Annotated in this window: 88 protein-coding genes, 7 tRNA genes and 1 rRNA gene (1 of these 96 only partly in view); 78 read left to right on the top strand and 18 right to left on the bottom strand. The window is 49.7% G+C overall.

Translation table 11 applies throughout. The features are described from left to right. The 8 genes from AC50X8_RS22585 to AC50X8_RS22550 all read left to right on the top strand — a co-directional run. A 23S ribosomal RNA gene (locus AC50X8_RS22585) occupies positions 1-110 on the top strand; the annotation flags it as partial. Between the two features lie 85 nt (positions 111-195). After that, positions 196-270 (top strand) — tRNA-Glu (locus AC50X8_RS22580). A gap of 10 nt (positions 271-280) precedes the next feature. Next, a tRNA-Val gene (locus AC50X8_RS22575) sits at positions 281-356 on the top strand. Positions 357-372: 16 nt separating this feature from the next. After that, positions 373-449: transfer RNA gene (locus tag AC50X8_RS22570), tRNA-Asp, on the top strand. 14 nt (positions 450-463) lie between these two features. Further along, a tRNA-Thr gene (locus AC50X8_RS22565) sits at positions 464-539 on the top strand. 19 nt (positions 540-558) lie between these two features. Next, positions 559-645, top strand: a tRNA-Leu gene (locus tag AC50X8_RS22560). Between the two features lie 9 nt (positions 646-654). Further along, positions 655-729: transfer RNA gene (locus tag AC50X8_RS22555), tRNA-Gly, on the top strand. A 9-nt stretch (positions 730-738) separates the two neighbouring features. After that, positions 739-815 (top strand) — tRNA-Pro (locus AC50X8_RS22550). A gap of 184 nt (positions 816-999) precedes the next feature. Here the strand turns inward: AC50X8_RS22550 and isdG are convergent. The 3 genes from isdG to AC50X8_RS22535 are packed head-to-tail and all read right to left on the bottom strand — an operon-like array spanning position 1000 to position 4078. Beyond that, positions 1000-2118, bottom strand: a complete 1119-nt coding sequence (gene isdG, locus AC50X8_RS22545; RefSeq protein ID WP_494881611.1) for a heme oxygenase — start codon at positions 2116-2118, stop codon at positions 1000-1002. Continuing rightward, positions 2115-3113: a FecCD family ABC transporter permease gene (locus AC50X8_RS22540; protein ID WP_056037262.1), complete on the bottom strand. Its 999-nt coding sequence runs from the start codon at positions 3111-3113 to the stop codon at positions 2115-2117. Before AC50X8_RS22540 ends, isdG begins: the two co-directional genes overlap by 4 nt. Further along, the gene (locus AC50X8_RS22535; protein WP_494881609.1) at positions 3110-4078 is read right to left on the bottom strand and encodes an ABC transporter substrate-binding protein; all 969 of its coding nucleotides are present in this window, start codon (positions 4076-4078) and stop codon (positions 3110-3112) included. The genes AC50X8_RS22540 and AC50X8_RS22535 overlap by 4 nt, the downstream gene beginning before the upstream one ends. Before the next feature lie 497 nt (positions 4079-4575). Here AC50X8_RS22535 and isdC point away from each other — a divergent pair, with 497 nt between their 5' ends. From isdC to AC50X8_RS22495, 8 genes are all read left to right on the top strand, one after another. After that, positions 4576-5625 carry a heme uptake protein IsdC gene (gene isdC, locus AC50X8_RS22530; RefSeq protein WP_494881615.1) on the top strand — a complete coding sequence of 350 codons (1050 nt, stop codon included), beginning with the start codon at positions 4576-4578 and terminating at the stop codon, positions 5623-5625. A gap of 21 nt (positions 5626-5646) precedes the next feature. Next, positions 5647-6078, top strand: coding sequence for an NEAT domain-containing protein (locus AC50X8_RS22525; protein WP_494881607.1), 432 nt, complete (start codon positions 5647-5649; stop codon positions 6076-6078). A 164-nt stretch (positions 6079-6242) separates the two neighbouring features. After that, entirely contained in the window at positions 6243-9899 is a 3657-nt protein-coding gene (locus AC50X8_RS22520; RefSeq protein WP_494881605.1) for an NEAT domain-containing protein, read from the top strand. 149 nt (positions 9900-10048) lie between these two features. Continuing rightward, the gene (isdE, locus tag AC50X8_RS22515; RefSeq protein WP_494881603.1) at positions 10049-11014 is read left to right on the top strand and encodes a heme ABC transporter substrate-binding protein IsdE; all 966 of its coding nucleotides are present in this window, start codon (positions 10049-10051) and stop codon (positions 11012-11014) included. A 65-nt stretch (positions 11015-11079) separates the two neighbouring features. After that, entirely contained in the window at positions 11080-12063 is a 984-nt protein-coding gene (locus AC50X8_RS22510; RefSeq protein WP_056037247.1) for a FecCD family ABC transporter permease, read from the top strand. Then, positions 12053-12823 carry an ABC transporter ATP-binding protein gene (locus AC50X8_RS22505; protein WP_494864153.1) on the top strand — a complete coding sequence of 257 codons (771 nt, stop codon included), beginning with the start codon at positions 12053-12055 and terminating at the stop codon, positions 12821-12823. The genes AC50X8_RS22510 and AC50X8_RS22505 overlap by 11 nt, the downstream gene beginning before the upstream one ends. Positions 12824-12993: 170 nt before the next feature. Next, complete coding sequence (locus AC50X8_RS22500) at positions 12994-13980, top strand: Gfo/Idh/MocA family protein (protein ID WP_494881601.1); 987 nt, start codon at positions 12994-12996, stop codon at positions 13978-13980. 65 nt (positions 13981-14045) lie between these two features. Then, positions 14046-15281 (top strand): aminopeptidase, encoded by a 1236-nt coding sequence (locus AC50X8_RS22495; RefSeq protein WP_494881599.1) that lies wholly within the window; start codon positions 14046-14048, stop codon positions 15279-15281. A 121-nt stretch (positions 15282-15402) separates the two neighbouring features. Here the strand turns inward: AC50X8_RS22495 and AC50X8_RS22490 are convergent, their stop codons facing one another. Continuing rightward, positions 15403-16782 (bottom strand): Glu/Leu/Phe/Val family dehydrogenase, encoded by a 1380-nt coding sequence (locus tag AC50X8_RS22490; RefSeq protein WP_056037232.1) that lies wholly within the window; start codon positions 16780-16782, stop codon positions 15403-15405. A gap of 265 nt (positions 16783-17047) precedes the next feature. Between AC50X8_RS22490 and AC50X8_RS22485 the strand changes: the two genes are divergently transcribed. Next, on the top strand, positions 17048-17335 hold the full coding sequence (locus AC50X8_RS22485) for a hypothetical protein (RefSeq protein ID WP_056037229.1): 288 nt from the start codon (positions 17048-17050) through the stop codon (positions 17333-17335). Between the two features lie 152 nt (positions 17336-17487). Then, the gene (locus AC50X8_RS22480; protein ID WP_494881597.1) at positions 17488-17766 is read left to right on the top strand and encodes a YqkE family protein; all 279 of its coding nucleotides are present in this window, start codon (positions 17488-17490) and stop codon (positions 17764-17766) included. Positions 17767-17788: 22 nt separating this feature from the next. Here AC50X8_RS22480 and brfA read toward each other — a convergent pair whose 3' ends face one another. Beyond that, positions 17789-17998 (bottom strand): ribosome rescue factor BrfA, encoded by a 210-nt coding sequence (brfA, locus tag AC50X8_RS22475; RefSeq protein WP_056037222.1) that lies wholly within the window; start codon positions 17996-17998, stop codon positions 17789-17791. A 330-nt stretch (positions 17999-18328) separates the two neighbouring features. Between brfA and AC50X8_RS22470 the strand changes: the two genes are divergently transcribed. Further along, the gene (locus tag AC50X8_RS22470) at positions 18329-19156 is read left to right on the top strand and encodes a sugar phosphate isomerase/epimerase family protein (RefSeq protein WP_056037278.1); all 828 of its coding nucleotides are present in this window, start codon (positions 18329-18331) and stop codon (positions 19154-19156) included. Positions 19157-19689: 533 nt separating this feature from the next. On the opposite strand, the gene AC50X8_RS22465 is transcribed toward AC50X8_RS22470, so the two are convergent. Next, on the bottom strand, positions 19690-21378 hold the full coding sequence (locus AC50X8_RS22465; RefSeq protein ID WP_056037220.1) for a methyl-accepting chemotaxis protein: 1689 nt from the start codon (positions 21376-21378) through the stop codon (positions 19690-19692). A gap of 18 nt (positions 21379-21396) precedes the next feature. Then, a complete protein-coding gene (locus AC50X8_RS22460) occupies positions 21397-22710 on the bottom strand; it encodes an ABC transporter substrate-binding protein (protein WP_056037217.1) in 1314 nt (437 codons plus the stop codon). 256 nt (positions 22711-22966) lie between these two features. Here AC50X8_RS22460 and AC50X8_RS22455 point away from each other — a divergent pair, with 256 nt between their 5' ends. The 10 genes from AC50X8_RS22455 (at position 22967) to AC50X8_RS22410 (ending at position 34465) form a co-directional block, all read left to right on the top strand. Continuing rightward, positions 22967-23566, top strand: a complete 600-nt coding sequence (locus AC50X8_RS22455; RefSeq protein ID WP_494881595.1) for a ribonuclease H-like YkuK family protein — start codon at positions 22967-22969, stop codon at positions 23564-23566. Between the two features lie 103 nt (positions 23567-23669). Further along, positions 23670-24554: an ROK family protein gene (locus tag AC50X8_RS22450; RefSeq protein WP_056037214.1), complete on the top strand. Its 885-nt coding sequence runs from the start codon at positions 23670-23672 to the stop codon at positions 24552-24554. A 24-nt stretch (positions 24555-24578) separates the two neighbouring features. Further along, complete coding sequence (locus tag AC50X8_RS22445) at positions 24579-26057, top strand: serine hydrolase domain-containing protein (RefSeq protein WP_494881593.1); 1479 nt, start codon at positions 24579-24581, stop codon at positions 26055-26057. A gap of 386 nt (positions 26058-26443) precedes the next feature. Next, positions 26444-27727, top strand: a complete 1284-nt coding sequence (locus AC50X8_RS22440) for an AAA family ATPase (RefSeq protein ID WP_494881591.1) — start codon at positions 26444-26446, stop codon at positions 27725-27727. Positions 27728-27818: 91 nt separating this feature from the next. Then, positions 27819-28625: an alpha/beta fold hydrolase gene (locus tag AC50X8_RS22435; protein WP_494881589.1), complete on the top strand. Its 807-nt coding sequence runs from the start codon at positions 27819-27821 to the stop codon at positions 28623-28625. 81 nt (positions 28626-28706) lie between these two features. Next, the gene (locus AC50X8_RS22430; protein WP_494881587.1) at positions 28707-29762 is read left to right on the top strand and encodes a LacI family DNA-binding transcriptional regulator; all 1056 of its coding nucleotides are present in this window, start codon (positions 28707-28709) and stop codon (positions 29760-29762) included. A 280-nt stretch (positions 29763-30042) separates the two neighbouring features. Then, complete coding sequence (locus AC50X8_RS22425; RefSeq protein ID WP_494864160.1) at positions 30043-31464, top strand: ABC transporter substrate-binding protein; 1422 nt, start codon at positions 30043-30045, stop codon at positions 31462-31464. Positions 31465-31490: 26 nt separating this feature from the next. Then, positions 31491-32573: a carbohydrate ABC transporter permease gene (locus AC50X8_RS22420; protein WP_056037197.1), complete on the top strand. Its 1083-nt coding sequence runs from the start codon at positions 31491-31493 to the stop codon at positions 32571-32573. Continuing rightward, the gene (locus AC50X8_RS22415; protein ID WP_056037194.1) at positions 32573-33667 is read left to right on the top strand and encodes a carbohydrate ABC transporter permease; all 1095 of its coding nucleotides are present in this window, start codon (positions 32573-32575) and stop codon (positions 33665-33667) included. Before AC50X8_RS22420 ends, AC50X8_RS22415 begins: the two co-directional genes overlap by 1 nt. 84 nt (positions 33668-33751) lie before the next feature. Further along, a complete protein-coding gene (locus tag AC50X8_RS22410) occupies positions 33752-34465 on the top strand; it encodes a Crp/Fnr family transcriptional regulator (protein WP_494881585.1) in 714 nt (237 codons plus the stop codon). A 242-nt stretch (positions 34466-34707) separates the two neighbouring features. Here AC50X8_RS22410 and AC50X8_RS22405 read toward each other — a convergent pair whose 3' ends face one another. Then, positions 34708-35595 carry an AraC family transcriptional regulator gene (locus AC50X8_RS22405; protein ID WP_494881583.1) on the bottom strand — a complete coding sequence of 296 codons (888 nt, stop codon included), beginning with the start codon at positions 35593-35595 and terminating at the stop codon, positions 34708-34710. 118 nt (positions 35596-35713) lie between these two features. Here AC50X8_RS22405 and AC50X8_RS22400 point away from each other — a divergent pair, with 118 nt between their 5' ends. Continuing rightward, entirely contained in the window at positions 35714-37219 is a 1506-nt protein-coding gene (locus AC50X8_RS22400; RefSeq protein ID WP_056037185.1) for an L-fucose/L-arabinose isomerase family protein, read from the top strand. A gap of 206 nt (positions 37220-37425) precedes the next feature. On the opposite strand, the gene AC50X8_RS22395 is transcribed toward AC50X8_RS22400, so the two are convergent. Then, positions 37426-37803 (bottom strand): YtxH domain-containing protein, encoded by a 378-nt coding sequence (locus AC50X8_RS22395; RefSeq protein ID WP_056037182.1) that lies wholly within the window; start codon positions 37801-37803, stop codon positions 37426-37428. A gap of 224 nt (positions 37804-38027) precedes the next feature. On the opposite strand from AC50X8_RS22395, the gene AC50X8_RS22390 reads away from it, so the two are divergent. The 9 genes from AC50X8_RS22390 (at position 38028) to AC50X8_RS22350 (ending at position 48073) form a co-directional block, all read left to right on the top strand. Beyond that, positions 38028-39170, top strand: coding sequence for a PP2C family protein-serine/threonine phosphatase (locus AC50X8_RS22390; protein WP_494864164.1), 1143 nt, complete (start codon positions 38028-38030; stop codon positions 39168-39170). Between the two features lie 349 nt (positions 39171-39519). Then, positions 39520-39846, top strand: coding sequence for an STAS domain-containing protein (locus AC50X8_RS22385; protein WP_056037176.1), 327 nt, complete (start codon positions 39520-39522; stop codon positions 39844-39846). A gap of 2 nt (positions 39847-39848) precedes the next feature. After that, a complete protein-coding gene (locus AC50X8_RS22380) occupies positions 39849-40319 on the top strand; it encodes an ATP-binding protein (protein ID WP_494881580.1) in 471 nt (156 codons plus the stop codon). Between the two features lie 147 nt (positions 40320-40466). Then, the gene (locus AC50X8_RS22375; protein WP_494881578.1) at positions 40467-41012 is read left to right on the top strand and encodes a DUF948 domain-containing protein; all 546 of its coding nucleotides are present in this window, start codon (positions 40467-40469) and stop codon (positions 41010-41012) included. A gap of 57 nt (positions 41013-41069) precedes the next feature. Beyond that, positions 41070-41522 (top strand): anti-sigma B factor RsbW, encoded by a 453-nt coding sequence (rsbW, locus tag AC50X8_RS22370; protein ID WP_056037167.1) that lies wholly within the window; start codon positions 41070-41072, stop codon positions 41520-41522. A 44-nt stretch (positions 41523-41566) separates the two neighbouring features. Then, a complete protein-coding gene (locus AC50X8_RS22365) occupies positions 41567-42271 on the top strand; it encodes a sigma-70 family RNA polymerase sigma factor (RefSeq protein ID WP_237163518.1) in 705 nt (234 codons plus the stop codon). A 96-nt stretch (positions 42272-42367) separates the two neighbouring features. Further along, complete coding sequence (locus AC50X8_RS22360; RefSeq protein WP_494881576.1) at positions 42368-45163, top strand: CHASE3 domain-containing protein; 2796 nt, start codon at positions 42368-42370, stop codon at positions 45161-45163. After that, positions 45136-46002, top strand: coding sequence for a CheR family methyltransferase (locus tag AC50X8_RS22355; RefSeq protein WP_056037160.1), 867 nt, complete (start codon positions 45136-45138; stop codon positions 46000-46002). The genes AC50X8_RS22360 and AC50X8_RS22355 overlap by 28 nt, the downstream gene beginning before the upstream one ends. Before the next feature lie 328 nt (positions 46003-46330). Further along, positions 46331-48073, top strand: a complete 1743-nt coding sequence (locus AC50X8_RS22350; RefSeq protein WP_494881574.1) for an ATP-binding protein — start codon at positions 46331-46333, stop codon at positions 48071-48073. A gap of 52 nt (positions 48074-48125) precedes the next feature. Here the strand turns inward: AC50X8_RS22350 and AC50X8_RS22345 are convergent, their stop codons facing one another. Continuing rightward, on the bottom strand, positions 48126-48365 hold the full coding sequence (locus AC50X8_RS22345) for an NHLP leader peptide family RiPP precursor (protein WP_494881572.1): 240 nt from the start codon (positions 48363-48365) through the stop codon (positions 48126-48128). A gap of 125 nt (positions 48366-48490) precedes the next feature. Then, positions 48491-49408: a hypothetical protein gene (locus AC50X8_RS22340; protein WP_494881570.1), complete on the bottom strand. Its 918-nt coding sequence runs from the start codon at positions 49406-49408 to the stop codon at positions 48491-48493. Positions 49409-49592: 184 nt separating this feature from the next. On the opposite strand from AC50X8_RS22340, the gene AC50X8_RS22335 reads away from it, so the two are divergent. Next, entirely contained in the window at positions 49593-49976 is a 384-nt protein-coding gene (locus AC50X8_RS22335) for a glyoxalase superfamily protein (protein WP_056037147.1), read from the top strand. 70 nt (positions 49977-50046) lie between these two features. On the opposite strand, the gene AC50X8_RS22330 is transcribed toward AC50X8_RS22335, so the two are convergent. Next, a complete protein-coding gene (locus tag AC50X8_RS22330; protein WP_494881568.1) occupies positions 50047-52170 on the bottom strand; it encodes a putative bifunctional diguanylate cyclase/phosphodiesterase in 2124 nt (707 codons plus the stop codon). A gap of 221 nt (positions 52171-52391) precedes the next feature. Between AC50X8_RS22330 and efeO the strand changes: the two genes are divergently transcribed. The 9 genes from efeO to trhA all read left to right on the top strand — a co-directional run bounded on the left by efeO (position 52392) and on the right by trhA (position 59757). Continuing rightward, positions 52392-53300, top strand: coding sequence for an iron uptake system protein EfeO (gene efeO / locus AC50X8_RS22325; RefSeq protein ID WP_494881566.1), 909 nt, complete (start codon positions 52392-52394; stop codon positions 53298-53300). 4 nt (positions 53301-53304) lie between these two features. Further along, positions 53305-54633 (top strand): iron uptake transporter deferrochelatase/peroxidase subunit, encoded by a 1329-nt coding sequence (efeB, locus tag AC50X8_RS22320; RefSeq protein ID WP_494881564.1) that lies wholly within the window; start codon positions 53305-53307, stop codon positions 54631-54633. Between the two features lie 22 nt (positions 54634-54655). Continuing rightward, positions 54656-56440, top strand: coding sequence for an FTR1 family iron permease (locus tag AC50X8_RS22315; RefSeq protein WP_056037139.1), 1785 nt, complete (start codon positions 54656-54658; stop codon positions 56438-56440). Further along, a complete protein-coding gene (locus AC50X8_RS22310; RefSeq protein WP_494881561.1) occupies positions 56413-56556 on the top strand; it encodes a hypothetical protein in 144 nt (47 codons plus the stop codon). The genes AC50X8_RS22315 and AC50X8_RS22310 overlap by 28 nt, the downstream gene beginning before the upstream one ends. A 29-nt stretch (positions 56557-56585) precedes the next feature. Next, positions 56586-56924 carry a LapA family protein gene (locus AC50X8_RS22305; protein WP_063892588.1) on the top strand — a complete coding sequence of 113 codons (339 nt, stop codon included), beginning with the start codon at positions 56586-56588 and terminating at the stop codon, positions 56922-56924. Beyond that, positions 56924-57850 (top strand): TRM11 family SAM-dependent methyltransferase, encoded by a 927-nt coding sequence (locus AC50X8_RS22300; protein WP_494881559.1) that lies wholly within the window; start codon positions 56924-56926, stop codon positions 57848-57850. Before AC50X8_RS22305 ends, AC50X8_RS22300 begins: the two co-directional genes overlap by 1 nt. 17 nt (positions 57851-57867) lie before the next feature. Further along, positions 57868-58068 (top strand): hypothetical protein, encoded by a 201-nt coding sequence (locus AC50X8_RS22295; protein WP_046229059.1) that lies wholly within the window; start codon positions 57868-57870, stop codon positions 58066-58068. Positions 58069-58347: 279 nt separating this feature from the next. Continuing rightward, the gene (locus tag AC50X8_RS22290) at positions 58348-59049 is read left to right on the top strand and encodes a hypothetical protein (protein ID WP_494864173.1); all 702 of its coding nucleotides are present in this window, start codon (positions 58348-58350) and stop codon (positions 59047-59049) included. Positions 59050-59112: 63 nt separating this feature from the next. After that, complete coding sequence (trhA, locus tag AC50X8_RS22285) at positions 59113-59757, top strand: PAQR family membrane homeostasis protein TrhA (RefSeq protein WP_056037132.1); 645 nt, start codon at positions 59113-59115, stop codon at positions 59755-59757. A 71-nt stretch (positions 59758-59828) separates the two neighbouring features. On the opposite strand, the gene AC50X8_RS22280 is transcribed toward trhA, so the two are convergent. Then, positions 59829-60647: a lipase family protein gene (locus AC50X8_RS22280; protein WP_056037129.1), complete on the bottom strand. Its 819-nt coding sequence runs from the start codon at positions 60645-60647 to the stop codon at positions 59829-59831. A gap of 218 nt (positions 60648-60865) precedes the next feature. Between AC50X8_RS22280 and AC50X8_RS22275 the strand changes: the two genes are divergently transcribed. Next, the gene (locus AC50X8_RS22275; protein WP_056037126.1) at positions 60866-61846 is read left to right on the top strand and encodes a Gfo/Idh/MocA family protein; all 981 of its coding nucleotides are present in this window, start codon (positions 60866-60868) and stop codon (positions 61844-61846) included. Between the two features lie 110 nt (positions 61847-61956). On the opposite strand, the gene AC50X8_RS22270 is transcribed toward AC50X8_RS22275, so the two are convergent. Beyond that, positions 61957-63201, bottom strand: a complete 1245-nt coding sequence (locus AC50X8_RS22270) for a magnesium transporter CorA family protein (protein WP_494881557.1) — start codon at positions 63199-63201, stop codon at positions 61957-61959. Between the two features lie 204 nt (positions 63202-63405). On the opposite strand from AC50X8_RS22270, the gene AC50X8_RS22265 reads away from it, so the two are divergent. After that, positions 63406-63945, top strand: coding sequence for a general stress protein (locus AC50X8_RS22265; RefSeq protein ID WP_056037122.1), 540 nt, complete (start codon positions 63406-63408; stop codon positions 63943-63945). A 120-nt stretch (positions 63946-64065) separates the two neighbouring features. Here AC50X8_RS22265 and AC50X8_RS22260 read toward each other — a convergent pair whose 3' ends face one another. Together AC50X8_RS22260 and AC50X8_RS22255 are read right to left on the bottom strand one after the other, a co-directional pair. Beyond that, on the bottom strand, positions 64066-65304 hold the full coding sequence (locus tag AC50X8_RS22260; RefSeq protein WP_494881555.1) for an NAD(P)/FAD-dependent oxidoreductase: 1239 nt from the start codon (positions 65302-65304) through the stop codon (positions 64066-64068). Positions 65305-65435: 131 nt separating this feature from the next. Next, positions 65436-66302 (bottom strand): AraC family ligand binding domain-containing protein, encoded by an 867-nt coding sequence (locus AC50X8_RS22255; protein WP_494881553.1) that lies wholly within the window; start codon positions 66300-66302, stop codon positions 65436-65438. 213 nt (positions 66303-66515) lie between these two features. Here AC50X8_RS22255 and AC50X8_RS22250 point away from each other — a divergent pair, with 213 nt between their 5' ends. The 4 genes from AC50X8_RS22250 to AC50X8_RS22235 all read left to right on the top strand — a co-directional run bounded on the left by AC50X8_RS22250 (position 66516) and on the right by AC50X8_RS22235 (position 71058). Beyond that, complete coding sequence (locus AC50X8_RS22250; protein ID WP_494881551.1) at positions 66516-67688, top strand: galactokinase; 1173 nt, start codon at positions 66516-66518, stop codon at positions 67686-67688. Positions 67689-67784: 96 nt separating this feature from the next. Next, positions 67785-68783 carry a UDP-glucose 4-epimerase GalE gene (gene galE / locus AC50X8_RS22245; RefSeq protein ID WP_430159024.1) on the top strand — a complete coding sequence of 333 codons (999 nt, stop codon included), beginning with the start codon at positions 67785-67787 and terminating at the stop codon, positions 68781-68783. A 26-nt stretch (positions 68784-68809) separates the two neighbouring features. Continuing rightward, positions 68810-70399, top strand: a complete 1590-nt coding sequence (locus AC50X8_RS22240; RefSeq protein WP_494881549.1) for a UDP-glucose--hexose-1-phosphate uridylyltransferase — start codon at positions 68810-68812, stop codon at positions 70397-70399. A gap of 185 nt (positions 70400-70584) precedes the next feature. Further along, positions 70585-71058 carry a hypothetical protein gene (locus AC50X8_RS22235; RefSeq protein WP_046229069.1) on the top strand — a complete coding sequence of 158 codons (474 nt, stop codon included), beginning with the start codon at positions 70585-70587 and terminating at the stop codon, positions 71056-71058. Between the two features lie 100 nt (positions 71059-71158). Here AC50X8_RS22235 and AC50X8_RS22230 read toward each other — a convergent pair whose 3' ends face one another. Continuing rightward, positions 71159-71407: a DUF1128 domain-containing protein gene (locus AC50X8_RS22230; RefSeq protein ID WP_494881547.1), complete on the bottom strand. Its 249-nt coding sequence runs from the start codon at positions 71405-71407 to the stop codon at positions 71159-71161. 195 nt (positions 71408-71602) lie between these two features. On the opposite strand from AC50X8_RS22230, the gene yyaC reads away from it, so the two are divergent. From yyaC to tsaD, 12 genes are all read left to right on the top strand, one after another. Then, a complete protein-coding gene (gene yyaC / locus AC50X8_RS22225) occupies positions 71603-72151 on the top strand; it encodes a spore protease YyaC (protein ID WP_056043469.1) in 549 nt (182 codons plus the stop codon). Further along, a complete protein-coding gene (locus AC50X8_RS22220) occupies positions 72144-73010 on the top strand; it encodes an alpha/beta fold hydrolase (protein ID WP_056043472.1) in 867 nt (288 codons plus the stop codon). Before yyaC ends, AC50X8_RS22220 begins: the two co-directional genes overlap by 8 nt. 88 nt (positions 73011-73098) lie before the next feature. Further along, positions 73099-73746, top strand: a complete 648-nt coding sequence (locus AC50X8_RS22215; RefSeq protein WP_056043475.1) for a DUF6483 family protein — start codon at positions 73099-73101, stop codon at positions 73744-73746. A gap of 2 nt (positions 73747-73748) precedes the next feature. Next, positions 73749-74924, top strand: a complete 1176-nt coding sequence (locus AC50X8_RS22210; RefSeq protein ID WP_494881544.1) for a class I SAM-dependent methyltransferase — start codon at positions 73749-73751, stop codon at positions 74922-74924. Between the two features lie 108 nt (positions 74925-75032). Beyond that, complete coding sequence (locus AC50X8_RS22205) at positions 75033-76112, top strand: HD-GYP domain-containing protein (protein ID WP_056043480.1); 1080 nt, start codon at positions 75033-75035, stop codon at positions 76110-76112. 166 nt (positions 76113-76278) lie between these two features. Further along, positions 76279-76635 carry a hypothetical protein gene (locus AC50X8_RS22200; RefSeq protein ID WP_056043484.1) on the top strand — a complete coding sequence of 119 codons (357 nt, stop codon included), beginning with the start codon at positions 76279-76281 and terminating at the stop codon, positions 76633-76635. Between the two features lie 128 nt (positions 76636-76763). After that, a complete protein-coding gene (locus AC50X8_RS22195) occupies positions 76764-77630 on the top strand; it encodes a YitT family protein (RefSeq protein ID WP_056043488.1) in 867 nt (288 codons plus the stop codon). 16 nt (positions 77631-77646) lie between these two features. Beyond that, positions 77647-78846: a thiamine-phosphate kinase gene (locus AC50X8_RS22190; RefSeq protein WP_494881542.1), complete on the top strand. Its 1200-nt coding sequence runs from the start codon at positions 77647-77649 to the stop codon at positions 78844-78846. Positions 78847-78861: 15 nt separating this feature from the next. After that, positions 78862-79359 (top strand): tRNA (adenosine(37)-N6)-threonylcarbamoyltransferase complex ATPase subunit type 1 TsaE, encoded by a 498-nt coding sequence (tsaE, locus tag AC50X8_RS22185; protein WP_056043493.1) that lies wholly within the window; start codon positions 78862-78864, stop codon positions 79357-79359. Continuing rightward, positions 79352-80347, top strand: a complete 996-nt coding sequence (gene tsaB / locus AC50X8_RS22180; RefSeq protein ID WP_494881540.1) for a tRNA (adenosine(37)-N6)-threonylcarbamoyltransferase complex dimerization subunit type 1 TsaB — start codon at positions 79352-79354, stop codon at positions 80345-80347. Before tsaE ends, tsaB begins: the two co-directional genes overlap by 8 nt. Further along, positions 80344-80850, top strand: a complete 507-nt coding sequence (gene rimI, locus AC50X8_RS22175) for a ribosomal protein S18-alanine N-acetyltransferase (protein WP_155973646.1) — start codon at positions 80344-80346, stop codon at positions 80848-80850. The genes tsaB and rimI overlap by 4 nt, the downstream gene beginning before the upstream one ends. A 2-nt stretch (positions 80851-80852) precedes the next feature. Next, positions 80853-81929 carry a tRNA (adenosine(37)-N6)-threonylcarbamoyltransferase complex transferase subunit TsaD gene (gene tsaD, locus AC50X8_RS22170; RefSeq protein WP_494881537.1) on the top strand — a complete coding sequence of 359 codons (1077 nt, stop codon included), beginning with the start codon at positions 80853-80855 and terminating at the stop codon, positions 81927-81929. A 509-nt stretch (positions 81930-82438) separates the two neighbouring features. Here the strand turns inward: tsaD and AC50X8_RS22165 are convergent. Continuing rightward, positions 82439-82702: a hypothetical protein gene (locus AC50X8_RS22165; protein WP_494881535.1), complete on the bottom strand. Its 264-nt coding sequence runs from the start codon at positions 82700-82702 to the stop codon at positions 82439-82441. A 336-nt stretch (positions 82703-83038) separates the two neighbouring features. On the opposite strand from AC50X8_RS22165, the gene AC50X8_RS22160 reads away from it, so the two are divergent. From AC50X8_RS22160 to AC50X8_RS22110, 11 genes are all read left to right on the top strand, one after another. Further along, positions 83039-84610, top strand: a complete 1572-nt coding sequence (locus AC50X8_RS22160) for a 2-isopropylmalate synthase (protein ID WP_494881533.1) — start codon at positions 83039-83041, stop codon at positions 84608-84610. A 481-nt stretch (positions 84611-85091) separates the two neighbouring features. Next, on the top strand, positions 85092-85721 hold the full coding sequence (locus AC50X8_RS22155) for a hypothetical protein (protein WP_155973650.1): 630 nt from the start codon (positions 85092-85094) through the stop codon (positions 85719-85721). Then, positions 85721-87148: a phage baseplate assembly protein V gene (locus tag AC50X8_RS22150; protein WP_056043506.1), complete on the top strand. Its 1428-nt coding sequence runs from the start codon at positions 85721-85723 to the stop codon at positions 87146-87148. Before AC50X8_RS22155 ends, AC50X8_RS22150 begins: the two co-directional genes overlap by 1 nt. Positions 87149-87267: 119 nt before the next feature. Beyond that, positions 87268-88416: a pentapeptide repeat-containing protein gene (locus AC50X8_RS22145; protein WP_494881531.1), complete on the top strand. Its 1149-nt coding sequence runs from the start codon at positions 87268-87270 to the stop codon at positions 88414-88416. Then, a complete protein-coding gene (locus tag AC50X8_RS22140; RefSeq protein ID WP_056043513.1) occupies positions 88413-88982 on the top strand; it encodes a hypothetical protein in 570 nt (189 codons plus the stop codon). Before AC50X8_RS22145 ends, AC50X8_RS22140 begins: the two co-directional genes overlap by 4 nt. Then, positions 88979-89386 carry a DUF4280 domain-containing protein gene (locus AC50X8_RS22135; RefSeq protein WP_494864185.1) on the top strand — a complete coding sequence of 136 codons (408 nt, stop codon included), beginning with the start codon at positions 88979-88981 and terminating at the stop codon, positions 89384-89386. The genes AC50X8_RS22140 and AC50X8_RS22135 overlap by 4 nt, the downstream gene beginning before the upstream one ends. 33 nt (positions 89387-89419) lie before the next feature. Further along, positions 89420-95683 carry an RHS repeat-associated core domain-containing protein gene (locus AC50X8_RS22130; protein WP_494881529.1) on the top strand — a complete coding sequence of 2088 codons (6264 nt, stop codon included), beginning with the start codon at positions 89420-89422 and terminating at the stop codon, positions 95681-95683. Positions 95684-95715: 32 nt separating this feature from the next. Then, entirely contained in the window at positions 95716-96063 is a 348-nt protein-coding gene (locus AC50X8_RS22125; protein ID WP_056043527.1) for a hypothetical protein, read from the top strand. A gap of 167 nt (positions 96064-96230) precedes the next feature. Continuing rightward, the gene (locus AC50X8_RS22120; protein ID WP_494881527.1) at positions 96231-96722 is read left to right on the top strand and encodes an RHS repeat domain-containing protein; all 492 of its coding nucleotides are present in this window, start codon (positions 96231-96233) and stop codon (positions 96720-96722) included. Beyond that, the gene (locus tag AC50X8_RS22115) at positions 96683-97063 is read left to right on the top strand and encodes a hypothetical protein (RefSeq protein WP_056043532.1); all 381 of its coding nucleotides are present in this window, start codon (positions 96683-96685) and stop codon (positions 97061-97063) included. The genes AC50X8_RS22120 and AC50X8_RS22115 overlap by 40 nt, the downstream gene beginning before the upstream one ends. Positions 97064-97068: 5 nt before the next feature. Then, a protein-coding gene (locus AC50X8_RS22110; protein WP_056043537.1) for a hypothetical protein crosses the window boundary here: on the top strand, positions 97069-97107 show its beginning. 438 nt of this gene lie beyond the right edge of the window; the window shows 39 of its 477 coding nt (coding positions 1-39); it begins with the start codon at positions 97069-97071; its stop codon lies off the right edge, out of view.

Here is a 97107-nt window from a genome sequence, read left to right as displayed (position 1 = left end):
ATTTCCCAATTTAGTAAGACCCCTTGAAGACGACGAGGTTGATAGGTTCGGGGTGGAAGCGCAGCAATGCGTGCAGCTGACGAATACTAATCGGTCGAGGGCTTATCCTAAACAACACGCTAAAGTTTCAGACTTTATCTTTCGCATCCAGTTTTCAATGTGCAACACACATTGATTGGTTTTAAACGTGATCATGGCCCGTTGGTCAAGTGGTTAAGACACCTCCCTTTCACGGAGGTAACAGGGGTTCGAGTCCCCTACGGGTCACCATACCATTTTCGGAGGCTTAGCTCAGCTGGGAGAGCATCTGCCTTACAAGCAGAGGGTCGGGGGTTCGATCCCCTCAGCCTCCACCATTATGATTTTGAATACGGAGCTGTGGTGTAGAGGCCTAACATGCCTGCCTGTCACGCAGGAGACCGCGAGTTCGAATCTCGTCAGCTCCGCCATTCTTTCATTCTGTGCCGTTGTAGCTCAATTGGTAGAGCAACTGACTTGTAATCAGTAGGTTGGGGGTTCAAGTCCTCTCGACGGCACCATCTTTTTTCAAAAAAATATGCGGTCGTGGCGGAATTGGCAGACGCGCTAGATTCAGGTTCTAGTGGTGTAACAGCCGTGGAGGTTCGAGTCCTCTCGACCGCACCATATTTTTTTGCGGACGTGGCTCAGTGGTAGAGCATCGCCTTGCCAAGGCGAGGGTCGCGAGTTCGAATCTCGTCGTCCGCTCCATTTTTGTTTCGGGACGTAGCTCAGCTTGGTAGAGCACCTGGTTTGGGACCAGGGGGTCGCATGTTCAAATCGTGTCGTCCCGACCATTATAAGTTTTACAGCATGTCTGAACTTGCTCGGTAATTGGAGCGCAAGAGCAGGCTTTTTTTATTTGCCCGATAATAGATCAGCGCGACAGCTGTTACATATGAAAGAAGCTTGCAATTCCACATCAAGAGTGGCTCTGCAAGCTTCTTTTTTTATAGGAATAAATGTGTTTAAAGCAGTAGGCTAGTTAACCGCAGCAATCGGGTTTCTGATGACTTTAACTTCGTAGAAGGTAATTGTATTGGAAATAATATAGTCCGGTGTTCCACCGCGACGAGAATGAGCTTCACGGAAAGCGTCGCTGCGAGTCCAAGCTTGGAAATCATCTTTCGTATTCCAGCGTGTTACAATGGATACTTCCTCATAATCTTTCGTTTTCTCTGTCAGCAAAACCTCAAGGCCAAGGAAACCCTCTGCTTTCTCTACATCGCCAACGCGATCGAAGCGTTCAATCAGCTTGTGAGCATTGCCTTTTGTAATATGGGATGCATTCGTTACAATAATCATTTTGGTGTCCTCCTGATTTTTTCTTGGATTCGGGATAATAAGGGGATAACCTTCATCAAATTTGATACGGGCATCCATGTTATACACATCTTTTAAAAACTCTGAAGTTAGTACGGTTTGGGGTTCCCCTGTCATGGCAATTAATCCGCGTTTCATAGCAATCATATGGTCACAGTATGCAGCTGCTTGCTGGAGGTCATGTAAAACCATAACAATTGTAATCTGATGATCCCGATTAATCTGCTGCAGCATCTCCATTACATCGAATTGATGGGCAATATCGAGATAAGTAGTAGGCTCGTCGAGCAGAAGAATATTCGTTTTTTGCGCCAAAGCCATTGCGATTCGGGCTTTTTGCTGTTCACCTCCAGATAAAGTGTAAAACATTTGATGCTGGTAACGCTTAGTGCCGGTAATCTTTAGGGCCCAATCGATGATGTCATTGTCTTCATTTGTCATTTTGTTTTTGAACATAGGCTTATGAGGTGAACGCCCAAAGGAAACGAGTTCACGTACCGTCAGGTCGGGAATCATTTCTTTGGATTGCGTAAGCATAGCGATATCTTTGGCAAAATCTTTGGATTTGTAGGTTTTAAGCGGCTTCTGATTAATAAATACTTCGCCTTTGTCTGGCGTAAGCAGCTTGGTAATGACCTTCAGCATTGTCGATTTGCCTGATCCATTAGGACCAACGATGGCTGTGATTTTTCCAGAAGGAATAATCATATTGGCATCTTCCATTTCGAAAGCGCCGACGGATAAGCCTACATTTTCAATATGAATAGCAGCATTCATCGTATTGCCCCCTTTTTACGTAATAGATAAAGAAAGAATGGTGCTCCCAGACAGGCAAGAAGGATGCCTACAGGAAGCTCAATCGGATCAAACCAGGTACGTGCGAATGTATCTGCTAAAACGACTAAAGATGCTCCACCGACTATAGAAAGCGGAAGGAGAAAGCGGTAGTCGTCTCCGATAATTAAACGAACGGCATGTGGGACGACGAGTCCAACAAAACCAATTAGCCCCGCGACGCTGACGGCAGCTCCGGCTAACAATGCAGCCAAAATAATGAGCAGGAAGCGCTGGATTTGAACTTTTTGGCCAAGCAGTTGGGCGGAGTCATCGCCTAGCAGCAGCACATTGGCTGGCTTAATCGCCAGAAAGCAGAGCAGCAAACCGACAATGGCATAAGGTGCCATAAAGGAGAGATGGCTCCAGCTTCTTCCGTTCAGCCCACCAGCAAGCCAAGGTAGAACCGATTGTACGCGGTCGCTATAGACGACCATAAGTCCGTTTGTTACAGCGCCGAGCAGCGCATTAATGGCTACGCCTGCGAGTACGATTTTGATAGGCGATGTCCCTTTGTCCCATGCGCTCAAATAGATCAGCAGGCAAGTAATGCTTGCACCTAAAAAGGCAGCTATTGGCAGCATATAGCCAAGCTGCGGAAGAACGACCATTGTGATGACAGCTGCAAGGCCTCCGCCAGCGGAAACCCCGATAATGCCGGGATCCGCCAGCGGATTGCGCATTACCCCTTGCAACAGAGCGCCTGATGCAGCTAGGCAAGCACCTACCAGCAAACCAATAATAACGCGCGGCATTCTTAAATTCATAATAATGGTTTCGTAACGGGGATCGGCATCGGAGGTGAGAACCTGGCCAATCTCTTTTAAAGTAATAGGAACAGACCCGTAAACGAGACCGAAATAAGTAACAAGTAGCAAAATAATAGGCGCAATTAGGATAGACCATTTGCGCCGGCGGCTTCGCTGAGTTTTATTCATGGCTGCTTCTTCGCTCCATCTAGCATTTCAATCATAAGGGTGAGCGCATCTGTTACACGCGTCCCCGGGTTTGTGCCGAACAGGTCGGCAGGCAGCACTTCGATGGCATTATTTTTTACAGCATCAAGTCCATTCCAGGCAGCATTGCTTTGCATTTCCTTTAGGAAGGCATCTTTTACCTGATCCGGGTTGCCATGTGTCATAATCATGACAACTTGTGGATTAGACTGAACAATTCTTTCTGAATTGAGCTGAGCATATTGTGGATAGCTTTGAAGCGCTTCATAATCCGAGGCGATATTTTCTCCGCCAGCCATCTCCAAAATGTTGCCGCTGAGAGAGTTGGGCAGTGCGGCCATAAAGGTGCCCGGAGCGCCGTATACTAATAAAGCCCGCGTCTTATTCGTGCTGGCATTTGCTGCAATTTGGCTGAGCTTGCCATCGATTTCGGCAATAAGCTCTTCAGCCCGCGACTGTTTTTGCAGAAGCTGGCCTAACAGCGCAATTTGTTTTTTAATATCGTCTATAGAATTGGCAGAGGAGAGCACCATCTTGGCCCCAATGCTTTCGATAGTCGGTATATCCTTCGTATTCATAGGATTGTTGCCGAGAACGACATCCGCTTTCAAAAAGGCGATTTTCTCCAGATCGACCTCATGGGTAGATCCGATTTGTTCCACGGCCTCTGCTTCTTCGTTGGCTAATGGAACGGAGGAGGTAGGACGGCCGACGAGTGTTCCCCCTAGGGCATAAACAATATCGGCTTCACCATTGCTTAACGCTACAATATGCGAAGGGACAGCAGCAAATGTTAGTTGCCTTCCTGCAAAATCGGTTATGGCCACCGCATTTTGTTTCCCAGCATGACTTGCAACCCCTTGTGAGGCGGCTGAATTAACATTTTGTGAGCAACCTGGTGCGGCTAAGAGAAGCAGGGCCAGCATCACAGGGTATACAATTTTCATATAATCCTCCCAATCCGATATGATAATGATTATTATTATTATTAAAATAATGATATTGTAAATGATAATCAATGTCAATAAGAAATAAACAATATATAGAAAAAAATAATATTGGAGAAAGAAAATTTTAAATGTATATTTTTAAACAATAAATATTGATTTTACTCATAAAAATGAAATTAATATTATTTTTATGGTGATATAAAAATCATATCTTAAGCTTTAAAATCATTAAAAGAAAAATAAAACAAAAAAATATAGAAATAAGTGATTGACAAAATTAATACAGTTACGTTAATATCAAGTTGTCGGGCAGCTGATAAACAGTTTGCTAGGCATCCTGAGAGCTGTGAAGAGTATGATGAGCAGACTTAGGGGAGGGAAAGAAAAGGTATTTTTTTTAACACTCAATTGATAATGATAATCATTAACTTGATTGTTGTCTACCTTTTCTAAACTATTTTTTCCATACGACAGGAGAGGAGGAGAAAGACTTCATTCGTAAACTCCCAATATCAGCATTCTTAATTATTTGTTTTATGATTTTTCTTACAGCACCGGCAGCCTATGCGCAGAGCATGACAGACGGTACATATACGATTGATTATGTCATCAAGAAAGCTGAAGATGAATCAGCATCTATGGCAAATGATTATTGGGAAAAGCCTGCCAAGGTTATCGTTGAAAACGGAAAAATAACAGTGCAGCTGCAAATTAATCATAGTGCTTGGGTAACAGAGTTTAAAGTCCCTGGCGGTGGAGGATATGTGAACACGAAGATTATCAGCAGCAGTAAGGCTAATGATACGCGGGTTGTACAGTTCAGCGTAGATGATTTGTCCCAAACGATGCTGTCTAAAATTCATGTCACGGTTCCCGATATTGATTATGATCACGACTACACTATACGATTCGATTTTGATACGAATAGCCTGAAGCTTGTAAGCAAGGCAGAAACTCCTGCAAAAGTGGAGACCACTCCCAAACCTGCAGAGTCTGCAGCAACAAAGCCGACAGCCACGCCAACTCCTAAGGCGACTGCTTCCCCGAAAGCTACCAAGGCGCCTACAATGGATGGAAATTCTGCGGAAGCAACAGCTACGCCGAAAGCTTCGGCTCAAGCAACGCCAACTGTTGCCGATGAAAAAGGTGGAGCTGACAGCGTAACGGAAAGCGCTATCCCATCATCGGCAGTGCCTCAGGAGACCGTCGCAAGCGCATCTCCTGAAGCAGTAGAGAAACCGGAAGCACCAGCTGATGAAGCAACTCCTGCAGTTGAAGCAACCGTTTCACCAGAGGCAGCTGCGAAGGCGGTTTTGGAAGCGGGAACAGACGAGTCTGTTGACACTTCCAGTGTATCTGAAACCGAAGGGACGGCTGAGGATGCAGGCAAGGCCAACGAAAATGATTCTGTAGAAGCCGCAGCAGAGGTAGAACCGCTTCAAGAGCGTTCTAATAATTGGGTAACACCAGTGACTGTTGTTGGTATCGTTGTTTTAGTAGGAGCTATTATGTATTTTTATCGGAAGAACAAAGCCAAAAACTAATAATAGGGAGTGTTTATAATTATGATTAAATCGTTCAAAAAAATGATGCCTTTGATGCTGTTGGTTATGGCTGTTGCACTAGTTGTTCAAGTAGGTTCTGCTTTTGCGGCAACTTCGCTAAACTTTACTGTGCTGAAACCAGATGGCACAGTTTCTTATGCTAATGCATATGCAAATAGCCCTGCAAGCCTTGCATCGGATAATAAAACAGTTACATTGTCTTTCTCTGGCGGCAGCTACATCAACTCGCTGAGCATTTCCAATGATGGTGGCGCTACTTACACTCTCGTTCCTGCAACTACTCTTTCAAACGATGACAAACAATTTACTTTCGTAGTAAATGACCTTACTGCTCAAACAGTTGCTAAAATCCATGTTACAGTGCCACCATTCCCTGGTTACCCAGATGGCTACAACACAGTTCATGACATTAAATTCAGCTGGGATCTGTAAGACCATTCGCACAAATTAAACACAGATAGAGTACAAAGAACGGTCTGATTTATCCAGACCGTTCTTTTGCCGGGTAAATCAGTATGTTAGAAAATTACAAAGTCTTGCAAGCGAGACATAGAGTTAGTGGAAATAAATGAACCGTTAAAAGGAGAGTAAGCAGGGTGAAAAAGCAATATACAAAAGTGGTGGCATTGCTTCTTGCATTAGTGTTAATGCTGCAAGTAGCAAGCATAGGTCCAATTGCTCAAGCGGCAGCTACAACGGTGCCAGATGGAGAGTATCCGATCAACTTTCGTTATTTGAAAGACAACACAAATGAAACCTCGATTTTAGAATCGATGGTCGTCGTACCTAATACAGGCAAACTGATAGTGAAAGATGGCAAGGCTCAATTTGAAAATGAATTTTTTAAATATACAGCATTTCAACATTTTTCTGCACGTATGGAAGGCCAAGCGAAGGCAACTATAAATGGTCAAACCGTCACAGGTATGGATGGCTACAAAACAGTAACGCCGACCTTGCTTGGTGATGGAACGAACCCGGATGCTGTTAAAGCGCGGATCGATATAGCTGACTTGAGCCAGCGCCAGGATATTCTGGTGCATATCGTTCTACCGGCTGCAAATTATGATAGTTGGTACAACCTGCAGCTCGATTTGGATACAACAACGCTTCCTACTGGTCCAGTAGATGGTGGTGTTGACAATGGCAGCGGTAGTGAAACAGTAACACTTGAAAAGTTGAATGAGCTTTTCACAGTTACCAGATCCGTCTATGAAAGCACTTATGAAGGCACAGGAGATGGGTTTTATCCTGTTGGCTCCAAAACAAAGCTTTATAATGCAATTCAAATGGCAGATGGTATCGCTGCATCAGCAGGCGGCAATATTGAACTGATTAAAGCGGCCTACGCCATTCTAAATGAGGCTAAAAAAGAGTATGAGGCTGGACGAATTAGCGTCAGCAAAATTGCTTTGTTCCAAGGCATTACAGAGGCTGGTACATTCGCTGCTACTGTGAAAAATACGGGAACAGCAGATAACGGCAGCGGGACGAATATTGTAAGCGATGGAGAATATCCTTATAATTCCGAGCTGAGTATGCAAAATGCTATTAATACGGCTAACAACATGGCTTATAATCGGGATGCTACCCAAAAACAAGTCGATGATGCCCTGCTTGCTTTGCAAAATGTAGAGAAAAACGTAAAAAACAGCCGCTACAATGCGCAGGTAATAGATCTCATTGTTTTGAACTCTCTTGGCAGCGATGCTGAAATTTCTGAATTCGCAGGAGATTTTGCTTCGCAAATTACATTGCTGCAAGGTAAATTAAAACATACAGTTGCTAATATTCCGTTTAAAACAGCGGTAGACGAGTCTGCTTTGAAAGCTTCTTTCCCATCGAGCGGAGGCGGATATTCTACTGCTATCTCTCCACCTTTTTATAAAGTAAACAGCCTTTCTGATGCAGACAAAACGATCTATCAGGTGGCTGTGAGAAACGATAATGCAACCGATAGTACATTCCAAGGGCTGTCATACTTGGTTTACAAAACAGATTCAGTTACAAAATCCGTATATTTGAGCTATAACTCGGAACAGTTTAAGACGCTAAGCGCTACTATTGAAGCAGCACAATTGGTACATGATCAAGCGATTGTAGGCACAGAAGCTGGTCAATACGATAACAACACCATAGCAGCGCTTCAAACTGCTATTGAAACAGCTACAGCGAAAGCCGAGCAATTATCGGCTACAAGATTGCAATTAAACAGTGCCAACACAGCGCTGGAGCAAGCGGTGACAGCATTTAAAGCATCAGCAAACCGTCAGATTTATTTTGCGGCTCTACATGCAACTAATCAGGCATTTTCCAGCATGGACAGCTACTTCCTGAAACCAGCAAACGTAACTTCAGTTGACGGTTCCACCTTTGTAAGCTTTACAATCAAAGACAGCAGTATCGTTACAGCATTCAAAGTGAAGGAAAACGGCGTACTAGTTGATTCTACTATTGTAAGTACGGATACAACGGCTAATACTAGAGTAGTTAAGTTCAAAGTAAGTGATTTGACGGCGCTGTTGGACGCTCAGGTCCATATTTCCATGCCTACGGTCATTGACCCGAGATCAGGACAGCCTTATGAAGCGGATCACAACATTCGTTTGAGCTTTGGTACGGCTGATGCTACAGCTTTGAAAGCTAGCATAGCTGCAGCTCAAAAATTACATGATGAAGCAGCTGAGGGAACAGAAATTGATAAGTATCCAGCGCAGGCAAAAGCTAAATTATTAGCTGTAATTACTGCGGCGAAAGCTATCACAACTAACCCGATGGCATCAGAAGCACAAGTAAAAGACGGTAGTTCTGCTCTGGAACAGGCGGTTATTGCGTTTAAAGCTGCAAAAGTTCTAGGCAATGGCACCTACAGCCTCGTGTTTAAATCTTCTGATGAAGGCATTTCTGATCATTTGGAAGCATCAGGAGTTTTGACGTATAGTAACGGAAGCAACATTATTAGCTTCACTCCTAAAGCGGGAGTAACGATTAAGAAGCTGAAAAATAATGCTACAGGCGCTGAAATTCTTCCAATAGGCTCAACAAGTGGCGCAAACAATGCCGCTTCGCTGGCAAACGCTGTATTCTTGGCAGCAGTTATAACAGGTACGCCTGTTAAATTCGCTGTTCCAAATCTTACAGATACGTATTCGCTTGTTGTTGAAGTTAGCGGGGCAGCAACGGATGTGCAATATGCTGTTCAATTTGCCGACATTACCAAAACAGCTGATGCTCCTGTTACTGAACTGCCAGGAACGACTGTTCCAGGACAACTGGCAGACGGCAACTACTTCTTGCAGTTTGAAATCAAAAAATACGGAACAGATAATAAGTCCGTTATGCAGGATTATGTCATTTCCCCAGGACTGCTGAAAGTTTCGGGCGGCACAAAAACATTTTATATGACGCTTAAGCAGGACAAGGAAATTACAGGGCTCAAATTTAACAATAACAGTGTTAGTGTTGAAAGCAGAGACACGGTAAATAACACGCGGGTTGTCTACTTCAATGTCCCAAATATCAATAATCGCATCGATGGCTGGGTCAAAATTGATTGGGCTGCTATGAATTATTTCCATGAGTATGATATTCAAATCGAGTTCTATCCTAACACTCTAGTAGCGACCGCTGGTTCTGTAGCACCTGGTGTAGGCGATGTGGAAGTCGTTGAAGAAAAAGATCCGAATGCAGGCAAAGATGATTTGAACGAGCCTGTTGTAACGGACTTTAAGGATATTCAAGGCCACTGGGCACAAGCATCTATTGAAAAAGCGCTGGAGCTTGGTATCGTCAAAGGTTATTCCGATGGCAAATTCCGTCCGAATGGCGTCATTACTCGCGCTGAGTTCGCCGTTCTGATCAGCCGGGCCTTGAAGCTCACGGATGGATCGACAAGTGCGACATTCAATGACAGCAAGCAAATCCCTGCATGGGCGAAGCCGCACATTGACCGTGCTGCGAAAGCAGGCTTGATTTCTGGCTATGCGAACGGAACATTCCTTCCAAGCAGAGAAATTAACCGTTCGGAACTGGCCTCCATTATCGTTCGAGCAGCTAAGCTCGACATTGATGAGACGAACGAGCTAAGCTTCGCAGATGCTGCCTCGATTCCCGATTGGGCGAAAAATGACATTGCTGCTGCTGCAAAAGCTGGCTATGTACAAGGCAAAGGCGGCAATAAATTTGAACCGCTTGCTAACGCAACAAGAGCGGAAGCATTGACGCTGATCATGAAGCTTCTGGAAACGAAATAAGCAGGAAACATGAGCACGCAGGGAGATAAAGATAAAGGTACTTCCTGTATGTGAATCCTGCGGTTCATACACAAATGAAGCAAAGCTGACAAGGATGCCGGGAGACCGGTATCCTTGTCATGTTCTCATGAAGGGAGTTAGATAAACGGATGAATAACGCTTTTGGCAAAATGCTTGGAGTGCTCGGATTGATGGCGCTGCTTCTGCTAGCTGCCTGCTCGGCAACAGGCGTTGATCCTGCTGCCAAGGAGCAGCAGGGAGCGGGCCAGTCCGCACAGGCTGAGCAAGCCGAGCCGGCCGAGCAGGCGAAAAATACGGCCGAGCCGGCTTCTTCTCCTGCGGCAGAGCAGCGGGTCGTATCAACAACCGTCGCGATTACGCAAATGCTGGATGCGCTTGAAGTGGAGCTTGTAGGCGTGCCGACCAGCTCCAAGACGCTTCCTGCCCGCTATGACCAAGTGACAAGAGTAGGCAATCCGATGAGCCCAGATATGGAGCTCGTCAAATCGCTCAAGCCGACGGAAATATTGTCGGTGACGACGCTGGAGTATGACCTGAAGCCGGTTTTTGAAGCGGCGGGGATGCAGGCTGATTTTCTCAACCTTACGAGTGTGGAAAGCATGAATAATGCTCTTAAAAAGCTGGGCGAGACGTACAATAAGCAAGCACAAGCGCAAGCTATCGTCGATAAGTTCGAACAGAAGGTGGCGGAGATTCATACGGCTACGGCTGAGAAGAAAAAGCCAAGCGTATTGATTTTGCTAGGCGTGCCCGGCAGTTATCTTGTTGCGACTGAGCATTCGTACATTGGCGATCTGGTTCGGCTTGCTGGCGGCGTCAACATTGTACAGGGTGAAAGTGTAGAGTATTTAGCATCCAACACGGAATATTTGCAGCAGTCGAATCCGGATGTGATTTTGCGTGCCGCCCATGGCATGCCGGAGGAAGTTGTGAAGATGTTCGATAAGGAGTTCCAGAAAAACGATATTTGGAAGCACTTCAGCGCCGTACAAAACGGCCGAGTATATGATTTGGAAGAAGCTTTATTCGGAACGACGGGTAATTTATACGCTGTAGATGCTATCGATGCTTTGATGGGAATGCTCTACCCATAAGCGAATACGGCGTGATGTGGCCCGGCAAGGTTCGGCTCGGGAACTTTTCATAAAGGACGTTGGTCATGATTAAGAAGGTTGGCAGTTTTATTGTCGTTATCGCTTTGCTGGTAGCCGCTATCATTTATTCCGCTATGACCGGGAGTATTAAGGTAGGCATTTTGGATTTGGTGCAGGGTTTATTTTCAGGAACGAATGATCAGGTAGAGGTTATAAAAGATTTGCGGTTTCCGCGTATTATCGTCTCTCTGCTGACAGGAGCTTCGCTTGCGGTGTCCGGCGTATTGCTTCAGGCCGTAATGAAAAATCCGCTTGCGGATGCAGGCGTGATTGGCATTTCATCGGGGGCAGGGCTAGTATCGCTGACTGTTGTAACGGTTTTTCCAGGGCTGTTTTTCTGGATGCCGCTGTTTTCCTTTTTCGGCGGTGCGCTGGCCTGCTACCTCGTTTATGCGCTGTCGTGGAAGTCGGGACTTAGCCCGTTGCGGCTTATTCTCGTCGGGATTGCCATTAATGCGACATTTACGGGACTCGGCCAGTCGTTTAATTATCGCGGCAGCTACGCGGTTACGAGCGTCAATCAGGCGATTTCATCGATTTTCACCATGAAGACGTGGACGGATGTGCAAATTATCGGGCTGTATGGCCTAATTGGCCTGCTGCTGTCCTTGCTGCTCAGTTCATGGTGCAATATGCTCAGCTTACAGGACAAAACGGCGAAAAATCTCGGGCTGCGGGTAACGCGGGCACGGCTGCTGATCTCGGTCGTAGCGGTGCTGCTCGCATCCGTAGCAACGGCCATTGGCGGCTTGATTGCTTTCGTCGGCCTGCTCGTTCCGCATATTGCGCGTACCTTGGTTGGCTCCGATCATAAGGTGCTTATTCCGTTTTCTGCGCTGGGCGGCGCCTTGCTGATTTTAGCAGCGGATACGCTCGGACGGACGGTGCTCGCGCCGACGGAAATTCCGGCTTCGATCATAATGACGATTATCGGCGGGCCATTCCTCATCTTTATGCTTAGAAGGAGTGAGCGCGTTTATGGAAATTAAACAGGTGACGTTCTCCTATGACAAAAAGTCAGACCAGCTTAAAAACATCAGCGATAAAATTGAAACGGGAAAAATAACGACGATTATCGGCCCAAATGGCTGCGGCAAATCGACGCTGCTCGGTATTTTATCGCAAAACTATGCGCCCGCTCATGGGGAGGTGCTGCTCGATGGCAAGTCGCTGGCCCAAATCAAGCCAAAGGAGCTAGCTAAAAAGCTTGCGGTCGTGCATCAGCAAAATGAGGCGCCTTACGATTTAACGGTGGAGCGGCTCGTCAGCTATGGTCGGCTGCCGCATCGCAGCTTCCTCGGACAGGCGAATGAGGAGGACGAGCGGGCGATTGAAGAGGCGCTTGACTCGACCAACCTGCAGCAGAAGCGCAGCCAGCGGCTCAATCAGCTTTCTGGCGGCGAGAAGCAGCGGGTATGGATTGCGATGGCGCTGGCGCAAAAAACGCCGATCTTGTTTCTGGATGAGCCGACGACCTTCCTCGATATGTATTACCAGATTGAAATATTGGAGCTGGTAAAGGCATTAAATCGGGAGCATGGCATGACTATCGTCATGGTACTCCATGACATTAATCAAGCAATCCGTTACAGCGACCGCATTGTCGTGATGAAAGCGGGCGAAATTGTAGCGAGCGGTACGCCGGAGGCTGTTATTACGAAGGAAATCGTAAAAGAAACGTATCAGGTTGATGTGCTGCTTAAGCAAGAAAGCGATACGGGGCTGTATGTTGTACCTGTCGGCATTTGAGCTCGTGATGGATTGAAACTCAGAGCCGAGGTGCAGGCGGGATGCCACACGCTAGAAAGTCGACAGTTCGAGCAGATGGATGCGCGGGCAGTCGGCTTTTATTTTTTTTCGCCGGCTGTAGTGGTAGAATAAGAGGAACAAATTAAGATGAGATAGTGAGGAATAAGCTTATGATACGTTTTGGCCTAATTGGCACCAATAAAATTACAGATTCCTTTATTGAAGCGGCACGCGGGCTGGAGGATTTTGCTTTAGCGGCCGTATATTCGCGAACGTCAGAGCGGGCGGCTGAATTTGCGAGTAAATATAATATCCCACATACGTTCACAGATTTGGAGGAGATGGCAAAGAGCGATCAGGTGGACGCTGTATATATCGCAAGCCCTACCTCGCATCATGCTCAGCATGCCATCACCTGCATGAAGCATGGCAAGCATGTGCTTGTCGAGAAGCCCATTGCTTCAAACGCCCGGGAAATGCGGGAAATGATCGCAGCGGCCAAAGAAAATAATGTGCTGCTTATGGAGGCGATGAAATCGACGTTCGTGCCGAACTTCGCAGTTATTCGCGAGCACCTGCCTAAGCTGGGAGCCATTCGGGGTTATTTTGCATCCTATTGTCAATATTCTTCGCGTTATGATGCTTACAAGGAAGGCAATGTCATGAACGCATTCAAGCCGGAGTTTTCGAATGGCTCGCTGATGGACATTGGCATTTACAGTGTTTACCCGCTGGTCTCATTGTTCGGCAAGCCGAATAAAGTAAAAGCAAGTGCCGTTATGCTGGAGTCCGGTGTGGACGGCAAGGGCAGTCTGCTGCTGCAATATGATGGAATGGATGCGGCCGTGCTGCACTCCAAAATTTCCAATTCCCAGCTTCCAGCGGAAATCCAAGGCGAAGCGGGCAATATGATCATTGAAAATATTAGCTACCCGACTCAGGTGCGCATCGAATACCGCGATGGCAAATTGGAGGAGCTGACGGTGCCGCAGGCAGATAATGTGATGGTGTATGAGGCTGAGGCATTTATTCGGCTCATTCAGAGCGGCCAGCATGAATCGGATATTAATTCGCTTGCGAACTCGCTTGCTGTACTTGAGGTGCTGGATGAGGCGCGCAGCCAGATCGGGCTTGTTTTCCCTGCAGATCGGCTATAATATGGATGTAAGGAAGTAAATGGAATGTGGATGGACCTATTTTATAGAGATAAAGGAGACTTGGAATGAGCGATGCATTTGTAGTTCAATTGGAGAAATATGCTGAGATTATTGTGAAAATAGGTGTAAATGTCCAGCAGGGACAGGCGGTATTCGTGACGGGAGCGATTGAGGCGGCGCCTCTAGTGCGTCTCGTCGCAGAGAAGGCTTATGCAGCTGGAGCAAGCAATGTACATATTGATTGGACGGATGACCAGTTATCCAGATTAAAATATGAAAAAGCGGGCGCTGAAATTTTCGAGCATTTCCCGCAATGGGAAACAGCGAAGCGCCAGGAGTTTGTTGATAAGGGCGCCGCATTTATTTCAATCGTTTCCTCCAGCCCGGATCTGCTGAAAGGGATCGACACGCAGCGTATTTCCAACTACCAGAAGGCGGCGGGAGCAGGGCTGAAGGAATTCCGCAGAGCGATTCAAGCGGACAAGGTGAGCTGGACAGTCGTTGCGGCAGCGGCCAAGGACTGGGCGAAGAAGGTGTTCCCGCAGGCGGAGGACGAGCAAGCTGTCGAGCTGCTGTGGGAAGCGATTTTCAAGGCGGTGCGTCTGCATGCGGAAGATCCGGTTGCGGCTTGGCAGGAGCATAACAGAGCGCTTGGAAGCAAGGGCGAGGCGCTGAACAACTACCATTTTAAAAAGCTGCATTACACCGCTCCGGGCACGGATTTGACAATTGAGCTGCATGACAAGCATCTATGGGTTGCGGCTGGCAGCGAAAACGAGCAAAATGTTCCGTTTATGGCGAATATGCCGACGGAGGAAGTGTTCACCGTGCCGCTGAAAACCGGCGTTAATGGTTATGTGTCGAGCACAAAACCGCTCAGCTATGGCGGCAACATCATTGACCGTTTTAAGCTGACCTTCGAGAACGGACGTATTGTGAAGGCTGAGGCGGAGGAAGGCGAAGCGATTTTGCAAAAGCTGATTGATACGGATGAGGGCGCGCGTTATTTGGGCGAGGTTGCACTGGTGCCGCATCATTCCCCGATTTCGGAGTCGAATATTTTGTTCTACAATACGCTGTTTGATGAAAATGCTTCGAACCATTTGGCGATCGGCAGCGGCTATGCCTTCAATATTGAAGGCGGGAAAAAAATGTTGCCAGAAGAGCTGGAAGCAAACGGCGTTAATGCGAGCTTGACGCATAATGATTTCATGATTGGCTCTGCCGACATGGATATTGATGGCATTCAAGCCGACGGTACAGTCGTTCCTGTATTCCGCAAAGGCAACTGGGCGTTTTAAGACGTGAAAAATAAGCATGAAACAAGGACAGGCTCGGAGCTGCATGTTGCAGCTTCGGGCCTGTTTTTTCGTTTTGTTACCTGATCCGTGCATGATAGCGGTTAGGTTATCTCAGCTAAGCCTAGTATAGCTTGCCTTGGCGGTACAGAACCGTCGAGAGCTTCATCACCGAATGATTATAGCAATTTTGCCGCAGCGTGAAGTTGGCGCTAAAGAAAGAGGGCAATATGGAGCCGAGTGTGCTTTGCATTTTCTCAAACAGCATGCGATGCACTTGCTCTTCGGTCAAATATTGCGTTTCACGGCCTTGCAGCCATTCGAAATAAGAGACGATAACGCCGCCAGCATTGGCCAAAATGTCGGGAATAATAATAACGCCATTGTCGGACAGCTTCTGGTCAGCTTCGCCCGTTATCGGCGCATTTGCCCCTTCGACGATGACCTTGGCTTTCACTTTATCTACATTATCCTCGCGAACCTGCTCCTCCAGCGCGGCCAGCACGAGCACATCGACATCCAGATACAGCACTTCCTCACGTTCCAAAATGTCTGCTTTGAGCTCAAGCTCAGCAAGCTCTTCCTTCGTCTTAGGCAAATCGCCTTGATGGTGATTAGCGAAGTCAATAAGTGCCGGAATCGATAGGCCATCGGCATTGTAAAGCGTTACATTGCGGTCGCTGACTGCCACAACCTTGTTGTTGAGATAGGTGCATTTATGCGCTTCCAACGCGGCGATGGAGCCGACATTGCCGAAGCCTTGAACGGCGATAGAAAGCGATTTTTCCGCTTGGGCGAGTACATTGGCAGCAAACGGATTAGAGCTGTTGGTCAAATAGCCGCGGTGCACTTTAAGAAAATCATGCAGCATATAGCGGAACGTGAAATAAACGCCCTTGCCTGTCGCTTCCCGGCGTCCTAATGAGCCGCCGTTAATGACGCTTTTGCCAGTGAAGCTGCCGAGATACGGCTTGCCGGGATGGATATTTTTATATTCGGCCATCATCCAGTCCATCTCGCGTTCGCCGGTTCCCATATCGGGCGCGGGAATATCCTTTTCCGGACCGAGAATATCGGTAAAATATTGGACGTATTTTTTGCATATAATGTATAGCTCTTTCGCTGAATAATGGCGCGGATTAATGCCGACGCCGCCTTTGCCGCCGCCGAACGGAACGTCGTGCAGCGCATTTTTGAGCGTCATCAAGGCTGCCAGATTGGTAACCTCTTCTTCATTTACGGACTCATGGAAACGAATGCCGCCTTTGTATGGGCCAAGTGTATCGTTATGCTGGATGCGGTAGGCCGGTATGCGAACGACGTCGCCATCATCCATCGTAATGCGTAAAAAAGCTTTATTCACCTTATTTGGCGTGGATAAAATAGCAGCTAAAGACAGGAAAGCCTGATCCCGGTGCTTTCCTTGTAAATCGGACAAAAAGGAGGAGTCTCCCGACAATGCATGCAACGATTGCTGAACGATTGTGCCAGTTTGGTTTGCCATGTTTATTCGACCTCCAGTGTGGGTAACGAAGATTGTAGTACATGGAGCCGGGTGGGGCACCTACATCATTTTAACATAGCAAGGAGAGTAATCCAAAATGTAATATAGGTATTACGTAATAAAAATTATATTTTTTAGTGCTTAAAGCCTATTTCACAAATGGAAAATAATCCAAAAGTATGTTGAAATATGTCGCTTTCCTCGTTAACATGTACAGAGCAAGAGAAAATAACATTAGATAAATAGAGGGAGAAGTGAAAAGGTCATGGAACAACAATATCAAAATCAGAATGGCTATCAGCAGCAAAATCATTTGGCGGAGCCGGTAAGCTTTAAAGAGTGGATGATTACTATTCTGCTCTGCGCTATTCCGCTCGTGAACATTATTATGCTGTTCGTCTGGGCTTTTGGAGGCAATACAAAAATCAGCAAGTCGAACTATGCCAAGGCTTCATTGTTGTGGGCTGCAATCGGTATCGTTTTATACATTTTCTTTTTCTTAGTATTCGGTGCTGCTATTATAGCAGGCATTTCCGAAGGCAACTACTCTTAATAATATTTAAAGCAGCCTGCGTCAAGCAGGTAAACAAATGGCGCTCCAACCCGCTGCCATGCGGCGAGGGGCGTCTTTCATTTTGCCCAAATCATGCTATAATAAACGACAATGAAAGGCTATGAGACTGCGACGAAATAGAGGTGTTACGGATGGCGAAAAAAAATCGGCAGGCAGCAACGCATGCGAGCAAGCCGAAAGCGGACGCGGCGGATAGCCAGCAGGCTACCTTGAAGGATTTGCTGAGTGCTGATGTCCTGAGCAAGCTCAAGGAGCAGTCGAATGCGCTGAAGGCAGCGGAGGAGCAGAAGAAGCAGGATGCCGCCCAGAAGGCGAATGAAGCGCGGAAGCAGGAGCAGAAGCGGCTGGAAAATGATATGGAATATTTGCTGAACAACAGCAAGCCGGGCGACTGGAAAAAATACAAATAAAGAAGTATCGCGCTGTTGCCTGTCAGGCGCAATAAATACAAAAGGAATCATCGCTTCTGCCTGCGTGATTCCTTTTGTGTTTCGTATGCAGTTTATTTACTCGCTCTTGCAGAGTAGGCGTTTTTCGTTCACCAGGCTTCACGCCATTCCAGCTTCCCCGCAGCTGTTCGGGATTCATTAGTCCTCTTTGGGCCAGCTTTTGTCTTGCTTTCTTCGCTTTGCTCATTGCCATCATCGTTTTCCTCCTGTTTTGCCTGCGTATGTGGTGCCCGATGCTTCAAAGCACCTGCTTCTATTATATGCTGAAAATGGTGCTTAGGAAAGGATCGGCTGCTTCCAATTGACAGACTTTGTGGCCTGCGTTACAGTCAATAGACGAGCCAAAAAAGTAAGCGTCATCATAACTGACTGGCTAGACGTCAAAAATCAGGTGAAAATGTTCAATTAACCGTTATATTAGGCTGTTTAGCGCCTGCACAGCGGTTAACTTCGTTATACTGAATAGAGGCGCAAGCACATCATCTTGTATCTTGCTGTTGCGAAAAAAGAAAGGGTGAAGGAAATGTCCGTAGGCGTATTGGCACATTTATTTGGGAGCTTGTCTTACCGGGAGCTGGCTGAGAAGGTGGGCGCTGCCGGATTTAGCCATATCCAGCTGGCAATGTGGAAGGCTATTAATGATGTTGATTTAAATAAACCGGGCAAGCTGACTCCGGGGCTCGCGATGTCGATAGCGGAGGAGCTTCGCAAAAATGGCGTATCGATCTCCGTGCTTGGCTGCTATTTGCATTTTTTTGAGCGCGATGAGCAGAAGCTTCGCGAAAATATAGAGCGCTTCAAGGAGCTGATCCGCTACGCACGTCTGCTCGGCGCGCCTATGGTTGCTTTTGAGACGGGAACCCATCCAGACGGCGTTTATACGGAGCAGGACTGGAAGACGCTTAAATCGACGGTTCAAGAGCTTATAGAGGAAGCGGAAAAATGGGGCGTATTCATTGGCATTGAGGCAGCCAGCAGCCATTTAATTGGCACGGCGGCAGAGCTGCACGCTTTTCTGCAACAGATCCCGTCCTCGCATGTTGGCGTCGTGATCGATCCGGGCAATTTGCTGACGACGGAAAACTTCGCCCGTCAGGACGAAGTGATTGAAGAAGCATTCGCCCTGCTTGGCGACCGGATTATTGGCGCTCATGCGAAGGACCGCAAACCCGATGCGAATGGAGAGCTGCAGACGGTTCCGGCGGGCTATGGCGAAATGAATTACAGCCTGTATATGCGCCTGCTTAATAAGTACAAGCCGGGCGTTCATATTATTATGGAGACGGCGAGCGAGGAGCAAATGGCGTTTTCCAAAAGCTATATTGAGCGCATTCGTTCAGAATACGCTTAGCTTTCAGGCATCCTTTTCATTCTCAATAGAATGAGCCTCAATAAGAAATAGGTGATTAATATGTGGAATGTAATAGTGCCTTATGTAATGCCTTTATTCATGGTTGTTATTATTACGACTTCTCTTATTAAATTAAGAAAAGAATATAAATATAAAGATGGAAAAGGAAAGAAAAGTATTCTTTTAAAGCTGGTTCTCTCATTGGCATTCACTTATTTAGTTATTATGCTTATAATAAATTTGTTTATGAATTATGAATAGTTAGGCGCTTAATAAAAAGGTTGGAATCTCTCTTGTAGAATATTCCCTGTTTTCGAGACAGGGACAACATAACTTGTAAGTTTTTTATAACCAGTCGTCGGTGAATCAACCAGCGGCTGGTTATTTATATTCAAATAATATTTGAATATAGATACAAAAACACCTTCAAGAACAGCTCCTACATCTTACGATATAGAAGCACGTTCTTGAAGGTATTCGATTTTTTTTCGCGCTTGTCGGAAAATCAAACGTGGCAATTTTTCCCCTAATCTCTAAAGCTTAACATCCTTAACGAATTGCAGCAGCTCTTCGGACATTTTAGCGAGCGCTTGGGACGAGGAGGTGATTTCCTCCATCGTTGCGAGCTGCTGCTCGGTTGCGGCCGATACGCTTATTGCGCCGGAGGACGTTTCTTCTGCTACCTCGGCTACGCCTTGCAGGGAAGCCGCCAGCTTATTCGTATCCTCGGACATTTGCTGCGAGGCTTCGGATACCGAGTGGATTTGCAAGGTCACGGAATTAACGGCTTGCTTGATGTTGTTAAAGGACTCACCCGCCGCAGATACCGCAGCAATCCCTGCTTGTACGACTTCCTTGCCGTCATGAACGGATTGGACGGTACGTTCTGTATCCGACTGAATGGAGCGGACGAGCACGGCAATTTGCTGGCTGGACTCAGTCGATTGCTCTGCCAGCTTGCGAACCTCTGCGGAGACGACAGCGAAGCCGCGTCCTGCTTCTCCCGCGCGTGCAGCTTCAATCGCGGCGTTAAGCGCCAGCAGATTCGTTTGCTGGGCAATGCCCGCGATTACCTCGACGATTTTGCCGATTTCATCGGAGCGTGAGCCTAAAATGCTAACGTCCTCCGCAATATTTTGCACCGTAGACTGAATATGGCCCATTTGCTCGACAGCGGATTGTACCGCCACTGTTCCATCTACGGCAGTCTGAGCAGCTGCCCGCGATTTCTCCGAAACCTGAAGGGCGCTCGCCGCAATGCCGCTCGCCTCCACTGACATATTGTTCACAAAAGCTACGCTTTCCTGAACAGCTTTAATTTGCTCCTCGGAGCCTCCTGCTACCTGCTCAATAATTTCAACGACCTGCTCGGTTGCTTTAGTCGTCTGTTCAGCCCCGGCAGTTAACTGCTCGGACGAAGCTGCAACTTGCAGTGCATTTTGTGACACTTGCTCAATCAAATGGCGTAAATTTTGCGACATCGAATTAAAAGATGCGGCTAAAACGCCTAGTTCATCACGATTTTTCACCTTAACGGCTTCGCTTGTCAAATCCCCATTCGCAATTCGCTCTGCGACGGCAGTAATTCGAACAATGGGCACCGTAATCATCCGGCTGATGAAATATGCAATAGCAAGGCCTACAACAATCGTGAGCAGCGAAATAATGAGAACCATCAGCTTCGTGCTTGCCACTTTGGACGAGGTGTCCTCCGAGCTTAGGCGAAGCACCTCTTCTTGTTCTAGAACGAAACGGTCTGCCGTTTCCATAAATTTACTGATAATCGGTTCGTTTTTGGCGGCGAGGCGCATATAATCCTCTACTTTATTCTGTTTCTTGAATTCAATCATTTCCTCGGCATTGCTCGTATAGCTTTGCTGAAGCAAATCGAGTCCTTGCAGCAGCAGCCAGTCATTTGAATCGGTTGTCATGCCCTGCAGCTGCTGGCTGACTTCATTATAACGACGAACGGAATCACGGTAGGCATCGATTTCCGCTTCGTCATTCATCAGAAGATAGCCTGTAATGTTCAAGTTTTCATTTTTAATAGCGAGGCTTAAATCTTTGACGAGACTGACACTATGGGCGCGTTCCTGAAGCAGCTTCTGATAGGTGCTGTTAATCGAGCCAATCTCCACATAGTTGAGAGTAGCGATCACAATGAGCAGCAGCAGAATCGAGAAAAATCCGCCGTAAAGCTTTTTACTAATCGTTAGTTTCATCGGTTATTGTCCTTTCCCCTAAGAAGCGGCATCTGCGAAAATTTCATTCGCGCCGTCCCGGAATTGTTTTGCGGCTTCAACCGGCGTAATTTGCCCAAGCAGCGTTTGATTTCTAATTTTGGTGAACAATGTGTTGATGCTGCTGGATGTTAGGGGAACTGGCGGATCAAGCGGGCTTGAATTTTTCTCAACTTCACCCATGTACGTGTATTGCTCTTTATCGGTTTCCTTCATTGTGCTGAGCAGATGCTCGCGCACCTTGGCTGTGGCAGGAACACCGCGTTCGCCAAGCAAAATTTCATTCGCTTCAAAATTGTTGAAGAAAAAGTCAACGAATAAAGCTGCTTCATCCTGCAGCTTCGTATAGGCAGAGATCGAGAAATACATCGAAGGCTTGACATAGTTTCCTTCAGAGCCGCCTTTAAAGGCTGGAAGCGGCAGCAGCTTCAATGCTTTGCCTGACAAGTTAGTAAAGGAGACGACGTTGTTGCTCGTCAGCCTATGGAAAGCAGCGAGTTGATTTGCGATAAGCGCATCTTTATCCGCTGAGCGGTCTTTAAGTAGGGCTACGCTTGCCATCAGACCTTCATCGATAAGCATTTTCTCCATCGTGAAGAAGTCGGATAAATATTCATCCTTATCATAGCCGAGCGAGCTGCCGTCCTTGGAATAGTAGCTTGCTCCCCGCTGTCTGAGGTAATAAGCAAAGTCGAGCGAATCCGTTCCGATTGGGACAAAGTCCGGCTCATTTATTTTTTCTTTAAGATCACGGGCTGTTTGAATGAAATCTTCATACGTATAGCCTGCTTCCGGAACGGGAACGCCAGCCTTTTCGAATATTTCCGGGTTATACATCATGCTTAGTGCATTTATGCCAGTAACGACGCCGTAAAGCTTGTCGTCTATTGTGCCTGTCGTGCGCGAGCTTGCATCAAGATCAGAAAGATCAAGCTTGCCGTTTGCAGCCAAATCATCCAGGGGCAATATCAGCTTGCGCTTGGCAAACTCATCTATATATTTATAGTCCATTTGGATGACATCAGGGAAGTCTTGATCAGCTGCTTTCATGGCGAGCAGTGTCCAATAGTCGGCGTTAGTTGCATCTACTGGTTCAACTTTAATAGTTGGATATTGCTTTTCAAATAAATCAATAACTTTAAGCGTTCTTTCACGTCTTCCATCATTGCCCCACCAATAAACTTTAAGCGTTTTTTGCCCATTTTCTGTTGCTTCAGACTGTGTAGTAGCGCCTTCATTCGTGCAGCCAGTAGCGATTAAAGCAACAATGACGACAGTAAGGATGATGAATCGGATTTTATGAGCTGTCTTCACTTATTTCCCCCTTGCGGCTTTTTTTGCCATTTATAAATTGTTTAATACTTACTATATCGGATTTACAATTTTTTTAATTAGAGCTGACATGTCCAACTTTATTGAACTGATGGCGAATACTATTTTGCTGCACTGTTCGCATAGGTATTAGAAGAAGACCTGGCATCGAAGCCGGGGGACGGCAACGAAGTGGAGCGCCTGCCAGCGGACGGCTTTCGGCCGTTTCACCTTGTCACAAGGGGAGGAATTTTCGATCGTGTCCATAGCAGGAAGCAATCAGCAGCTGATTATACCAGAGGGATTATCGTTCCAAAATGTGACCGAAACCCGCTTAACCTTTCAGGATGTCAGTGAGCGGATTTGCAGCTTTATTTCTAGCGATGTGCGGGCATCGTATCATTTTGTAGTGGGGACGGACAGCCAAGTATTTCGCGGGTATACGAAGTTTGTTACGGGGGTTGTCATTCACAGAATTGGAAATGGGGCCTGGGCCTGCTACCGCCAAACGGTTGTTCCCCGGGAAATGATGAAGCTTAGAGAGAAGCTGACGCTGGAGACGGTTTTGTCGCAGGAGGTTGGCTATTATTTCAAGGATGGCGTGCTGAAGCGAATGGAGGATTTGCTGCTGCCTTATGTGTATCAAGGGGCCTCACTGGCGCATTTCATTGATATTGATGCTGGAACGGTGCCTTCTATTAATGAAACCTCGCTGTATGTGCAGGAAATGGTAGAGCGGGTGCAGGGAATGGGAACCTATGCCCCGCGGGTCAAGCCGGACTCTTATGCGGCTTCTTCCTACGCCAACCGTTTTACGAAAAAAGCGGTGCCCCGCTATAAGCGCAGGAGCCTGCTCTGAAGCAGCTATATTTCAGGCAAGTTTTCTTGCATATACTGTGGCACTTAGCTGCCCAGCATGGTATATTTCTGTTAGATCATAGGAATAGAAAGCAGGGATTATCGTGCGTATTGGGGCAATTGAGGCAGGCGGTACAAAATTTGTATGTGGTGTAGGCAATGAGCATGGCGTTATTGAGGATCGGGTAAGCTTCCCGACGGAAAAACCAGAAATAACGATGGCGAATGTAATCGACTATTTCAAGGACAAGCAGGTTGAGGCGATTGGCGTCGGCACATTCGGTCCGATTAATATTGATAAATCCAGCCCGCAATACGGGTTTGTTACAACGACACCTAAACCGGGCTGGGGGAACTTTGATTTTCTTGGCGCGCTGAAAGCGCATTATAACGTGCCTTATGGCTGGGATACAGATGTGAATGCGGCGGCTTACGGGGAAGCGGTGTGGGGTGCTGCTAAAGGTTTGGACAGCTGCATTTATTATACGATTGGCACTGGCGTAGGTGTAGGCGTTTATTCGGAGGGCAAGTTGGTCCATGGGCTTGTGCACCCGGAGGGCGGCCATATATTGACTCGCCGTCATCCTGAGGATACCTATGATGGTTTTTGCCCTTATCATGGCGACTGTCTGGAAGGCGTAGCGGCAGGTCCTGCTATTGAGAAGCGCTGGGGCGTCAAGGCAGTAGAGCTTCCGCCAGAGCATAAGGCGTGGGAGATGGAAGCTTTTTATATCGCACAGGCTGTAGCGGGCAGCATTTTGCTGCTGTCGCCTCGTAAAATTATTTTGGGCGGCGGTGTTATGCACCAATCGCAGCTGTTCCCGCTTATTCACGCCGAAGTGAAACGCGCCTTGAACGGTTATGTGCAGGCGTCGGAAATTTTGAACAACATTGAAAATTATATCGTATCGCCAGGACTAGGCGACAATGCCGGACTATGCGGCTCGCTTGCGCTTGGGCTTGACGCTTTGAAGAATAGCGGGAAATAAGCAGTCCATTAAAAGGAGACGGTCATGCAGAAACCATATGAATTACCTCGTGCAACACCGGAAAGTCAGGGAATAAGCTCGCAAGCTATTCGTTCTTTTTTGGCAGGCATTGCAGATAATAAGTTGGAGCTGCATGGCCTGATGCTTGTCCGGCATGGGCATGTAGTAGCCGAAGGGTGGTGGACGCCCTATCAAGCAGACAGGCAGCATATTGCTTACTCGCTCACTAAAAGCCTGAGTTCAATGGCGATTGGCTTCGCGGTGGAAGAAGGGCTGCTTTCCGTGGAGGATGCGGTGCTGGACTATTTTCCCGAGGAAGCGACCGAGGAGGTCAAAGCCAATATGGGCGGGCTTAAAATTCGCCATTTGCTTACGATGTCCACCGGACATACAAACGACACGGCACGCTTTGATATGTTCCAATCCTGGTTGTCGGATCACGTCACTCCCAAAGTAGGCGACCGGGCCGACCGCAATTGGATAAAAGGATTTTTCGAGCAGCCGATTGATCGTGAGCCAGGCACTTTTTTCCTCTACAACAGCGGGGCCAGCCATATGCTGTCAGCGCTTGTACAGCGGGTGAGCGGTCTTGATCTGCCGGACTATTTAATGCCGCGGCTGTTTGAGCCGCTCGGTATTGAGCGTCCAGCATGGGATGCGGCGCCTGATGGCGAAGCTACTGGGGGCTGGGGAGCCAGGCTGAAAACGGGGGATTGGGCGCGTTTTGGCCAAATGCTGCTGGATAAAGGCATGTTTAACGGCAAGCGGATTATTTCCGCCGAATGGATTGAACAGGCGACTGCCAAGCAGGTGGACAACATCAATCACGGGGACGTCGTAACAGGCTCCGGCACGGATTGGCAGCAGGGCTATGGCTATCAATTTTGGCAATGCAGACATGGCGCCTATAGAGGCGATGGGGCTTTCGGCCAATATTGCGTCGTCCTGCCGGAGCAGGATGCGGTAATTGCCATCAACAGCTTTGTGCAGGATATGCAGCTAGTGATGGACATGATGTGGGAGCATTTGCTGCCGGCCATGCTGCCGCATGCGCTGCCAGAAAATAAAGCTGAGCTGGCGGACTTGCGGGAGAAGCTGGGCAGCCTTGTTCTTGTGGAGCGCGCTGCGCAGCCACGCCCTCTATTTGCCGAAGGCACGATTCGTTATGAGGTAGAGCCAAACGTGGATGGGGTCACAGAGCTTAGCCTGACATTTGGCGGAGAAGTGACAACTTTAATGTGGAGCGATGCGGCAGGTGCGCATCGTCTGGACTCTGGTCATCAAGAATGGTATTATGGCAATGAGCTGGCCTATGAAGCCACAGCATCCCGTGCGACATGGCTGAGCAGCGACATGCTGGTTTTCGATATTTGCCGCGTCTTTACGCCTTATCATGACGAGGTCATTTGCACATTCAGCGGCAGTCGTATTACGATCGCCTACAAGCATTTTGATTTTGTAACCCGGCATGGCGAGCTTGCTGGCGAGCGGCTTTCAATCTAGCATTTGACAACTATTCTATTAAACTTGAAGCTGCGGAGAAAGGAGGCCTTTGGTCATGAAGCGTTTGTGTCATAGCCGTATAATGTCCATGGGCCTCTACGGGCCGTTTTAAGCATAAGCATGAAGAGGAAGTGGCTTATTTATTATAGGCCGCTGCCGCAGGCAGCTTCTCTTCATATGCAGGTAGACCGTAGGCTGATGGCTTGCGGTCTTTTTTTGTCCAAATATAGGAAAGTATATGATTTCGCCATACTTTCTCTATATTTCTCGGACTGAAACGCGCCAAGCCGCCAGAGGACGGCGACAGCCGTTTCACCTTGTGCCTGACGGGAGGGGCGGACAAGCCCAATCGTAATTCCTATTTTAAAGGAGATAATGCCCCATTTATGATTACCAAAACGTATAAACCTTATATTTTCAAAGCAGAAGCAGGCCAGTCCACCGATGATTATTTCAATTATGCAACGGCCGTCCAAACGATTAAAAACATGCTGGAGGAAGCATTCGACTCACCTATGCAGCTGTACATGCAGGATGACGGGGACGATGTGTGGGACTGGGTATCGGATGATCTCGCGAGCGGATACGAAGGGGTAAAGCGGGAGGCCGCTATATACGACTTGGTGGAGGATCGCTCATTCCGCTTTGAGGATTCGAAGTCCGAAGCCAATTACCGGATCAATCCTTCGCTGCGCAATAATGTCATTACTTATCCCGAATATGAGGTAGCTTTCGCGCGTATCCCGTTTTTGCGCCAGTATGGTCTGAATACGGAAGATATTATTTTCGCGAAAAATGATGAGTCGATGCGTGCTTTTCTCGAAGCGATGCAGGAGCGGCAGCTTAGCGAGCGGCGCGTGACGATTTTCACCGATACGAAGGAAGGGTTTGAGCGCAGCAAGGAGCAAATTACGCGTATGGTGGAACGCGACGAGGTGATGATGAGCGATTCCTTGAAGCAGCAAATCTATCGTTCCATTGATGAGTTTTTCTCTAGGGATCGCGAGTTTTTCCAAACCTATAACGTGCCGTACAAAAGGGGTATTTTACTGTATGGCAAGCCGGGGAACGGCAAGACGACGCTAGTAAAATCAATCGCGGGCAGCGTAGAGGCTCCAGTCGCCTACTGGCAAATTACCGAGTATACGACGAGTGATTCGATTCAACAGGTGTTTTCCGCCGCGATGAAAATGGCGCCCATGATTCTCGTCATTGAGGATATTGATTCGATGCCGGATTCGGCACGCTCCTTCTTCCTCAATACGCTCGACGGGGCAACGTCCCGTGAAGGGCTGTTCCTGATCGGCACTACGAACTATCCGGAAAAAATCGATCCGGCGCTCATGAACCGCGCCGGCCGTTTCGACCGGGCCTATGAGATGAAGCTGCCGGATAAAGAGCTGCGGCTCGCCTATTTGCAGCGCAAAGGGTTCGGGAGGCTGGCAGAGGAAGCAGATGGACTTATGGAGGACGCAGCGAAATTTACCGAGGGCTTCTCGTTTGCCCAGCTCAATGAGCTGTATGTGTCCGCGGCGCTGCAGAAGCACTACGAGCAAAGTGTAGATTTGAAGCGGGTCATTGAAGAGCTGAAAACAGACTTTGATAAGGATCGCCGCGGAGTATGGATGGCTGACAAGGGACAAAAGCCGGTGGGCTTTCAGCCGGTTTAAGTATGTCTGGCAGCTAATAAACGTAATCGGATGGCGGCAAAGGATGCTGCCATCCGATTACGTCTGAAATGAAAGGAGAGTCGAAACGGAAATGGATTATGGTTCAAATGCAATCTCGGTATCCCGGCATTCGCGTGGACGCCGTCGTTCGCCTTGGAAGCGAGTGCTGTTATGGGCAGCCATTGTCGTCATTATTCTCATCCTGGGAATTATTTTGTTTTTGCAGGCGAAGACGTATAGTCCGCTGGAAGAAGCGCTGGCCGCGCTGGATAGCGACAGCTCGGTTCAGGTAAGCGAGCTGAAGCATGGCTACCGTTTTGAGCCGGGGGAAGGCAAAGAGCTGCTCTCGCCTAATATTATTTTTTATCCAGGAGGGCTGGTGAAGCCGGAAAGTTATGCGCCGCTTGCAAGGCGTCTTGCAGAAGCTGGACATCGCGTTTATATTGCTTCCATGCCATTTAACTTGGCGCTCACTGCGCAGGACCGCGCAGATGAATACATAGCGGAGCATCCAGAAGAAAGCTACGTGATCGGCGGGCATTCGCTTGGCGGAGCCTTTGCTGCGAGATATGCAGCAGAGAATCCGAATAAGCTGGCCGGCATCTTTTTCATGGGCGCATATGCCGATGACGGCGCTGATTTGAGCGGCAGCAAGCTTGCAGCGTTGCAAATTACGGGAACGCTGGATGCTGTGCTGAACAAGGAAACGTGGGAGCAGTCCAAGAAAAACTTGCCTGCCGATCAGACCGAATATGTATCGATTGAAGGCGGAAATCACGGCGGCTTCGGTACCTATGGCAAGCAGTCCGGCGACAACGATGCAACGATAACGGCATCCGAGCAGGCGGACGAGGTAGCAGCCGCAATCAATGCTTGGCTTTCGAAGCTGCAAAAATAAAACGGTTGCAAAAGGATATTTTAGCCATTATAATGACGTTGAAAAGGTTTTCAAAAAAAGAAAATAAAGGATGGTTTGGCGATGAAGCCTACGATCCGCGACGTTGCTAGAATGGCTAACGTATCCATCAGCACCGTTTCCCGTGTGATGAATGCGCCGGAATCGGTCACGAAGGATAAGCGACAGCGTGTGCTAGAAGCGATTGAAAGCTTGAATTACCACCCGAATGCGCTGGCCCGAGGTCTTATTTTCAAAAAGTCGCAAATGCTTGGTGTTCTCATTCCCGACATCCGCAATGCTTATTTTGGCGAAATTATTCGCGGCATGGAGGATGCGGCTAAGCAGCTCGGCTACAATTTGATGATTTGCAATACGGACCGAGTGCCGGAGCGAACTATTTCTTATCTGGATACGTTGAACAAGCAGCAGGCCGACGGTTTATTGTTCGTCAGCGATTATGTCCAGAAGCAGTATTACGAGACGATGCAAGCTTGCGGTTATCCTGTCGTGCTTGTGTCTACCGTGTCTTTCGAATACGAGCTTCCATCCGTCAAGGTTGACGAGGAGGCAGCCGCTTTCGAAGCGGTCAGTTATTTAATTGAACAAGGGCATCAGCATATTGGCCTCATCTGCTTCACGCTGCCCGACCCCATCTCAGGTCAGACCCGCCATGACGGCTTCGTCCGGGCTCTCGAACGAAACAACCTCCATCATTGTGCAGACTACGTAGAGTTTGCAACACACTGGTTTGAAGAAGCATATGCAGCCACCTCCCGCTTATTCGACCGACACCCACACTTAACTGCTGTATTTGCTTGCTCCGATGAATTTGCAATGGGCGTCATTTCCTGCTTGCATGACCGCGGAATCCGTGTTCCCGATCAAGTATCCGTTGTAGGCTTCGACAACCTGCGCATGTCCTGGATGACGATACCGAAGCTGACGACGATTGCCCAGCCTATGTATGCGATCGGCTGGAGAGCTGTAGAAAAAATGCATGAGCAGCTTGAAGGAAGAGAAGCTGCTGTCCTAAGAGAATGGCTTCCTCACGAGTTAATCGTCAGAGAGTCCACTTTGCCCATGTCTCATACATTGTCTCATACCTTACATCACAGCATTGGGAATAAAAAAGCATAGGCCGATGCCTATTTGCTGTTCTTGTCACCCGCGGTTCATTTGCTGAATATGTTTAATGTAAGCGTGTTCATTTTGGGCGGAGCATGGGGTTTCGTCTGCCCTCTCATTTCGTTTGAATCGTGAAGGGAGTGATGCAACGTTACACTTTGATGATAGTCTCCATATGAAGACAGCTTCCATGAACGACGTACAACTGGCATACGTACATCATGCGGCGAACGTTCATCAACGAGAATGACTTGCGATTCACTTGACTATGAACGATAAGGGGATGGTTCTTTTGAAAAAGCCATTTAAGTTTGGTTATACGCTCATGCTGAGCATGGTTCTCATTTTGGCGCTGCTTGTTTCTGCTTGCAGCAGTGGAAATGGCGGAAGCAATAGCGCTGCAAGCGAGGAACCAGCAGCGACAGCTACGCCTGAGGCTAGTGCGGAAGCTACGCAGGAGCCGGCAGGAAACGCAGATGGTTCGCCGCTAGAGCAGGCGCTTGCCGGCAGCTACAAAGGTACCAAAGTCACGATGTTTGGCCCATTCGTAGATGTGGACCAGGCGAAATTTGAGGAGAGCATCAAGGCGTTTGAGGAACAAACGGGTATCGATATTCAATATGAAGGCTCCAAGGAGTTTGAAGCAACCGTTGCTATTCGGATCGATGGCGGCAATGCCCCGGATATTTCCGACTTCCCGCAGCCGGGACTGCTGGCGAATTTCGTGAAATCGGGCAAGGTTATCGATGTGTCGCAATTTTTGGACGCCGATAAGCTGAAGGGCAACTACAATCAGAGCTGGCTGGATATGGCGACGATGGAAGGGCCAAGTGGACCGATGATGGCCGGAGTATGGAATCGCAGCAGCGTGAAAAGCCTCGTCTGGTATCCGAAGAAAGAGTTTGATGATGCGGGCTATACCGTACCAAAAACATGGGATGAGCTGCTGGCGCTAACCGAGCAAATCGCCGCAGACGGCGATCCGGCATGGGCAATTGGCATCGAGAGCGGAGCAGCAACCGGCTGGCCTGCGACTGACTGGATCGAAGATATTATGCTGCGCACCACAACAGCTGAAAACTATGACAAATGGGTCAAAGGCGAGCTGCCATTTACAGATCCTGCTGTAAAAAATGCATTCGAGAAGCTGTCGCAAATTTGGCTGAACGACGATTATGTATACGGCGGACGCAAGTCGATTGTAACGACCTCATTCGGCGATTCGGTGACGCCAATGTTCGATCATCCGCCTAAAGCCTGGCTGCATCGCCAAGCCAGCTTTATTACAAGCTTCTTCCCTGAAGGCTTGAAATCCGGCGAGGATTATGACTGGTTCTATTTGCCGTCGATTGATGAGGCCTATGGCAATCCTGTACTTGTTGCCGGCGATTTGTATGCGATGCATAACGACCGTCCAGAAGTGCGTGCGGTTATGGAATTTTTCACGACAGGCGAATCGATTAAGACTTGGGTGCAGTCCGGCGGCGTGGTCGCGCCAATGAATGATGCAAGCCTTGATTGGTATCCAACAGATGTGGAGCGCAGAATGGGCGAGCTGGTGAAAAATGCTTCGACGCTTCGCTTCGATGGCTCTGACCTTATGCCTGGCTCGGTAGGAGCAGGCACGTTCTGGAAAGGCATGACGGACTATATTAGTGGCACCGTTGATTTGGATGGCGCGCTTAAAGAAATTCAGTCAGGCTTCAATAATTAAATTTTAATTGAAGGAGGGGCTGGGCCATGCTAGCTTCCACGCCAAAAACGAGCAAATCGCGAAACGTTGCCGTTACTCTGGCTGTCGTGCTCGTCAATGCGATTTTGCATTCAAGCATTTACCTGTTTCTGCGCGATACGAATTTGCCATCTGTATTATATGCTTTGCTTGCTATCATTTGGGGAGTGCTGGGCGTTTATTCGATTTATTGGTCGTTTAACTGGGCAGTGGAGCAATATCCAGACATCTGGAAGCGGCGCATCCAGCCCTTTATTTTCGTAGGACCGGCAGCTTTGCTGCTCGGATGGCTGCTGCTCATTCCGACGCTGCGCACCTTCTATATGAGCCTTATGGATGCGGGCACGGAGAAGTTTGTCGGCCTCTCCAATTATGCCGCAGTTTTTACGAATCGCTTGCTGTTAACGGCGCTGCGCAACAATTTGATGTGGGTCGTTTTTGGCGCTACCGCCTGTATCTGCTTAGGGCTGCTGATTGCCGTGCTTGCTGACCGCAGCAGCTTCGAGAAGCTGGCGAAAGGCATCATCTTTATGCCAATGGCGATTTCGTTCGTCGCTGCCGGCGTCATTTGGAAATTTATTTATTTCTACAAGCCGGGTGATGAGCAGATCGGTTTGCTCAATGCGATTGTGGTCGCCTTCGGAGGGGAAGCGCAGGCTTTCACCAGCATGCTTCAGCCCTGGAACAATCTTTTCCTCGTCGCCATTCTGATTTGGATGCAGACGGGGTTTGCGATGGTGCTGTTCTCGGCGGCGCTCAAGGGCGTGCCAGAGGATATGCTAGAGGCGGCGCGGATTGACGGCGCGGGGGAAATTCGTATTTTTCGCAGCATCATTATTCCGGCCATTTCAGGAACGATTTTGTCGGTATCGACGACGATTATTGTATTTACGCTGAAAATTTTCGATGTCGTCATGGTCATGACTGGCGGGCAATACGATACGGAAGTGGTGGCGACGCAGTTTTACCGCCAGTTTTTCATGTATCGCAATGCAGGCTACGGCTCAACGCTGGCGATTGTGCTGCTCATCGCGGTTATCCCCGTCATCATCATTAATTTGCGGCAGTTTCGGAAACAGGGGGGATTCTGATGAAGCGGACAAGGAAAAAGACGATGTCGAAAACGATCGTCAACGTCATACTCGCTTTTATTTGCTTCATCTGGCTTATTCCGACGGTAGGCCTCTTGGTCTCCTCGTTCCGGCCTGCGGTTGATATTTTGCAAACCGGCTGGTGGACGGTATTCCCGCACCGTGATTATGTCACGCAATCGACGATTACGCTGCCGAAGGAAACGGATTTGCGCCAGCCGATTGAGGTGAATGGCGAGCTGTTTAACGATGATCAGCTGCGCAGCGGCGTCACGGCGCAGGATGGCAGCAGGCTCATTTGGGAAAACCGCCGGGCGCGTACGATCCAGGTGCAGCAGCCGGACTGGAAGGTGAATACGAACTTCACGCTGGAAAACTACAATGGCGTGCTGACGGGCAAAAACTTTGAAATTATGCAGGCAGATGGCACGCTTAGATCGCAAAAGGGAGAAGGGCTCTCCAAAGCCTTTCTCAATACGATGGTTGTGACGATTCCATCGACAATTATTCCGATCCTAATCGCGACATTTGCTGCTTATGCTTTTGCATGGCTGCGGTTTCCACTACGGCGATCGATGTTTGTCGCCGTTATTATGATGCTCGTTGTGCCGCTGCAGGTTGCGCTCATCCCGATTTTGAAGGATTACACGGCACTTGGCCTCAATGGCAGCTACCTGGGCATATGGATTGCGCATACGGGCTTCGGCTTGCCGCTGACGATATATTTTATGTATACATTCATTAGCCAGCTGCCCAAAGATCTGTTCGAATCGGCGTTTATGGACGGAGCTTCGAACTTCACGATTTTTACACGGCTCATTCTGCCATTGTCGGTTCCAGCGATTGCGTCCATTGGCATTTTCCAGTTTCTCTGGGTTTGGAACGATTATTTAGTGTCCTTGGTGTTCATCGGCAGTCAGCCGGATGTGCAGGTCATGTCTATGCGAATTGCCGCAATGGTAGGGTCAAAAGGAAGCGACTGGCATCTGCTGACGGCAGCTGCATTCGTCTCGATGCTAATGCCGCTAACCGTATTTTTCGCCCTGCAAAAATATTTCGTCCGCGGCTTATTGGGCGGCTCGGTGAAAGGTTAGGCAGCGAGTGGCGCCTCTCCTTCAAGAAACCCGTGCGTATGCCCGAAAGATTGGGTACAATAGCTGGGTAGGAGGAGATTGAGGATGTCAGATATTACATTTTTGCGCAACTTCCCCTTTTTTGAACATATGAATGATTTGGAGCTGGCGGCAATCGCTCCGCTGTTCGTGACGAGAACCTTTGCCAAAGGCGCCCAGCTGTTCTGGGAGCAGGATGAAGGCGATGAATTGTATATGATTAAAGCCGGAGCCGTACAAATTTACCGTCATGAGGAGGATCGCGAGGTTATCCTCGCCATTTTCCATGAGGGGGACTATTTTGGCGAGATGGCGCTGATCGACAGCACAAAGCTGCGTTCTGCCTCAGCGAAAGTATTGGAGAAAAGCACGCTTTATGTGCTGAAGCGCGAGCAGTTTTTTGGGCTGCTGAAGGAAAATCCGGGCATTGCGATTCATATTTTGAGCATTACGCTGGAGCGTCTGCGCAAAGCAAATGAGCTTATTACCGATTTGACGATTTCGAATGCGCGTACGCGCATATCGCGGCTGCTGCTGCGGCTGTCGGATAAATACGGAACGACGATTGGGCTGAAGCTGACGCATCAGCAAATTGCTGATATGACGGGGACGGTGCGGGAGACGGTAACGAAGGTGCTGCTTGAAATGCAAAATGAAGGTTATATTCGCATTGTGAGCAAAAAAATCAGCATTTTGGACAAAGAGCAGCTGCAAGTCATCGGCGCCATCCAGCAGGATGGCCGGCTGAACGCTGAGGGCCCTATCGCTCAGGAAGGCTGAATGCAACTATTTTTTCGAAAATGTAATTTGGATTACATTTTTTTGCGGGAGAAGTTGTTATGATCTAAAAGAAGAAGATAATAATAATGACGTGATGTCATCCTCTCGTTTATTCATTACCTATTCATTATGCGCTTCTGAGCGAAGCGCCCTCTCTATTAAGCAAGCATGATGCCTTGCTAGAGGCCGCCCTGAAAGTAGTGTTTCACTACTGGGAGGGTGGCCTTCTTTTTTATTCCTGCTTAACGGATAGATGCTGGCTGCCATTGTTTACGGTAGGCAAGCGGCGTCACACCTTCCCTCGCCTTAAACAGGTTGATAAAATGGCTGACGTTGTCGATCCCTACGAGCGGGGCAATATCGGCTACAGGCTGATCCGAATACTTCAATAGCTCCTTTGCTTGTGAAATACGAATGCCAATGACGTATTCGTGGGGAGAGAAGCCTGTATAGCGCTTGAATTGCTTGGCAAGATGGTATTTGCTCACCGCATGCTGGCGTGCCAGCTGGTCGAGCGTCATTTTCTGGGCATAATGCTGTTCGAATTTTTCAATGATTGCCGCAATATAGGGCGGAGGCTCTGTGCTCAGCAGCTCCGGTTCATGCGCGGCAAGCAGTATCTCGGTTAGAAGCTCAGCAAGCAATAGCGAGCTGGCCAGCTCTGTGCGTATGCTTTTTTGCCGATTCATTTGCAGCAATTGCGTAAGGCAAGCCTGAATCCGGCACTCTGGCCGAAGCGTAACAACTGGAGAGCCGCTTGCAGCAAATTGCTCATAGTAGCCGCATGTGGTGCTGCCGTTGAGGTGTACCCATAAAAGCTCCCAATTGCCGCCCGCAGCGGAATCTGCGGCATAATGCTGGTAGCTCATGCAATCGATGAAAAACAACTGATGAGGCCGCAGCTCATAAGTAATGTCACGGTACGTCAGGCGGCCTGCACCCGCTAAAGTATAGACGAGCAGAAACGATTCAAGCTGCTCCCGCTCGGTATAGTAAGGGGCGAAGGCCTGAAAGTGTCCGATTTCCTGAATGTAAAAAAGAGCGGATTTCGCGAATGAGGATGGTGTAGCGGCTAAGCGGACGGATTCAGGCGTCCAGGCATGAATGGCTTTTTCACGATAAGCAGACATGGACGAAGGCCTCCCCAAGATTCTATTATTTTTGCACAACTTTGTTTGATGTTTATTATATTGTAAGCCTTTACAATAGTCATATAAAACATGATTGCAGCTGAGAGGATGATCCGTCATGTCACTGCTGACACCGATTAAGCCTGCCCGCAAACCGAGAATTGGCATGTATTCTGTTGGCCTGCGCGCGTATTGGGAACAGTTCCCCGGCCTGCGCGAGCGTCTTGAGCAATATGGGGCATTTATTGAGCAGAAAATCGCCCAGTGGGCCGATGTATTTAATTATGGTCTGGTGGATACGGAAAGCGAGGGGCGCAGCGCGGGAGAATGGCTCAATACGCAAAATGTAGATTTAGTGTTTTGTCATGCCGCTACGTATTCAACCAGCTCGACGGTATTGCCTATCCATCAAATCAATAAAGCGCCAGTCGTGTTTCTTAATTTGCAGCCGACCGAGCGAATGAATTATGAAGGTTCAACGACAGGAGAATGGCTGGCGCACTGCGGCGCTTGTCCGGTTCCGGAGTTTGCTAACGCGTTTAATCGTGCCGGTATACCATTTAAAGTTGTAAATGGCTTGCTGGGACTAGATTATACACCGGATATTTCACTGACGAATGAGGTAACGAGCGGGCGTAAGGAAGCTGTTCGCGCCTGGCGTGAGATTGAGGAATGGGTAAGGGCGGCGGGTGTTCCGCGCACGCTGCGCCATAGCCGCTTCGGTTTTCTTGGCAATACGTATAGCGGCATGCTGGACATGTATAGCGATTTTACGATGCTTCAGGCTCAGACCGGCCTTCATATAGAGGTGCTGGAAATATGCGATTTGGATCGCATGCTAAGGTCGGTTACGCCGCAGGAAACGAAGCGCAAGCGGGATGAAGTGCTGGCGATGTTCCAGCTCAGCGGCGATTCTCCTTCTGATCCGATTGCCAGAAAACCGACGGAGGAGCAGCTTGAATGGTCGTGCAAGGTGGCGGCAGCGCAGGAAAAACTCGTACGCGAATATGATTTGGATGCGCTAACCTATTATTATCATGGTGCGCCGGGCGGTGAATACGAGCAGCTGCAAGGCGGCTTTATTGTGGGGCATTCTTTGCTGACAGCCAGAGGTATTCCTTGCTCGGGAGAAGGAGATTTGAAGACGGCCGTCGCTATGAAAATATGCGATATCCTCGGCACAGGCGGCAGCTTCTCGGAAATTGTGGTCGTCGATTACGTTGATGAAACGATTTTGCTTGGGCATGATGGACCGTTTCATATTGCCATATCTGAGGGAAGACCTGTATTGCGCGGCATGGGGCTCTATCATGGCAAACAGGGAACAGGTGTATCCGTTGAAGCGAAGGTACGTACGGGACCGATTACGACGCTGAACTTGACCCAGACAGGAGATGGCAGGCTTAAGCTGATCAGCAGCGAGGCGGAGTCAACCAATGGACCGATTATGCGTATTGGCAATACGCAGACGCCAGTAAAATTCAAGCAGCATCCAGACGATTATATGACGGCATGGTTTGCCGAAGCTCCGACCCATCACTGCGCCATGTCGATTGGACATAATGCCTCGCTGTTCAGCAAGGTTGGGGAGCTGATGCAGATCAAGCATGTGGCGCTGGGTTAGACGTTAGCTAAAAAATATTCAGCTGCTATGACAGTTGCGCTGTTTCTTAGCAACAGCAGCTTTCTTGCTTATCCTTGCTTTTAAAGGCGTACAAAATAAAGGAGCCATCCCTGAGGAGGCTCCTTTATTTTGTACGCCTAATATTCGAACACCAAATTATTATATGCCTATGAATGAAGGAGCGTTAAGGTTAAGCAGCAGTGCGATTAAACTTTCGGCGCCTCTAGCTGCGCCTTAATGCCTTCCTTCGCCTCTTCAGCCTTCTCTGATACTGAACCAATGATATGCTCGGCGCTTTGCTTTGCATGGTCGGCTACGTCGGAGGCCTCATCGCGAACCGTAGTGGCGAGGCTTTGCGTTTTGTTGCCTATCGTAGAAACGAGATCGCTAGTTTTCTCGCTAATGTTGGAAGCTAAGCGACCCGTTTTTTGGGTTAAATCTGAGCAGGTATTGGAAAGAGATTTTCGCAGCTCGGAGCCTGTTTTTGGAGCAAGCAGCAGGGCCGACAAAGCACCGAGCGCACCTCCAATAAGAATTCCCGCTAGCAGTCCGTTTGATTTTGCTTCATTTACAGGGTTTGACATATTAATCCTCTCCTCTTATCTGGTTATCGTCTCTCATGTCACTAAGTAACCTCCCTAGCCGTTTTTGAAACAAGCTTTAATATGTGAAGTGGCAATCGAACAATGCGGAGGGATCATTTTATATAGGAATGGAATGGCATTATCGTTTATGATATAACTACTAGAGCGTTTCACTTTGAAAAAAAAGGTTGATTAAGTTGTAGCAACGAAAGGAGCGCGAACATATGCGAATTGCAATTGTGGACGACAACGCTACTAATTTGCTCATAATAGAGAAAATACTGCAAAAAGCCGGATACACGAAATTAGCAACAGCCTCCTCAGCGATGGAGCTGTTTGATATTTTGGAGCTAGATGAGCCGAATGCGACGGAACAGCCGGTTTCTCTCATTCTAATGGATTTAATGATGCCGGGCATCGATGGCATTGAAGCGTGCAGGCGTATTCAGGAAAGCGAGCGCTACCGCGATATTCCGGTTATTTTTGTTACGGCGCTCGGGGATTCCAACAAGCTGGCGGAAGCGCTGGACGCGGGAGCGATCGATTATGTCATGAAGCCGATTAATAAGGTCGAGCTTCTGGCTCGCATTCGCTCAGCACTTCGTCTTAAATATGAAAAGGATTGGCATAGGGAGCGCGATCAGCGAATTTCCTTCGAGCTGAATTTGGCGAAGCAGGTGCAGCGCAGCATATTAAGCGATCCGATAGACAATGAGCGGGTAAAAATCGATGCTATTTATCGGCCGTCCTCTGAGCTGGCAGGCGACTTTTATGCCTGGTATTGCTTAGGCGGCGGAAAATATGGCGTGATTTTGCTTGATATGATGGGCCATGGCATTTCTTCCTCGCTCGTGTGCATGTATATTTATTCGGCCCTGCAGGATACGATCAAAAGCATTTCCGATCCCGAGCTCGTCGTGCTTGAGCTGAACCGGAGAATGATGCAGCTGCAAGGCTCGAATCAACTGATGAACTATTATTTTACCGCTATCTATTATGTGCTGGACACGAAGGAGCAGACGATTGAATATGTCAATGCCGGGCATCCCGCTGGCATCGCCTTTGTGGATCAAAAACCGCAGCTGCTGACGGAAGGCTGCTGCGCCTTAGGATTTTTTGATAACATTGAAGTGAAGAAAGGCAGCATTTCTTATCGCAACCAAGTGAAAATCGTGCTTTATACCGATGGTCTGCTGGATCAGCTCGCCAAAGGACAAGAGGATGACGTTCAGCAGCTGCAAGCAAGGCTGGGTGAAGATGGGGAACAGCTTGAGGATCATGTGCTGAATTTGTTCGAAGGTTTAGGACAGGTGAGCCAGCAGGACGATATATGCCTCGTTACGGTCGAAACAAAAGTGAAGGCGTAATAGATAATACGAGCGAGATACTAATAGAAAGAAATGATAGGCCCAAAGCTGGCAGCACGCTTTTACGGAAAAATAATTTTGAAATCGTTGCTCGCCAGCTGTTTCAATCAATCCCAAACGGTTTAATATAAGGATATCTGACTATTTCAGCAGATGCTGGTTTTGTTATGAACAGCATGATCGGCTGCATATCCCTTCATTGTAAACGTAGGCATGATAAACGTAATAGTCGCTTTCATCCCGCAAGTGGCAAGCAGGCAGCTGATCTTCCAGGCCCTCAGTTCTCCGCTTGTGCAGTGACGGTGTTATTGATATGATCTACTTAAAATTTGCCTTGGGAGTGTGTTCAATGACGTTAAACAAATTTCAGGCAGTTATTCATGAAACGGATAGCGCGATAATTGTACAAGTAGGCGGTGAGCTTGATTTGGCCGCAGCGCCTGAGCTGCGCTCCCTGCTCGAAACGGTTGTCAATCGTACAGAGAAAACGCTGGTTCTTGATACGGAACGCCTTGCTTATATCGATAGTACAGGTATCGGCATCGTGGTGTCGGTCATTAAAGCGCGTGATGAGAAGAAAGCCGAATTTATCGTTAAAAATATTCCAAGAAGCATTAAGCGGCTATTTGATATTACAGGCATTTCAGGTTATATCAACGAAGGGACCGTAAGCTAAGCATGAAGCGTATTGTGATGCAAATACCGGCGGACGCACAATATTTGGATATCGTGAGGCTTGGCCTGTACGGTATTGCTTCTAAAATGGGTTTTTCGTACGAGGATATCGAAGATATGAAGGTTGCTGTGGGAGAAGCTTGCAATAACGCTGTTTTACACTATACGCCACATCAAGCGGGCGAGCGGGAGGCGGCCGATGCTGTTCAAGCAGCTGAGGACGAGCTCCAAATTATAGTTGAATTTGAAGTGCTGCCAGACAGCTTGACGATTAAAATTACGAATAGCGGAGCAGGCTTTGAAGCTGGCGCCTATATGGAAAAGGCAGGGCCGCTCGAAGGTGAAGATACGAGCGGTTTGGAGGTTGGCGGACTGGGCTTGTATTTAATGCAAGCGCTAATGGATGAGGTTAATATACATTCCGCCGAATGTACGCAGGTTGTCATGACCAAGCGCCTTCTGCCGCTGCAATAACACATAACCACGACTAAGGCATGGGACGCCCCAGCAAGTCGTGGTTTTCTTTTTTTATATCGCTGGCCAGCTGCTGTTTCATTCCTTGTGGAGCAGGGTAACTTAAACGTAACAAGAAGCACAAGGAAAGTAAGGGAGGCTATGATTATGCTATGGGAAATAGGGGTTTTGATAGCAGCAATTGCTTTTGCAATACTCGTTTATTATGTGATAGAGGCGCTTAGATCGCTTAAGTATTCTCTAGATGAGATGAGGGTAACTTTAGTCGAAGTGAAGCATGAGATATCGGCAATCGGTACAGAGGTGAAGGGCGTCGTTCAAACGACAAACTCTGTTGCAGATGATGTAAATATGAAGCTCAAATCGCTTGATTCGCTGTTTGGCTCGCTGGATGATGTAGGCCATGTCGTTCAGGAAGCGACCTCTGCGGTTAAGGAATCGGCTGTCGCACTCATTTCTTCTGTGAAAACGGGGCAGAAGCTGCGGCAAGAAAGAGCCGTCGTACAAGCCAAAGCGGAAGCAGCAAGGCCGAAAGTGGCAGTGAATAGCACGAAGACGGAATTAATTGCCCAAGGAGCAACGCTTGCGGCGAAGGTGCTGCAGATGCTTGTAGAGCGTAAAGCCAATACGGCAGCAGCAGACAATGTATCCAGGCCAGTTGCTATGCATAATACAGCTTCAAGCAGACAGTAAACAGATCATTTGCAGCATGACGTACAGAACTTAACATTTTACTGTAGAAAGGAAAGAATGGCTGATATGAAAACATCGGTGCAGTTGACAATTCCAGCGGAGGCAGATTATCTCGATATCGTAAGATTGACCTTATATGGTCTTGCCGTTAAATTAGGTTTTGAATATGAGCAAATTGAAGATATGAAGGTAGCTGTGGGCGAGGCGTGCAATAACGCGATTATACATGGTTATGAGCATCGCGGCTCGGGCGAGCTTCATGTGAGTTTTGAACAGCAGCTTGACGGCTTGAAAATTTGTGTTCGTGACAATGGAACCAGCTTTAATTACGAACAGGCTGTTAACCGTACAGCGGGAGCGCTTCATGCGACGAGGCTTAGCGAGGCTCCAATTGGCGGACTTGGTCTGTATATGATGCAGGCGCTCATGGATCATGTGGAAGTGAATACGACTAGCGGTACGGAGGTCATTCTTACAAAACTGCTTGGCAGAAAAGAGGAGATGGCATGAGTACAAAACCCTCCTCCAAAGGTCCAAGCGAAATCGCCGCATTCATGCAAACCTACCGTGATGAAGGTTGTAATGAAGCGGCTACGGCGCTTCTGGTGCATTATGAGGATATCGTTCGGATGGCTGCTGGCAAAATGTCTCGCAGCCGCCCGGATTTATATGAGGATTTATATCAGGTAGGCCAGATGTCGCTGCTTCGGCTCTTTAAACAATACGACCCTTCAATCGGTATTCCGTTTGAAGGTTATGCGATGAAAAGCGTCATTGGCAATTTGAAAAATTATTTGCGTGACCGCTCTTGGTATATTCAAGTTCCTAGACGTGTGAAGGAAAAGGGCAGCATGCTTCAGCATGCGATTGATGAGCTGACGGTAAAGCTGGAACGCTCGCCGAAAGTGGAGGAAATCGCCGCCCATCTGGAGCTTACGCAGGAAGAGACGATTGAAATTTTGGCTGGACGTGATTATTACCATTACACTTCGCTTGATACACCGCTGACGAGCGAAGGGGATGGCGCTTCAATTGGCGATCTCATTGCGAACCCGTCCGATGAATTTAAAGCGCTTGATATGAAGCTGGATATAGGAGAAGCAATGAAAAGTCTCAAGGAAGAGGAACAGACCGTCATCCATCTAATCTATCAGGAAGGCCAGTCGCAGCGAATGATAGCCGATAAGCTGGGCGTTTCGCAAATGAGCGTTTCCCGTATTCAGAAGCGTGCGATTGAGAAGCTGCGGGCATGGCTGTAGGTTTCTCCGCGTGCCTCGTTTCCTTGCCATACTCTTAGCAATGATGATAGAGTTGTAGGGATGGTGGGAATGGAGGAATGACTTATTTGGCGTTCGATGCGCTTTACGATAAGAGCGAAAATCTTATTAGGCTACCTTAGCATTCTATTATGCTTAGCTGTTGCGATTGTCATTATTGTAACCCGGATAAACGCTTTGCAGAGCGAAATCAATTTTGTCGCTGATCATGATATTGCCGTTCATGAAATGGTCGATCAGCTTGAAATCAATATGCTGGATATGCAAAATGGGCAGCGGGGCTACGTCATTAGTGGTGACGAGAAGTATTTGGTTCCCTATAACGATGCCAATTTAGTATGGGGGAGCAATTATAATACGCTGCATGAGCTATTGAGTGATAATCCTGCCCAACAGGCCAATTTGGAGGAAATTAAAGGGAATATTGAGCAATGGGGCAAGTTTGCAGGTCAGCCCGTTGTTCAACTGCGTAAAGAAAACAAGATGGATGCGATCAGGACCTATTACGCGAGCGATTTGGGCAAGGAAATTGTGGAAAAGGTTCGTACCCAGCTGGATCAGCTTCGTACTTCGGAGAAGGAGCTTACGAAGCAAAGGGTGGAGACGCTCTCACAAAATAATGTCAATTTGCAATACGTATTATTTATTGCATTTGCGTTAGTGACGATAAGCGCGATCGCTGCTGCTATGTTCGTCTCAGGCGCCATCGTTCGTACGATTAGGGATGTCAAACATACGATTCGCAGCATCATTGCTTCAGAAGGCGATATTAATGAGCGTATTCGCGTGAATACGAAGGATGAAATTCGCGAGCTGGCCGAGGCGACCAATGAATTGCTGGACAACGTCAATGAAGAAAGCTGGGTACAGAAGCGTACCGTGGAGGTAGCGGATATGTATCAGGGCTTTAAGCATATTGCTGATCTGTCCGAAGCGTTTGTCTATCAAGTAACACCGATGCTGGATGCTACTTATAGCGCCATTTATTTGCGCCATGTCCAAAATGGTGTGACTACCTATGTGAAAACGGCTTCCTTTGCCGGACATGACCATGCAATAGAAGCAGCTGTAAGCTTCAAGCCTGGAGAAGGTATTGCAGGCCAATGTGTCGTTGACAAACGGCTGTATCATTTGACAGATTTGCCGATGGGATATGTTAAAGTCCGCTCTTCCTTAGGCGAGGCTTCTCCTCGCAGCTTGCTTGTGGCTCCTGTTTTCTTCGAGGGTAAAGTATTGGCGGTTGTAGAGTTTGCCTCTTTAGGAAGCTTCGAAGATAAGCATCTTACGCTTATTAAAGCGCTGCAGGAAAGCCTTGGCGTAGCTATAAACAGCGTCGTAGGCCGTATGGAAATCGAGCGTCTGCTCAATGAATCACAAATGCTGACCGAGGAGCTGCAGGCGCAGTCCGAGGAATTGCAGGCACAGTCTGAGGAAATGCAAATGCAGCAGGAGCAGCTGCGCCTGACGAATGACTATTTGCAGGAGCAGCGGGACTTGGCCGAGCAGCGCAATACCCAGCTGGAGCAGACGAAGCATGAGCTTGAGGATTATTCCGAGAAGCTTGTGCAGAGCTCGCAGTATAAGACGGATTTTCTGGCCAATATGTCGCATGAGCTGCGTACGCCGCTTAACAGCATTTTGATTTTGTCGCAGATGCTTTATGAGAATGAAAATAAGACGATGACGGAGGAAGAGCAGCATTATTCCCACGTCATCCATTCGGCGGGCAAAGATTTGCTTAGCCTGATCGACGATATTTTGGACTTATCGAAAATCGAAGCCGGCAAGCTGGAAGTGACGATCGATGATGTCAATATGACAGAAATTCCAATGCTGATGCGCCAGTTATTCGATCCCGTAGCGGAGAAAAAACAGCTTTCCTTCGTTACTGTCTTCGATGAGCAAGCACCGCCTATTATCTCGACGGATGGTCACCGGTTGCAGCATATTTTGAAAAATCTGCTGTCCAATGCGTTTAAGTTTACAGATAGCGGTTCCGTGCGCCTCAGTATTTCTTCTGTGGAACAAGCACGAATGCTGGAGCTGTATAATGGCGAGGCGCCATCCGATACGATGATTGCCATTTCGGTAACCGACAGCGGTATTGGCATTTCGCCAGACAAGCAAGCCATTATTTTCGAAGCGTTCCAGCAAGCCGATGGGACGACGAATCGCCAATATGGCGGTACGGGTCTAGGCTTATCCATCTGCCGTGAATTTACCCGCCTGCTTGGAGGCAGGCTGCAGCTTGAGAGCGTGGAGGGCGAGGGAAGTACATTTACATTGTATTTGCCAAGCTTAAATGAAGAGTTTGCAGCGTTCAGCCAGGAAATGCTGAATAGCCGTGATCAGTCGGCGGCTGGTGCCAATACCGTAATATGGCTTACATCTGATGATGCTGGAGGCGACTCTAAGAAACTGGAGGATGAAGTGCTTAGCGAGGAAGAGGCGGCGCAGCTAAAAGCTCATATAGAGGATACGCGGCTGTTTGAGGGGAAAAGGGTGCTGCTCGTTGATGACGACGACCGCAATGTATTTGCGCTCAAGACGGCGCTTACCAGTAAAGGGGTTATTGTAGAATCGGCCAGCAACGGCAAGCTCGGCCTGGAGCTTTTGAATAAACAACCTGATTTTGATATTATTCTTATGGATATTATGATGCCGGTTATGGATGGATTGGAAGCTATACGCAGCATTCGCAGCAATCCGGTGCTGAAAGAGCTGCCGATTATTGCGCTCACAGCGAAAGCAATGAGAAATGATCGGGAGCGCTGCATGCAGGCGGGCGCTTCGGATTATATTAGCAAGCCGCTCCAAATAGAACAGCTCTACTCGCTGCTGCGCGTATGGATGACGAAGCAGGAGGGCCGATGAATCAAGAAGTGGAGAACGTAGAGCTGGAATTATTTTTAGAAGGCATCTACCGTTATTATGGATTTGACTTTCGGCATTACATTCGTTCGTCTCTCTTGCGCCGGATTCAAAATCGGTTGCGTATTGAAGGCATTCCTACGATTACAAGATTGCTTGATCAGGTGCTTCGGGATAAAGATATGCTGGACAAGGTGCTGCATGATTTCTCCATTAGAGTAACCGAGATGTTTCGGGACCCTGGGTTTTTCCGCGCCTTGCGCCAAGAGGTGATTCCTTATTTGCGAGGGCTTCCGGAAATAAGAATATGGCATGCTGGCTGTGCGACAGGCGAAGAGGTTTATTCTATGGCGATTTTGCTCAAGGAGGAAGGCCTCACGCAGCGCAGCAAAATTTATGCGACCGATATGAGCGAGAGCGCGATTGAGAAGTGCCAGCGCGGCGCATATCCGCTAAAGCAAATGCAAATTTATACGAAAAACTATATGGAAGCGGGTGGAATGATCGCCTTTTCCGAATATTATCAAACGGATCATCAATTTGCTTATTTTTTGCCGGAGCTGCGGGATAATATTATGTTCGCCCAGCATAATTTGGTGACGGACGGCTCGTTCAATGAATTTCATCTAATCATTTGCCGCAATGTGATGATTTATTTCGACACAACCTTGCAGCAGCAGGTCCATAAGCTGTTTTACAGCAGTTTGGCGGCGGAGGGATTTCTTGGATTGGGAAATAAAGAGTCCATTGTCCAGCTCGATAAGCATTTGCAATATGTCGAATTTAATCCGAATGAGCGGATCTATCGCAAAGCAACATTAGGCGGAGAGGCCGCAAAATAGGCTTTATAATGAAAAGAGCGGCTTGTCTGCTCTTTTTTTGTGTTATATAATTTTTTTGCCAATAGGTAAAAAAGGCAGGGATGCTATCAAAGATTGTCGAATACTTTAGGAGAAATGGGCTAGTGATGAATTTTCGAAGCTTTGAGGTGCAGGAATGAGAGAAGTATTGAGATACGCAAGGTTCATCGTATTATTCTTCGTTTTATCCATCTGTTTAATGGTCCCTCGAGCTTTTGCGAGCCCTCCTCCTCCACCAATAACATATATTGATCAGTGGTATATTCAATGGCTAGATGAGGCAAGTCAGGAGCCGGTGCTCGCAGATGTGATGGATCAGGAGCACAATGATAGATGGATCTTGGCAACAGGCAATGATCGGCTAACCGCTAAGCCGGAAGGCTTTAACTCCGCCTGGATCAAGATTGAGGTTCCTGAGTTGAATTGGGAAAACCCAGGTATAATGCTGGACGTGAACTTTGCGCAGCAAATTCGTATTTTTAATGATGGTTATCTTATTTATGAGGATGAGCGAAACTACGGTTATGAGACGAACAATATTTTGCTGAAGCTGTCTCCTCATTATTACAATAAGCCGATATACATTTATCTAAAAGGCAATGCAGATGCAAGCTCGCTCGGAATCGATGGGAGCGTGAAGCTTGGCGATTTCCAAAGCATGAATTCTAAATATTTGCAGAAAAATATTTTGGATATTATTTTAGGCGGCACGCTTGTATTTGTATCGATTTCATTGCTAATATGCATGCTGTTTGTGAACAAAATATATTGGCCAGGCTGGAATTCGTTATGTCTCCTCATGCTGTCGATTGGGGTAATGACATTGACGATTTCCCCGTATTTGTATGCATTTTTCGGCAAATCCAGCCGGGTGTATTATTATTTGTTTGATATATCCTCGACGTTTATTATGACCTGGATCTTTTTATTTTTTGAGCAAATTATTAGTAAAGGCACAAGCCGGATCTTAAAATATTGCTTGCGTGTCCAATTAGTCATCTCTATTGGCAGCTTCGCATGGCTGCTGCTGAGCGTCCTGCTAGGCGGAAGGATCTTGCATTATTATGAGAGCATCGTCCCACTCATCTTCGCTTCGTCCGTCATGATCGGCAATATCATTTTGATCTCGGTGCTTGCTTTTTATTGTGTGAAGCGAAACCGGGAAAGCATTATTATTTCGGCAGGCTTTGCGCTGTTTGCGCTAACCGTAGTGTCCGAACTGGTCATTTATTTTACGCAAAAAGATTATGAAATGTTTTATTGGAAATGGGGAACGCTGTTTTTCCTCTTTTCTTTAATTGTGGTGTTGATCCGGCGGATCATTAATAATTATGAGCAAATGCTGCTGTACTCCCGAAAGCTGGAAGTCTTCAATAATGAGCTGCAGCGATCGGAGAAAATGGAAATTATTAGCCAGCTCGCCGCCTCGGTTGCACATGAAGTGCGCAATCCGCTGCAGGTGACACGCGGCTTTCTCCAGCTAATTGGCCATCGTTCCGCTGACCAGAAGGATAAAAACTATATGCTGCTTGCTATCGACGAATTGGATCGGGCTTCCAGCATCATTACGGACTTCTTGACCTTTGCCAAGCCTCAGGTTGAAATGACGACGATATTGAATATAGCCGAGGAATTGGGACAAATTGAAGCGATTTTATCTCCGCTAGCTACAATCCAAGGTGGAGAATTGCGGGTAGAGTCGAATTTTGAACTGTATGTGCGGGGGAATTCCTCTAAATTCAAGCAAGCGATTATTAATATTGTGAAAAATAGCATCGAAGCGCTGCCGACAAAGGGAAGCATCGACATTATTGCCTATCAGGAAGATTCTACCGTCATTATTCGCATTAGCGATAATGGAGTCGGGATGGAAGAGAGCGAGCTGGAAAGATTGGGCGAGCCGTATTTCTCCAATAAGTCCAAAGGTACGGGGCTTGGGCTGATGGTGACCTTCCGCATTATCGAAGTGATGAACGGCCGGATCTATTTTAACAGTATTAAAGGAGTAGGCACGGAAGCGTTCGTAAGTTTGCCTATAGCAGAAATTCAATAAAAGCGCCTTGCCGTCCCGGCAGGGCGCTTGATTTATGACTGTACGTAGAGGTTTACTTCCAAGGTGGTGATGCGACAGCCGGTTGGGAGCTATCAGCAGGGCTGACAGGAATAACGAGATAGTAGCTGTTAGTTTGTTCTTCTACTGCTTTTACTTCAACGCCTTCTGGAATTTCAACTTGAAACGCCTCTTTAATAGCGGCACGTGGATCAGCAAGGAGCTGCTTCTTGAAAGCCTCATCTTCCCATGCTTTCTGAATAATTTGCTGTCGTAAATTGTTTTCGCTGCTCATACTTTTCCACCTTTCTAGTATTATGTATAAGTTCCATTTACATATTGTAACATGAAATTTCGACAAAAACTACTATATATTTTCAGAAAATAGTGATGAAAATTAGATTATTTTGGCTAAAATCGTCATGTTAGTGTTTGGAAAAGTCCGCCTTCCATCTGTTTTTGTCGAGCCAGCTCTATATTTTGGGCATCATTTGCGAGGGATGCGGTGATGGTGGCATGAAACGCCAGCAAATGACAAGCCTTAAGGCCTAATTGTTGATGGGCTTGCTCAAATTGGCAAGCGAGCTTCGCATAGTCCGTTAGTAGCCCCTGTACATATATTGCTTTCCTCATTTTACTGACCGTAATAGGCGACTGCTCCGGCCATTTATCCATGAAAAACGCTAGTAATCCGTTATAGCTTCCATCTGCCAAATCAGCTTCCCAATCCGTCCAATCATCGGCCATCTGAAGCGCGACGAGTACATAATCAACAGCTTGTTCCACTGCTGGTATGAAGGCATGCTGACCAGAGAGGAGCAAGGCTCCGGTGCTGGCTATTTTCACAAGTGACGACTTTAAAGCGGTGCGAAGCGGATCGGTATTAAAATAATCTTCAGCGGACTCCTGGGCCACGCCAACCGACCAATCGGCCATGTAGCGGTCGTAATACTCCCAAAACCTAGAGTCAGAGGTGTGAAGACGGTGCAGAACACCGTACATCTGCGTATAAAATAAATGGCTCAAAGCCAGCTTCTGTCTGCTCTCCATACTCCCCGTATCCATCACTTCATCCACGATGAAAAAATGCAGCATGCCGAATACATTGGCAAGCGCAAGCTGCTCGCATTGCTCCTCGGTCACAGAGGCCATTTCCGTCATCCAATAGGGCAGCAAATAGCCGATATAGTTCTGGTTGCCGCTGCGATGCAGAGGATTAATATGCGTGATATACGCTTGTCCCGTTTGATTTAGCGGTTCGGGAAATTTTGCGGTTATTTGCTGTGCTTTGGTGAAAACAGCTTGCAGACTGGATTCAAAAGGAGTGATAAATGGCATGGGATCATAGTCCTCTTATCTTGATATAATAGGCTTAAAGGCTTATAAAATAATATGTTTTCCAGTATTATACTTTGTTTTGGCGGTTGAAGATAGAGGGGAAGTTAAGTAAAATGTAGAAACTTGGAACTTTTTTATGGAAAAACGATAAAAAGAGCGCGGCGATTGCCGAAGGGAGGCGCGAATGGGACAAAACGGGCTTTTAATGAAACCAGTCGTTCCGATTTTGCGAATTTTTGATGAAGCACATGCTAAAGCGTTTTATATGGATTTTCTCGGCTTTCGGCTGGATTGGGAGCATCGTTACGAGGCGAATTTTCCATTGTATATGCAAGTATCTAATGGCTGCTGTGTGCTGCACTTATCCGAGCATCATGGCGACAGCTGCCCCGGCGCAGCTATTCGTATTGAAACGAGCCAAATTGAAGCCTATCATACCCGTCTGCTGGAAAAAGAGTACCGTTACGCCAAGCCTGGACTGGAACGAACGCCATGGCACACACTCGAATGCGTCGTGACGGATCCGTTCGGCAATCGGCTGCTTTTTTATGAAAACCAAATGAAATAAGCCATACAAGCGGGCCTGAATCATTCCGCCGTATGGCTTTTTCTATTTAGAATATAACGGCGACAGCCAGTCAGCGATAATGTTCATCCAGCTTTTGCCGCTGCAGCAGCACGCGTGCCTCATCAGCTGGAATCGGGCGCGAGAACAAGTAGCCTTGCAGACGCTCGCATTTGAGCTCGGCCAGCATTTCCAGTTGGGACACGACCTCGACCCCTTCGGCCAAAACATCAAGCTGGAGGCTGTGGGCAAGCCTGATGATGGAATGGACAATCGATATATCAGGCGTGACGTTGATCATATCGCGAATAAAGGACTTGTCGATTTTCAGTGTATCAATCGGGAGCTTTTGCAAATAATGCAGCGAGCTGTAGCCTGTTCCAAAATCATCAATGGCGATGCTCACGCCGAGCGTCTTGAGCCGGTTCAGCTTGTTGATGACCTGGTCGGCACCTTGCAGGCCGATGCTCTCGGTAATTTCCAGCTCCAGCAAATGAGGAGGCAGCTTCGTTTCGAATAAAATATGCCGGATCGTCTCGAATAGGCTGTCATCCTCAAATTGCTTCATTGATATATTAACCGCAATTGTTACCGGCATCAGTCCTTCATCTATCCAGCGCTTCTGCTGCTCACAGGCTCGGCGCAGCACCCATTCGCCGAGCTGGATAATCATTCCTGTTTCCTCAGCCAGCGGAATAAACTCCAACGGGGAAATGAGTCCCCGCTCCGGCATGTTCCAGCGGACAAGCGCCTCAAAGCCAGAGATTTTCCCTGTGCTCGCTTCAACCTGCGGCTGATAAAACAGAGTCAGCTGCTCCTGCTCCAAAGCGATCGCGAGCTGCTTCTCCATCGTAGTGCGGCGAACGATAGATTCATTCATTTCCGAGGTGAAGAAGAGATAGTTGTTTTTCCCCTGCTCCTTCACTCGGTACATGGCGATATCAGCAAACTGAATCAGCTGCTCGGACGATGTGCCATGGTCGGGATATAGGCTGATGCCGATACTTGCTGTGGATAGCAGTCGATTGTTGTCGTAGATGATGGGTACGGCGATTTCGTCAAGTATTCTTCCTGCCAGCTGCTCGGCCTCTTGGGCCCCTGCATGATTCAGCAAAATAATAAACTCATCTCCACTGAGCCGGGCAATCGTGCCGCTGTCTCCCACGCACTTGCCCATACGCAGCGCGGTTTGCTCCAGCAAAAAATCGCCAGCCCGGTGGCCAAGCGTATCATTAATGAGCTTAAAGCGATCCAAATCGACGAAAAGCACGGCGAATTGCCTGTCGATGCATGTGCTGCATTGCGCCAAAGTTGCGGTCAGCGTCTCGAAAAACGAATGGCGATTCGGCAAGCCCGTCAAGGAATCGAAATAAGCGATGCGGGAAATCGTCTCCATCGATTGTTTTTGCGCGGTCACATTTTGGGCCACGATGTAGAAGCCGGCGAGCTGCTCCTCGACAATAATGGGGATAACCGTTGCGTGCAAATAAACAAGCTCGCCCGTTTTATTGGTAATCGACGTTTCCTGATGAATGGTCCGTCCTTCATGGACTTTCTCGAGCAGCTGCTGAAGCTGCCAAGCCTCCACATCGTTGATCAATTCGCCAACCGAATGGCCGATAAGCTCAGATGCGCAGTGGCCAGTGACCGTCTCAAAGGCCGAATTGACGCTCAGCAGCGTCCCTTTCAAATCAAACCACAGAACCATATCCGGATTATGCTCAAAAAGCGATTTAAAGCGCTGCTCGCTTACTTCCAGGCGCTTCTCATGCCATTTGCTGAGCGTAATATCGTGGACGACGAGCATAAAGCCGAGCGGCATCCCTCGAAAGGAGCGAAGCGCCTTGCCGACGATTCGCACGATGCTTCCGGCTTTTCCTTCGCCTGGCTTCAGCCACAGCTCTTGGACAATATCCTGCTCCCCTTGCAGCAAGCGGTTCAGGGGCTGCTGATCAGAAGGGAGCGGTATAGCCCCGTTTATTTTAAAATAAAGCGGGTAAATGCTGTCCTTAGCTGCCGCTGTAGCGAGAAAACCGTATTTTTCCGCTACGTGGTTGCTCATAACGAGTTGTCCATCTGTATGATAAATGACGATGCCTTCATTCATATGATTAAAAAGCAGCCTGCTTATCGGTCGTATAAGCTTGCCGATACCAGGCCGATAAATGGTTTTTGCAATATGTTGGGTGATAGACAAGGGCTGCTGACACTTCCTCATGAGGTTAATTTAAGTTTATGTTATGTTCGTTGAGAATAATTGTCAACGATTTCCCTCCTGCTGGTCGCTTGCTTAGAAAAGCGGAAAAGCTAAGTGCCATCATTGCCATAAAAATATAATTGACAATGATTCTCAATAGGAATATACTTCGCAATAGAATAAATTCACACGACGTGGATCATTAAAAGGGGATATTTCGAATGAACTGGAAGTTAATCGCAATTTCATTATCTTGTGCAAGTTTATTAATTCTTTCGGCTTGCGGATCTGATACTGCTACCAATACAAAAACAGACAATGGGGCAGCAGCAGCAACGAATACAGCTGCAGAATCGCCGGCAGCGTCGGAATCTCCAGCTGCTACAGTAGCGCCTGCCACGGAAGAGGAATGGCGGCCTGTTCTTGATGAATATCGCGCCTTTACGATTAAAGAGGCGGATTCGCTCGTTATTGAAACTGAAAAATTCGTCAATGCCGTTAAAGCGGGCGATATCAGGGCGGCGAAGCAGCTGTATGCGCCATCGAGAATGTATTATGAAAGAATCGAGCCAATTGCTGAAGCTCTGGGCGATTTTGACCCGCATATTGATGCCCGTGAAAATGATGTCGACGAGAAGGAATGGAGAGGCTTCCACCGCATCGAGAAAATTTTATGGGAAGAAAATACGACAAAAGGCGCTGAAGGTTATGCCGACACGCTGCTTGAGGATATCAAGCTGCTTCGCGCTTTGATGGAGACGGTTGAAATCGAGCCGAGCCTGCTCGTTACGGGAGCTGTTGAGCTGCTGAACGAAGTATCCTCCTCTAAAGTAACCGGCGAGGAAGAGCGTTATTCGCATACGGACTTGTATGATTTTGTTGCGAACGTGGAAGGGGCAGAGAAAATTTATGAGCTGCTTCAGCCGCAGCTGAACAAGCATGACGCCGCGCTGGAAACGTTGATTGGCACAAGCTTCAAAAATCTTGATGATGCGCTTGCTGTTTATAAAGATGGCGATGGCTATAAATCTTATCTGGATTTGAAAGAAGAAGATACGAAGAAGCTGAGCCAGCTGCTCGACGCTTTGGCAGAACCGCTTTCACAAATGGGCAAAATTTTGGGGGCTTAATGTTATGAGTTCTACTACTAACAACGATGACCAACAGAAGCATAATCAGAAGCAGGCTGGCGACAGCGTGCTGGAAAAACCGATGAGCCGCAGGGATTTACTGCGGCTCATGGGCGTTGGTGGGGCTGGTTTGCTGGTCGGTGCGACTGGCGTAGGCGGCATCATGCAGGCAGCGAGCAAAAGCCTGTCCGTCGCAACGACGACAGGGGCCGAAGCGGGAGCAAGTGGAGATTTGCTGCCGTTTTATGGCGCTCATCAGGCAGGCATTGCGACGCCGTCACAGGATTTTATATTATTTGCCGCTTTTGATCTGACGGCAGCTTCAATAGATGATGTGCGTACATTGTTTCAAGCATGGACAGCCGCATCGGCTGCGATGACGCAAGGAACGATGATTGGCACGGACAATAACAATCTGAATCTGCCGCCATCTGATACGGGCGAAGCCGCAGGCCTGTCGCCTTCCAAAACAACGATTACGTTCGGTGTTGGGCCGAGCTTTTTTGATGGACGCTTCGGGCTGTCAGGCAAGAAGCCATCGTCGCTTGAGGACCTTCCGGCATTTGGCGGCGATGAGCTGCAGCCTGAATGGTGCGGTGGCGATATTGGCGTGCAGGTGTGCGCGAATGATATGCAGGTCGCTTTCCATGCCATTCGCAATTTGACGCGTATCGCACGGGGCAAGGCGGTGCTGCGCTGGACGGCAGAAGGGTTTCAACGCACCTCTGGCGCCGATAAGCAGGGCGCGACACCACGCAATTTAATGGGCTTCAAGGATGGTACCGCGAACCCGGATACGAGCGATGAGGCACAGATGAAGCAAGTCGTCTGGGCTTCGGCTGATGACGGCGTGCCGTGGATGGCGGGCGGAAGCTATATGGTCGTCAGACGAATCCGCATGCGGGTAGAGGTGTGGGATCGCTCAACGCTGTCTGACCAAGAGGCAACCTTCGGACGACACCGGGAGAGCGGTGCTCCAATTGGCAGCCTGAAGGAGTTTGACACCGTTGATGTTAACAAAAAGGATGAGAGCGGCAAGCCGGTCATTCCAGCTAACTCGCATCTGGCACTTGCTAGAGGGGACGGCTCTTTGAAAATATTGCGCCGCTCCTACTCCTACTCCAGCGGTCTGGACAATCGGACCGGACAGCTGGATGCGGGGCTGCTGTTCATTTGCTATAACCGCGATACGAGCAAGCAGTTTATCCCGATGCAGACGAAGCTCAGCCGCATGGACAAGCTGAATGAATATATCGTGCATACGGGCAGCGCCGTGTTTGCTTGTTTCCCTGGCGTTAGCGAGGGCGGCTATATTGGAGAGACGTTATTGTAGCGGGAGAGAGGGGAAGCGGCATATGGTTTTAGGTAGAAGCCGTTACAGCATAGGCTGGAAGTGGCTGGGCATTATCGTCATTTTGGCGGCGATAGCTTTAGGAGCGATCGGCGTAAGGCCAGCTTTTGCAGAAACGTCCAGCGATTTGGATAAGCTGCTTCCGCTCGTTGGCGGAGCGCTTGCGGCGGCAAGCCAGAGCGACTGGGAGCAGGCATCCGGTCATATAAAAGAAGCAAATGAACGTTGGAAGCAGCTAAACGTGAAAAAATCAGATTTATCAGCCGATGTCGATTCCGCGCTGGCTCATGCGATCGTGCTGTTGGATGAGGCAGACAACAAGCCGGATGAAGCCAAAGCTTCCTTATCCGAGCTGGCGAAAGCGATTAATAAATATGTGAAAAGCGTCCAGAAGGACGATCAAGCTAAGCTGACCGGCAAGGAAGCCGCGAAGCAGCTTCTGCCTATGGCAACGAAGCTGCTGATCGAAATTCAAGGGGAGCAATGGGTGAAGGCGAGCGCGAATTATAAGACGATTAACGATAATTGGCTGACGATTGAACCTGCGATTCGCTCGGAAAACTTCACCGTTTACGGCAAGCTGGAGACGGCCATGAGCATGATCCGAATTGCGCTTCAGGCCGAGCCGCCGCGTGCGGAGCAAGCCGAGACGGAAACGAATGCGATGATTCAACTGATTAATGACTACATTGCTGGCAAAATCGATGCAGCCTCTGCACCTGCGGAAAAGCTGGGTATTGCTGACCTGATTGCGATCGTTGATAAAGCGGCAAAAGACATAGCCGCAGGCAATTTGAATGAGGCCGATGGCCAAATGCAAGCCTTCATTTCAAAATGGCCTTCGGTCGAGGGGCAGGTGCAAATTCGCTCTGCTGATGCTTATACGAAAATCGAAATTAAAATGACGGCGGTATCGGGCTATTTGCTCTCCAATCCGCCAGTACCAGATAAAGCCCAAGCGGTAATTGCCGAAATCAGAGAAATACTCGCTCCGATGGTGGAGGAAACGCGTTATACCGCTTGGGACGCTGGAATGATTTTGCTCCGCGAGGGGCTTGAGGCGATTCTCGTGCTTGCGGCCCTGCTGGCTTATTTGAAAAAATCGGGCAATGAGTCGAAGCGCGTCTGGGTATGGTCCGGCGTCTGGGTCGGCCTGCTGCTGAGCGCTGTTATGGCTGTGCTGCTCACCTATGCGATTGCTCAGGCGGCGGCTGGCAGCGCGCGAGAAGCGATTGAGGGCATCGCCGGTCTTGTTTCCGTTATCTTGATGATCACGGTCGGTAATTGGCTGCACAGCAAAGCGAATTTGCGCAGCTGGAACAGCTATATTGACAACAAGATGGGCAGTGCCATTGCGCGCGGCAGTCTGTGGTCCCTGTTCGCTGTATCGGCGCTTGCCATTATGCGGGAAGGGGCGGAGACGACGATTTTTTATGTCGGCATGGCACCTTCCATTGATCCATTACAAATGATTTTAGGGATCGGCGTAACGTTTCTGCTGCTCGTGGCGATTGCTTTCGTCATTATTCGCTTCAGCACGAAGCTGCCCATTCGCCCGTTTTTCATTGTGGCATCGGTGCTCATTTATTATTTGGTGTTCCGTTTTATGGGAGAAAGCATTCACTCGCTGCAGGTCGCTGCCTGGCTGCCTACACATGCGGTAAGCGAGCTGCCTGCTATAGGTTTCCTTGGTTTTTATCCGACGCTGGAGACGGCGCTTACGCAGCTTGCGGTATTGCTGGTCATTATCGTGATGTTCGTGTGGCAGCAGGTGAGAAGAAAAGCTTAGTTAGCCATTATAACTATTTTGCGAACAATCTAAAGCGGATGCTTGCCTTTGTGGCGGGCATCCGCTTGCTGTTTGGCGTCATGACTATTGGTTTAATAGGTAATATGATAAACTAATAACAACCCAGATAAAGGTGGAGAAAACGATGAAGGCTCAAACGATGCTTATATCCGCACTGCTGTTTGCATTCGTTATTGCGTTGTTTGCCGTAATAAATGTCAATTCGGTGCAAGTTAATTTTATGTTTGCGCAGACTCAAATTCCGCTCATCCTCGTCATTCTCGCTTCGACGCTCCTTGGCGGATTAGTGATTGGATTATTTGGAATGGTGCGTGTATTCCGTTTGCAGCGCCAGGTTAAGCTGCTGAATAAACAGGTGAATGAATTAACAGCTGAGGTGGAAAAAAAGGCAAAGCCGGAGCTCAAGCCATTCAGCATCGATGAGATTGCTGCTCCTCAGGCGCGGACGTCCGTAGATCATTAATGGCTCGTTATTTATACAGCTACAGCTGTCATGAAGAGGAATTGGAGCTATGCCGTCTGGAGCTTAGCCGCTTGCTGGATGCTCCGCTAAGCGATGGCTTTGTCGTGAGCGAGCATCGCGTTCATCCAAGCCGCAGTCCGTTTCTGAAGCGACGCGTTGAGCTTGCCCTTTCAGGAGCAAGTTTGCCGGTGCTTCTAGAGCAGCTGCCGCTTGTCGATTTGAATGGAGCGACATTCAAGGTGCTTTGCACAGTGGCGGATGCTCCATACAGCTATGAAGAGCAGCGCGGACTAGAGCGTTCCGTCGGTGCATCACTAATTGGCGTCGCGGACATGCGGCGGCCAGAGCGTCTGCTGGGCATTACCTTTTGGAAGCAGCGTTATTGGTTTGGCGACTGTGAGGAAGCGAGCGCAGTCTGGCTCGCCCATCGGCAGAAGCCGCAAAATTATTCAACAGCACTTGGCACAAGAGTGGCTCGGGCGGTAGTTAACATTGCCGCAGGGCCGAATGGCGAGGTGTTGAGTATGATCGATCCATGCTGCGGCATGGGCACCGTGCTGATTGAAGCGCTGTCGATGGGCATTGCGATTCGTGGCGTGGATCGCAATCCCCTTGCGGTGCGGGGGGCCCGGGTCAATCTTGCTCATTTTGGCTATAGTAAGGAGCTTGTTTCACTGGGCGATATGCGTGAGCTGGAGGGGCATTATGATGCGGCAATCGTAGATCTGCCATATAATTTATGTTCGGTCTTGCCGATTGGCGAGCAGCTTGATATGCTGGAAAGTGTAAGACGGCTTGCTGACCTTGCAGTCATTGTGACGACGGAGCCGATTGAAACGCAGCTTTCAGCCTCCGGCTTTAGCTCGGTAGATCGCTGCGAACTGCATAAGGGCGCTTTTACAAGATTTATTACGCTGGTTAAATAATAAAGCGAGGTGATAATATGTCGGACGTGGAGAACAAGGAAGTACAGGAGCAGCCTAAGAAGCTGACTCAAGCGGAGAAAGCCAAGCAATTGCTGGCTCAGAAGAAGCAAGGCAAAGCGGATGGCTTCGCACAAGGCGGCTTTTCAACAAACACGCAGCAAATGAAGAGCCAGAACACGAAGAAGGTCAACAATCAACGCAAAAAGATGGGCGTGTAGTCAGCTTTCAGCTGGGTGATGCCTCATCGTCTGAATAGCCTTTTGCTATGCTGGGAATGCAGCGTAGCGGGAGGCTTATTTTTAAATATAGGAAAGTATATGATTTTCCCATCCTTTCTCTATATTTCTACGCGAAACAGTAGCTTTGCCGCCAGAGGGCGGCTTCAGCCGTTTACGCTTGAAATACATCCATTTTTAAGTGGCCCGTGCAGGAATGAATCGCAGCTTCTTCCCGCATAATGTACCTATACCATATTTCTTTGCGATGGAGGGAGAAGCATGCTGGCAGCAGGTGGAGGAGCCGTTAACATATTTTTGCTGGCGGGTGTGGCTACGACGAAAAGTGCCTTTAACGCTTGTCGGGACAAGCTTGATCAATTATTTCGCGAATCGGGCGTTGAGCCGCGCATTCATATTTTGCATCCTTATGGCGACAATAGCCGCAGTCTGTTTCGTCAGGTGCTTGAGGTCGGCAGCGATTTGACCAGCTTTATTGCAGCTGGACGCATCGGTGGGCAAATTGCCTACCGTCAAGTGAAGGAGAAGCTGCTGAGCGCTGATGAGCCGTCCTTGTTCATCGGGCATAGCGGCGGTGGAGCGGCAGCTTATCAGGCGGCGAAAATGCTCATGGAGCGCAATCTCATGAGCAATTTCCGCGTCGTACAGGTCGGCTCGCCGCGCAATCATATTGCGCCGCAGCTGAAAGATAAAGTGTGTTATTTGTATGCCGTAAACGAGGCGGGCAAGCTTAATGATCCCGTAAGCCGCATCGGCAGTTGGGGCGGCTGGGAGCGAAGCGCTTCAGGAGTGCCGCAATGGCAGCGAATGAAGCATGCGCCTGGCAAGGTTGAGCCGATACACGTCATCGGCGGGCATGCTCATTATTTCCGCCATCAGGAGGCGTTCCGGGATCAAGATGCGATCTGCAACCTCGATAAAACGATCGACCGCTTGCGGCTATGGTTGAAAGACTGGCACTGATGTTCTACACTGTAAGTAGTAGGGCTTGCGATTTTCAGTGGTTGAAACGGAGGTGCCATAGCAATGGCAAACACGCATACGTATTCCAGACGCGAGGAAATAGCCAATGCCATCACACATGGCATTGGAGCTGCACTTAGCGTTGCTGCACTCGTTATTTTAATCGTATTTGCAGTGGAGAAGGGGACAGCTTCTCATGTAGTCAGCTTTACGATTTATGGAACAGCGATGCTGCTGCTTTATGCCGCATCGACCTTGGTGCACAGTTTTCCAGAGGGCAAGGCGAAGCGTGTTTTTGAATCGCTGGACCATTCCTTTATTTATGTATTTATTGCCGGGACGTATACGCCCATTTTGCTGCATATTGTCCAAGGGACGTTAGGATGGGTTCTATTCGGCATCGTTTGGGGCTTCGCCCTTGTTGGTGTCGTATTTAAAGCTTTTTTTGCCTCAAAGTTTTTATTTACCTCGACGATCGTGTATTTGGCCATGGGCTGGCTGATCGTTTTCGCCTGGAAGCCGCTTACGAGCCATTTGGCGCCTGGCGGCCTGCAGCTGCTCATTACAGGCGGGCTGCTCTATACGGTGGGAACCGTATTTTATATGTGGCGGGCGTTTCCTTATCATCATGCGGTATGGCATATGTTCGTGCTTGGTGGGTCCGTGCTGCATTTCTTTGCCATTCTGCTTTATATGCTGCCGTCCTAAACGTTCAAAGAAGCTTGGCAATAGACGGATGCGTTTGCATCTGCCTGCTGCCAAGCTTCTTTGTGCTCGATCTACTGCGTAAGCAGCGGGCACCAGCCGGGCGGCTCTGAACAGATGGCCAGTGCGAAAATAGGTTCCTCTACATACAGATCGTTAAAATAGCTCGGAAGCACATGGTTGGCGGCAACCGAGCCGAGCCTGAACGAGCGCTTGACCTCGCCCTTTACATGCAAGTAATAATACGTTTTTTTCGTTTGTGGCGATTGATACACAAGGGTTGGGAGATGGGGAACGATATCATATTCGTTTTGAAAACGCCAATGAGTGCCGACAAGATTGTTATAATTGCGCACAAATTTAGGATCGCCGACCCGCGGTGCCCCAAACGTATAAACGATCGGCGATTTTATTTCAGTATTCGCGGCTATATCGGCAGCTGCAAGCGTTGCCAAAGCGCCGCCTAAACTATGCCCCGTTATAAACAGAGGCTTATCTGCGGGCAACTGCTCGATAAGCGCCAATATTTGATCGCGCGCAGACATATAAATATCGGTGAAGCCTTTATGCGTATAACCGCCATTTTTCACTGGACGATAGGGCGTTTGCTGGGCGATAAAATCCGATACCCAATCGACGGCGGAGCCTGAGCCGCGGAATGCGAGCACGGAGGACTGCTCCGACATCAGCAGGAAGCCGAACGCTTCCTCCGTCTGGTCGTAGGCTCGGGCATTGAACGTCCCGACCAGCGTATAATTGCGCGGCACGAGAAACAGCCCGCTTGGATTCGTAAATTGCAAATACGTTTGACCGCATACCGCAGCCAAAAATAAAGCCGTCCGAGTGTCCAGCTGCTGCGACTCCCGGTTGTTGTTTTTTTTCAAAGTTGCCATTGCCCGACCTCCGCTCCATATTGCGTCTCAGCGCAAGAAGTTTCTGCCTAAATGCCGCCTGCAAGTGGGCAGCTGATGTTGTAGCATATGAAAGGCTGGGCGACTCCGCAACCGCTTGGGCCAAGCTCTGGCAAATAAATTTGGCAAAGTAACAATGGACGTAGGCGAGCTTGCACCGTTATAATAACAGGAAAAAGTTTTACGAGGGGAGCTTGCACATGACTTTGCAGATTGGTGTTATCGGTACAGGTTGGTTTGGAAAGATGCATGCTGAAAAACTGGCGCGTATGGAAGGGGTCAACGTAGCAGCATTAGTGGCTACAAGCAAGCAGAAGGCAGACGATGCGGCTAAGCCGTTTACAGATGCACGCGGTTATGAAAACGTTTCCGATATGCTCGATGACCGGAAGCTGGATGCGGTCTATATTTGTGTTCCGCCGTTTGCCCATGGCGAGATTGAAAACGAACTGGTAAAGCGCGAAATTCCGTTTCTTGTCGAAAAACCGCTTGGTGTTGATATCGAGACTCCGGCAGCTATCGGACAAGCTGTTCAGGCTAGCGGCCTGATTACATCAGTCGGCTATCATTTCCGCTATATGGATGGCACGGATAAAGCGAAAGAGCTGCTGGCGGACAGGCTGGCTGCTATGGCGATTGGGAACTGGATGGGCGGTATGCCGGGTGTCGGCTGGTGGAGAAAAATGGAAGGCTCTGGCGGACAGTTTGTCGAGCAGACGACGCATATTGTCGATTTGCTGCGTTATTTGCTCGGGGATGTGACGGAGGTTTATGCCGCATATGGCGACCGGATTATGGCAGGCAAGGAAGAAGGCGTTGAGGTTCCCGATATTGGAACGGCTACCTTCAAGCTGGCGAGCGGCGCAGTAGCTTCCATCAGCAATACCTGTGCCCTTAGCGCAGGGGATCGTGCCGGACTGCACATTTATACGGATAAAGGGGTATTGGAGCTTGGGCATCATGGGCTCATTGACATCGAAGCCAGCCGCAAAACGGAGTACGTTAACAAGCGCGATCCTTATCAGCTTGAAAATGAGGCTTTTCTGCATGCCGTTCGCACCGGCGACACTTCGCTCATTCGTTCGACCTATGCGGATGCGTTGCGGACGCAGGAAATTACAGTTGCGGCTAACCAATCGGCGAAATCGGGCCTTCCGGTTCGTTTGCCCTCGTACTTATAAGCCGCTTAGCTGAAGGATTGAAGTTATGCTCTAAAATATAATAAAGCCCCTCCATATTCGCTGAAATAGCGAGCAATGGAGGGGCTTGTTTCATAATAAATCATGTTCAGCTATAGTCGGCGTGAACGTGTCAATGGCTTCGCTGCTGACGGAGCCTGCTCCTGTGAGGCCGTCTTGGCAGACGATGGGCGCTCCGAAGAAGGGCGCCGCCCGCTGTCTTCATCCGCAAGCGTTTCCTTATACTTCTTGCGGCTGTGGCGGTCAGAACGAGTGGCAGCCAGCTTGCCAGAGCCGCCGCGGCCAATCAGCATATCGCCTGTCCAGCCTTTCTTCCACAGCCAGACGTAAATGAGTACGGTAATGCCGATTATGAAGGCGCAAAGAATCGTAAAGCCCCACCAGGTTTTGTCCCAAGGCAGCGGCTCCAAATTCACACCCCAAAGGGCAGAAATGACCGTTGCTGGAGTGAAAATCACGGTGAAAATCGTCAGCGTCTTCATAATATCATTGCCACGGAAGTTGGAGATCGCATCGTCCATTGAAATGAGTGTATCAATCTCCAGCGAATAATGCTTGAGCAGCGTATCGATTCGTTCCAGCTTATGAGTAATGCGCTTGTAGGCTTCGCTTTCCATAATTCCGTCGAGAAAAGCTTCCTTCACCGAGCCGTGAAGCTCGCGAACAGGCGTGAAGAGATGGCTCCAATGCAGCAAGTCATATCGCCTTTCAATGATGGTGTCCATCAGGCCGGTACGATTGGCGCTGCGCATATTATTTTCAAGATCGCCAAGCCGGTTCTCAAAGCCGTCCAGTCCTTCGTGGAAGGGGCCTAATATAACGCCGAGCATAACCAACAAGGCTTCGGGAGCAGTATCGCATGTTTCAAGCCTGCTCGTTACATCATCTGCCTGAAAGCGTATAGCTAGCCGCATATCCTCATGCATCGTCACAAGCCGCTTGCCTGATACCCAGAAGTGGAACGGCTGTATATCCGTATGCACATCCGAAATCTGGATCATCAGTGTGCCATGCACAAGCGGGCCGCGCTCTGTTGCTGGGGCAACCGTAATTTGATTCGTCGTCCGTCCGTCACATTCCTCAAGCCAGGAGGCGCATTCAGGAAGCAGCAGCTTCGCCTCCAGCTTTTGCGAATCGGCACCGCTGCCCACCTGAACAGGGTATGGCCGCGCAGCAAGGAAGCTTTCATTATTTTTTCTGTTGTCCTTGCGTTTGGGCAGTTTCTGCCCGATCTCCGCATGCTGCCTTTCGAGCTGCAGCATTTGCCAATCCCACTGCGCGGGATAGCGAAGCACTCGATGAATCATCGCCTTGCCCCCTGCTTGTCCGATTTCCATTTCACTTCCCTCCATCATACCTTGAAAGTGTTTGTTGTACAACAACCGGGCGGCGAATCTGCAACATTGCGATTGATTCATTGCCGCTGAGGGTATAACTATTCTAAGAGCGCTCGGATGAAGCCAGCTGAAAAATGGCGAACACATCATTTGCCGAAATCAGCAGGCTTTTGTAATCACAATCAGGTTTAGGAGGAGATTCTAATGGCTAAGAAGCTGGGGATTTTCAAGACGGAGCAAGAAGTGATTGATACGGTTGCCGCATTGGAGCAAGCCGGATTCGTGCCGGGAGAGCTTCAAATTATTGCTAAGGATAGCGAGCATTCCCGCCGAATTGAAGCGGAAACCGATATTCATGCCGATGAGGTCATGGAACTGGCGCGCACGAATGGAAGCCGAGGGATGAATGAGGGGACGACGATTGCTGCTGCCGCTGTGATGCCTACGACTGGCATGACCGGAGCTGGCGGTTGGAGTGCGGTGCCAATGACAACGGATGGTTTGCTGGCGACTAATTTTATTTCAGATGACGATGGCATTAATCACGCGCTCAGAGCGCTCGGACTGGATAAAGCCGAGGATGAAAGCCGGGAAGCGATTCGTGCCGGGAGCATCATCGTCGTCGTGGAGACGGATGAGAGCCATACGATGATGGACAAAGAGGGCGGACCGAAGCTGGCGCGGCTTTCAATAGCGGAATCTGTATTTCGCAGCCAAGGCGCTGTGCATATAGCTGATATTTAGTGGATATATCAAATAAAGTTTATGTCATATAGAAAAGAAGGGCTCCGCCGATCGGCGGAGCCCTTCTTTTCTATATAGTGGTGTATATAAGCACACTATATGGCCGTGATGCAAGCCTGCTTAAACCTTTAATAAGGAAGGACGGTCAAGGCGCACGATGCTGGCGAGCGGATGCGCCTCGCCATTAATCATGTCCCGCAGCATATAGGCAGCCATCATGCTGTAGACGGTGCCATTGCCGCCATAGCCTAGGCAATAATAGACGCCGGGCATTTTTGGGTCTGCTCCGATAAAGGGCAAATTATCACGGGATTCGCCGAATGTGGCGCTCCATTCAAATTCCAGCGGCTGATCCAGCATCGGAAACAATGCCGTTATTTTTTCCAGCAGCTTATCGGTTCGCTTGCGCCTTAGCTTCTCGCTCTCAATCGGCGCTTCTGTCATTTCGTCCAGTCCGCCAACGACGATACGGCCATCCACCGTCGTGCGCAAGTATAAAAAGGGGCGCGCCGTTTCCCAAATGAGGCATTGGCCCGGCCAATTGGCCCGCAGCTTCGCGTCGTCCTGAACGACGGTAACGGCGGCAAAGGAACGGTTAATGTTGGCTTTAACGAGCTGGCCGCGCAGCTCCTCAGGCTCATAGCCAATAGCGAAAATCACATGCTCCGCCTCGATTTCCCAGCCGTCTGCAGTACGCAGCAGCTGTCTGCCTTCAGCGGACTGCTCATGCTTTACGATGTCGGTATGCTCATAAATTTGCAGCCCGGCTTCCACTGCAGCGGCAGAGACGCCCTGCACGAACTGGAAAGGATTAACCTCGGCATCCCCCTGCGCCACAATGGCGCCCGGTTTGCGGAAAGGAAACTGCCGGGAAATATCGTCCGCTTCCAAGAAGCTGACATCAAAGCCATGCTTGAGCAGCATCTCATACTCCTTCCGCAGCATTGGCAACTCCTGCTCAGAGGTCGCATAGTATAGGCTGCTTCTTGGAATGAAGCCGACATCTACGGGGAGCTGCGCCGCAACTTCTCCCAGCTGCCGCACGGCATCCAGACAGCCGCGATAGAACCGAACGGCATCGTATTCGCCGATTTGGTCAGCGAGCTCCCACAGCATAATATCATTGGAAAACTGGAGCAAGCCCGTGTTGGCCGACGTACTGCCGCCAGCTACGCTTTCCCGTTCGAGCATCGCTGCTTCAATGCCGCTTTTCGCCAAAATATAGCCACAAATGGTACCCGACATACCGCCGCCGACAATGGCAACTTTCACTTTTTTGTTCGAGGTAATACTCGGATATTCTGCCGGGGAATTTAAGGTAGTAGGCCAAAACAGACTGCCTGTATGCAGCTCCTTCATCTGAGGCACAGCTCCTGTTCATGTGGATTTAAAAGGTGTTTCTTAGTAACCATTACACATCTAATCAATTGTTGTACCACTAATATGTCCCATATCGGCCTACCCGTATTACAAGCCATGCGGCTTGCTCGCTACTCCTTCTGGCTGCGCATCGCTTCGCGGTACGCGGTTGGGGATTGATTATAAAAACGCCGAAATTGCTTGGAAAAATAAAGCGCATCCTGCAGTCCGACAGAAGCGGAAATTTGCTCAATCGTCAGCTCTCCACGCTCTCGAAGCATCTGTCTAGCCTTGTCTATTCTCAGCTTGAGCAGGAAGGTGACGGGCGTCGTTCCCGTCTTGCGTTTGAAAAATCGCGATAAATAAGCGCGATTGTAGCCAAGCGCCTCCGCCATCTGCTCAATAGAAACGGGATGGGCATATTGCGTCGATAAATAATGGATCATTTTTTGGAGCAATTGCTCTCCCTCTTCATCGGCCATCAGTGCTTTGCCGCGAGCGGCATCGCTCATAACGGCGCTGTATTCAGCGAGCAGCAGCTGCAAATAGCCGCTTGCCTTCAAATGCGCAGCCGCCTCATTCGAGCGGAAAATATGGAAGATATGATGGAAAAGCACGGCGGGCCGCTTGCTGCTGCCCGTATCGACGACCGGCTGTGCAGCGGATAAGCCTGCTGTCTCCAGCAGCCCGCCTGCCAGTGTGCCCCTAAAAGCGACCCAGCGGTAGCGCCAAGGATTTTGAACATCGGATTCATAGCTGACCAGTTGCTCCGGTTCAATGAGAAAGGTATGCCCTGCCCGCAGCTCGTAGCGGTTGTCGCCGCAAATGAAGATGCCGCTGCCTTCAAGGACGACATGCATCAAATAAAAATCATATACTTTCGGTCCGAGGCGATGGGCTGGCTTCGTCTGGCTTTCCCCTGCGAACAATACGTGCAGCAGATCGTTTTCGATGATCATAGGGCTTGAGGCGACTTTATAGTTCTCTGGTCTGTTCATTCATTACACCTGCCTGCAATTGGGAATAAAGACTGCTTTATTTGCGGATTTTAATAATCATAGCATGTCTTAAGATCGATATGAAAGTCACATATATCCATGTAAATAGCACTTTGCGCCATTTTAATTGCCGCTTGCCTTGCGCTATACTGAAGGGGAAGACATCGCCTTACATCAAATTACTAAAGACGATAAAAAGGGACGTGATTGCAAGTGGTAAATGTTCAAGAGCTTACACAGAAATTTATCCAACAATATGGTGGAGAAGCCTCTTCCATTCAAGTATTTCATGCTCCAGGCCGGGTGAATCTGATCGGCGAGCATACCGATTATAACGGCGGTTACGTTTTTCCGGCTGCTTTAACGTTCGGCACTACGCTGCTCATTCGTGCGCGCGGAGACCGCAAGCTTGGGCTGGCAACGACGAATTTTCCAATGAGCCGGGAATTTGATCTTGAAAATATCGTTTATGACGAAGCGGATGACTGGATGAACTATCCGAAAGGGATTTTCCATGAATTGAAGCAGCGCGGCGTGAGCTACACATCCGGCTATGATCTGCTGTACCATGGCGAAATCCCGAACGGAGCGGGCCTGTCCTCCTCGGCTTCCATCGAAGTGGTTACGGCATATGCCTTGCTGACGCTTGAAAAACAGCCGATCGACAAGGTTCAAATTGCTCTGCTCTCGCAAAAATCGGAAAATGAATTCAATGGCGTGCAATGCGGCATTATGGACCAATTTGCTGTGGCGAACGGCAAGAAGGACCACGCGATTTTGCTCATGTGCGACACGCTGGAATATGATCTCGTTCCGTTCCAATCGGGCAGCTACAAGCTCGTTATCGGCAACACGAACAAGCGCCGCGGATTGGTGGATTCCGCTTATAATGAGCGCCGCAGCCAATGCGAGCAAGCGGTTCAGGACTTGACGCAGGCATTCCCTGAGCTGACGCTGCTTGGCCAAATTAACTTGGAGCAGTTCAATGCAAACAAGCATCTGATCAAAGAAGATATCGTCCGCAATCGCGCGCAGCATGTAGTCGAGGAAATCGACCGGGTGTTGCAATCGATGGAGGCTCTTAAAAAAGACGATCTCGCATTGTTCGGCCAGCTGATGAACGGCTCGCATGACTCGCTGCGCGATTTGTATGAAGTAACAGGTGCGGAGCTGGACGCGATGGTAGCTGCGGCTCGCAAAGTAGATGGCGTGCTTGGCTCGCGCATGACAGGCGCAGGCTTCGGCGGCTGCACCGTATCGCTCGTTCATGAAGACAGCATTGAGAGCTTCAAGCAGCAAGTGGGCGAGGAATACACGGCGGCAACCGGACTTGTAGCGGATTTCTACGTATGCAGCATCGGCAATGGCGTTGAGCAGCTGGTTTAAGCAACAGACGGCTTAAGCAGGCCTATCGAATGAAGCGTGTTGAACGGATTTAGCCGTTTACACTTACATGCAAGCAAATATGGGAGGGATAATACAATGGCAGTATTGGTAACAGGTGGAGCAGGATATATTGGTTCGCATGCTGTAGCGTCACTTAAAGAGCGCGGCGAAGAAATCGTCGTCGTTGACAATTTGGAGCAGGGGCATCGCGAGGCAGTAACAGGCGGAAAGCTGTACGTTGGCGATTTGCGCGATAAGGATTTTCTGGAAACGGTATTTAAGGAAAACAGCATTGATGCCGTTATTCATTTTGCAGCTAATTCGCTCGTAGGGGAAAGCATGCAAAACCCAGGGAAATACTATCATAACAACGTTTATGGCACATTATGCCTGCTTGAAAAAATGATCGAGCACAATGTGCTTAAAATTGTGTTCTCATCCACAGCAGCTACCTATGGCGAGCCGGAAAACGTGCCAATCGACGAATATGACCGCACGCTGCCGACTAATGCCTATGGCGAAACGAAGCTGGCTATGGAAAAAATGATGAAATGGTTCGATGTCGCGCATGGCTTGAAATTCGTATCCTTGCGCTATTTCAACGCAGCTGGCGCGCATGAGAGCGGCCTGATCGGCGAAGACCATAATCCGGAATCGCATCTTATTCCTATCGTGCTGCAGGCAGCGCTTGGACAACGCCCGCATATTTCGGTGTTTGGCGAAGATTATGAGACAGAGGATGGCACTTGCATCCGCGATTATATCCATGTCAGCGATTTGGCCGATGCGCACGTGCTTGCTGTAGAACGTTTGCGTACGGGTGCGGACAGCTCGATTTACAACCTAGGCAACGGACAAGGCTTCTCCGTTAAGCAAGTGATTGATATTGCGCGCTCCGTAACCGAACGCGAGATCAAGGCTGTCATTGAGCCTCGCCGGACTGGCGACCCAGCCGTACTGGTAGCGGCATCGGATCGTGCCCGCAATGAACTGGGCTGGAATCCGAAGCGCGACAAGCTGGAGGACATTATTCGCAGCGCCTGGAACTGGCATGTGGCGAATCCGCAAGGCTACAAAGGTAAAGCACAGGAGTAGGAGCAAGAGGAAGGAGCGTTTTTCGCATGACAGACAGCCAGACAGCCGCAGCAAATGCGGCGAAGGCGCTTGTAAATATTGAAAGACTGATTGGTTTTGCTTACCGCCAAGGCTTGCTTCACAAGCTGGACATTCATGCTGCCCGCAATGCGCTGCTTGATTTATTCGGCTTTACGGAGCCGCATGAGGGGGAAGTAGCTGAGGAGCAGCTGGATAGCGCGGTTTCGATCTTGGAGGAAATGCTCGATTATGGCTACAGCATCGGCCTGATTGAGGAAAATATTACGACTTATCGAGATTTGCTGGATGCGCGCATTATGGGCTTGCTCATGCCGCGCCCCTCGGAAACGGTAGCTGCTTTCGATCGGACAGCAGAAGCAGAGGGCATTTCCAAGGCGACGGATGCCTTCTATAAGCTGAATATTGATTCCAACTACATTCGCATGGACCGCATTCGCAAAAATAAATATTGGCTATATGATACGGATTACGGCAATTTGGAGATTACAATCAATCTGTCCAAGCCGGAAAAGGATCCAAAGGAAATTGCGCTGCTTAAGACGCTGCCGCAAGCTAAATATCCATTGTGCCTGTTATGTGCTGAAAATGTAGGCTACGCCGGACGCGCCGATCATCCTGCGCGGCAAAATCTGCGCGTCCTGCCGCTGACCTTGCAGGCAGAGCAATGGTATTTTCAATATTCGCCTTATGTTTATTACAACGAGCACAGCATTGTATTCAAGGGCGCGCATGAGCCGATGGCGATTTCGCACTCCTCGTTTGCGAGGCTGCTCGATTTCGTCGAGCTGTATCCGCATTATTTTATCGGCTCCAATGCCGATTTGCCGATTGTTGGCGGCTCGATTCTGAGCCACGACCACTTCCAGGCAGGACGTCATACGTTCCCGATGGAAGCGGCTGGGGTGGAAGCAAGCTTCGTTAATCCGGAGCTGCCAGGCGTCAAATACGGTATCGTAAGCTGGCCAATGTCCGTTGTGCGGATAAATGGCGCTTCGAAAGCTGATGTGCTGAAGGCGGCCTGCAGCCTGCTTGATGCTTGGCGCGGCTACAGCGACGCGGATGCGGACGTTCTCGCATTTACCGCAGGTGCTTTGGATGCAGCACAGACGCCGCATAATACGATCACGCCGATTGCCAGGCTGCGCGACAACGGCGAGTACGAGGTCGATCTTGTGCTTCGCAACAATCGGACGAGCGACGAGCATCCGGACGGAATTTTTCATCCCCATCAGAACCTGCATCATGTCAAAAAAGAAAATATCGGCCTGATCGAAGTGATGGGTCTTGCTGTTCTGCCAGGCAGACTGGCAACGGAGCTCGGTCAAATTGCCGCTTACTTGACGGGAGAGGCGACTATCGATGCTGCCCTTCAGGAAAGCGCTCATCCGCTTCACAAGCATGCAGAGTGGATTAGAGAGCTTGTAGCGTCTTATGGAACGTCCTGCTCAGAGAGCGAAGCTCAGGCGCATGTGGAGACTCAGACGGGTGCAAAGTTCCTCGATGTGCTGAAGGACGCAGGGGTATACAAACGCAACGATGCTGGAAAAGCAAGTTTTCAAAAGTTCCTGTTTTCCCTAGGGTTGCAAAGTGAATAATATAGGCTGAAACGTGAAGCTGGCTTTTAATCCTGAGGGGATTGAGAGCCAGCTTTTAATCTGTGAAATAATTAATTTGAAAAGTGTAAAAAATTATGGTATTTTTTATATGATTAAAAATAGTATTTACGTTACTAATGTTTTATTGTGATCGCCAACACTACAAGTTAGATGGAGGAGTTAATATGCCGGAAACTATTATGCCGTTAGATGATTTTTTGCAGTTGAATTCGGATGAGCAAGTGGAAAAGCTGAAAAGATGGAAAATGGATTATACGCTTAAAGATATTCGTGAAGCTTGGGATTTCAAACATTCCGCTCAGTATTACATGCTCCTTAAGAAACTCCGCATCTACGAGCGGGTTGTAAATAAGTCGGACAAGTTCTATCCGGTTCCAGATCATTTGTCTTCACAATCGGGTGGTGGATTTGAACGTGGATGGAGAGGACAGCCTTCTTACGCTCAGCAGGAGCTTAAGCTTCCAGCAGATCAGTTCAACTACAACTTGAACACAACGCTCAGCGGTGCTGAACTTGCTGAGAAACTCGAGCGCCTTGCTTTCTTCCTGAAGGGCGAGCAGAAACAAGTAGCCATTTCGCTGTCCCTTGAAGCAGCAGCAGCTGTAGCAGTGAAGGAATCCGAAACGACAGAAGAATAACACAAAGAAACCGGGGCAGCTCTTGCGAGTGCGCCGGTTTTCTTGTGTTGTCGAAGGGTGTAATATAATGTATTTTAATGGTATTACTTGAAGAGCTGTATTACTTGTTCCTTAGCTTGCCTAGCTCTGATACAAGGGCTTCAACTTCACTGATACTGAATTTTTCTTTGCTTGCAACGACCTCATACAGTTCCTTAATGTCTTCGTATTGCGTAATATTGAAATGGGAAGCCTGCATAGCGGCAGCCGAAGCCATCTTTAATTTTGTTTTGATGGTATCAATCATAAATTCAATATTTTGCGGCGTTTGCTGTTCAAGATCAAGCATGGGTAAATCCTCCTTCATCATTCAGGGCATGGATGCATGCGCCTGCTGTTTCATACTAATGCCGTCATTGTAACATAATTTTAGGACGGGCATCAGACAAATTGAATAGAACCGATAAATCCGATACAATTAATAGCAGGATGGGTAATTATAAAGTAGAGCATGAAGGAACGCAGATAAATTGAATGAAGCAGGTTAGCTTAAAGGAGCAGGAAGATGGAGCAGTCAGATCGTTTCAATCTCGAAATTGCTGAATTTCTGGCTCCGATTGCCAGGCAGTACCCGAATAGAAGCGATATTTCCTTCGTATGTATTGGTACAGACCGTTCGACAGGAGATTGCTTTGGGCCTCTCGTCGGCACGCTGCTGCGGGAGCAGGGCTGGGAGCATGTCATCGGCACAATGGAGCAGCCGTGTGACGCCTATGCAGTGGAACAGGCGGTTCTCAAGGCTGAAAATCATGCAGTCGTCATTGCGATTGATGCTTGTCTCGGCAAGCCGCAGTCGGTTGGAGCCTTTCTGGCGAAAGCGGGTCCGCTCCAGCCAGGAGCAGCAACGGGCCGGAGATTGCCGCCCGTCGGACATTACAGCATTGCAGGCGTTGTGAATGCGTTAAGCCACAAGCCATATATAACGATTCAGACGACATCGCTGTATCATGTCATGCAAATGGCAGAGCAGTTGGCAGCAGCGATTGCAAGAGCATGGCCGGGCAGTAAGCGCTTATTAAAATGGACAGAAGAGGAGCGTGTTTATTTTGGCTAATTGGATAACCTTGGCGAATCAAAAGCTGATGCTTGAGGAAGGCACAGAGCTTAGCTTTTACGACTCAGAAGCGTTAAAATGGCAGGCTGGAGCAACGGACTCAGATCCAGAGGCAGGCCACCCCTCTCCTGTGGTTGTGCTGCTGCATGGCTACTGCGGCAGCTCAGCCTATTGGGAAGAGGTTGCGCCAATGCTTGCACGGCAGTCGCGCCTGATCATTCCTGATCTGCGCGGTCATGGCTTATCTTCGGCCTCCGCCGATCTTGAAGCTACTATGGAATTGTATGCAGATGATCTTTACGCTATTCTTGAGCATCTTCGCATAGATAAAGTATGCCTCATCGGCCATTCGCTTGGCGGCTACATTGCATTGGCTTTTGCAGAGCGGCATGCGGACCGGTTGGCGGCATTCGGGCTTGTGCATTCTACAGCTCTAGCTGACAGCGAGGCCGCGAAGGACAATCGGGACAATACGATAAATTTAATCAAGCAGGGCCAGCTGGAGCAGGTGATTGACGGCATGTCGCAAAAGCTATTTGCTCCAGATAATTTGGACAAGCTGCCTAGCAAGGTGGCGCGTGTGAAGGCGATTGGCTATCAGACGGGCGGAACAGGAGCGATCGCTGCGGCATCCGGAATGAAGGCAAGGCCTGATCGGACGAGCCTATTGCGTGAAGCCAAGCTGCCTGTGCTGCTGCTTGCCGGGGAAGGCGATCAAATCGTTCCACCGGAGCGGACGCTGTTATTTGTTGGCCCCTCCATCACGCAGGTGCTGCTTCCAGATGCCGGCCACATGAGCATGCTGGAGCAGCCGGAAGCATGCGCAGAGGCGATCAGCAGCTTTATTGCTCGGATATAGGCTGGACGCACCTTTCTCGCAGTGGTGATCATCGTTCAAGCTAAATCATGGCAAGGCAGATAGAGGCTAGTGAAAGGGGCACGGAGCGATGTTTCAACGGGATTATTTTATGCGCATGATTGAGCAGATGACGGAAGCGGTCGGACAAGTGATGCAGCTGAGAAGAGAGCTGAAGCAAGAGGAGGCGCTTGTCGTCATTGACGAGCTGCTGGACCGCAGGTTTGGGCTAAGCGGGAAGCTGATTCGCACGTTGTCAGACGAGGATCTGCTCGCGGTTATGACGAAAAACGGCGTCGTAGAAACGGACAATATCCAGGCAATCGCGATTTTGTTCAAGCAGGAGGCAGAGCTGTATGAAGATTTGGGCAAAGAAGCGGAAAGCTTTGCGCACAGCTTAAAGGCTTTGCACTTGTTTATGCGGCTTTCACTCATCGATGCGCCGCCGACGCTTACAGACTCGAGCGAAGAAGCAGTGAACTTGCTCGGCAAGCTGTCGCCATACGAGCTGCCCAATCGAACGAAGCATCTGGTTGCTGAGTGGCATGAAGCAGAGGGCGCTTTTGCGCTCGCTGAAAATATTTGGTACGAGCTGCTTGATGACGGCGCAGCCGGCAAAGGCGAGGTCGCCGCGTTTTATATGCGGCTGCTTCCTTTTGAGGAGGACAAGCTTGCGGCTGGCGGCTTGCCGATAGAGGAAATCAGAACAGGGCTGAACAGCCTGGAGATGGAGCAATAGCAATGACAGAACAGTGGCAGCAGGACATATGCCGCCTGACAAAAACGGGCGGGCTTTTGCAGGGAACGCTGAGCCAGCTTCGCCGCAAGGACGGAGACGCAGCGCCCAAAATCATCATTCGTCCCGTACAATTGAAAAATGGCCTTCATTATCAATTTGAAGCTCATTATGCGAATAAGGTTATACATAACAATTGGCTTCCGGAAGATGCGGGGCCGAGGCTGGTCGAACTGCTCGGTGAGCAATATCGCCAGGCGCTTCTCAAAACGCAGGAAGCAGATATACAGCTGCTTCTGAGCAAGAAAGGCAAGCCGACTTTGCTTAAAAAGCCGCCAACCGCTAGTGCAGCAAGCACCGAGCAGCAGCACAACCGCCAGAAGCAGCGCGTCATTGCGGAAGGACAGGCGGCACCGTTTATGGTGGAACTGGGCATAATGACGCCGGAAGGCAAAGTCCATGCGAAAAAGCAGGATAAGTTCCGGCAGATCAATCGCTTCCTGGAAATGGTTACTGATGTATTGCCTCAGCTTCCGCAGGGCAAGCCGCTGACCATTATCGATTTTGGCTGCGGCAAGTCGTATTTGACGTTTGCCCTGTATCATCTGCTGGCGTTAGAGCAGAAACGGGATATTCGCATCGTTGGTCTTGATTTGAAGGCGGATGTCATCACTTTTTGTTCGGAGCTTGCACATACGCTTGGTTATGATAAACTGACATTTATGGTGGGTGATATTGCCGATTATGAAGGTGTAAGCGAAGCGGATATGGTTGTAACGCTTCATGCATGCGACACGGCTACCGATGCTGCGCTTGCTAAGGCAGTCGGCTGGGGAGCCTCGGTCATTATGTCCGTGCCTTGCTGCCAGCACGAGTTGTTCAAGCAGGTGAGCAGCGACGTTTTGGCCCCTATTTTATCGCAAGGCCTATTGAAAGAACGTTTTGCGGCTATTGCAACCGATGCGGCCCGTGGCACGCTGCTTGAGGTGCTGGGTTATAAAGTTCAAATGCTGGAGTTTGTTGATCCGGAGCATACGCCCAAAAATCTGCTCATTCGAGCGGTTCGCGGCGAGTCGGGCATACAGACGAAAAAATGGGAGCAATATGAGCAGTTCCGTAATTTTCTGCAGATAGCACCTAGTCTTGAGAAACTGCTTGCCGAACGTTTGCCCGCAAACTAGCAAGTATATAACTTATTGGAAATTGCTTTAGGAATGCATGGATGATAGCGACCAAATGAAAGATGCCGATTACTAGCGTTATCATGGTTAAAGGCGGGAAACAAGGAAATGAGAAAAGTTCAGATTGGCATGGTGCAGCCGGGGGACAGGCTTGCCAAAACTATTTTTCAGGATAACGGCAGCGTGCTGCTCGGCGCAGGCGTGGAGATGAATGACCGTTTTATTAATAGGCTTGAAAATATGGGCTACGATTTTGTGTTTATTGAAGATAAGGCCACAGAAGATATTATGCCCGAGGACAGCATTCGCGACGAGACGCGCAAAAAAGCGGCGGAAGCTGTTTCTGCGACGATGAATGCGTTCAAAGAGCCCGCCCTAAAGGGGCGGACGATTGCCCCGGACATTGGACGGACATTCCGTTCGGTATTTGGGTCCATCATGCAGGACCTCGCGAGCAGGCCAAACATGGCGGTCAATTTGACCAGCATTCATTCGGCGGATGCCTATTTGTTTCAGCATTCGGTCAATGTTGCGATGCTTGCCGGCGTTATTGGAATCGCCAAGGGCTTCAATCGCAACCAGCTGGAGGATTTGGGCATTGGCGCGCTGCTGTTTGATATCGGCATGACGAAGCTGCCTCAGCCGCTGCTGGCGACGAAAGGGCCGCTATCCGATGCAGACCGCAAAATCATGCAGAGCCACACGATGGAGGGCTTCGATATTTTACGGAAGTATCATGATATTTCCCTCTTATCGGCCCACTGCGCATTGCAGCATCATGAGCGTTATGACGGCTCGGGTTATCCGCGCGGGCTTAAGCATGATGATATTCATATGTTCGCCCAAATTGTCGGGCTTGCCGATGTTTATGACGCACTGACTTCCCCGCGGCCTTATCGCAAAAGATATACGCCAACGGAAGCCATCGAATTTCTGTTTGCGGCCGGCAATACATACTTTGATTTTGAGCTGATCAAGCTCTTTTGCCGCCATATTTCCATTTATCCGGTGGCGACGACGCTGCTGCTCAGCTCTGGACAGACCGCCGTCGTGACAGCGAACAATGAGCTGGCCCTGCATCGTCCACGCGTACGCATTATTCGTGAAGCCGATGGCTCGCATACGGCAGCTCCTTTTGAAATTGAGCTCAAGGACGACATGTATTTGACGATTGTCAAAGAGCTATAGGGTCAAGCACGAGGCTTTCTTACACATTAAGGCAGCTTTTTCCCGCAGAGCTGTTAAGAAAAGAAAGAATATAAATGGGTTCGCTAGGTTAGGGGCTTGACTATACAAGCATTCCTTATGCTGCATAAGCTGTTAAGGCGAAAGTGCAAAAAGGAGTGGTGGTATAATGTCTAAAAAAATGAAACCCCCGTATTTAGGCCCTAAGGGTACAGGAAAAGTGATCAGCAAGGTAACCGGGACAAAGAGGCTTCAAAGCGGAGGCCCGACCTTTAACCGTCTGACGGTTGTATGGGTTACGACCAGTGGCGTGCCGTTTAATACGACCGGTTTTTTTGCCCGTCTGTTTAGAGGCAATACTGTGGTTGCGATTGCGGCGTTTGACCGTTTCGGTGTCGTCAGGTTTAACCAGATTGAGACGCTGACAAACGTATCTTACACGATTCGTTTATTCAATTCGAATGGCGTACTGTTCCGTACGGCGTTCATTCCGGCAGGAGTACAAACATTCGCGGTTATTGGCTAACTTCAAATCCTCTTGCATTTTCCGCTCATAACAGGCGGAGAGGGCAGGAGGATTTTGCTTTCTCTTTGAATCTTCTCTATCTTCATGTAATATGGGGATAGATGTATAAAGGGGGAGCTTTGATACATATGGGTGTGCAGCATCATACTTTATCCAAGCTGGATATTATTCGCAGAATTCTATTTATTACAATTGGGGCTGCGCTGGTATCTGTAGCTTTAGAGATTTTTCTGGTGCCGAACCATATTATCGACGGCGGAATTGTAGGCATTTCTATTATCGTATCCCATTTTACGGGGCTGCCGCTCGGCTTGTTTTTGTTCTTATTAAATCTTCCTTTCCTGCTGCTAGGGTATAAGCAAATCGGCAAAACCTTTGCTTTATCGACGTTATACGGCGTTAGCGTCATGTCGCTGGGCACATTTTTGCTGCATCCGGTGAAGGCGATTACGAGCGAATACGTGCTGGCCGCTATTTTCGGCGGTGTCATATTGGGCGCTGGGGTTGGACTCGTTATCCGTTTTGGCGGATCGCTGGACGGGACGGAAATTGTTGCGATCTTGAGCAATAAGCGCCTGCCGTTTTCAGTAGGCGAGGTCGTGATGTTTTTTAATCTTTTTATATTGTGCAGCGCCGGATTTGTATTCGGTTGGGATCGGGCGATGTACTCGCTATTTTCTTATTTCATAGCATTCAAGATGATTGACATTACGATTGAAGGCTTTCAGGAATCGAAGGCCGTCTGGATTATCAGCGAAAGCTGGCAGGAGATTGGCGCAGCTATTATGAGCCGTCTCGGCCGCGGCGTCACTTATTTGCACGGCGAGGGCGGCTTTACCGGCGGGCAGAAACGGATTATTTTTTGCGTCATTACCCGGCTGGAAGAAGCCAAGATGAAATCGATTGTACAGGAGCTTGATCCGGCTGCTTTTCTGGCCGTCGGCAACATCCATGATGTGAAGGGCGGCCGCTTCAAGAAGCGTGATATTCATTAGCAAAGGGGTTTAAGCTTTGGATGAGTTTGCAAGCATCAGCCATTGGACGGCGGGCAGACAGTCCGCTGAATGGCAGCAGCAAAGAGGCGTGACGCTCGGCATTGGCGATGATACAGCCATCATTGCTCCTGCGGGGATGGCGGATGAGCTGGATGGACCGCTGGAGCTGCTGATGGCCGTCGACACGATGGTGGATACGGTGCACTTTAATGCGTATACGATGACCGATGAGGATGTCGGATATAAGGCGCTTGCCGCGAACGTGAGCGATATCGCGGCAATGGGCGGTGTGCCGCGGCATGCACTCGTGTCCGTGAGCGTGCCGGCGGCATATGGGCCGGAGCGGATAGCTCGGCTCTATGATGGGCTTTATGCGTGCGCCGCGGATTACGGCGTCGCGATTGTTGGCGGCGATACGACGTCTTCGCCGCAGCACTTGGTTGTTGCGGTGACGGTGACGGGAGCCGTCGAAGCTGGGCGGGCTTTGCGCCGCTCCGGGGCGAAGCCCGGAGACGCGGTTGTGCTGACCGGAGCCGTCGGACTGTCGGCGGCAGGTCTGCATTTGCTGCTCGCGCGCAAGCAGGAGCGTCAAGAGCAGGCGGCGCGCGAGGCAGTAGAATCGGGCGAAACGGGCAGAGCTAGTGATGCTAGTGATGCCAGTGGGACACAGCCTGCTGGGGATTCGCAAGCGGCAAGCTCAGCGGGCGTTTCAAATCAAGCGCAGCACGAAGAGGTGCGCGGAGCGGCAGCGCTCATAGGGGCGCATTGCCGCCCTGTACCTTCCGTGCGTGCGGGACGTTTGCTGCTTGAGCGTGGCAGCTGTAATTCCCTTAATGATGTGAGCGATGGGCTTGCCAGCGAAGCATGGGAGATTGCCGAAGCCTCACAGTGCTGCCTTGTGCTCAAGGAAGATATGCTTCCACGCAGCGGCAGTATGGCTGCTTATGCGGCGGATGTTGGAATCGATCCGCTGGAGTGGATGCTTTATGGCGGCGAGGATTATGTGCTGCTAGGCACAATGGAAGCCGCTGATGTGCAGGCAGCACGCGAAGCTTTCCATGCCGAAGGCTTGCCATTTTATATCGTTGGCGAGGTGAGGCAGGGGGCGCCTTCAGTGGTGCTGGAGCCGGCGTTGTCAGCCAAAGCGGACGGAGCTGCTGCCAAGGGCAAGTGTATGCCCCTTGCCAAGCGAGGCTATAATCATTTTAAGAAATGAAATTGGGTGAATAGGATGCAAACAGCGATTGGAGAAGCACAGTGGAAGGCGAGCAGCACGAAGGATACGGAAGCACTTGCGACGCTTATTGCTTCATGGGCAAAACCAGGCACGCTGCTGGCGCTTGACGGTGATCTTGGTGCGGGAAAAACGACGTTTTCACAGTTTTTTGCGAAAGCCATTGGCGTGCAGGGCATAGTAAACAGTCCGACCTTTACGATTATCAAAGAATATGAAGGCGCTGAGATGCCCTTTTATCATATGGATGTTTATCGCGTATCCCTTGAGGAAGCGGACGAGCTGGGACTTGACGAATATTTTTACGGCAGCGGCGTGACGATTGTGGAATGGGCAAGCTTGATCGAAGAGCTTTTGCCCGAGGAGCGCTTAGAGCTGTATTTGGAGCATACGGGCGGCGAAGAGCGGGTAATTCGGCTGAAAGGCATCGGGGAAGCCTACGCGGGCTGGTGCCAGTCTTTGAATGACAGGGAAGTAGGGAAGCAACATGGTTGAGCAGGCGGAGCAGCCCATATTAGCATTTGATACCTCGACGGCTGCCCTCGCGGCGGCTGTTATTCAAGGTGATCGGATTTTAGGTGAAATTCAATCTTTTGCGGAGCGCAATCACTCCGTTTATATTATTACGCATTTAAAGCAGCTGCTTGAGGATTGCGGTGTAAGCAAGAAGGAGCTTGGCGGCATCGCTGTAGGCGGCGGCCCGGGCTCTTACACGGGCATGCGAATTGCGGTAACAGCGGCTAAGACGCTTGCTTGGACTTGGGATAAGCCGTTAGTAGCGCTGTCCAGCCTTGAAGCGATTGCTTACGGGGCGTGTGAGCGATTAAAACAAACCGATGCGATAATTTCAACTATGCAGCAACAAATTCAGGCGGATCACCCTAATATGAACAAAATGGCTGTATGGTTCATTCCTATCATGGATGCAAGGCGGGGCCAGGTATATACGGCAAGCTTCTCCTATGCATATGGCGATCAATGGGAACGCCGTGCGGCTGATGGAATCAGGCTGATGCGGGATTGGGTCGACCAGTTATTGGAGCAAGTTCAAGAGCAGGTTCAAGAACAGGAACAAAAGCAGGAGCAAGAGCAGGCTGAGCTTAAGCCAACTCAGGTTCCAGCTGGATATGTTACTAAAATTTACATCACTGGCGATCTTAAGCTCCACGAGGCGGAGGCGCAGCGGCTCGTAGAAGGCTGTGCAGAAGCGGGTGTAGAGGTTAGTCTGTTTCCTTATGAGCTCGAAGGCAGGGCGATAGCTGAGCTGGGGCGGAAGCGCCTGCTTGCGGGGGATATAGATGACCCCCATACGCTTGCGCCAAACTATACACAGCTGCATGAGGCGGAAGTTAAGCTGCAGGAAAAGGAAGCTGCTCTAAAGGCTGAACAGGAAGCTGAAAGGGCAGCCGCCCAATCGGCTTCACTAAAGGCTGCAATTAATGCCGATGTGGATGCGGCTCGAGTAAAGGATGCGGAGCCATGATGAGAGAAATCAATCGGGATGAAATGATTTATCGGTCCATGACGTTGCAAGACATACCGTTTATTGTGGCGATCGAGCAGGAGGCCTTCACAGGTCCGTGGACAGCAGAGGCTTTTACCAATGAATTGACGAATAATATGTTTGCCAAATATATGGTGATGGAATACGAGAGGGAAGTTATCGGCTATGCGGGCATGTGGGTAATCGTGGACGAGGCGCATGTAACGAATGTAGCGGTACGTTCCGATCATCGCGGACAAGGGCTTGGCAAGCTGCTGCTGGGCGAGCTTCAGCGGACGGCAGTGTTTTTCGGTGCAAATAAAATGACGCTGGAGGTCCGGGTATCCAACGAGGTGGCGCAGCGGCTTTACCGCAGCCTTGGTTTTGAAGCGTCGGGCATCCGTCCCGGCTATTATTCGGATAATCAGGAGGATGCGCTCATTATGTGGGCGGAGCTTGATACGAGCAGCTTAGGCGTCCGGGAAGAGGGGCAGGAGTATTGAGCATGCAACAACAGGAAACGGCGAAGGCGGCAGCGGAAAATGAAAGCAAGTCAGGCCTTATTCTTGCCATTGAGACGAGCTGTGATGAAACATCCGTTGCCGTCATTCAGGACGGTAAACATATATTATCGAATGTCATTTCGAGCCAAATCGAGGTGCATCAGCGCTTTGGCGGCGTTGTGCCGGAAATTGCCTCACGCAAGCATGTTGAGGTCATTACGCTGATGATTGAACAGGCGATTGCTGAATCGGGCATAAAGCTAAAGGATTTGTCCGCGATTGCGGTGACGCAGGGGCCGGGACTGGTAGGCGCACTGCTTGTCGGCATCGTAGCGGCCAAAACACTGGCAATGGCGCTAGATTTGCCCTTGATCGGCACCCATCATATTGCGGGGCATATTTACGCCAACCAGCTCGTGCATGAGCTGGAATATCCGTGTATGGCGCTCGTCGTTTCTGGCGGGCACACGGAGCTGGTGCTGCTCGAAAATGAAGGCTCCTTCCGCATGATCGGGCGTACGCGCGACGATGCGGTTGGGGAAGCATACGACAAAGTAGCTCGTTCGCTCAAGCTGCCTTATCCGGGCGGGCCGCATATCGACCGTCTGGCTTCAGAAGCAACGGAAGCGCTGGCACTGCCAAGGGCATGGCTGGAGGCGGACTCCTATGATTTCAGCTTCAGCGGCTTGAAGTCGGCGGTGCTGGCGGTTATTAATCAGACGCAGATGCGCGGGGATACGCTCAATGAAGCGGCGCTGGCACGGGGCTTTCAGGAGTCGGTCATTGAGGTGCTTGTTGAAAAAGCGCTTCGCGCCGTTCGCGCCTATGGCGCCAAGCAGCTGCTGCTGTGCGGAGGCGTCGCGGCAAATCGCGGCCTGCGGGCAGCTCTGACTTCCCGCTGCGAAGCGGAAGGCGTGCCGCTGCTCATTCCGCCGCTGACGCTGTGCACGGATAACGCGGCGATGATCGGAGCTGCCGCATTCCTGAAATGGCAGTGCGGCGAATATTCGTCGCTCGATCTTAAAGCCGAGCCAAGCTTCAGTCTGGAAGGCTGGATGGCACCGCAGGTGCAGAGCTAGACTAACGGCTGCTGGAAATTTTTTTGGTGTTGTGATTGACATCTAATTTTTGAAGGCCTATAATAGGCAACAATACTTTGAACTTCATATTCTGCAAACGCAAGGAACAGGAATAGTAGGGCCATTCCCGGAATGAACAGAGAGCTGCGGGCTAGTGCAACGCAGTCGACGGAAGCCTGAAGCTCGCCTGGGAGCGGAACAGTGGAACAGCTGGCTAACCATGGATAGCCGGATTTACTACACTGTCACGGCTAACCCCCGTAATCGGGTGCGCATCAATCAACATCCGGAGTTGATGATGTGCCTAAGGTGGGCATTCTAATTTGCTGCAATAGCAAAGCGGAAGGTCAACAAGGGTGGTACCGCGCAGGATTATAATAAGCCTGTCGTCTCTTGATTTATTCAAGAGACGACAGGCTTTTCTTGTTGTTTGGAAGTTCAAAGTTGGAAGCGAGCTATGAAATGAGCAAGCAGGCAAGTTATACATGAACCAGCACAATAAGCTGAAATCACATACAGAAAACGCATTGAACAGGAGTAGTAGAGCGGTAAAGCGGGACAACAGCGGAAACCTTGAGCGAGGCGCGGCAGGCGGATAACAAAGCTGCTGCATGGTCGACAAGGAACGCTTCAGAGAGCTGCGGGATGGTGCGACGCAGTCGAAGCTTACGTTCGAACTCGCCTGGGAGCGGAATGATGGAACCATCGGTGCAGGCAGCTGCGGTTAGCTGCAAGCCTAATGCGTACATCGTTACGGAATCAGCCCCCGTCATCGGGCATCAAGCGGGTGTGGACCCGCGCGAATGTTGCAGGCATGGGATTATCCATCCAGCAGCAGCGTGAAAAGAGAAGCCAATCCGGTTTTTCTGCTCAAGCGCATACAGGGTCCGGCCAATTAGAGTGGTACCACGGTGGGTGAAAAAGCCTGTCGTCTCTTTCAATTAGAGACGGCAGGCTTTTTTTAATATAAGCATTTATAAGTTTCACCCTTATAAACAGCTTATATTTCTCGGAATGAAACGCGCCGCGCTGCCAAAGGATGGCGACAGCCGTTTCACCTTGGTTGCAGCAACAGCTGTATTTAACTAAAATTTCAGGAGGTCATAACGATGACAACGGCAAATGAGACGAATAACGGAATGAGAAAAATTCAAATTTTTGATACGACGCTGCGTGATGGCGAGCAGTCTCCGGGCGCTTCCATTGATCCTGAGCGTAAAATTATTATCGCCCGCCAGCTGGGCAAGCTGGGCATTGACGTTATCGAGCCGGGCTTTGCGATTTCCAGTCCCGGCGAATTTGCAGCGATTCAGCAAATTTCCCGCGAGCTGCAGCATGTTGAAATTGCCGGCTTTGCCCGCATGATGAAGGTCGATATTGATGCGGCGGTCAAGGCGACGCAGGATGCGGCAAAAAGAAGGCTGCATCTGTTTATTTCCTCGTCCGACATTCATCTGCAGCACCAGCTGAACAAAACGCGCCAGGAAGTGGTGCAAATCGCCCGTGAGATGATTGCTTACGGCAAGCAGTTCGTAGATGAAATTGAATTTTCAGCGATGGATGCAACGCGCTCGGATCGCAATTTTGTCATAGAGCTGGTCGAAGCGGCCATAGCCGAAGGGGCGACAATCATCAATCTGCCAGATACGCTGGGCTATGCGATGCCGGACGAAATCGAAGATATGTTCCGCTCTGTCCGTCGTCTGGCTAGAGGCGGAGAAACGGTTCGCTACAGCACTCATTGCCATAATGATCTGGGGATGGCAGCTGCGAACAGTCTGGCGGCCATTCGTGCAGGTGCGACGCAGGTAGAGGTTACCGTCAATGGCGTTGGAGAGCGCGCCGGCAACTGTTCGCTTGAGGAAATTGCGATGATTATTGAGACTCGGGGGTCGGTTCTGCAAATGGAGACGCGGATTGATCAAAGCGAAATTTATGAAACGTCGCGGATGGTCAGCCGGGCGATGCATTATCCGATTGCGTATAATAAGCCGATTGTGGGCCGCAATGCGTTCCAGCATGAGTCTGGCATTCATCAGGACGGCCTGCTGAAAAACCGCAATACGTATGAAATTATGGACCCGGAAGCGATGGGCATTCCGCGCAGCATGATCGTGCTGGGCAGACACTCCGGCCGCCACGCGATCAAGCATCGCCTGTCCGAATACGGAATTGCCGTAGAAGGCGAGGAGCTGGTTAATGTATACAATCGCTTCAAGCAAGTAGCCGATGAGAAAAAGCTGGTGACGGATAATGAGCTGATTCGCATCGCTGGCGAAATGACAGCTACTCAGCCTGACCCTTACATGCTGACCGATCTGCAGGTGCTGTCGGGCAGTCATCAATCCCGTATTGCGACCGTGACGATTCGTGAAAATGATGCGGGCACCGAGCGTTCCTATACAGGTTCCGGCGAAGGTCCTCTAGAAGCGGTCATTCACTGTATTCAGCAAGCGATCCCCGTTGCAGCAGAGTTTGAGGATCTGGAAATCCATTCGTTGTCCACAGGCGAGGATGCACATGGCGAGGCAGTCGTGACGATTGTCCACGCTGGCGAGCGCTATCGTGGAACTTCGATTCATAGCGACATTGTATATGCAGCCGCGCAGGCGTATGTGGGAGCCTGCAATCAAGCGATGCTGACCATTAATAAACGAGCGAATGAACAAAATGTAATTTAATAGCAAGCTCAAGAAAGGGACTTATTCACAGGGCATTAAGCTTTGTGGATAAGTCCTTTTTTATGCGTAAAATCAAGGGTTTGACTGGGGATGGGCTGTTCGTGGAAAGTGGATAGTTTTTTCACTTTATCGATACTGGAATTGTGGATAATGTGAATAATTTTTTGAGAAATTCGACGGCATTAAAAATTTATTACGTTAACGTTTACAAATCCTTTATTTCCGTCGGAAAATGTCGACAGAATTTACTAACAATTTGCGTCGGATTGTGGACAACTTTGTGGATAACCGTTTTTGATGTAAAAAATGAAAATTTCCTATAGGTTTCCTTTTAATTTGCTTAATAACCTAAATTTATGCAGTTTTCCATCCGATATTAGAAAAATAGGATAAGAAATGGTTGGATTTTTATCCATACAAGGGCGCGCACGGTCGCAATTTCTGTGTACGGGAGCTCAGAAAATGAACGGGAGTGTGACATGTGATGAAGTATGCGGATGAGAAGATCATTGCCATGATTTTCGGAGGAGTCAAGGAGGAGCAAGAGAAGGACCGCAAGGAGGAGGACTCGCCATCGCCGTCGCTAGAAGGGATGACGCTGCACGTTCAGGGAGAGCGTCACCAGTTTGCACGCCGCTTCATCCCCGGAGGGGAAGCATCGATTGTGCTGTCGCAGGCGTTTACAGTGATGGATGAGGGGACGGCAAGGCTGAAATATCCGGCGGAGCGGCGGCCTAAGCTGATTTTCACAAATGAGCAAACTTCGATTAACGTCGCTTTTCAGCAGACGGGCTTTGAGATTGAAGCAGATGATGTGGAGGAATTCAGCGGAACGATGCTGGCCGTACTCAAGCGGTCGCAGCCTGCAGCGCGCTGGTTCCAAGAAGGCATGCGGGAGGTTGGCGGGAAGCAGGTTGCTTTTTTCGCTTATTTGACGCCTGCGCTGGATTGCAATCTGTACAATTTGATGCTGATTGCCGAGCTGAACGGACGAGCCATCGCCTGCACCTTCAACTGCATGGAAGAGGAAATGGATGATTGGAAAAAGCTTGGGGAAGCGATGCTGACCTCGATAAAATGGCATCTGCCCGAGAAGGAAGGTGACCGATAATGAGCACGAATATCATTGCCCCGCATAATGTGCAGATTGCCCCATTTGAGCTTGTCCACATGCTGTCTTTATCCGTCGAGAAAAAAATCAATGAGCATGCGAAGCTGGTGTTTACCGGCATTGTGTCGGAGGAGCTGAAGGACAGCTACGTGGAAATGACCGACTCCGAGACGGAGGTTGAGGTGAGCCAGAAGGATGAAGAGGGCGGATTGTCCCCGTTATTTTATGGCTTGGTGCAGCGCATTGAGGTTAAGGCGGTACGCGACGTTTATGTGCTGAAGGTGGAGGCGCTGTCCCATACTTGCCAGCTTGATCTGGAGAAGCATACCCGTTCCTATCAGGATACGGGCATGACGTACAAGGCGCTCATTGATCAAATGGCTGCGAGCTATCCCGGCATGGATGTGCTGGATACGGCAACGCAAGGGGCGAGTCTTGGAAAGTTCACCTTGCAATATCAGGAGACGGATTGGGCATTTCTCAAACGAATGGCCTCCCGGTTTCAGGCGGGCTTGATGCCGTCGGCGATGTTTAATTCCCCTAAAGTATTTCTTGGAACGCCGGATGGCGATGCTGCCGGAAAGCTGGAGGATATGCCCTACAGCGTGCGCAAGGATGTGCTGCATTACCGGCGGATGTGCAAAATCGGCATGCAGGGCGTGACGGAGCAGGACTTTATTTTTTATGAAATTGAAACGACGCAGTGGCTGCTGGACTTAGGGCAATGCATCACCTTCAAAAAGCAGCAGCTTTATGTAGGCGAAATGCACAGCCAGTGGAAGGAAGGCATGCTGTCGCATCGTTATTTGCTCTGTTCGGGCAAGGGGCTAAGCCAGCCTCCGCTCTATGCCGCGGCCCTCACCGGAGCGTCGCTGCAAGGCAAGGTGCTGGCGATAGCCAAGGACACGGTGCAAATTCATCTCGACATTGACGAGAAGCAGGACGCCGGCAAAGCTTATTGGTTCCCTTATTCCTCCGTGTATACGGCGGAAGGGGGGACGGGCTGGTACTGCATGCCGGAGAAGGGCGACCAGGTCAGGGTGTATTTTCCGAGCGGCAAGGAGGAGAACGGCATTGCATCAAGCTCCGTCCGGCAAAATGTCGAGGAGGGCGAGCATAACAAGCTGGGCAATCCCGATCATAAGTTTTTTCGCACGCCAGCGGGCAAAGAACTGAAAATGACACCTGAGGAAATTATTATTACCGGCAAGGACGGCGAGGTGTTCATCCGGCTCAGCGACGAAGGCGGCATTGAAATTATAAGCAAGAAGAAAATTACAATCAAAGCCGAGGAAGACATCGCCATTGATTCTCAGCAGAAGGTGCTCATTTCCGCCAAGGATGAAATCAGCCTGACCTGCAAGGAAAGCCTGATCAAGATGGACGGCAATACGACGATTAAGGGCAAGGAGCTCAAGACGAATTAAAGGCCAATTAGAGCGGAAAATGCAAACCAAGCAGAAAACCAACCTACACAAGCAAGGGGAGAGCTTACGAGAAAAGTCATAAGAAACAGGGCATTCAATAGACGAAAGGGGAGCGGTTCATGCAGGAAAATCGGCTCGAGCTATTTGAGGAGCAGGTGGCTGATGAGCTAAGCCAGCGGGCGCTGCTGGCGTTGGAGCGGTATTTTGCAGCACACAAGGAACGGCTTGCGGAGCTGTTCGTGCAATCGTTTGAGCAGCTATGCCTTTATATCGGAGGAAGGCAGCAGCAGGGGCTGCAGGGAAAGCTGGGGCATATCACCTATTCACTGCTGCGGACGGAGCTGCTTGCGGGCAGCCCGCTTTATATGGCCGAGGCAACGGATCGAACATGGTATATGGATGAAAACAGCTGCTATGGCAGCTATGATGCAAGCTGGGCTTTTAGTGATCTGGCTGGGCTGGAGCAGCAGCTTCTGGCCGAGGCCAGGGGCTACTTCTCCGATTCAGAGGCTGCGCTGCAGGCAGAGGCAGTTCGGCTGAGGACTGCGGTGCAGGCGCATCGCTACGTCATCAGCTTAATCCGCTATGCGATGCCGGAGGCGGCGAAGCTGAAAGCCTACAGGGAGCTGGAGAAGGAAGTGGAATGCGAGGTTCGCGTGGGCGAGTACATGGACCAGAGCGAGACGGTGTACAAGGAGGATTTTTGCCAAAAAGAGGCTGCCGAGGTTCGCGCTTATTTGGAGCAAAAGCAGGAGCTGACCTACACCTATGAGGTGTTTGCAGAGCTGGATTTGGCCCAGGGCGATTATGCGGGCATTCAAGCGCTCTATAGCGATTTTCGTGGCAGCGACCTTTCTCACAGCTCGTTTGAAGGGGCAGCGCTGGTCGGAGCTAAGCTTAGCTTAAGCAAGCTCACGCAGGCCAGCTTTCGCTACACGCTGCTGTGCGAAGCGGATTTTCGCGGCAGCGAGCTGCAGGGAGCGGATTTCAGCTATTGCAGCGGGCCTAGCGGAATGCGAGATCCTTTCGTATGGGAGCATCCGGGTTTTGTGCCGCTGCGATTTAATGGCGCGGATTTGAGCGGAGCGGATTTTACGCTCGCTAATGTGAAAGGAGCAAGCTTCATCGGGGCGAATTTGGCTGGCGCCGTATTCGAGCAAGCGAATATAGAGCAGGCGCTGTTTAGTGCTAGTGCCCGCAGCCAGGCTGCATTCAGCGAGGAGCAGCTGGCACAGGCCATATGGATAGAGGAGGACGGCGGAGCATGAGGAAGGGCTTATTCATTATGACGCAGGATCAGCGAGTGGCTGATGCCATTCGTCCGATGGACAGCGAAGGGGTGCTGGCGGAGGCGCTGGCCGGCCCTAAGGGAGGAGCGTTGTTTTTCAAACCGGATGGCTCCCAAAGTATAGCACCGCTGCGGCTGATGCAGCAGAAGCGGGTTGTTGCGGTCGATTTTATCCAAAAGCCTGCCCCGCTCGTCTCGGACCTCGTGAAGGAGGTGTTGGCAAAGTATGCGCCGCGCGCGTTGTTTCGTTCGGTCGTGCTTGTCGATCCGGGGAGCGGCATACAAGCCTCGTATTGGCTGCTGGAGCGTCCGCTCGTCCATTGCCTAGCTGCGCAAACTGAATTTTTTCCCGATGGGACCTGCAAACGGCTGGTAGTTGATTCCGCTAAAGCAGGCAAGCATCCGTTTCTGAAAATTGGCGGCTTGCGTGAGGATGTGACGCTCGTGCAGCTTGGGGTGGCAGAAAGTCTGCTGCGCAGGGAAGTGGCGGGCATTCGATTTACGAAGGTGCAGCTTCAATTATCCGAAGAGGAGCGATGGGGATGAGCGGTGGTGGAAACGAGTCGGCAACGATTATAGCGGGCCAAGGGGCGTCAGAAAGCTACGTCGTAGCGGGCGCAATCATCTCCTGCAATTGGGGGACGAAGCGGATGCGTCTTAAAACGCCTCTCAGCCATGGGGTTTATATCCAAAAGCAAGCGCAGCTCAATATTGGCGATTATATGCTGGGGACGAACATTATGCCTTTTGAACGGTGCATGAGCCAGTCGAATCCGGCTGTCGTCGCGGCTGGCGGCATTGCGCCGTGCACGCCGATCATCGCGCTGCCATGGACGAATGGCAAAACAGAAACAAAGGTTGGCGGGCTCCCTGCGCTGCTCAGCTGCTCCAAAAATTCATGCTTGTACTGCGGCACGATCTCAATTGAAGATGACGGGCAGGGCGTATAGGCATGCGGTTGTCAGAGGAAGGGGGGCTATGGAATGTCCACGGAAAAAAAGGCCATCGGCTACGAGCAGCTGCGCCTGCAATGGCCGTATGCCGTGCAGCAAATTCAAGGGCTGCGCATCGAGAAACGCGTCAATGAGCATGCCCTTTTATGGGTAAGCGGCATCCTGCCGGAGGAGCGGGAGGATCAGGATTTGCAGCTCGTCAGCGAGCAGGACCAGGTCGAGCTGCATCAGGTGGATGAGCAAGGCGGCATGGTGCGGATATTGTTCAGTGGCACCGTCGCGAGCTTTCTGGTGCGGGCGATCCGCAGCGTATATACGTTCGAGCTCACGGTGCTGTCGCATACGAGCAGCATGGATTTGGAGCGCAATACGCGCTCCTTCCAGAATGGGGAAATGATGTATGATGAGCTGCTGAAGACGGTGCTGGCGGCATATCCGAGGGCCGATACGATAAATGAGGCGGCGCACAAGGAAAAGCTGGGCGAGCTGACGCTGCAGTATGAGGAGACGGACTGGACTTTCCTCAAGCGTATGGCCTCGCGCTTTGGCGCCGTTCTCGTGCCGGAGGCTGCCGCGGCATCGCCTAAGTTCTGGTTCGGTTTAGGCGAAGGGCGGCTCGTGGAGCTTCCGCTGCATAGTTATACGATTGCCAAAACATTGTCGCCCTATCGGGAGGCGGCTGCTCTGGGCGAGGGAGAGTCGTTAAGCGAGCAGGACTTTCTCGGCTATGAAGTCGTCAGCGAGCAGGTGCTGCAAATCGGTGATCGCGTAGTGGTAAAAGGGCGCGAGCTGGCTGTTGCCGAGGTGGAGGCGGAGCTGCGGCAGGCGCTGCTCGTCTTTACCTATAAGCTGCTGCCCCCATCCGGCATTCGCCAAAGCGAGCTGTTTAATGAGCAGGTCGTAGGCGCAGCGCTCGAAGGGCGAATTCTTGAGGTGAAAAACGCGGCCGTGCGCGTGCAGCTGGATGTGGATGCGGAGCAAAAGCAGGAGGAAGCCAGCTGGCTTCCGTACGCATCGGTATACGCATCGGAGGATGGGACCGGCATGCACTGCATGCCGGAGCAGGGCGATGCGGTGCAGGTGTATTTTCCAAGCCGCCAGGAAGGGGAGGCGATGGCGCTCAGTTCGGTGCGCAAGAGTGGGCAGGATTCCCCGAAAATGGCCGATTCCAGCGTCAAGTCATGGACGACCCCATATGGCAAGGAAATGAAGCTCGCCGGGCAGGAGCTGTCGCTCATTGCGCAGGAAGGCGTGCTGTTCATTCAGCTGCATGAGGAGAACGGCATTGAAATTCGCAGCGATACGGCGATTGCGATTAAATCGGAGCAGCCGATTGAGCTTTCCTCGGAGACGAAGCTGGCGATTACGGCGCAGGAAGGGCTGTATCTCGTCTGCGGCAACAGCAGCATTGTGATGGATGGCGACACGGATGTGCTTGCCGATGAGCTGCTGCTGGTCGGCACGTATTTTGCTCCCGTCGTCGTAGAGGATCTCGAAGAGGAGGAAGTGCTGCCGGTACCGCTGCCCGAGCCGCCGCCTCCAGAGCCGGAGGAGCCGAAGAAAAAAGGCGGCTGGCTCGGCACGCTGCTTGATGTCGTGCAGGTCGGGCTGGATATTGCCGGCTGTGTGCCGGGGCTTGGCGTAGTTGCGAACGTGGCGAATGCGGCGATTTCAGTTGGACGCGGCGACTATCTGGGCGCGGCGATGTCTATGGCATCCTGCATTGTGCCAGGAGCAGGGCCGGCGCTCAAGGGAGCGAGAATGGCGAAAAATGCCGCCAAAGCCGGCAAAGCGATGATGAAAGCCGCTAATGCGGCTAAAGCTACCGGCAAGACGCTGAGTGCGGCGCAAAAGGCGTTTAAGTCAACCTCGGCTTTCACGAAGCAGATGGTGAGCGGCATTAAGGCGGTAGACGGCAAGGTGCTGACGGCAGCGCGCAAGGTCGGCAGCAATTTGGACAAGCTGGAGCAGGTACAGAAGCTCAAAAAGGTAATGAAGCTGCCGGGCGTCGAGCAAGCGCTGGATTTTGCCGGAGATATGGCGATGGATTATGTTTTGGAGAAGACGGGCCTTGAAAATCTGGCGTATTTGTCCTATCTCGGCGGAGGCAAGAAAAGGAAAGGAAAACGCGGGAAAGGCAAAGGGAAAAGCTCAGGGAAGGCGAAGAGCCATAGCAAGGGCAAAGGGAAAGGCAGCAATAACAGCCCAAGCAAACCATCGAAGAAGCTGAATCAGGAGAAGCAGAAAAAGGCGAAAAAGGAATCTGCCAAGAAAGATCCGAGCAAGGCGGATAAGCGCAGCTGTAAAAATGACCCGATCCATGCGGGCTCAGGCGGGCAATTTATTATTCATCCCGCTCTCAAGCTGTATGGCGCGGATACTTGGACGTTCGAGATGCATTACCATTCGCTGCTGGAAACGGGCGGAGCGATGGGCGCGGTATGGACGCATAACTTTGAGCTGGCTCTTACGTTTGAGGAAGATGAAGCGGATGTGGCAGTGGCAGCCGATCGTGTGGTAACAGATTATGTGGCAAGCAATGAGGGGGAAGCAGCGTTTGATAAGGTGCTGCTTGCGAAGCAGCCTATTGCCGATGCTAATCCGCCAGGTGTTACGGTCTGGCGGACGAAAAGCCGCCGCAACCGTTTTGTAAGACAGGCAGACGGGGTTTATCGCAGTGCGGATAGCGATGTGCTGGGCGAGGAGCTGCGGCAGGAGCCGGAAGGCTATGTGCTGTGGCAGCGTGAAACGCAGGAGCAGATTTATTTTAACCTGGCAGGCCAGGCATTGAAATGGGTGAATGCTCATGGACAGGCACTGGAAATGCGTTATGATGCGCAGGGACGGCTTGCCAGCTTAACGGATGCGATTACACGGCAAGCGCTGAAGCTGACTTACGATACGCAGGGGCTGCTCAGCCGCGTGAGCGAGGGCAAGCGAATCATTCGAATGCAATATAATGCCTCGCATCAAATGACGCGTTATATCGATGCGAATGGCAATGAGACGGACATCGGCTACCACTGGAATGGCAAGCTTGCGCGGATGAGTGTAGGCGGAGCGGTACAATACGAGAATACATTCGATGAATTTGGCCGCATTACGAGCCAGTCGGATGCATCTGGCGCTATCGCGTATTTGGACTACGATGTGGAAAGCCGCTTTGGCTACACGATTACGACGGCAACAGATCGGCTGGGCGCGGTTGAAGTGCTGGTGCATGATGATCAGCTTCAATTGGTGGAGATCATTCAGAAGGACGGCAGCCTCGTGCAGCTGGCGTACAACGAGCAGGGCAAGCTGATATCGGAAACGCAGGCGGATGGCAGCGCAGTTGCGATGGCTTATGATGACTATGGGCAGCTGGTCAGCATGACGGATGCGCTAGGCCATGAGACGAGCTACGTTTACGACGAGCAGGGACTGCTCGTGAGTGAAACGGATGAGGAAGGGCGGACGACCGCTTATGCCTATGATAGCGGGGGAAGATTAGCTGAAATCCTCCGCGCGGATGGCGCAGTAGCCAAAATGACGTACAATGCGAACGGACAGCGGGAAAGCTACGTCGATTTTAACGGTGTAACGACCTCGTATGCTTACGGCCCGGATGGACGCGTCCTGCAAATAAAAGACGGCGAAGAGCGTATGATGGTCGTGGAATATGACCTGTCGGGAAGGGTTGCGAGCTTAGGCTATCCAACAGGCGGAACCATTTTACGCGAGTATGATGCGAATGATAATTTAGTCAAAGTTATCGATCCGTTGAAACGGGTATATGCTTTTGGCTATGATGCGTTTGATCGAAAGACGCTGGAGACGCTGCCTTCGGGTGCGGCAACCGCCTATGTATACAATGCGAATGGCTTGCTGGAGCGTGAAAAGGATGCGCTCGGACAGGTGACCGCCTATCGTTATGATGCCGAGGAACGGCTGGTGGCGCGGATGGATGCGCGCGGTGGGCAGACGCAGTATGAGTGGGATGCAGCGGACAATTTGGTCGCTGTTACGGATGCGCTCGGAAGGACGGAGCGTTATGGCTATGATGGGCTGGGCCGAGTAAACGCTATGTGGGATGCCAGTGGAGTGCAAATCGCGCAGCTCGATTATGACGCGGCAGGCAATCGGGTGTCGGAAATCAATGCGCTTGGTCAAGCGACGCGTTACCGTTTTAACAAAGCGGGACAGATTGCGGCGAAGGAAAACGCGAAAGGGCAACAGACGACGTTTGCTTACGATGCGGCGGCCCGAATCACGGAGGTCGTGGAGCATGACGAAGCGACGTATCGCCAGAGCTATGACGGCGAAGGGCAAATTACGAGCTATACCGATGCGCATGGCAATGAAACGAAGCTGTCGTATGACCGCAGCGGCCTGCTGGAGCAGGAGGAGAATGGAACAGGCGAGGTCCTGCGCTTCTCGTATGACAATCGCGGCTGGCTGAAGGGAAGGGCGAATGCGCGAGGCCAGCAGGCAGCGTATGGCTATGATGCCGCAGGCCAATTAAAATCCATAAAGGATGAGGCGGGGCAAATTGGCCTCAGCTATAATATCGACGGGAATGTTATTCGGGTAGAAGAAGAAGGGCGCGTCAAGCGACGCACATTCGACATTTTGGGGCGCCTCACCTCCTGCCAGGACAGCAATGGCCAGACGATTCGCTACGCCTATGATGAAGCCGGAAATTTGCGCGTCATGACTTATCCCGACGGGAAACAAGTAACGTATTCGTATGATCTTGCAGGCCAGATGACGCAGGTGAAGGACTGGCGTGGACGGGTGACCCGTTACAGCTATGATATGAACGGCAGGCTGATTCGCACCGAACGTCCGAATGGAAGTATAGAGCAGCGAAGCTATGATGCACAGGGCCAGTTGGTGCGGCTGTGGGATATTAACCGTCAGGGCGTCATGTTACAGCAGTATCGGATGACATACAATGAGCTGGGCCAACTGGTAGAAGAGGAAGAAAAGCAGTACACCTACGATAATTTGCGCCGCCTTGTGAGCGGAGCGATGCCGGGACGCAAGCTGTGGTATAGCTACGACCTAGGCGGCAACCTGACAGAAGCGGGCGAAACGCCGCTCGCTGCGACAGCGATGAGCTATGCGCAGGACAATCGTCTTGCCACAGTGAACGGCAAGGATGTTGTATATGATGCGGACGGGAATTTACTCGTTTTGCCCATGGTGCTGGAGAAGGATGTTCAAGCAGAGACAGCGACATATCGGTACGATGCGCGGAATCGTCTGACGCAGGCTGGACGAACCAGCTACACCTACGATGCGGAGCAAGTGCGCATGTCGGTGACATGGCGCGGACAGACGACACATTATGTGACGGATCAGGTAGAAGAGTTAAGCCGAGTGCTGTTAGAACAAGATGGACGCGGCGAGACGAAGGCTTATTTTGTGTATGGAGCGGAAGGGCTAATCGGGCGGGAAGACAGCATGGGCCGCTACCAGAGCTATCACTATGATCTGCGCGGCAGTACGACGCTTCTGACGGATGAGAACGGGCGTGTGACAGACCGATACACGTACGGATTGTATGGGGAGCGGGAGCATCACGAAGGGACAACGCGGCAGCCGTTTTGCTATAATGGACGAGACGGCGTCATGACCGATCCGAACGGTCTTTACTACATGCGGGCGCGGTATTACCATACCGGCATCAAGCGGTTTTTGAACCGGGATGTGCTGCGTGGAAGCATTTTAGAAGGGCAGACCTTTAACCGGTTTGGGTATGTGAATGGCGATCCGGTGAGTTTGATTGATCCGTTTGGGTTGAGTGCAATTAGTAGTTGTACTGATAATGTTATAAATACGAGGGCGAATGACGCAGGACTTGATTTATCTCCTAAGCCAAGCCCATATAAGCAACTAGGACATAAAACCAAGAAGAAACTAGAAGCTAAGGTCGATAATAGAACGATTACAAAAGAGGAATATAAGCGGCTCGAATGGAACAAACGTCTTGCTGCTAGGAGAGATGTTGGAGTTAAAGAGTTTTGGCAACAAGAGAAACTAAGAATTAAAAAGGGGGAACCAACAACTAGAAATTGGTCACAACAGCAGAGAGATGATATACTCAGCAACAAAGTTCCTACACATAATGGAAAAACTATTACAGGACATCATGCATATAGTGTTTCAAAGTATCCTCATTTAGCAAATCAAGGGGAAATCATTTATCCTGCAACAGTAAAAGAACATTTCAACCGTTGGCATGGAGGTTCTTATAGGAAAGGCTTGCCTGGAAAACCTTATAATCCTTCCTTCCCAGAAGAGTTCTAGGGTTTGTAAATTAAATTAGGGGGAACGGGAATATGACTTTAATCACTGTAATATTACAATCTGAAGCAAGCAGTAGTTTAATGATTTTGATTAAGAAACATACAGGTTTAGGATTTTCAGAAATAAAATCATGTATTAATAATAAGCTGCCTTTGATGACAGCTAACTATGTGAATAATGATGAAATGCAAAAAATGAAAAATTTAGTAGAGGAGTTAGTCGTCCATAACAAAGAGTTTGAAATTTTTGAGCAGAATGGAAGCTATACTGAGATACTACCCTTAAAACACTTTATGAATAGTTTTGGAATGTCTAAACAAATTGCAGAAGATAGAGAACGAATAGATGATTTATTAATTCCTGAAGATGATGAGAGTTAATTATTAACGCAAATGAAATAGTGTGAAAAGAAGATTGCCCTATGACATTAACTTGTTTGCATAGGGCAGTCTTTTTTGTAATGGTAAGTTCTATTACAAAATTTCGGATGGTAACACCATAAGTGCGCATATCGGTGACATGACGCGGCGAGACGAAGGCTTATTTTGTGTATGGAGCGGAAGGGCTAATCGGGCGGGAAGACAGCATGGGCCGCTACCAGAGCTATCACTATGATCTGCGTGGAAGCACGACGCTGCTGACTGATGAGAACGTACGCGTGACAGACCATTATACGTACGGATTGTACGGAGAGCGGGAGCATCACGAAGGGACAACGCGGCAGCCGTTTTGCTATAATGGACGAGACGGCGTCATGACCAATCCGAACGGCCTTTACTACATGCGGGCGCGGTATTATCATACCGGCATCAAGCGGTTTTTGAACCGGGATGTGCTGCGTGGAAGCATTTTAGAAGGGCAGACCTTTAACCGGTTTGGGTATGTGAATGGCGATCCGGTGAGTTTGATTGATCCGTTTGGGTTAGAGGCAATGAGTGAGTGCTCCAAGGGGAAGGCTAAAGATAAAGCTGTAGTAATTACTCTTAAGTTTGATAAAAAATGCCTAAAAACTATTTTGAAAGAAAGGCAAAAAAATTAAAAGAACTAGGGGATCAAGGTTTATTATACAAAGCTCAAAATCCAGTATCTAGAGACCCTAATATAACAAAACAATATCGACAAGACATGATAAAGAGAATATGGAAACAATACGGCAAGGGAAATCCTGTTTTTGCTAAAAAATTAATTAAAAGAATAACTAGTGATATGCAGCCGGATCATGTTTGGGAATTACAATTAGGTGGGCCTGATACTGTTAAGAATTTAAAATTTTTAGATACATTTACGAACTGGCATATAGGTGTTAAGCAAATTAGACCGCAGATTCGAGACTTGCCTACAGGTACAAAAATTAAAATTAAAATTGATATGGGAGGGTAAGAAAAATGGACGAAAAATTACTATCTATTATTAGAAAGTTGAGA

This window comes from Paenibacillus sp. JT22N15 (assembly GCF_059383755.1).
The sequence above is the reverse complement of the archived record's forward strand: the minus strand, read 5'-3'. Positions and strand labels throughout refer to the sequence as shown.

Coding starts and splice junctions, on each gene's coding strand:
- isdG (WP_494881611.1), bottom strand. CDS start 2,118: ATGAATGCTGCTATTCATATTGAAAATGTAGGCTTATCCGTCGGCGCT.
- AC50X8_RS22540 (WP_056037262.1), bottom strand. CDS start 3,113: ATGAATAAAACTCAGCGAAGCCGCCGGCGCAAATGGTCTATCCTAATT.
- AC50X8_RS22535 (WP_494881609.1), bottom strand. CDS start 4,078: ATGAAAATTGTATACCCTGTGATGCTGGCCCTGCTTCTCTTAGCCGCA.
- AC50X8_RS22525 (WP_494881607.1), top strand. CDS start 5,647: ATGATTAAATCGTTCAAAAAAATGATGCCTTTGATGCTGTTGGTTATG.
- isdE (WP_494881603.1), top strand. CDS start 10,049: ATGAATAACGCTTTTGGCAAAATGCTTGGAGTGCTCGGATTGATGGCG.
- AC50X8_RS22510 (WP_056037247.1), top strand. CDS start 11,080: ATGATTAAGAAGGTTGGCAGTTTTATTGTCGTTATCGCTTTGCTGGTA.
- AC50X8_RS22505 (WP_494864153.1), top strand. CDS start 12,053: ATGGAAATTAAACAGGTGACGTTCTCCTATGACAAAAAGTCAGACCAG.
- AC50X8_RS22500 (WP_494881601.1), top strand. CDS start 12,994: ATGATACGTTTTGGCCTAATTGGCACCAATAAAATTACAGATTCCTTT.
- AC50X8_RS22495 (WP_494881599.1), top strand. CDS start 14,046: ATGAGCGATGCATTTGTAGTTCAATTGGAGAAATATGCTGAGATTATT.
- AC50X8_RS22490 (WP_056037232.1), bottom strand. CDS start 16,782: ATGGCAAACCAAACTGGCACAATCGTTCAGCAATCGTTGCATGCATTG.
- AC50X8_RS22485 (WP_056037229.1), top strand. CDS start 17,048: ATGGAACAACAATATCAAAATCAGAATGGCTATCAGCAGCAAAATCAT.
- AC50X8_RS22480 (WP_494881597.1), top strand. CDS start 17,488: ATGGCGAAAAAAAATCGGCAGGCAGCAACGCATGCGAGCAAGCCGAAA.
- brfA (WP_056037222.1), bottom strand. CDS start 17,998: ATGGCAATGAGCAAAGCGAAGAAAGCAAGACAAAAGCTGGCCCAAAGA.
- AC50X8_RS22470 (WP_056037278.1), top strand. CDS start 18,329: ATGTCCGTAGGCGTATTGGCACATTTATTTGGGAGCTTGTCTTACCGG.
- AC50X8_RS22465 (WP_056037220.1), bottom strand. CDS start 21,378: ATGAAACTAACGATTAGTAAAAAGCTTTACGGCGGATTTTTCTCGATT.
- AC50X8_RS22445 (WP_494881593.1), top strand. CDS start 24,579: ATGCAGAAACCATATGAATTACCTCGTGCAACACCGGAAAGTCAGGGA.
- AC50X8_RS22440 (WP_494881591.1), top strand. CDS start 26,444: ATGATTACCAAAACGTATAAACCTTATATTTTCAAAGCAGAAGCAGGC.
- AC50X8_RS22435 (WP_494881589.1), top strand. CDS start 27,819: ATGGATTATGGTTCAAATGCAATCTCGGTATCCCGGCATTCGCGTGGA.
- AC50X8_RS22430 (WP_494881587.1), top strand. CDS start 28,707: ATGAAGCCTACGATCCGCGACGTTGCTAGAATGGCTAACGTATCCATC.
- AC50X8_RS22420 (WP_056037197.1), top strand. CDS start 31,491: ATGCTAGCTTCCACGCCAAAAACGAGCAAATCGCGAAACGTTGCCGTT.
- AC50X8_RS22415 (WP_056037194.1), top strand. CDS start 32,573: ATGAAGCGGACAAGGAAAAAGACGATGTCGAAAACGATCGTCAACGTC.
- AC50X8_RS22410 (WP_494881585.1), top strand. CDS start 33,752: ATGTCAGATATTACATTTTTGCGCAACTTCCCCTTTTTTGAACATATG.
- AC50X8_RS22405 (WP_494881583.1), bottom strand. CDS start 35,595: ATGTCTGCTTATCGTGAAAAAGCCATTCATGCCTGGACGCCTGAATCC.
- AC50X8_RS22400 (WP_056037185.1), top strand. CDS start 35,714: ATGTCACTGCTGACACCGATTAAGCCTGCCCGCAAACCGAGAATTGGC.
- AC50X8_RS22395 (WP_056037182.1), bottom strand. CDS start 37,803: ATGTCAAACCCTGTAAATGAAGCAAAATCAAACGGACTGCTAGCGGGA.
- AC50X8_RS22390 (WP_494864164.1), top strand. CDS start 38,028: ATGCGAATTGCAATTGTGGACGACAACGCTACTAATTTGCTCATAATA.
- AC50X8_RS22385 (WP_056037176.1), top strand. CDS start 39,520: ATGACGTTAAACAAATTTCAGGCAGTTATTCATGAAACGGATAGCGCG.
- AC50X8_RS22380 (WP_494881580.1), top strand. CDS start 39,849: ATGAAGCGTATTGTGATGCAAATACCGGCGGACGCACAATATTTGGAT.
- AC50X8_RS22375 (WP_494881578.1), top strand. CDS start 40,467: ATGCTATGGGAAATAGGGGTTTTGATAGCAGCAATTGCTTTTGCAATA.
- rsbW (WP_056037167.1), top strand. CDS start 41,070: ATGGCTGATATGAAAACATCGGTGCAGTTGACAATTCCAGCGGAGGCA.
- AC50X8_RS22365 (WP_237163518.1), top strand. CDS start 41,567: ATGCAAACCTACCGTGATGAAGGTTGTAATGAAGCGGCTACGGCGCTT.
- AC50X8_RS22360 (WP_494881576.1), top strand. CDS start 42,368: ATGCGCTTTACGATAAGAGCGAAAATCTTATTAGGCTACCTTAGCATT.
- AC50X8_RS22355 (WP_056037160.1), top strand. CDS start 45,136: ATGGATGACGAAGCAGGAGGGCCGATGAATCAAGAAGTGGAGAACGTA.
- AC50X8_RS22350 (WP_494881574.1), top strand. CDS start 46,331: ATGGATCAGGAGCACAATGATAGATGGATCTTGGCAACAGGCAATGAT.
- AC50X8_RS22345 (WP_494881572.1), bottom strand. CDS start 48,365: ATGAGCAGCGAAAACAATTTACGACAGCAAATTATTCAGAAAGCATGG.
- AC50X8_RS22340 (WP_494881570.1), bottom strand. CDS start 49,408: ATGCCATTTATCACTCCTTTTGAATCCAGTCTGCAAGCTGTTTTCACC.
- AC50X8_RS22335 (WP_056037147.1), top strand. CDS start 49,593: ATGGGACAAAACGGGCTTTTAATGAAACCAGTCGTTCCGATTTTGCGA.
- efeO (WP_494881566.1), top strand. CDS start 52,392: ATGAACTGGAAGTTAATCGCAATTTCATTATCTTGTGCAAGTTTATTA.
- efeB (WP_494881564.1), top strand. CDS start 53,305: ATGAGTTCTACTACTAACAACGATGACCAACAGAAGCATAATCAGAAG.
- AC50X8_RS22315 (WP_056037139.1), top strand. CDS start 54,656: ATGGTTTTAGGTAGAAGCCGTTACAGCATAGGCTGGAAGTGGCTGGGC.
- AC50X8_RS22305 (WP_063892588.1), top strand. CDS start 56,586: ATGAAGGCTCAAACGATGCTTATATCCGCACTGCTGTTTGCATTCGTT.
- AC50X8_RS22300 (WP_494881559.1), top strand. CDS start 56,924: ATGGCTCGTTATTTATACAGCTACAGCTGTCATGAAGAGGAATTGGAG.
- AC50X8_RS22295 (WP_046229059.1), top strand. CDS start 57,868: ATGTCGGACGTGGAGAACAAGGAAGTACAGGAGCAGCCTAAGAAGCTG.
- AC50X8_RS22290 (WP_494864173.1), top strand. CDS start 58,348: ATGCTGGCAGCAGGTGGAGGAGCCGTTAACATATTTTTGCTGGCGGGT.
- trhA (WP_056037132.1), top strand. CDS start 59,113: ATGGCAAACACGCATACGTATTCCAGACGCGAGGAAATAGCCAATGCC.
- AC50X8_RS22280 (WP_056037129.1), bottom strand. CDS start 60,647: ATGGCAACTTTGAAAAAAAACAACAACCGGGAGTCGCAGCAGCTGGAC.
- AC50X8_RS22275 (WP_056037126.1), top strand. CDS start 60,866: ATGACTTTGCAGATTGGTGTTATCGGTACAGGTTGGTTTGGAAAGATG.
- AC50X8_RS22270 (WP_494881557.1), bottom strand. CDS start 63,201: ATGGAAATCGGACAAGCAGGGGGCAAGGCGATGATTCATCGAGTGCTT.
- AC50X8_RS22265 (WP_056037122.1), top strand. CDS start 63,406: ATGGCTAAGAAGCTGGGGATTTTCAAGACGGAGCAAGAAGTGATTGAT.
- AC50X8_RS22260 (WP_494881555.1), bottom strand. CDS start 65,304: ATGAAGGAGCTGCATACAGGCAGTCTGTTTTGGCCTACTACCTTAAAT.
- AC50X8_RS22255 (WP_494881553.1), bottom strand. CDS start 66,302: ATGAACAGACCAGAGAACTATAAAGTCGCCTCAAGCCCTATGATCATC.
- galE (WP_430159024.1), top strand. CDS start 67,785: ATGGCAGTATTGGTAACAGGTGGAGCAGGATATATTGGTTCGCATGCT.
- AC50X8_RS22240 (WP_494881549.1), top strand. CDS start 68,810: ATGACAGACAGCCAGACAGCCGCAGCAAATGCGGCGAAGGCGCTTGTA.
- AC50X8_RS22235 (WP_046229069.1), top strand. CDS start 70,585: ATGCCGGAAACTATTATGCCGTTAGATGATTTTTTGCAGTTGAATTCG.
- AC50X8_RS22230 (WP_494881547.1), bottom strand. CDS start 71,407: ATGATGAAGGAGGATTTACCCATGCTTGATCTTGAACAGCAAACGCCG.
- yyaC (WP_056043469.1), top strand. CDS start 71,603: ATGGAGCAGTCAGATCGTTTCAATCTCGAAATTGCTGAATTTCTGGCT.
- AC50X8_RS22215 (WP_056043475.1), top strand. CDS start 73,099: ATGTTTCAACGGGATTATTTTATGCGCATGATTGAGCAGATGACGGAA.
- AC50X8_RS22210 (WP_494881544.1), top strand. CDS start 73,749: ATGACAGAACAGTGGCAGCAGGACATATGCCGCCTGACAAAAACGGGC.
- AC50X8_RS22205 (WP_056043480.1), top strand. CDS start 75,033: ATGAGAAAAGTTCAGATTGGCATGGTGCAGCCGGGGGACAGGCTTGCC.
- AC50X8_RS22200 (WP_056043484.1), top strand. CDS start 76,279: ATGTCTAAAAAAATGAAACCCCCGTATTTAGGCCCTAAGGGTACAGGA.
- AC50X8_RS22195 (WP_056043488.1), top strand. CDS start 76,764: ATGGGTGTGCAGCATCATACTTTATCCAAGCTGGATATTATTCGCAGA.
- tsaE (WP_056043493.1), top strand. CDS start 78,862: ATGCAAACAGCGATTGGAGAAGCACAGTGGAAGGCGAGCAGCACGAAG.
- tsaB (WP_494881540.1), top strand. CDS start 79,352: ATGGTTGAGCAGGCGGAGCAGCCCATATTAGCATTTGATACCTCGACG.
- rimI (WP_155973646.1), top strand. CDS start 80,344: ATGATGAGAGAAATCAATCGGGATGAAATGATTTATCGGTCCATGACG.
- tsaD (WP_494881537.1), top strand. CDS start 80,853: ATGCAACAACAGGAAACGGCGAAGGCGGCAGCGGAAAATGAAAGCAAG.
- AC50X8_RS22165 (WP_494881535.1), bottom strand. CDS start 82,702: ATGACGGGGGCTGATTCCGTAACGATGTACGCATTAGGCTTGCAGCTA.
- AC50X8_RS22160 (WP_494881533.1), top strand. CDS start 83,039: ATGACAACGGCAAATGAGACGAATAACGGAATGAGAAAAATTCAAATT.
- AC50X8_RS22150 (WP_056043506.1), top strand. CDS start 85,721: ATGAGCACGAATATCATTGCCCCGCATAATGTGCAGATTGCCCCATTT.
- AC50X8_RS22145 (WP_494881531.1), top strand. CDS start 87,268: ATGCAGGAAAATCGGCTCGAGCTATTTGAGGAGCAGGTGGCTGATGAG.
- AC50X8_RS22140 (WP_056043513.1), top strand. CDS start 88,413: ATGAGGAAGGGCTTATTCATTATGACGCAGGATCAGCGAGTGGCTGAT.
- AC50X8_RS22135 (WP_494864185.1), top strand. CDS start 88,979: ATGAGCGGTGGTGGAAACGAGTCGGCAACGATTATAGCGGGCCAAGGG.
- AC50X8_RS22130 (WP_494881529.1), top strand. CDS start 89,420: ATGTCCACGGAAAAAAAGGCCATCGGCTACGAGCAGCTGCGCCTGCAA.
- AC50X8_RS22125 (WP_056043527.1), top strand. CDS start 95,716: ATGACTTTAATCACTGTAATATTACAATCTGAAGCAAGCAGTAGTTTA.
- AC50X8_RS22115 (WP_056043532.1), top strand. CDS start 96,683: ATGCCTAAAAACTATTTTGAAAGAAAGGCAAAAAAATTAAAAGAACTA.